Below are 115,343 nucleotides of genomic sequence, written 5' to 3' on the forward strand. Positions count from 1 at the left end.
GTTGTTCAAGAAGCTCTGGTCATCAACCAGTTTGCCTGCGAGGATGTCCGCTTCGGTAATCTTTGACAAGAAAATTGTGTGCTGGCCGATCGTACCACGCCCTTGGTCGTAGACGATGTAGATCGACCCGTCTTTGCCAAGCGTCGCCGACGGATAGCTGATTTGGCCTTCGTTGCAAAGCAGCATTTTGTGTGCAAAGGTTTTTCCGTCGTCGTCACTTAAGTAGGCCGTCATGCGAGTGCGTGCGCCCCGGTAATCTTTAAGCTCGCGTGCTTTTCCGTTCTTGTCGGTGTAGACGTACTGTTTCTTGCCACTTTTCTCACGCATCTGGACGTCGTTGGCGACCAGCAGGACTCGTCCTGAAGGAAGTGTCTTTAAAATGCATTTCGTGTTGATCGAAAATTGCATCGGATAGTAGCCGCCCAGTTTCCAAGTCTTGCCGCCGTCGAAAGACTCGGCGAACTTTTGCCCCTTCTTGGCCCGGTAGAAGGTAAAGAGGCTGCCGTCTTTTCGGATGATCGGCATCTGTTCCGCAAACCCGGCGTCGTTGTCGACGGGCATTTCGGAGACAAAGATTGACTTGCCGTCGACGTCTTCTTTTAAGAATCGAATCCGTACTTTGTCGGGTTTGCCGACCAGTTTGAAGTCGTCCATCGAACGCATGATCGTGCCGTCAGGAAAAAGAAGCGGCTTCATGACAGAAATGTTTTTGTTGCCAAGTAGACGCGGCGAGGACCAAGCGGTGGATTCGTTTTCGGGGTCTAGCATGGTGAATTCCCACGCGGACGTAGCGAATTCGTCCTTGCCTTTGAAATCGATATTTCGGAGGCCGATGAATCGGATATTGCCTTTGGGATCTTTCCAGAGCATCGGGTCCGAGGCTCCGCCGCCGAGAAGCGTGCTTGGATCAAACACAAAGACTTCTTTCCAAGTCTTGCCGCCGTCTGCAGAAGTCGAGATGACCGAGAATTGCCCTTGGTGAAACGGTGCTCGTTCGGCTTGTGTATTCGACCCGAACCAAGTCGCCCAGAGTCTGCCGCCCTCTGAGATTTCGACTTGAGGGCAGCCTTGAAAGAGCCTCAGATTGATGCGATGCCTGTGATACGAAGGCTGTCCCTTGTAATTGATCTTGATGAGGGACGGTGGCGTCTTTCCCGTAATGCCGTAGGGGAAAGTTTGTGATACGTCGTCGGGAGACGGCATTGTGGTGCGGCCCAAGACCGATTCGGGGTTGACCGTAGGAGCATCTTGGGCCACAGCAAAGGTCGGCAGCAGTCCGGCGATCAAACTGCATGTGATCAGGCAGGCGATCGTCCGGCCAACAGGCTTTATTTGGTTCGGCACGTTGGTTCTTTTCCTTGTCTTTAAATGTTGACGAACGACGGGATTGGCTGGTCAAGTAATGACGCGAGTGGGCGCGCATCGAGGCACATGCCCGAAGGGGCAATCATGCAGCCGAGCATTATCGACCGTGAAAACTTCGCCTGCAAGCAATTCGAATCAGAGGATTCCGGCGGAAGCAGTGCGTGTGTTCCTTCTCTCTCTCTCGGATCAGAATGTGGGCTGTCCCGTTGCCCTGGTTTCAAATCCGGTGCCCTGTTTTCAAGCCCTCTGTCCGGGATCTGACCAATGCTGATCGGCATCCAGTTCGCTACTCCTTTTTTTCACTCTTGGATTCCTTGAACGCCTCTGCGAGTGCAGCGTCGCCGCCGACGATTGGCAAGGTGATCGACGTTGCGTTCAGGTCGACTGTGAGTTTGGTACCGGGCGTTGGCCGCAGTGTAAAATCTCGATCGCTCGAAAAAATCATCAGGCCAATCTGCTGGTCTTTGGGAATGACTTGATCGTCCGGCTGCAGATCGAACGTCAATTCGTAAAACTGTCCTGGAACAAGTGGCTCGCTCTCTGTGATCGAAGCATGATTTTGTGGATCGGCCCAACCGCGGGTGATGATATTGTCGGTGATCTTGGTTTTCTTGCTTTCGGTCCACGGCAGCGAGACAAGCCAGACGGACAGGTTGGCTGCCGGTTTGTTGCTGGCGAGCTTAATCGTCATGCGAGGAGTCCCCGAGAGGTGAACCGGTTTGTGAAACGTTGGTAACACGTAGATCAGTCGGTGATTCGTCCATTCGGCTTGCGCAAGAGCCGCGCCGCTGAATGAAAAGTTGTCCACAAGCGTCTCGGTTCCTTCATCGGCTGCAGAATCGGTCGTCAGTTTTCCTCGTTCGGGCGCGCCCGCAGAAAGGTAGAACTTGACGGGCGAAGCATCCGGATTGGGATAGTCGTCGTAGGGCGTCGGCTTTTCACGTTTGTCTTGTTCGCGAACGATCCATGCGCGCGGGTCATCTTCCACGTCGTTTTCAATGCCGTGCAAATAGCGAGTGAACCAGCGGTTCATCATTTTCATCGGCGGCGGCCCGCCATGACCTCCCTGATGAAAGAATGCCTGGCTTGGGACGCCCTTTGCCTTGAGTGCCTGGTAGATGCGGACACTGTGTTCGGGAACGACATTCCAGTCGTTGAAAGCATGTGCCATCAAGACTGCCGCTTTCAGTGGTTCCAAGTCATTGATGTAATCGCGGCCGGCCCAAAATTCGTTGTAGTCTCCTGTCTTTCGATCAAACCCCTGCAACATTTCCTTGTCACGCACTTCGCAGTCGCAGTGATCACGTCTCGGCTCGTTTCCGCTATGAATGAAGTCGTAGAGGTAATCGATGTCCTCGCCCAAAAATCCGAATGGATGTCGGACCAAGCCGTTGGATCGATAGTAGTGGTAGTACGAAGTGTTGGGGGCCACGGGGATGATGGCTTCGAGTCCTTCGACGCCGGTCGTTGCTGCGGCCAGTGGGATCGTGCCGTTGTAGGATGTTCCCGTCATGCCGACCTTGCCGGTGCACCAATCGGCGACAACTTTTTCTTCACCGTCGGGAGTCGTGAATCCGTCCGCTCGACCACACAGCCAGTCGACGACCGCTTTGGGCGCGAGCGACTCGTTGTCGCCGCCGACCGTTGGACAACCTTGCGAGAGTCCGGTACCAGGTGAAGAAGAGTGCACGACGATGTATCCGCGCGGCACCCATTCTTTGGCGTGCGATTTGGAGATGATTGGCCGTCGTGATTTTAGCTCGACAGCCGGGAAATGTTCTCGCTCCGGTGGCGTAACGCCGACTTCGTGTCTGGCATCCCAAAAGAACTCTTTCCCTTTCGCACCGGTGCCAGCAAAGTAAGGACTGGAGATATACACCACGGGCAACTTCAGCCCCTCGCTTTCGGTTTGTCCAGGACGCGTGACACTGACGTGCATCCGATCTGGCTTGTCGTCGTCATCGGAGTCGAATTCCGTTTGGACCCACAAGTCATGGCGTATCCAGTAATCGGGATCCACAAACGCTTTGACGACTTGGGCTTCGCCGTCTTTGAAAACAGGGACGGCAGGCTCCGCGCCGACGGTCGTCGCATAGTTCATCAAGCCGGGCGCCAGGATGCTGAATGCAGCGAAAACCAAAAAATCGTAGGGAGGGCGAAGTGTCATGGGACGGTTCATGGAGTCAACAGGGGGCGTTTGCGGCGATGGTGAATCAAAAAGAACGACTTGTGACAGTTCTGCTCTGCCACGATCGCGCCTCTATGATACCTGCAAATTGACCAGTGCTTTTCGATGACCCGATGCTGAAATGAGCTGTTAGGCTAGCGGACTCCTTGGCGTAACGGCTGATCGCAGGGATCGAAACTCTTGGCGAGTAACGCGACGGGCTAGCCTTTTACTTCTGATCGCCTTCGTTCGCGATCGCGGGTGCCAAATAGGTGTCCTTGTATTTGACTGCGGTGTGGTCGCCCTGCAAAAAGATTGGCCCGGGGGCAGCGGCTTTGGTGTAGAGCGCTCCTGATGTCGGACCGTCAATCGGTTGATTGTCGATCACCTTGGTTCCGTTGAAAACGACGGTGACGTGCCGATCCACCAGCGTCAGATCATATGTTTGCCACTGTCCGCCCGCGTTCCCTGCATTGAGCGACGGTTTGATGGCTCCGAAAATTGAGCCGACGCCTTGGATGCCTTGGATTCGGCTGTCGCGATCGACGACATGGGCCTCGTACATGCCACGCAAATAGATGCCGCTGTTGCGTTTCTCTTCGACCAGAAACTCGATGTGCAGCCAGAAGACTTCAAACTCGGCTTCGGTGCGCAGATTTGCGTACGATCTCGTGGGGCTGAAATTGGTTTTGGTCGTCGTGTTGATCAACAACCCGTCGATCACACTCCAGCCGTTCGTCTTGCCGGTCTCGCAAGTCCGCCAGCCAAACATATCCTTGCCGTTAAACAACCGGATCGCCTGCCCGAACCGCGCCTTCGACAAGTCGGGAGGCGAAGCCGGCGTTGAAAGAATTTTGGTGCCGGTGAACGTGTCCCGAATCGGGGCTCCGCTGGCGATGATCTTTTCAAGCTGTTATTGCCAGCGCGGCCATTACGGTGCAGACAAAAATTTTGCGAACGCACATCGTTGACGAATCATCACGGGCTCTATTTCAGGAGGTGGCGGTCGAACCAAGCTAGGAATTGCACTTCATCAGCTTGACGATTGTCCCATCCGTGACCGGCCCCCGGCTTGATCACCAGTTCGACCGGGACGCCGTGGGACTCGGCAATCTTTTTGAAACTCTGCGACTGAAACAGTGGGACGATCGGATCGGCGTCGCCGTGAATGATCGTGATCGGCGGCGTCTTTTCGGTGATATGAAAGATCGACGACATGTGACGCCCGAGCACCTGACGTGATTCAGCGGTTTTTGATTCATCACCGAACGCAGGTTGCCAACGCTCTTGTTTGCCCACGCCGACACAGTCATCCCCCGGGCCGCTCCAATTCAAATAGTCCGTTGGCGGATAGAACACGCCCGCCGCTTGAACGGCACTGCTGGCACGTTCGACGGGATCCTTTGCCTCTGGGTTTCCAGGACCACCCTTGGTTGCCAGCACCAAACTTAAATGGCCACCCGCACTACTGCCAGTAACGCCGATACGATCGGGATCAATGTTCCATCGCTGGGCGTTTGTGCGGATGAACCGAACGGCGCGATGCATGAATCCGATGATGTCGCGGACTTGGTACCGAGGCTGGGATCCGTGGACGACCGCAAAGACCGTGTAGCCGTGATCGGTGTAAGGACGCGAAAAACCATCTTTGATTTTGTGGTGGCCTGACTTCCAACCGCCACTGACGATCTTGATGATCCCGATGCCGTTTGGTTTTTCAGGCGCAAACACATCCATCGTCAATGCAACGCCTTCGGTGCGATGATAAATGATGTCGCGCTGGCGAGTAACCTCAGCCGAAATCGATCCGCCGACAATCATTCCGACCGGCCACGCAAATGGATCCCGTGGCTGTTCGCCAACTTTGGATTGATCACGCTAGGCGAACAGTTGTAAGTCCGGGAACACAGCTGGTTCGTGGTTGTTCCAGCATTCATAGCTGTCGTGTTTTGCGGTGTCCAAGTGCTACGGCACAGTGACAGTAGGTGAATGATGACAGGGGGAGTGGTCAAAAACTCACGACCACATCGCTCACAAGCCGCCTCCCTAGACGTGCATGTTTTGTGGCAAAATTCAGGTGTTTTAGTCGAAGAGGGGGCGGGGCTTTTCTGCCGCGGCATACTGCCGCGACCTATCGCCCCCGTTTGTCGCCGTACGACCAGCAAAATGATTTTTGTTTGGGTCCTCCTGAGGCTGGGTGCGGTGGCTGCGGGGTTGCATTCCGAAGGCATCCCGCTGACACGGCTGAGATTATTTGTCACCACCACCACAATTGTGGGGCCCTCCTAGCGTTGTGAACATCGGGGGTCGGATCACTGCAGGTTGTCTCTGTTTACAAGATCTGAAAACCTACTTCGCTTCGCTCAAAACTGGCGGGTACTTCCAAAGGGCCCCGATGGGTCCTTCCCGGCGATTCAAGTGCCACCGCGATTCCCGAGCCCGGCAGGCTGACAGAGAGTCCGTCCAGACCGTCAAACCGGGTTCGCCGGTTGCACGGCTGGCGGATTTTTCCACAATGTGAGTTGCGGGTTTGGTCGCCCGTGTCTTGCCGTCGCATGACCCGCGATGGCTTTCGAGGGTAGGCCGGGTTGCTCTGGCCGCACGATTCCGCTGGCCTGTGACTTCCTTTCCGTCGCGGCCGGTTGGATCGGCCTTGCAAATAAGGAAAGGTAGATCTGTGAATAGAATTCCGCGGCTTTCAAAGCCAGCGAAAGTCGGGAATGTAAGAACGGCAATCCCAGAATCGGATCGGTTGCCCCTGTCCAGTTTGGAATGTGAACAGACGATCGGTCGCGGCTTAACTGAGACAAAACGACTGTTGCGTTGGCTTCAGTCCTTTGAGCGTGCGGATGGTTACGTCGAATTCCAAGAAGCCGAGTCACACTTTAAGGACTTGACGCTTCGATTGGTTGCTTGGATGAACGATCCCCGAACATGCCGGGCTCGACACTTTTCATCGCTCTTAACAGTCGGAACGTTGAACCGAAGTAAATCAAGACGTTTGCCCACTGGTGAGGAATGGCTGACAGCGCTCCATGATGAAATTCTTGCGTATGTAGATTCCGCTTGCAGCAACAATTTCACGATGCAATACGTGGACAAGGAAGGTCCGACAGAACTGATAATTGAAGTCACTGATGCTGACCGAATCAAATTGATTGAGCGTCATGTTTCAGTCGAAATTTTGGCGGAGTATCTTCAAGAGATTTTATCCCCGTTGAGAGTCGATGGTCCCGTTGTGGATCACGTCATCGCGAATGCAAGGAGTTTCATTTCGCGGGGAGAAGAAATCGCGAAGCGTTTGAAGTCGGGGTTCGAGCCAATGACGTTCGTTGCCGCGGCAACTCCAGACGATCCGGAAAAACAAGACGTAGGCCAGCGAACAAAAGAAAACGAGGTCGAGAGAACAAACAGGCCCGACCAAATCGACACGTCTCTGTTGGATCACCTACGGCAAGTCCGAGAAGATCTTCACCGAATGTCGGATGACGGCTTGCGTGTCTATTTCATCGCCTCGGATAGGGGCGAATGTTGTTCGATAATGGAAAACGGAAAGGGCCCCCCGTATAAATCCGCCGGGCACAGCGTATCAATCAATTGGATAACTACATTTGATCGTTTGGGTATACTCGCAAAGCGTGTGTTGCCCCGGATGTCTCCGACTCCAAGCTACTTCGCGGTGGTTACTGAGTGCTCTATAGACGCATGTGCTTGGCTGCGTTTTTTAACGACAGGGATTCGCGGAGCCGCCTTGAATAACGATAGCCAAAACCTAATTGGTGACGGCTATTGCTTTGCTGGATTCAAAGACCTGTCGCTCTCCGCGATAGAGCAGCTAATCACATGGGAAATAGAGCACACAATTCGCTATGAGAAACCGCCGTTGGCGAAGACGCAAACGGTCGAAACAGACACTCTGACGGCCTTGGAGTCGTTTGGAATAGAACTCGAAGCGTTCGCGGAAGTTTTGAATGATGAACTGTCAGCATCCGACTACGACGAGGATGACGATGAGGACTATGAACCGAAGCACTTAACACCGCTCAATCTGAAGCACCCTCTCAACGTTGTCGCATCCGAGTTATCAAAGACGCTTGGCGGCAATAACTTGCCTCTTCCTGCTGGGAACGCGTTTCGACGTTTGATGGCCGTCTCTGGCGCATGCTCTGCCGCCTGGGTCAAACGCCATCGTTTCCCGGATGACATTCGTGGGAGCTACACAGAGTTTGAAAAGGCAATCGAGACACTTGAACGGTGGATCAAATCGATGAGAGCATCGGTCAATGCTGTTAGCGTGTTTCCTGCGTCGTTGTCAAAACAACGTCCCGACTTGCAAGAGAAGGCTCGGGAAATTATTGGAAAGTACCGCGACGAATTGGATTCGCGACTTATCGACTTACCATTCGATACACCAGAGGATTGGATTCGACTTGCGAGAGTCGTCGGTATGACCTACGAGGAAATTTTGGGCTCGACGCACACGGAAATTTACGAGACGGCGATTGCCTGGTCAGACCGCAAGCGAATTGAGAATGCGATTGCTGCGAGGAGCAATGAGCCGAAGGATGCTGACGGCGAAGAACGCGGATCACTAATAGCAAAAAAAGGTCCCACTGAACCGTATTCACCGGCTAGCCATTTGCCGGAAGACATGGAGCTCCAAGACAAACACACTGCTTCGCTGAGCAAAGTAGATGGAAATTGGATACAGGCGGTTTCGGACGAAATGCAGAATGTTTATCGATTCAAATTCGGATCACTCAAAACAGCTCGAAGCAACGGCCGCAAGAATAACGAATGTACGTTTGGAATCGACAAACAGAACAGAATATGGCGAGTCGACCCCAGCGACAGTCGCATCGTTTGGTATCTCAAATCCTCAGTTAAAAAGAATGCCCGTGCAAAACCAAGGAACGCCAAGGGTTAGCGACCGTTAGTCACGTAGGAAAGTTGACTTTTTTCTGGCCCCGTATCGGACGACCAAACCACCGTTAGTCACCGTTAGTATGCGGCTCGCTAACTCTGGAAACGAATCATTCCCTTCATAGATTGTGATTGCCTAGCCGACACAAAGTCGGACTATGGCAGTCCACAAACCTAGGAGGTTTCGATGTCCACAAAGACATCCACGGCCAATGCTATTACGGATGGGAATGGCCGCGCCATGCTCGACGTACCGCTTTTGGCAAAGCGTTGGGGCGTATCCGAAAAGTCGGTGCGCCGAATGGCTGACGCCGGGCGAATTCCGCGCCCCGTCAAACTCTTGTCCATGCTGCGATGGCCGATTAGTCAAATCGAAGCGTGGGAAAATTCGGGTTGCCCGAACGTCCGCAACGCGGCGAAGCGAGGGCGGTCATGAGTCAACAAATGCTATTCGATGCCGGGCTAACCGTCTTTTCGGTTTTCATCGGCAACCCGATAGAGTTGACCAGTCTTGGCGACCGAAGCCGGGCGGCTCAATTGGCGCTGCTGACCGTGCTGCTCAAACGACGAAGTGGCAAAGCCACGGCGAACGACATCGTTCGTGATTCATCTGCTGTCTATCCCGATGGCGGCAAATGGCTAGGGCCTGCGATTCGGCAGCTTGCCGACGATGGGCTGATTCGTTTGTGCGGCGCATGCCGGAGCAAGCGAACGTCACGCAATAGCGGGCTGCTTTCGGAGTGGGAACTGATTGACCGAAAGGCGGCTAAGCAGCGAGTGAAGCGGCTCAAGAACGCGCTTTCATTCGCCCAAACGAAAAACGGCTCGGAGGGGGCAGACTCCGAACCGTCGTAACTTCGCAACGGACAGTGAGACGGCAATCTCGCTGACCGTTTTTGTCTCCCATTTTTCTAACCAACAAAAGACACTAATCATGATTACCAAGTTATCTCCGAGTAGCAAGTCCGAAGTCGATGAGCTCGAAAATGCTGGTTGTGTTCGCACGACTGACAGCGGGATCGAAGTCCACCGACAACGACGTGCAACACGTTTTAACGTCCGTGCTGTTCTGGAGCGTCTTGCAGAGAAGCAATCACTCGAACGCTCTGCGTGACGCTTGTAGCCTTCTCTTGTGGCGACCTGAATCTATTTCCGGGTTCAGGTCGCCTTTTCTACGACTGCCGACTGAACAGCCCACGCAATGTCTACAACAATCCAACACGCCAAACGATATGCGGATTTCGGGTGGTCCGTATTTCCTTGCCAAGCGGCGACAAAGAAACCTGCGGTCCGTTCATGGAAACCGTTTCAAACGACGCGCCCAAGCACTAGCCAGCTGGAACGCTGGTTCAACAACAGCGAACGCAATGTCGCGGTTGTCTGTGGCTCAGTGTCCAACGATCTAGTCGTGCGAGACTTCGATTCTGTGGCCCGCTACGAATTGTGGCAATCAAACCACCAAAGTCTTGCCAAGACGATTCCCACGGTCCGTACGGCAGGCGGATACCACTGTTACTGCCGAATGACTCCGTGCCCCCGCGTCAGAATCAACGGCGTTGGTGCCGGTGAACTGCGCGGGAACGGTGGTTTCGTCATTGGCCCACCTAGCGTGCATCCAACTGGAGCGGTTTACGAGTGGATTGTGAAACCGCAAAAACTTCTCCCGCAACTTTCCCTCGATGACCTCGACTTAGGTCACCTTGAAGGAAAGCTGTCGTTTGGAGAGGTGTTACATAGCCAACAGAGTCAACGCAGCCAACAGAGCAAGCCAAGCCAACTGATTCAAACAGATGTCGTAACCAAAGATGGGGATTTCGGCTCACAACTTCGTGACGCAATCAATGCGTCGATTCCCAAACAACCTGGCCAGCGCAACAAGTGTCTCTTCGATCTTGCTAGACGCTTGGTGGGAGTTCGCGATGATAAACTGACGATCGATGAGTTGGTGGGCGTGTTCGACCAGTGGTACGAATTAGCGGAGCCAATATTGCGAACAAAAGACTATGCAACTTCGCTCGATGATTTCTTGCGAGCGACGGACAACGCTCAGACAGCGTACGGCGCGACGATGGCCGAACACTTGAACACAGCGATCGCTGACGGGTGTCCTGCGTGGGTGTCGTCACCAAAGTATGATCGCCGCTGCAAACTGCTTGCGGCTCTTTGCCGGCAACTCCAGCGTGTAGCCGGGGATCAACCGTTTTATCTTTCCACGCACACGCCGGGCGAACTGTTTGACCTCAAGCCGATGCAATGCTGGCGCTGGCTCGACCTGTTTGTGCGACTTGGCAAACTGACCAAGGTGGAGACGGGTAGTCTCGCAAAACGAAGGGCGACACGGTTTCGTTATATCGCTGACGACTTGTGAAAACAGTGACACCAAACGGTTTTCACCCTAAGATATGTCTGCCGAAGCTAGGCTTAGCGGTTGAAAATCGAGTCAAACCCACTCGACCGCTTCGGCACTTTCAATTTTTTGGGTTGTGATAAGGGTTATCACCAATGGCTTCAGTATTCAAGCAGCAAACGACGCGACCGCTACCAGCGAACGCAAGTATCTTCACTCGCAACGGCAAACAGTTTGCCAAGTGGCAGGATCGCAAAGGAAAGAGCAAGACCGCCGAAGTATCGACCGGCAAAGATGGCTCACAGCGGATCAAGACCGAAGCAAAAGTGTATTCGGCAAAGTATCGAGACGCTGCCGGTATCGTTCAGGTTGTCCCTACGGGATGTCGTGGTAAGCAATCGGCAATGGCGGTTTTGAAAGAGCTGACCGACCGGGTCGAGTTGGTCAAAGCAAAGATAATGTCTCCAGATCAAGACCGAATTGCAGACCATCAAAAAACGCCGGTTGCCGATCACGTCAAAGCCTACATCGACTACCAGCGCGATCGCGGACGCAACGCCGATCACGTTAAGAACTATGAAACACGTTTGAACCGTTCAGCGAACGAATGCCGCTTTCGCTGGTTGTCTGACTTGAATGCGGATCAGCTCGAATGGTGGTTGTCGGCTCTAACAGAAACGCCCAAGGCCAATAAAGATGATGGCGATACGCCTGCTGAGTTGGTTTCGGCGTCGGTCTACAACGGCTATATCGAAGCGTGGGTAGCGTTTGGTAACTGGATGATTGGAAAACGAATGAACGGTCGTCGCTCGAACATGCAGGGCGAAAAGCGGTTGTTGGTCAATCCGTTTGATGGGATGGCAAAGCGCGACACTAACCAAGACCGTCGCCGAGTTGCTCGGGCGTTGAATGAGGACGAACTAACGCGACTACTGCAATCAGCGCGGAAACGTCCCGTCATTGCCGCCGAAACGGTGCGACGTGGGCCGAATAAAGGCAAGCGGCTGATTGTGCTAACACCTGAACGCCGGGCGAGGCTCGAACGACTGGGGGCCGAACGGGCGTTGATCTACAAGACAGCGATCCTGACCGGATTACGCAAAGGTGAACTGCGTTCAATGACGGTCGCCGATTTGTCGTTTGGTGATGTTCCGTTCGTGAAGTTGAAACACCGCAACGAGAAAAACCGGCAAGGGTCAACGCTTCCTATCCGGTTGGACTTGGCCGCTGAACTGCGGGTGTGGATCGCTGGTAAGTCGCCAACCGATAGCGTGTTTCATGTTCCGTCGAGTTTGCTGGACATTTTAGACAAGGACATCGAAGCGGCTGGAATCCCGAAAGTGGATGCGGAAGGGCGCGTAGTTCACATCCATGCGCTCAGGCATTCATTTGGGACACACTTATCGAAAGCCGGTGTCACGCCCCGTGTCGCCCAAGCTGCCATGCGTCACAGCAACATTAGCTTGACGATGACGACTTACACGGACCCGCGATTGTTGGACACGGCTGCCGCTGTCGAATCATTGCCGTCATTCGATACACCACGAACGGTTACACCACTGGTTACACCACAACCAGGGAAGCATGGTAAATCAGGGTCTATTGCTGACCATCCCAACGAGTTTGCGGGCGGTGGGCAATTCAATGAAGACACGAAAAAACCCCGTGAATCACGGGGTTCTTCGAGTACGGCCGAGAGGATTCGAACCTCCACGGGATTATCTCCCACTAGGCCCTCAACCTAGCGCGTCTGCCAATTCCGCCACGGCCGCTTGTTCGTGTTGCTTATTGCAGAGGGCAGAGTTTCGGGGATTCATTCGCGGTCGTCAACGCCCCGTTGCTTTGACTGGGATGGACGACCGGTTGATGCCTGATTTTGCTGGATAAATTCGATTCGCTTTCTTGATTGTCCGACGCCAATCATGGCGTGGCTCCAGTCGAATTGGGGTGCTTGGTCGCTGCTTGCGAATTCGCGGATCAACCAGCCACGCCGGGCGGCGGGAGAATCGGGCGGCGGCGACCGACGGCGACGGTCGATTCGTGCCGCTGAGATCAGGCGCCGCTCGGGTTTGTACTGAAGCAGTTTGAAAAAGTAGCCTTCGCGAGAAAGTTCGTGATAGCGAAGGTCGATCTTTTTTTTCGCCGACCAGTCGGCCTGAGTCCCGAGCTGCTGGATCAGCCATTTTTTGGTGAGCCAGTCGACTTGGCCGATTGATTGTTCCATTGCGTTGGCGTCGCGGCGGAAAGCCAGAACACTGTCGTAGAGTTGTTGCCAACGTTGCAGGACCAAAGTCGCTTCGCCACGCTGCCCAGGGTCGGTCTGTTCGACGAACGCCTGGGCAGCCGCCAAGTATTTCTTTTGGATCTCCAGTGCCGATAGTTCGCCGTGACTGGTTGTAGTACGCGTGACGAGGTTCCAATCACTGGCCAGGCAATGCAGCGGATCGACGCGGCGTGACATGCATGGGAATGCGTCGGTGTCACCCGAATCGATCATGTCAAGCAAAAGTGATGTGGCACCGACTTTGACGTACTCGGGGAGTTCCGCCAAATTGGAATCCGACAGACCGATTTGTAGACGCTGCCGGCGGTGAAACATGCTGGCGGTCGACGAAAGTGAATGAAATGATTTGGCGCAAAATTGGGTCAACCAATGTCCAAAGACAAAAACGGGGCGTTCGCCGCGAAAACCGCCTAGGTCAGAGAGTTTGTCGATGGCCATCGCCTTGGCGCTCAATGTAAAGCACCCGTCGTGACCGAGCACGCCGGTGCCGCAAAGGGCGACGCGCGAATACAAAAACGCGGTCAGATACTTTCGTTGCTTTCGGAAAGCAATTCGTTTGACCAAGAATTTGAGTAGTAGGACGGTTGGGAAGTGAATGATTCGGAACAAACCGACAACGGTTCCGATCAGCCACGCTGGCGCAGTCTCCAGGACATTTGATTGCGATGAAGCGTCTGGTGACCGCGATGAAGCGTCTGGCGCGGATTGGTCGGCTGCAGGGGAGCGTCTTGATGGAAGAAAGCGGCGGAGTTTTCGGTAGATCAAGCCCAGCAAGAAGAGGCTTGCCAGGACCGGCAACGACAACAGCAGGCTGGCAATTTGAAAACACCACAGGAGGGCGACCAGGAAGCGGTAGAGTACCAGCCAAGCTCCGCTTGCGACGATGCAGTCGTAGTTTTCTTGGCATCCATAGACATGGCCAAATGCGTCGGAGCTGTTCTTGAGCACGCGAAGATCAACGTCCATGACGATCGTGGCAGCGGCATCGGCGATCAGGGCATCGATCGATCTTTGACAAGCAAGTAGTTCGTCGGGACTGTGAACTTCGGGCGTCGCGATTTCGATCAGTCCGCCGGGCAACGAGTGCAGGGTTGGGTGCGATTCAAAAGTGACGGCACCGCCGCTGGCCAAGAACATTTGTTCTTTGTCGTAGAGTCCTTCGCCGGTGGGTTGGTCGCGACGAATCGCTTCACAGATCGCCTGATAGATCGATTGCGATGTCGGAAGTTCGTCGGATTCGATGTGTTCCGGGTTAGCAACCAACGTGGCGTATTCGGTTTCCATACCGATCAGCCGGCTGACCAACGGTTGTCCGCCCAGTTCGCGACGCCGATGGTGGTGGTTTGGGTCGGACACAATTTTGAAGACGAGAGCCGACGTCAATGAAATCGGCAATGGGCACTTGGAGGAGAAGCGTTTACAATTGGATTCGTTAGCATACCAAATGATTGTGAAAATTTGACGACTGAGATCTTTCAGTGCGTTTGATTCTCCTGGCGATTTAACCCCCTTACTTTATCATGCACCGATTTTCGATGACGTTTTTGTTCGTGGCGGTGGCGCTGTCGGTCTTTGTGACCGGGTGCAATGATGAACAGCAGGCCGAAGTCGCAATGCGGCGATCGTGTTTGAGTCGATTGGGCGAAAATTACCAACAGTTCTACACCGAGAAAAAGCAGACTCCCTCCAACATCGAGGAGTTCTCCCGCTTTGTCGAAGCGAATGCTAAGACCGACGACAAGATTGCCAGCGAGTTGACCAAGCGGATGGCTGAAGGCGATTTGATCGTGTTTTGGAACGCGACTTTATCGGCAGACGGATCGAGCGACAGAAATCACGTGTTGGCGTTTGAGGCGACTTGCCCGGGTAATGGCGGCTACATGGTGACTGTCGGCGGGCTGGTGGATCATGTGACGGCCAAGGAGTTTGGCACGATGACAGAAGTCGAGCATCAGGATCCGTCTTGATGGGTTGATTGCGAATTTGGTGATTGCATTGTTTGCTGCGTTGTTTTCCACGTGACGACTGCGGCGCAGACCAGCCCCGAAGTCAGGATGATCGCTAGGTTGATTAGCATGGCCAGGCGAAGATCGCCAGCGCCGGTTCCAAAGCTGTTGTAAACGATCCAGCCGGTGATTTGGAAGTTGAAATACAGTCCTGCGGTCACTGCAATCCCAAAGGCTCGGACGGGGCCATCGTAAAAAACAGCCAGCGTGATCATCAATGCGAACAGCAGCGTACCCAACCCGTTGAAAACGTAGATCGGTAGGGTGGATCCGCGCACCGGGACGACGCTGACAAGTGCCACGACCGCCAGGTAGCCGATGGTCGTGTAGATCAGCAGGGAGACGAAGGCACGCTTGTTTTTGGACAGCGTAACTGTGCTGCCACTCATGCTGTCTGCGATGGCTGGAAAACGGTAGGCGACCACGATGGCGATACCGCCCGCGAGCATCACAAACATCGAAAGCCGATTTACAAAACCGGCAAGTGTTTCGCCCAATGTGTTGGCGCGAAAGTTACTGACTGCGATCCCGGAAAGTAGCAGGATTAGCAGTCCGCCCAGCAACCCCCATGCACCATAGTACCGGAGGCGTGGAAGGTAGGGGAGTTCCTTGGCGATTCGAGAGGCGCGCGCAGCGGGTTTGCCAAATTTCTTCCTGGACGTGGAAGCGGCGTTTTCATTGGCGGTTGCGTCTGACGAATAGTCACGGTCAAGCGGATGGATTTCGTAGAGTTCTTCTTCGTCCATCAATGCCATGCCACGTTTAAGGTTGAAAGTTTGTTTTGGCCACAGGCGTTGGCTAGCTGGCAGGTTCAGGGGCATTCTGCGGAGCCACCATCGTGTTTAGGAATGCGACAACGGCGCGTCGGTCTCGGACGGACAAGTTCAGAAACCGATCACGCGTCGGGGCGCCTTCGCCTTCGTGCATCATGATCGCTTCGAGCAACGTTTCGGCGCGACCATCGTGCATGTAAGGCGCCGAGTCACGAACACCCCATAGCGGCGGAGTTCGCCATTCCTGGGCGACATTCGTACCTTTCATAAAGAGCCTCAAGCCCCTGTTTTGAGTGGCGATGACGGTCGTTTTCTTGCCTCGCAATTTGTCTGTCTTGTCGTCGTCTTCGCTGGAGAAGGAAACCTTCTGGAGTAGAGAGCCATCGTTTTTTTCGACTATGTAGCGTTCGGCAAACCGCCAGTTTGAGTCTTGTACGATGTAGCCGATACTGTCGCGGGTGCCTGTTCGTGGCGTGTACGTATAAGAAGTGCGACCCGCAGCAGCAGCCATTTGAATTAATCTTCTCCGCCCATAATACCCACTGGCAGCAGCACTCCTACTCTCTGACCCCGTCATGATTCTGGATCGATTGGGAATGCTTGTGGAGTAATTCTCGAATGGCTGGACTTGGTAGATGTATGGTTCGGCAGGATTCAAATCGAAACTGTCTTTTCCCATGTCATGTAGTAACAGGTCGCTATAAAGTCCCTTTGCTGGTCCAACGTTCGGCACGTGACACGCAGCACAACCCACAGCGGCAAAGACTTTTTCACCACGCACGACTAAGTCACGGACGGCTTGGTCATTTGGGAGCTTTCGTTCGGGGGCTGGAAGTGACGCGACAAAAACGGTCATCGCTTGAATCTGAGCGTCGCTAATGTCGGGAGCCGGGTTTCGGTATTCGGCGAGCGTCGGGTCGGCTGGCTGCGGTATTCGGCTAGTCTGCAGCCCAACCTCGGCTGCGCAAGCGTTGTCGTTGAATTCCAACAAAGTGGCGATGTTTCCCCGCCAACCAAAGCGTCCAAAACGTCCATCGGATAACGTTGCAACTCGGCCACTGATCTCTGGATTGCGTTCCTGCATCCTAGCCAGTGCGTCTAACGTTTTTCCATTGACGCGATCAATCAAACCAACGCCAAACAGAGGAGTCGTATTGCGTTGGAACAATCGTGCACGAATCGAAACATTGTATTCGCCATGTTGGGCGTTATACAAAATGGGCGTCGCGTTGGCGTATTGAACTTCGGAAGCGGAAACAGGACCGCCTGCTTCGCTGAATTTGGCTAGAGAATTCTCCGTCAGAAGTTTTCTGGCTTGTCTAAACTTGGCGGTTCCTCCGTGATGCTGAACTGCGAAGGTGTCAGCGACTCCGCCGTTTACGTTAACAAAGCCTGGACTGAACTCCCGAACAGCCGAAGTGATGATATCGGGGATGATTCCACCGCCAGTGATGTGCATCTCTTCAATACCAAACGTCATGGCATTGAACTTGGCTTCGCCCGCGCCGCCGACACCACCTTGGTTATGACACGCAATACAGGATTTGCCGTTGAATAGGGGCCCCAGTCCATCGCTGCCAAGCGATGGATTTGTCGCTGGCCATTCACGTTCAAAAAGAGCGCGGCCCTGATTGATCATCTCCGGAGAGGCTGAATGTCCAGTGCCCGTCAAAAAACAGGACGCTATTAAACACATCAACGGCGAAACGCGAAACAGATTCATGGACGGTGCCCTCTAGCGACGTGGTTGTAGAAAAGTCGAAAAGCCATCGAAGCGTGCGGGTCAGTCTAAGGTGTCCGTGAAGGTAGAGTCAAGAAAATGAGCGATTGGATGCACGGCAACATAATAGCGGAGCTTGAGGGAGCTTTGAAATCCCCAGACGCCACGCCTCGCCCGGGAGTCTACCGACGGTCAGGTCCGTTGGCTGCCGGGAATTGCGTTGCTGCGGCTTCTCGCTCCGGGTCGGGGTCTTTGGGTGGGGGATGATTAAAGAGCATTGGTGAGACGGACTAAGAGTAAAGTCGACTTTGATAAGGCCAATGGTTTTTGAGTCGTTCGTGGCTTTTGGCGGGACTCCATGCGGTTTCGGGAATGGGTGACGTTTGCGGGGTTGGTTTCGCTTTTGGATCGACAGTCGATGCGATCGAATTTTCAGCAAGACGTTTCCTGAAGGCTAGGCTGGCCAGGCGAAGCGATCTTTGAAAAGGCGAAGCGATCTTTGAAACTGTGTGTTACGAAAACGTCGTGGCATGATGAACACGGGCAGTCACTCGTTTTGCAAGGCCACGCGGCTGGTGGTTTAATACGTTTGGGGCGGATCCGAACTCTGATTTGATCACTGAGCCCAGCTTGGTGGGAGCCATGTGAGAGTTTCTTGGTGATTAGCGATGTGGTAGTTTGTTGGCGTGATGCATCAGTGATCTCGACCGGCGAATTTTTTATGGCAACCGCTACCGACTCTGCCGAGTCCCCCGACGTTTTGGTATCGAAGACGGCTGGCGATTGGTGGTCACGTATTGACGATTGGTGCGAGCGCATTGGGGATGCGGTCAATCCGATTTTGGTCAAAGAAACGCGGCAGGCACTGAAGAGTCGGCAGTTTTTGGTGACGTTTTCGATGCTGTTGTTTGCTGCGTTGGCGTGGACGATCGCAGGCAGTCTGATGATCATGCCGCAGATCTACACTTCGCCGTCCGCGCCCCGCATGCTGATTGGCTATTACGTCGTACTGGCGATCCCGTTGCTGTTAGTGGTGCCGCTGGCGGCCTACCGTTCGCTGGAAATCGAGATCGACGATGGCACACTTGAGCTGCTGTCGATAACGTCGCTCAGCCCTTGGCAAATTGTGCTTGGCAAACTGGCTAGTGCGACATTGCAGATGGTCTTGTACTTCGTCGCGTTGTTGCCCTGCGTGGCTTACGCGTACACGTTGCGCGGGGTGGATTTGCCCACGACATTTTTGATGGTTGCGATTCTGGTCGTGGCGGCCTTGCTATTGACGATTGTCGCCCTGTTCTTTGCACCGCTTGCGCGCGGACGGACCGGACGGATCGCAAATCTGTTGGCAGTGCTTTTGATTTTGCTTGTCAGCGAGTACTGCGTGGGCGCGATGGTGATTTATATGTTGCTGGAGGGAAATCCTATGCCAGCCGGTGTGACGGGGTTTCTGTTTGTGGCGACCGTTTTGTTGTCGGTCTGCATCGGACACCTTCTGTTAACGGCGACCGCCGCGCAGTTGACGCCGGAGACGGAGAATCGATCGACGCCGCTACGAGTTTCTTTGCTGGTACTGACAGCCGTGACGATTGGTTTGGCGGCTTATGCGATGCAGATGGAAGATGAAGACATTGCGATCGGTACGTTTCTTTGTTTTGCGGTAGCGTTGTCCGCGATCTGGACATTGAGCGCCAGCATGATGGTGGCAGAATCGTCGACGATGACTCCAAGGATACGACGCGAACTGCCCAGTAGTTTTTTGGCACGTTGCACATTGACTTGGTTGACGCCCGGGCCTGCGACCGGATTGGTCTTTGCCTGTGGCGTCATAATTTTGGGCGGCGTTTTCGTGATCGTCGGATTCGAGGCGCTGGGGCGATGGCACGGCGGCAACATCGGCGGCTTTGGTCGTGCCAGGACCATGATACGGCAGTGGACTTCATTGTACGTGGGTTACACAATCGCGTTTTTGGTTTTGGAGCGAGTCATCGTTGCACTCGTGCGTTTGCGTAGCAATCCTCGTGTTGAGTTTGGGATCGCGGTGTTTGTGGTCGTCGCGGTCATGTCATCGCTGGCCCCTTACGCCATCGCAATGCACGCAAACGACTATCGAAACTTTGACTACTCGCGATGGCAGATCACGAACTGGGCCTGGACGTTTGGCGAAGTCGTGCAGGGGCGATTAACCCAGGGCGACGAGTCAATCATTCTGACGATGGCAGCCGCGATGTTCGCGATTTGTTTGTTTGCCATGCCCAGTACCGTTCTGCCTCGCAAGATCGCCACGCCCAAACGTGTTGAAGAAGAGATGGCGAAGACGGTTTGATACAGGTCTGCCGGGAAGCCACGGAGATTAGGCTTCGTAGTCAAGTCGCGATGGTTGAGGTGCGTCAGTCGCCGGATCCGAATTTGTTTCCTTGCTGACCGAAAGGTCCAGTTCGTCTTTTGTGTCGGCATCGCGGTTGCTGCCGCTACGTTTGCGCATTTGGCGTCCATCGCCTCCACGCTGATCGGCGCGGCCACCTTCGTTAATGTCGGCGGTTGCCGCGGCATCATCCAACCGAATCGCGTCGGCTGCGTGGCGCGTTGACTCGGTCCCAGAGGCTTCGGCACTCGCACGACTTGCGGCGACCGGAGTGCCTGCGACGGACGCTGCAGCATGGTTGGGTTGGATGTTCAAGGCAACGCGATGTAGTGGGAGGGTTAGCGTATGACGATCAGAAATGGGCGACGGTTTCTTGCCGGGCGCTTAGCTGCGATGAATGACGCTGTCAGCTGTGGTGAATGACGCTGTTGATCGGCGTGATGGTCATCGTTGACTAGAGACACCAGGGAGAATTCGGGACAGGGTCTGTCCCACGCTATCACGCGAGCTTCGGTGAACGGTGGGCGAATCGAGTGAGCCGCGGACATCGACGGTCCACAGGGTGTAGTTCTGTTTACGCAGCGGCCGCAGAATGTGTGTGACCGCGTTGTGGGGGCTGACTTGGGTGTTGAAAGTCAGGTCCAGTTCACGCCGTCGGTCCAGGGTGCCGCCGCCGCGCAAGGCAACCAGGTCGCCCCAGAGTTTGAGGTCGTCGAAGTTGATTTTGTCTTCCATCAACGAAAATTCGACATCCGCATCGGTGAAAGCGACATCTTCGGTCGCTTTGATCCGTAGCAAGTTCAACAGCTGAGCCAGCAGAGGCAGTTGGTACAGGTTGGCACCAAATACGCGAGCGGAACCTTTGCCTTTGAGCAGATCGGTCGTGCCCAGTATGCCTTCGATGTTGGCCTGGCCATTGATCGAACCGGTCAGTTCATTTCGTCCTTTGCCAAGTTCGGCTAGCAGGTCGGGAACTTTGCCATTGTTCAGTGCGAGCGACACATCGAAAGCTCCGTTCGTCAAGACAACGTCACCGGCCAGTTCGACATCGCCACCGAAAAGATGCCCGCGTATTTTGCGATTGTCGCTTTGGGCGTTTGATGCGGTGGGTAGTGAAGTGCTTGTCGCGGAGGCCTGAGGATTGAAGCCAAGTCGCAAGCGTTCGCCGACGACTGAGTAGGGACCCTTGATGTTGGTGACTTGGAGATCGTTGATGTGCATCGAATCAATATCAACGTCGCCGTGGGCGCGTACCAACTGTCCGTCGTAATCGCCTTTTGCCCACAGCTCGCCTCGCAGGTCGTGGACGGGCCCGACATCTCCTATTTGATTTCCTTCCAGCTGCAGTACCACGTCCCAGTCGACCGTCGGCTGGGCATGATCGGTGTCTGCCAGCAGCAAACTAACAGGCCCGCGGATGCTGACGGGGCGTCGCAGCTGCAGTTGATACATCGCGTTTTGCATCTGTGCGGGCAAGGCTGCGATCAGCTCAGCGTCCGGCGCAATTCGGCTGCCGCCATCGATGCCTAAGGAAAGTTTCCATCGGCCTTGTGCGTTTGGATCGCAACTGCCACTGGCTGACAACCGTGTCGCGCCGTGTTTGGCGCGGATCGAATGAATGGCAACGCGTTCGCCGTCGTAATTGACGCTGGCGTTGGAAATATCCAATCGATACGGCAAGCTTGGCGGCTGGATCGTCAGCGTGCGATTGTCAGCTGGGGCTGATTCGATTTCTGTACCGGTGATGTTAAGTCCAAGTGGTGTGCCTGAACCATTGTGAGTGACTTTGACGGCCAGCTGATCCAGAACGCCGCCTGGTGAAATCCCGTCCCAGATAAATTGAGCGGACGGTGGCAGCGAGGCTCGCAGCGATTCGTCCATCGGGATGTTCTTGGCCAGAAAGTCTAGCTGCAGACGAGATGGCAAGAGTGGTGGTGTCGCGTGCGGCTGGAGCGTCCGAAGCGGTGTCTGGTTGGTATTTGCCGGATGCAGTGGGGCAGTGGCTGGCATCCGGTAGTTGCCTTCGCAAGTGACTTGGCCCGCGTTGGCATTGGAACCTTGAAATCCGGTCAGTATCACGTCGTCGTTTTGAACGTGAATGTCGCCCGATACGTTGTATAGCGGGTACGCGAATTGTGAGTAGCGAATGTGTCCGTCGGCGACGCGCAGATCGATTTCACGCTGCGTGACACCATCGATCCCGGTCGAAAATTTGGCGTTGGTCAAATGGACCGAACCACGCGGATTGAGTGAACGAACAAACGATTCTAGCTTTGAATTGGTCGATCCACGATGCGAAAGGGCTTGCAGCAGTGTGCTATCGATCGCGATAGGGCCTTCGGTGGCAACGGCAAACCATTTTTCGCTGACGAGATTGCGATTGGTTGGCATTCTGAATTTGCAGCGCAAACGCCGTCCGCCGACGCGTCCATCAATCGCTTCTGCGTACGCAATCGAATCACGGACCGAAATGCGTCCGACAAGTTGTTCGACCGGATAGGGAAACTTTGCGTAGCGGACATCGACGCCTTTGCAATCGATCGTGGCGTTGGTGACCCAGCGACCATCGCGATAAAACAAGTTTGCGTCCACGACGTCGATTTGGCCATTGGGCTGCAAGTTATCCCAGCCATTTCGCATCGTAGGCGGAATCGATTTGGCCAGTCGATCGTCAAGTTGCAATCCGGTGATCGATGCGTTGAAGGAAGCCGCTTCGGGCCACTGGTAGCGTGCAATGTCACCCTTGATGACACGGCACACCGCGGAACCGCAGAGTCCTTGCACACCTTGGACGGTCAATCCGCTTGGCTGACAAATCACTAGTCCGCTAAGACCCGTGATGGGCTGTGGCAGTGCGGGATGCTCGAATCGTCCTTGCCGGAGCGAAGCGGTTAGGCGGTAGTCGGTTTGACGGGCGGTGTTGCCGGCGGTATTGCCGGCGGTATTGCCGGGCGAGTCCTGCGAAGCCGGCGCTATCTGACTTGATTGTTCTGGCTGATGACGGAGATCCAAGGACAGATCGCAAAGACAGCTTAGGCCGCGTGCTTGCTGGAGTGGTTGCCGAAATTGCGGGGGAAGGCAATCTAAAAGCTGAGGTCCGATTTTTGCGTTGTCGATTTTGCCAACGAGCGAAAGACCGTTTTTCGAACCCTGTGCTTTGACGGAAATCGACCCAAAAATGTTGGACGTGCCGCGCAGTGAAAACGTTTGCGATGCCGCGACCGCTTCGACGATCTGTCCATCGACCGTTGTCGTGCGAGGTGTTTGCTGTTTGTTGACCAGAATCACTTTGGAGAGATCGACTTCGATTGGTGCCGAACTGCCGGTCAGGTCCAGCAACCGCAGGTTTCCACCGAGTATTTCGACCCGAGGTGCTGCCGGTCCCATCACTGGCAATGGCCAAAGCTGAGCCAGTGACAGGGTTCCGTCAGGCGTCAACCATGTTTGTGCCGTGAGGCCTTCGACGACGACGCGGCGGGTGACCAGTGGGTTCTGCTTTTCGAGCAGTTTCTTTGCGTTGGTATCCGCAAAGATTGTGAGTCGTTTGATGCCCACGATTTCGCGAGCTTCGCTGGTCGTAAATCCCCAGGACGTCGTGGTGTTGGGCGCGGTGGGATCGGAGATCCGAAGGTCTTCAAAAATCAGTCCCACCGATGGCGAATACCGTCCGCGGCCAACCGAGACTTCGTACTGAGGGTAGTGTTTTTGAAGCGTCTTTTGGACATGTCGTCGAGCCTGTTCGCCGATAGTCTGCGGGGCGATCGACTGCACGATCACGGCCATCGCCGCCAAGAAAAGCGCAAGCATCAGCCATCGGGACAAACGACCCGTTGGGCGTTGCTGGCGTTCGGCTTCCGTGCCGGTCAAAAAGAGGTCTCGCTGGCGTCAGGCGGGCAGGCGTCTATCGGATATTACGAGCGGACTCGTTAACCTATCCAGCCCAAAAACGACCAGAACTGATAGATCCACGGTGATTGCCAAGGAGAATCCAGAGCGAAGGATACCGAAAACACGCTGCACCCCAGCAAAGCTAGCAAGAGGAATCGTTGTTTGATGTATTCCGCGGCGTCATCCATGATGGGTGCCATGGCTGTTAACCACAGCGGCGAAAACCACAGCATCCAGCGAAAGCATGCGCTTACACCTCCGTAGTTGCGGTCGATTTCGGGGCGCAAGACGTAGAAAAGCATGCAAACGATCGTGGCGATTCCGGTAGCCGCAACGAAGCGTCGGTAGTCCCGCGGGCCGCGATTCAATCCGTCAATCAATCCTAGCGGAGCGAGCAACCAAATTGGACTGATCGAAAAAATACCGTAGTAGCCAAACGTCATGTTCACCAAATACAGCAGCCGAGACGGTTCGCCCAAATCAACGCCTTTGCGATTGCCATCATTCCAATAGCTTCCAGGGTAGTCGTACCAATCGTCCCAATGATGAATCGTCGACGTATTAGATTTCAGGTCACTGATCAAAGCGAATAACTGATGCGAATCGGTTTCGATGATGGCACGATTCGCTTCGCCCGAAGGCCTGATGTCAATCGACGTCCCCGGTTGGATCAGTCCTTTTTCGGTCAGAGTCTGTTGAATCTGTTCGGTCGGCCAAACTTTTAATAATTCGACCGAGCCGATTTCAGCTCCATTGCCACGGTGCGCATACGCTGGGCGAAACGTTGAGTGGGCAGCGTAATTGCTTCCAAAAAACGCAGCGGCAACTAGCAAGGCGCCCAACGCGAACGGAACAATGGCTTTTTGCGAAAGTCGATAAACCAGCCCGCCCCAGAGCACCAACATGCAAAGTGCGGGGAGTTCATTTGCCGCTGTAAAAGCCGCTGCGACCCCACCGAGCATCCAAAAGTCGAACGGCATGTCACGCAAATGAAACGCGTCCGTGTCGTCCAGTTTTTCGGCGGCTTTGAAATACAAGTAAATCATCAGACCGGTAAACGCTGCGGCGGGCAGATGATTGTTCAGCGAAATGGCAAACGCAGTCAGCATCGTTCCAAAGCAAACGCAGGTGGCAGCGAACCGGCGAGACCAATCGCCGCGGCCTACCATTTCGATCGACCAAATCGAACTCCAGCAGAATAAATACAGCAGTGGCAGATTGACTAGCAATAAAATCAATCGCGGCACATAGATCGGTTGCTCGGACATCGTCAGGCCAAACACATTGTGTGCGACCCAATAGACGCCAGCGACCATCGTCGGAAACAACGGTGGCTTGCTGCTGTAAAAATGCTGTTCACCGTCAGCGCCTCGGTGCCGAACCATGTCGATGGTGTACCAAGGGCGGCGGTTCTTTTTGTTTTTGTAGTTTACGAATCGATCGATTTCGTACGTGCCATCTTCGACCAGCGATGCGACAGTGCACCAGCGACTGCGATCATTTGCACTTAAGAATGCCGTGTCACCTTCGCGGCTCGTGACGCTGCAAATCCGTCCCGCCGTCAAGCACATCACGACCAGGAGGCAGAGATGATAAAATGTACGGCGATTTTCTCGCTTGTCTTCGTGTTTTCGCATGTTGCTGGTCTAGGTCCTGGGCGAATCGTCGGCAGGCTCGCGTCCGACTCGCTGAGCAATGCTGAAAGGCGTATTGGATTGCCGCGTTAACGACACGATCAATTCAGCGACCAGCCCCGACAACAACAACTGTGCGCCCAAGAGCACCGCCAAAATGCAGTAGTAGAAAACTGCTCGCTTGTGCAGTTCGACATCATCCAATGGATCTTCATTTAAGTGCGTCATCACTCGAATGAACGTGAGATAGACAATGCCCAGTCCACCGGCCGCAAAGCAGCCCAGTCCAATTGAGCCCACCAAGTGCAGAGGGCGTCGTCCGAAAGACGTCAAGAAATAGATCGTTAGTAGATCCAAGAATCCTTTGATCAATCGCGATACGCCGTACTTGGATTGTCCGAATTCGCGAGCATGATGTTCGACTTCGATCTCGCCGACTTTCCATCCGTGCGACGCAGCCAAGACGGGGACGAAGCGGTGGTGTTCGCCGTACAGCTTGACTTGGTCAAATACTTCGCGGCGATAGGCTTTGAAACCACAGTTGTGATCATGCAGTTTGACGCCGGTCGTGCGACTGACCAACCAATTGAAGACGCGGCTGGGAAGAACTTTGTGCCAAGGGTCATGGCGAACCCGTTTCCAACCGCTGACAACGTCAAAACCCTCGTCCAGTTTGCCCAAGAATTTTGGGATCTCTTTGGGGTCGTCCTGAAGATCGGCGTCCATCGTCAACACGATTTCGCCATTGGCCGCTTCGAAACCGGCTGCCAGTGCGGCCGCTTTGCCAAAGTTGCGACGAAAACGAATTCCTTCGGTTCCATCGTGTTCGCCAGCCAAGCGTTCGATGATTTGCCAGGTTCCGTCTTGGGACCCGTCGTCGACAAAGATGACTTGATGTTCCAGCGAGTTGTCTTGGCAAACGCTGATGACTTGTTTCAGCAGCGTTTCGACAGTCTCGCTTTCGTCCATCGTCGGGATCACGAACGAAATGCGTCGGTTAGCCACGATCAGACCGTACTGGGGGGAACAGGTGATACTGCTTCATCCGAGCGATCGCTCGGTCAAACCACTCGAGAAAGTGAGTATGGTTTGTTCACCCAGGGGGGGCCACCCTTTGCTATCCAGCTGGGCAGGTAATCAGTCAAATTCTGGCCAACGCACCGTCAAATGCCGAATCGTTTCGTGAAGAAGAAACGAATTTCGCGATTGGGTAATTTTATCTGGATTGTCGGCGCAGCCAGTACCACGCAATGGCCGCGCAAATCGCTTCGACCACAATGAACATCAATCGAGCCGCGATCGCTGCCAGCAGGGCATGAGCAACGCCAACCGCTGTCGCCAAGATCGTCGTCAACACTAATTCTCGGACGCCCGCGCCGCCGGGCAACAGCGAACCGAACCCGACGACCATGGCCAGTGCAATTGCTGCTGTTGATACCGTGTAGAGCATCAGCAGTGTCGGCGGATCGACGGCCGATACGTTTGCATCCAGATCAGGAACAAACGGAATGGCGGTGACCAAAGCGGTAAACGACGCGCCGATCAGGATCCAGGAGGCAAGCGAAAATACCCAGCCGAACAAAAAGTACTTGGTTGCGAGATGGCCTGATGTGGTTTCGCTATTGATCTGTGACGTGTCGGTTTTGGCAAATCTCGCGGCGATCCGCGTGATGATGGGCGGTATCGTTGGAACACTTGCCGCGACGGCCACACCGGTCGCTGAACCGATCATCCAAGTCGGGACGTCCAGCCAACAAATGACAAAACAAGCGACGGTCGCGCCGACTGCCATCATCAGCAGAGTTTCCATAAAAACTGCGACGGTAGCGCGTACCGGCGATACCTTGTCACGCGACAACGCACCGGCACGCAACACAATCACCATCGCTTTGCCAGGCACATACTTTCCCGCGTGGCCAATCAACTGCGCCGCCACCGAAGTGCTCAACCGCGGGTTGTCGCCGAGCGATCGCAGTGCCTGTTGGAGGACAAATCCGGGCAGCACAATGCCGATCGCGTACAACACCGCCGCGAGTAGGATTCGGATCCAGCGTAGATTTTCGAGCGACGGAAGGCTGGCTGCCAAGGCATCGCGACGCTGCTGCAAATCGCGCCGACGCGGTGGATCCGATTCCGCTTCGATCGACTGATCCAGTTCGGCGATGGCTGTTTGGACAATTTGCTTTTGTTCTTGCCATTGGTCCACCGCCTTGCTTGCTGCCCAGGTGAGCCCGATTGCGACCAGGATGGCGATCAGCCACTTGGCGATAAGGATGAGCGTCTTGCGAGGCAGCGGCATGAGAGTCCTGAGTTGTTGCAATCGTTTGCCTAGCTTAACCGGATGGACGTCCTTAGTCTGTTCATCCGCTGGCAGATCGACCAGAATTCCCGCGGCGGCAAATCTGGATTGTCGCGGCTTTTTCAATCATTTCGCGACGAGCATCAAGATGGCAAGGAACAAGAAGAAGTCTTCGACGAAAGCCGGCGGAGATTCGGAGGCTGCATCCGACGCGTCGAAAACGAAAGCGTCCAACACCCCAGGCCGGCCCACGTCGTTCTTCGATACCGATGCTGCGATATCAAGTCTGTTTGCGCAGTTGCCGTCTTTGTCGCGAATCATGTCGGTGGTGATGCTTATTTTTGGCATCGTGACTGTCGGCATTTTGTTTTACCGAGTGATGGCGGTTTTTTTTGTGCCGCTGTTTATGGCCGCTGCTCTGGTCGTGATTTTTCACCCCGTATTTGAATGGCTGGTCAAACGGTTTGGCAATCGCCCACGCACCGCAGCGGTGGCGACCACGCTGTTGATCCTGCTGATGGTTTTGATGCCGATTTTGGCGTTGCTCTCCGTCGCAGCAACTCAGTTCACCGCGATGGTCAGCCAAGCGGATTTCAACGATCTAACGGACGCCGTGGATCGAGCGAGAAATCAGTTTGGGTTGTCGCTGGAGCATCCCGAACAGTTTCGACGGCTGGACCAATTGGCCGATAGTTTGGACAGCCCGGAAACCTCCAAGCAGGCTTTGGCGGAGATCGCCGAATCCAAAGAATTGCTGACGTACCTTCAGGCGGATGTCGCCGGGCCGATAACGGCGGAGGCAAAGGCTGATTTTGCTCAGGAACGATTGAATGAATTTGCCGCAGCGGTGACAGCCAGCGAAGAGAATCTGGAATCAAAAACATTGCAGTCACTTGTCGACGACAAAGATCTGTTTCACCGGCAAGGTGTCGTTGCTTCGGCATCGATCCGCGCTTGGATGCACAGCAAGCTGGGAGGTTCGTTTCGATCTCAGTTGCGGTTGTTGGCAAACCCAAGCGAATCTGAATTTGCGAGTTTGCTTCGTCGAAGCCGCGAAAGCCTTCAGCCGCGGTTCGTCAAATTGACCAGCGCGACGGGTACGATTCTGCTGAAGTCGGGCATTGGGTTGGTAATCTTGATTATCTCGGCATACTTTTTTCTGGTCGATGGTCCCGCGATGATTCGGACGCTGATGCGATTGAGCCCGCTGGATGACAACTACGAACGACGACTATTGCTTGAGTTTGACAAGACCAGCCGAGCGGTCGTGTTGGCGAGTATCGCCAGCGCCGTCGCCCAGGGCTTGTTGGCGGCGATTGCGTTTTATTTTTGCGGCTTGCAGTCGATCGTCTTGCTGTTTTTGATCACCTGCTTGATGGCGTTGATTCCTTTCTTGGGAGCCGCATCGGTCTGGATTCCGTGTGCGATCTATGTGGGCGCTGTCGATCAACGTTGGGGCGTGGCAGCATTTCTAGCGATCTACGGTGCTTTGGTGGTTTCGTCGATTGACAACGTCATCAAAGCCTATGTTTTGCAAGGCCACTCACAGATTCATCCGCTGTTGGCGCTGCTAAGTGTGCTTGGTGGAATCCAAGTGTTTGGTCCGATCGGAATTTTGGTCGGCCCGATGGTGGTCGTGTTCTTGCAAACGCTTTTAGAAATCCTAAACCATGAACTGGGGACGGGAAGTGCAGTGGACACAGAGACCGACAATGCACCGGTTTAGCTGACCAGCCTTCAGACGAAAGCAATCGGTTCGCGGCGAGCAAGTTTTCGATTTATAAAGTAGCCACAACGAATTGGCTTGTTCATTGCTCTGCGTATTTGCAAGGCCTGTTCAGACGCATTTTCCGGCCGTACTTGTATTTCCGATTGCGACCGAATGGTGCATCCGAACGTTGGCACCGGAGCAAGTGATGAACTAGAATCATCGCGACTACAGCAGCGACTGTCGTGCGAGATGGACTATCAAGTGCCCCAGTTAGATGCCCCAATCAAACGACCAAATTGAACAGCAAAGAGGCTACGGCGAATGAGACCACCGGATTTCGTAAAACGCATGCGATCGATGCGTTGTTCATTGTTGGCAATGTCACTGTCGATCACCGTGCTATGCAGTTCGTTTGGAAACGCGGATGAAAAAGACGCCGGCGTCGACCAGCCAGTTGACTCACTCTCGCTGGTCGTGAACGCTATCGGGCAATCGAATGAATCATCCGTTCGCCGTAGTTTGCTGCGGGGATTGCTGGCCGGATTGGAAGGACGCAGAAATGTCAAAGCGCCCGCTGGGTGGGAGTTGCTAAGACAAGAGCTGGCGGCCGATTCAGACAGCCAGGTCCAGGAACTGTCGATGCAGTTGTCTCAGGTTTTTGGCGACAGTCAAGCTGCCAAAGAAGCGTTGGCGATTTTGAGTGATTCGTCGGCTGATTCGGTCCGACGTCGATCGGCGTTGCACTCGCTATTGGAACAACAGAACAAAACGGTTTCCGCGCGTTTAGAATCACTGTTGGATGATCCATCGTTGGCGATCGATGCGATTCGTGGGTATGCATCGATCGAAAATGCAGCGGCGCCGGCGATTCTGTTTCAGCGGTTTCCTGCGATGACGGCAGCGCAGAAACGAGCGACCGTCGAAACCATGGCTGCTCGCATGCCTTACGCGGAACGTTTGGTTGGAGCCGTGAAAAGAAAAGTGGTTGCTCGCGACGACATCCCGGTGCACGTCGCGCGATCGCTTAGCGAAATGCTGGGCGACAAGTTTGTCAAAGTTTACGGCGAAATTCGCCCGGTGGCAGACGACCGCGCAATGCTACTGAAGAAGTACAAAGCGATGCTTACGCCAAAAGCGATTGTTGCGGCTGATGCCGGGCGCGGTCGAGTCATTTTTGACAAGACTTGCGCGGCATGCCACAAACTGTACGGCAATGGTGGCGAAGTCGGGCCTGATCTAACAGGATCAAATCGCGCCAATCTGGATTACATTTTGCTTAACAGCATCGATCCCAGCTACGACGTGCCGGATGCCTACAAGATGGTGCAGATTTTGACTTCCGAAGGACGCGTGATCAACGGCGTGCTGGCGGAAGAAGACAATGTGAAAATCGTTCTCAAGACTGCCGAACAACCTCGAGTTGTCATTGCCAAGGCGGATATCGAAACACGCCGGGTGTCGAAAAAATCCATGATGCCCGACGGACAATTGGACCAACTAAAACCCAATCAAGTCGTTGATTTGATCAAATACTTGCGGACCAAATCGCAAGTGGAGTTGTCGAAATAATGAAACGGTACGTCCCCCTTCGCGATCAATTCAACGTGAGCCTTGCCATTTGCTTGGCGACCTTTCTGTTGACGCCATCGCTTGTTAGCTCGGAAGACAATCGCAATGTGCTTCCGCAGAAACAACATCGACGCAGTGATGCTCCTTTCCTGAAGCCGGACCAAGCGGTTGCCAAAATGGCGATCCCGGAGGGCTTTGATGTTTCGGTGTTCGCTTCGGAGCCCGACATTGCCGAACCGATCGCGTTTTGCTTCGATGACCGTGGCCGAATCTGGGTGGCAGAGAACTTCAACTACCAGACGCGCCGTCAGCACACGGATGATCCAGTTAGCCGAATCCAGATCCTGGAAGACACCGATGGCGATGGCGTTTTTGACAAAAAGAAGACCTTCACCGATACGCTCACGTTTACGTCGGGGATTGCTTGCGGATTTGGGGGTGTGTTTGTTGGTTCGCCACCGAACCTGACATTCATCCCTGACGCCGACGGGGATGACAAACCTGACGGTCCGCCGCAGAAGTTGTTGGACGGCTGGGGCATGGATGACCGCCACGAAACGTTGAACAGCTTTATCTGGGGGCCAGATGGTTGGCTGTATGGCTGCCACGGAGTGTTTACCCATTCCAACGTGGGAAAGCCGGGTGACGACCCGTCCAAACGACAGTTCATTGACGCGGGGATTTGGCGTTACCATCCGACACGAAAAACGTTCGAGATTTTTGCGCGTGGTTTGTCAAATCCTTGGGGGTTTGATTTCGACGATCACGGTCAAGGGTTTGCGACGTGTTGTGTGATTCCACACTTGTTTCATGTTGTGCAAGGCGGTGTGTATCACAAGCAGAGTCGCCCGCATGTGAATCCGTATATCTACGACGACATCAAAACGATTCGCGATCATACGCACCTATCCGCACACGGTGGAGCTCGGTTCTATCTAGCCGATGCGTTTCCCGAGCAGTACCGCGGCCGGCTGTTTATGTGCAATATCCACGAACACGCTGTCTTGACCGACGTGATGCACCGCAACGGTTCCAGCTTCATTGGCAAGCATGGCGATGATTTTATGCCGACTAATGACATGGCGTGGGTAGGGTTCAGTGTTGAAATTGGTCCCGAAGGAGGCGTCTATTTGCTGGACTGGCACGATGCGGACGTGTGTGGAAACGCGATTGAATTTCCCAATACAGGTCGGGTCTATCGGGTCATGCCCAAGGGAGCCAAACCGACGGCGACACCTAACTTGGGAGCCATGACGGATCTGCAGTTAGTCGAACTGCAAAGTCATTCCAATGACTGGTATGTTCGGCAAGCAAGAACGCTGCTGCAATCCCGCTCGGCGACCGGAAAGTTGGATTCCGCCACAGTCCACCAGCGGTTAAATGAGATGTTTGTCGCAGCCGATCAATCGGCAAGTCGCCTGAGAGCGATGTGGGCGTTGCATGTGACCGGTGGATTGGATGCGAATGGTCTTGCCAAATTTCTTTCGCACGATGACGAGTATGTTCGTGCTTGGGCCATTCAGTTTTTGAGCGAAAAGAGCGACGTCAATGCTTTTCAGTCAGCCCATGACCTGACAAAACCGGACACGGGCGAAGCGATTGTTTCAGCTGCGATGTTGGCAAAGTTTGGGGAATTGGCTAGCAGTGATCCGTCGCCTGTCGTGCGGCTGTACCTTGCTTCGGCAACGCAGCGTCTGCCCTATGCCCAGCGATGGCCAATCCTACAAGGCTTGGCGTCCCACGCCGAAGATATCGCGGACAACAACCTACCTCGCATGGTCTGGTTTGCCTTGGAGCCGATGGTACCGCAATTTCCAGCGAAGTCACTGGAGTTGGCGTTGCAGGGAAAATTGCCACAGTTGCAGCAACATGTCGCCAGGCGGCTGGCGTCGGGGGACGCATCCGTCGTTGACGACCTGAATGTCAAACGCAAACCCAAAGCCGACTCGCGAGCACAGTGGATTATGCAGAAGGCCGCGCCTGGATTTACGGTCCATGATGTGGGCGAAAACGGTGTGGTGGATCACCCCGTGTTTCGCAATGCCAAAGCCGTCCAAACACACCCCAAGGACCGCGAAAATGCGAGTCGATTGACACGGGAGTTGCGCATTCCGGAAGGCAAGTCGACGAAGCTTAAGATCCGTGTTAGTCACCATCCGCACGGAGATTGGTTGCTGAAGGTCGTTGCGAATGACGAAGTCATCAAAGAGCAACTGGTGGGTTCCAAAACGGTCGGCAAAGACGAGTGGCTCGACGTGACTGTTGATTTGACGAAGTATGCCGGCTCTGTAGTTCGTCTTTCGTTAGAGAATCACGCCAACGGTTGGGCAGCGGAATGGGCGTATTGGAATCGGGTTGCCATTGTCAGTGATTGATCGATCGTGGTGGACTGAAGCGGCGCTCGTCGATTGTCCAGGCGAGCATCTAAGCGAATGGCTGGCCTGCGCACTTGATTCCTTTGGTGACTAATGGTGTCTGCGGAATGCAACGAATCAGTATTTTTGAAATGTTCAAAATCGGTGTGGGCCCATCCAGTTCACACACGATGGGGCCTTGGCGGGCCGCTCAGCGATTTGTTGCCGAATTGACGGACGATCAAAAACAGCGTGTGGATCACGTGCGTGTGGATCTGTTTGGCTCGTTGGCCAAAACCGGGAAAGGCCACGGCACCGATCTTGCCGTGATGTGGGGGCTAATGAATGAAGACCCCGAGACCGTGGCGGTGGATTCGATCTTTGCAAAAATCGAAACGGTCACGCGAAGCCAATCGCTACGGCTGGGCGGCAGTTTTGACATTCCCTTTGATCCCACGTCGGACATTGTGTTTCACTTCGATCAAACGCTTCCGTTTCACCCCAATGGCTTGACATTCAAAGCGTCTTGCGGATCGACACTTTTGTACGAAGCGACCTATTATTCGATCGGGGGTGGGTTTGTGGTTACCGAAGCGGACTCCGGTGAAGTGGATTCGCATTCGTTGCCGTTTCCAATCGATCACGCGGTGGACTTGTTGCAGCATTGCGAAGCCGAGAGCGCGTCGATCGCTCAGATTGTTCGCCGCAATGAACTGACGTGGCGAGATGCAGACGACGTCAAGTCGCGGCTGCGTCAAATTCGTGACGTGATGACCGGTTGCATTCATCGCGGTGTTTGCAGCGAAGGAATCTTGCCTGGCGGCCTGAACGTCCATCGTCGCGCGGCCAAGATGGCGAAGCAGCTGTTGCAGACGTCATGTTCGGACAACTTGGATCGCTGGGTTGTTCAAGTGGGCGAAGGCGAAAAGAGTTTTCAACGCATCCTGGATTGGGTCAGCTGCTTTGCCTTGGCGGTCAACGAAGAGAACGCCGCTTTTGGACGCGTCGTCACCGCGCCCACTAACGGTGCTGCGGGCGTGATTCCGGCGGTGATGATGTACGGAAAACTGTACTGCGATTTCGATGACCAAACGCTAGATGACTTTCTGTTGGTTGCCGGCGAAATTGGGTGCTTGTTTAAAAAGAACGCGACAATCAGCGCCGCGATGGGTGGTTGCCAAGCCGAAATTGGAGTTTCGTCGGCCATGGCGGCCGCCGCTCTGACGGAATGTTTGGGAGGCACTCCTCCACAAGCCGCCGAAGCGGCGGAGATCGCGATGGAGCATCACTTGGGAATGACCTGCGATCCCATCGCCGGGTTGGTTCAGATTCCCTGCATCGAACGCAATGCAATGGGCGCGATCAAGGCCATCACGGCAGCTCAGATGGCGCTGCAGCGGGATGTCAGCCGTAGTCATGTTTCGTTGGATGATGTGATCCAAACGATGTGGCAAACTGCCCAAGATATGAATGCCAAATACAAAGAAACTTCCGAAGGCGGCCTGGCAATTCAGATTTCGGTGAACGTCAGCGAATGTTGAATCGCAGCTGATGCCGTTCGGCGTTGCGCCCATGAACGTGATTGGAGGACGGCGGTTCTCTTTGCCGGTGTGCTTCTTTACTGGCGCTCTTCCTTATTAACGCCCTTCTTTATGGGCGTCGGCCGATTTAGACTGCCGTGATGTTTGAACTGCGTTGCACCGTCAGAAAATGCCCCCACTTGCTGAGCCTCAGCGAGGGCGGATTGCGCTGCGTGGCAGGCCATCATTTTGATCGAGCCAAGCAGGGGTATTGGAGCCTGTTGCAACCGCAGGATCGAAAGTCAAAGAATCCGGGCGACTCGGAAGCAGCGGTGTTGGCCCGGCAAAGCTGGCTCGCACGGGGCTACATGTCGGGACTGATTCAGGCGTTGCAGCCTTGGGTTAGTTCTTCGCAATCAAATGAAACCGGCACGACAACACGGACGTTGGATTTGGGATGTGGTGAAGGGACGTTCGGCAAAGCGTTGTTCACCGATGAAGCGGACGGCTACTGTGGGATCGATCTTTCCAGGCGAGCAATCAAGTTGGCGGCTCGAAGTTGGCCAGAGGCGACTTGGGTGCTTTCCAATGCAGATCGCTTCCTCCCCGCGGCGGATGAAAGCGTGGACCGTGTCATTTCGCTGTTCGGTCGTCGACCTGCGACTGAAATCCGCCGCGTGCTTCAGCCGACCGGTGTCTGTATGGTCGCCGTGCCAGGGGAAGAAGACCTGATCGAATTGCGTCAGCATGTCCAAAGCGAAGGTCATCGACGAAGCCGATGGGAGCTGATCGCTGAAGAGATGTCAGCGGCGGGGCTCGAGTTGTCCGGTCACCAGAGCTGGCGAGAGCAGTTTGACTTGGATCGCCAAGCAATTGTTGATTCACTCACCATGACTTACCGTGGCAACCGACATTCGCAAGCGGAACGTATAAGCGAAATCGCGTCGATGTCGGTGACGTTAGCGGCAGACCTGCTGCTGTTTCGCCGCCGCGACTAATCAGGGCTAAAGGTAGCCGGTTGTAAAAACTAATGCCGTTGGACGACTGAGTTTTGCTGTCAGCCGCAGTTCTGTTTTCTCTGCCAGTCCCAGCACCGATGTCGATGCCGGGGCGTTCGCAGAGTTTTTACTTTGCCAGCGATTTGGCTGGTTTGCCATCGGAAGTCAGATTGCCGGTTGACCAGAGCAAACCGCGGACGACGAAATCCATGTAGCGGTCGTCCGAGACCGTTTCGTTTTGGTGCCCCAGCGATGTGCTGAACACCTTGGTTTTCTTTGGCCCGTATTCACTGGTCCACGCGATCACGGCGGACTTTTCGACCGGTTTTGCGTCGGGGTTCTTTTTCAGTTCCCGCTTGTTGGGCGGAGTCATTTGTTTGCCAGTGACCAGGGCGCTTGTGCCGGCGTAGACGCGAAGGTTGTTGTACAGTTCTTCGTTGCCGGTTTTCCACGGCCCAAATCCTTTGGTGATCGGGTGATCGGCATCGGTGCGAATCACATCGATCGGAACCTTGGGCCCGTGGCTGGTCGATTGCACGCCAATCATTTCGTACCAACCGCCGTTGTCGGCATCGGGTTCGACGGGGGCTTTGAAATTTCCCCAGCGATAACTATGCATCGCGCAGTGGAGGTTGACTGCCGGAGTGCCAGCACGGTGAGCAGCCAAAATTCGGTCGACGTAAGGTTTCTCTGTCACGTTGGCCGAACACTCGTCGTGAATCACCACGTCGTATCCGTCGGCCCAGTCGTCGGAGTTGTAAATGTCGAACGTGGCTTTGGTCGTTGTGTCTTCGCTCAGTTCCACTGTGACCACGGCGTTGATGCGGGCTTCGATGCCGTCTTTGAGCAGTTTGGTTTGGGTGACGTAGTCGTGGCAGCAACCGCCCGCTACCAGCAACACCTTCAACGGCATCGGTTGCGGTGTGGCTTCCTGGGCAAAACTTGGAGTCGCGAAAAGGATGCAGGCCGACCAAACGATAGCAGCGTTGCGAAAATTCAGGATGGATTGGATCATCAGCGGGCCTTGTGGTTCCGTGGTGGGTGATTCAGTGGGAAATGGGTTCAGTTGAAGCGGCAGTGTTTTGGACGGCGTCAGTGGGCGCAATTCTATCTGCGCTGTGAATCTTTTTGCGCTGTGAACCAACCGGATTGGCAGTGCGTTCATCCAGTCGGCCCCCAATCGCCGATCGGTCTCGGCGATCACACCAACGGCTGACCAAACGGGAAGTTTGCTTCAGCAGTTTTTTGGGCATGGGTCTTGGGCAAGGATCACCGAGTGATCCAGGATCAGTCCCGCGGGACTTCGACCCCACGTATCAACGATTGTAGTTCTTCGTCCGTCGTGCGTCCTTCGATTTCCGCTTCGGCAGTCAGTTGAACACGGTGCCGAAGTGCTGGGACAGCGACTTCGACCACGTCGTCGGGAATCGCATAATCGCGTCCGTTGAAAGCTGCCAAAGTACGGGCCGATTGCATCAATGCGATTCCAGCGCGAGGCGAAGCCCCGATATGAAAAGCGGGCCAGTTTCGTGTCGCACGAACCAGTTTGTTGATGTAGTCGACCAAGCTTTCTTCGACTCGAACGGTCCCACACAGTTCAATAGCGGCGTTGACAGATTCCGGGTTCGTGAGCGGCTTGATGGCTTCGCGAAGACGCTTGTTCAAATCAACTTGCTGGCTGTGAAGTTTCAGGATTTCGGACTCTTGAGTCTCCGAAGGATAATCGACTTTCAGTTTGAACATGAACCTGTCCAACTGAGCTTCCGGCAAGTTGTAAGTGCCTTCGCTTTCCAGCGGATTTTGGGTCGCCAGAACCAGAAAAGGTCGTGGCACGGCATGGCTGGTGCCGTCGACCGTGACGCGAAACTCCTGCATGATCTCCAGCAAAGCCGCATGCGTTTTGGCGGGCGAGCGATTGATTTCGTCTGCCAGCAATAGCTGCGTAAAGACAGGCCCAGGACGAAAACGAAACTCGCTTTCTTTCATGTCAAAGACCGGTGCTCCGGTGATGTCCGACGGCATCAAGTCAGCGGTGAACTGGATTCGACCGAATTCACATCCCAGGATTTGTCCCAGCGTGCGCACGAACAGTGTTTTGCCCAAACCCGGCACCGATTCGATCAAAACGTGTCCACCGGAGAACAAGGCGGTCAGAGTCCCGAGTACCAATTCGTCTTGGCCGACATACAGTTTCCCGACTTCGTCCGAGATCGCTTGGTAAAGCTTTTGCATCGGCAAGAATTTTTCGGACAATTCGTGCTTCGAGCTACCGGCACCCGGTGGCGTGGAAGTTTCCTTGCCAAACATCGGCGGAGGCGTTGGATCAGGCGTCGCGCTACTCAACGGGAGTACCTCGTTTGAAAAATGTAAATTTGGAATGGGAATCAGGAAAACGTCGAATGGCTAAACTTAGAATCTGAACTGATCGCTCGAGCGGTCCGGCGTTTTGCCCGCAGGGGGAGATTCGGTTTTCTCAGGGGCCGTGTGATCGAGATTGGGGGTGATGTCAGGAGCGGGTAACTGGCCACCGGGGATCTTGCGACCGGGTATCTCTGGACCCGCGGCTTCCGCGTCGAGTGGAGTCGAGGCGGGAGTGACCGGTTGGGGAGCTTTGGGCGCGTCTGGGATGACCCAATCGCCAGTCGTTTCACCCTTCATGCGCCGCATGTATTCGTTAATCCTCGCGCGAGCGTACTTTTCTCCTCGAGCGTTGTTCATCAGGCTGGCGACCGCGTCCAGGTGATCGCCGAAATTGCTCGTCGAACCACGCTCGACATTTCTGGCACGTCCAAAGATCGGCAGTAGCATCATGCAAACGACAAAGCCAAGCAAGGCCGCGTGGATCGTCACCAGACTCATCGGCCAGACCGTCAGCAGTTCCATGCCCGAAGCCTGGGGCACTCCGGGTTTGCTCTCGCTGACCGGAATCGGGTTGTAGGAACTGAGTAGAAAGCCGGCGGTTTGAATGTCGTCCGTTTCGTTGGTCGCGGGATCGTCGGTTGAACGGTCGCCGCTCTGACCGCTTGCACTCTGCGCGATCAACTCTTCGGCAAGTTCTGCGTTGGCGGGCTGCGTGAATGCAAAGTTCGTCAAAAGTGATCCGCCTGCCACCACGATGATCTTCGAATCGTGCCAGCCGTCGGAAGTGATTTCCGAGACAATTGAATCGCCCGATTCGGTGTCGATCAGGGAACGGAAATGAACCTTCGTTCGCGTCTTCTCTTCGCTTGCAAACGATGTGTAGGGAGTCGCTGGTCCGGTCGGTCCCTGATTGGAAAAAGTGATTGGGGCCGTCGCGGGGGGCTGATTCTTTTTGTCCTCTGCATCGTACGGTTCGATCACGTATTCCGTCAAAATTGACCGCTGTGCGTCCGGTTCGCCAGCTTGAGGGGTGGCGGAAGATTGTGAAGCCAAATCCCAATTCTTGGTCGACAAATCACCGCGTCGGAAGATCTGTGATTTTGGTTTCACCGCGAACCAACCGTTGGAGTAGGTGTCGCGACGATTGACTGTCCATTGAAGTCGTTCGTTCAGTTTGCGGGCCGCGCGCCGGCGGTATTCCATTCTTTGGCCGGGAGGTGCGGACATCCCCGCTTGCACCCAGTAGTCCGCTTCGCTGCCGCTATCTGGCACCACATATACCAACGTGCGCCCGCCGTGGCGTAGCCAGCGTTCGAACCAGCGGGTGACTTTGATATCGATGGGTTTCAAAACCTGGGGAGTCCACACGATCACGTTGCTGCGGCGGACCCGCTGAGTCAATCGGCGGATATCACGCGTTTTGTAGCCTGCATTTTCGTAGCTGGATCGCAACGCCCCAAATCCGTTGACACTGGAGTGACCTGCGACTCCGGTTGATGGACCGTACGACGCATCAAACGATTGCCCACATCCGACTGCCAGCAAACATAGGAACAACAAGGTCATCAAGGATGCGAATTGTTTCATGCCGCCACCTCTTGCTGCGATGTCAGACGCTGTTCCAACGCTTGGTTGTTTTCCCACAGCGACGCGAACTCTGATTGCGTGATCCCATGACGTCCAAAATACGATCGTTCGAAAGCAGTCACGGTCCGTCCCAGCCGTTCGCCTGATTCACGATCGGAGCTCCGCGTTTCGCGAACATAGCGTCCGTTGGTTTTACCGCGAGTCAGACGCAGCGAACCGGCTTGATCCAGCATTAGCAGTTGATGCCCAAAGAGCAGGATGATCGCTTGTCCAAACTGCCCTTCGTTCATCAATCGTTCGGACTCCGTCCGCAAGTTGACGTCGGTTCGACGAAGCTCGGCTGGCAAGTGTTTCATGCGTTCGATCATTTGTTCGTCCGGCGCGTCTGTACTGATCTTGGCTGCGTCTTTGGTTTTACCCAGGTCTATTTCGGTCTTGCTAAATGCGTACACCAATCCACCCACCGCCGCAAAGATCACGAGCGCCAGCAGCAGCCAGCCGAACACATTGCCCAGCGTCAGATCGGAACCAAACAGGCCCGTGCCGGTGCCCGTCCCTGTCGTCCCGCCTTTGGTTGTCGTTGTTTTAGCCGTCGTCTTTTTCTTCTTGGCCACTTTGGGTGGCTTCGGCAGCCATCGGCTGTTTCGGTTGACCGAATCATCGATGCGTTCGTTGACCGTGACAGGAATCAACGTGCCTGCGTCGGCATCGAACCAAGGCGTGGACTGCAAGGCATTGGCAGTCGGGGACGATTCCGTGGTATGAGTGGTTGCTGGGGCGGTAGATGCTGACTGCTGCGCGGTGGCGACTGGCAATGTGAAATGGGCAAGGCTGAAATGGGCAACGGCCAGGATGGCCAAGGCGCGAATAACAGAAGGGGCAAACGCGGTTGCAGCGGACGTGTTAATGAATGTGTTCATTTGCCAGCTCCGTGGACCGATGGTCGAGGATTCTCCTGGGGGGCCGAAGTCGGGTTCGCGGCGGGATTAGGATTTGGTCCCGAGTTGGAGGTGGCGGGCTTTGAGCGGGATTTATTGGGGCGTGACTTAGTTGAAAGCGGCTTAGTTTGGCGAGATTCGGTCGTGCGGGGCTTAAGCGATCCCGCGTCGTCGCCAAACTGCCGAATGGCTTCGGCGCGAACGGCCAGTTCAACTTCCCATCCCTCCAGGCGAATGCGAGTGTCTAGGTAGTTCAGCAATCGAATCAACGTGCACAGAGCCCCGATGATCCATGCAGACGCCGGTAGCAAGACCAGCAAAACGAACAGTCCCCAATTCCATTGGCCGGTCACGATGCCCCGTACCCAAACGAGCGACCACAAGACACTGGCGAAAAGCCAGCACGAAATGAACGAGACCGCAATGAACCTACCGCTCAGTTCGCTATTCATCGGCGAGTGCAGTGATTTGGAGCGACGGCTGGCAGTGATCACGCGAGAATCTTTGGAACGAATGGGGCATTGTTCCAGCAGCAAGATTTCCGGTACGAACGGCCGCGAGGCGCGAACCAGTACGACTACGATCACGATCGTGACGGGAAGAACGACATCGGCGAAGGGATCAAAGTAAGTGCCGTATCGAAACGCTAGCAGCGCCATCGTTGGGAGCACTAGTCGTTTGATACCCAGCACCCAAAACCACCGCCAAAACTGCCGTCGACCTTCCTGAAAAACACTGCTCCAGGTTGGACGTTTCTCGAAAACAGCTTGCCCCAAATAGATGGTGGTGAAAATGCCTGCGATCGGCGTTTGCAAAACGATCAGCAACAGCATCCATGATGCATAGCGAAACACCTCTTGGGCTGCCTCGTCATCGCCCAACCCGTATTGAGCTTCGCGGATCGGGATCCACGAAAGCAGCGCCGCGTTGGCAATGATCCATGGCACAGCGCCCACCAAAAATCCAATCAGCAAAGCACTGGGGTAGCGACGGATCATCACCATCGCTAAATCGCCAATCTCCGACAGCGTGCGGACGCGGACGACCACATGAGTTTTGTCAAGTTGCAAAGGACGCTCCCTTCGCACTGGTTTGATCGGTAGCGTTGCGAGTTTGATCGACACCGGTTTGCGTGTCGGCTGGCAGCGGTGCGCCAAAAACATCGTCGTACGTGCCCGCTTGCAGACTTTTGCCGCCGATCGAATCTCGCGGGAATCCCAAGATCACGAAATAGAAACTGATCAAACCTGACGAAATAACTGCCCAGGCCGCTTTGAACACATACGGAGTCGGACTTGGCGACAAGAATCCTTCGGTCAACGCGGCCAGTACGAACAGCAATGCTGATGCGGCCATGATGGGAATCGCCTGCCGCCCATTTTCTCTCATCGAATCGATTCGGCTTAAACCGTGGGTGTAAAACAGACCCACGCCCAATCGCAGTCCAGCAGCGGCGGCCAGCGCGATCGCTGTTAATTCAAAGGGCCCGTGGGCTGTGACAAATTCGTAAAAATGTTCGCTGCCGGTCACGTCGTCGCGAGACATGTAGCCAAAGCACGCTCCTAGCACGATTGCGTTGTAGGCCAGAGTAAACAGGCACGGGATGATCAAAATTCCATAACCAAAACACTTTAGTCCGATACCGGTGTTGTGATGAATGTAGCCCGCCGCAGCTTGCATGTAGTGATCGCCCGGAGCGTTGAGCGGTCGTTCGTACATTTCTTCCAACTGATCCAGCGTTTGCTCGCCGACCATCCGCTGGGCAAAATTTGGGAACAGAGTTTCATTGCTGGCCATGATCATGCTGAGCAAGAACAGGCCAAAGAACACGATGGTCGCAATTCGCACGCAGGGATCGCGGTAGATCAATTGTGGTGCTTCGCGAAAGACAACGTCGCTCCACTGCGTCGGGTCAAATTTGTTGGCACGGTAGAGCTGGTTGTGGGCACGGGCAACCAATCGATGCAAATATCCCACGGTTGCCGGGGGCAGCTGATATGCGTCGGCCAGAGCAAGGTCGGCGCAAGCGGCGCGGTACAAAGTCGCAAAACGGGAGACGCCGGCGGCACCACGATGATGCCTTTGCCCCGTCTTGTCGGTGCGGCCGCGCGTTTCCATCGAATCACAAAGCCGTTCCAATTCCGTCCACTGCTTTTTTCGTTTGTCCAGCAAATTGGCAACATTCATACCGAGCCTCCTGGTCTTTGCTGAGACGGAATCGAGGGGGCATCAATGTTTGACCCCGCTTGGATTGTTCCCGCTGAAGTTGGCTGGGCCGCTGTTATTGGTTGTGCCAACGGCGCCGTTGTTTCGGCCAGTGGCGAAGCACCGCTTTGTTCGATGGTCGACGCGGGCAGTTTGTTCATGTCGCGTGCCAACGGGCTGTAGCCACGCAGTGGACCTAGATCGGGTTCTTCGACCGAAGATTCCGCCAAGAATGTTTTGTAGTACAGCGCGTAGAGCAGCAAGTCGGGGTCGATGTCCGGCCGAAATTCGAATCGATCGATCAGTGGATCTGTCAAATGGCGAGCAATTTCGCGACGTCGGGGCGGAGTCAAGTAATGGCGTCGTTCGGCATAGATTGCCAGGGTGCGCGCCATTGACCGCGACACTCGGTAGTCGCCAGGGACAAACGATGACAATGCGGGGACTCGGGCGTCATCGACTTTTGCGATTGGCAATCGCCACGAGCGTTCGTCGACTATCACCATCGTGCCCGCGACCAAGTCACCGAGTCGCTGCAATCGTCGCGTGAAAATCATCGATGAGAGTCCCACCATTCCGGTCGTCACCAAAAAGATCGGGGGATAGTCATCAACAAAGTGATTGAGCGCGGCCACGGGAGCCATGTCGGCGACTCGAAGCAGATTTCTTAGCAGCGCGCTGCGTCCGCTGACCGGACGACCATCGATATCGATCACGCGGATTCCGCAAGACCATTTGCCAACCGTCCGGCCGTTGAAATACGCTTCCATTGTGGTCCCGTAGAACCAACTGACCAGGAACATGACCACGACCCAGATCGCTTGCATGAACGATCCCCCAAACGACGTGAACGTTCCCATCAGTCCGCCAATCAGGCCAAAGATCAGGAGGCAGCCCAGGATGATGCCCCAACGCACGACAATATCGATCAGGTAGGCCGGCAAACGACGAAATGGGCCGGCGAGTTGATAGTCAAACGCGATGTTCTCGGGCGTGACGACGGCGATCGTTGTGTCGAGTGGTTGAGTGTCATCCACGGTGGCGGTCGCAAGATCCCTAGAGTCGGCGCCGAGACTCAGTTGCCTTGACGTGTAAGTAACTTCGGCGAAGACGTCGTGTGAGGGACATTCGTCGAAATCGTTGGTGCAAACATCTTAACTGATGCGCAAGCTTCGCTGAGCTGTCAGCGTACCAATTGTCGGCTTCTATTATCTATTTATGGGGCTGGATTTTGCAACGGTGCAAGCGAGCGATGTTCCGGAAGGTTATCTTTTTGAACTGCTTTGAATCGCATCTCCTAGCGGATCAGACCTTTTCAGCTCCGTGTGAGCGCCTCATTCGACGTTACGCCAAGATTTTAGGAACGGAATTGATGCACGCAGACACGTCCCCGTCGGATGCAGCAACTGTGAATCCACCGGTGCGTTGGATGGGAGTCATCCGCTGCATTGGCCCCGGATTGATCGTTGCAGGTTCGATTGTCGGGAGTGGCGAACTGATCGCGACGACTAAGACGGGTGCCGAAGCCGGATTCAGTTTGCTGTGGCTGATCTTGCTGGGCTGCGTCGTGAAGGTTTTTGCGCAAATCGAATTAGGGCGTTACGCAATCATTAGCGGCAAGACGACGCTGCTGGCTTTGGACGAAGTTCCCGGCCCGCGGATCAAAGGACGCGGCAACTGGTTGGTGTGGTACTGGGTGGTAATGTGGGTCGCTAGTATTTCGCAGTTAGGCGGAATTGTGGGTGGCGTCGGTCAAGCGATGGCGATCAGCGCGCCGCTTTCGCAAATCGGACGCGACTACAATTCGGCGGCCGACGCCGAACAACTTGATCAGTTCGAGCGATTTCAAAATTCCACCGTTGGCCAGAGTGGCGAGGACGGGAAATCATCGAATGCGTTTTGGCAATCCTACGACGAAAAATACACACTTGGCAGATCGCGGAATCCGTCCGCACCAACTGCCGCAGCGGCACGTACGATGCCACAAGATGCGGCGATCTGGGCGATCTTGATTTCGGTGATCACCAGTATTGTCCTGGTTAATGGACGTTACGGAATGATTCAGTCGCTTTCGACGGTCTTGGTCGCGTCGTTCACGGTGCTGACGTGTCTGAATCTGTTCTTGCTGCAAGGGCAGGCAGATTTTCGTGTCAGCTTGGCCGAATTTTGGTCGGGGTTGACGCCTGGGCCTCCGCAGGATGTCGCCGGTGGCAACTCGATCGGAACCGCGCTGGCGACCTTTGGCATCATCGGTGTGGGGGCCGCCGAACTGGTTATGTATCCGTACTGGTGTCTCGAAAAAGGCTACGCCAAATTCGCAGGCAAAAACGACGGATCCGAAGCGTGGGTCAAGCGTGCCAATGGTTGGATGCGAGTCATGCGATTTGACGCATGGGGAGCGATGGTCATCTATACGTTTTCGACGATTGCGTTTTATCTGCTTGGTGCGGCCGTCTTGCACCGCGTGGGTTTGAATCCCGAAAAGAGTGACATGGTGCGCACGCTGGCAGTGATGTTTCGGCCGGTGTTTTCGCAGTGGGCCGCCGCCGTGTTTTTGTTTGGTGCGTTCGCGGTTTTGTATTCCACGTTCTTTGTAGCCAATGCAAGCCACGCTCGCACGTTTTCTGATGCAATGCGAGTCGTCGGGCTGATCGATGACGACGAAGCGACTCGGCAGAAATGGATTCGCATCCTGAGTGGGTTGTTCCCGCTGTTGTGCGTCGTCGTCTATATCGCGTTTCCCGCGCCGGCACAGTTGGTTTTACTGAGCGGTGTGGCACAGGGAATCATGCTGCCGATGTTGGCCGGTGCGGCGATTTTCTTTCGCTATCGAAGATGCGTGCCGGGGTTGGCTCCGGGAAAACTGTGGGACGCGATGCTCTGGTTGTCAGCCGCCGCGATGCTGGTGACGGGAATGTGGACGGTGTTTGACAAAGTTCAAGGCTACTGGGGGCAGTAGAGTCGTTCGTTTTCTGTGCGTGATTTGGTTTGGCGTCGCAGGCGTTTGATATGATCAGGGTATTCCTCTGAATACGGATCGGTCGTTCCTTATCCGCTAATCGTAAATGAACAGTCCACCTTACCCCCAAACGATTGCTCAGGATCCCATCGCTCAAGTTCCTAGCGTTTGGGATTCCGACGATGCGAGTCCCGGCGTGGCGAATGCTCGGTCTGCGCGATTGCCAATTCGTTTTACTCGCTTGGGGCTGCATTGTTTGTTTGTGGCAATCTTCGCGATGGCAGGAGGGGCGATACGCGGATTTAATTTGCTGTTGGTCTTGGCCGGTTTTTTGGTCGCGATCTTGATCATCCAATGGCGATGTTCGCGGCGGGCAATCGAATCGCTGGGGGTGACGCGAGTTCTGCCCGACGGAGCCTTCGCTGGCACGCCCTTTCGTGTGCAGTACGCAATCCAGAACCGCAGCCGCTGGCTAAACGTCTGGATGATCCGCGTGGATGACCATCTGACGGTGGATGGTAGCGGGGGTGCCGTTAATAGCATTTTGTCGAGGATCAATTACGACAGCTTGCGTTCGATCGCCTGTGGAATCGGCCTCATTCGTATTCAGCAGACGGCGGTTGCCACCTGCGATTGTCTGATCAAGCGACGTGGTCGGTATCGTTTTTTTGATGTTCAACTCTCGACGTCATTTCCGTTTGCGCTGCTAAATGGGATCCGCCGAGAATTGTCGGAGGAGACGTTTTGGGTTTTTCCCGAATTGCTGACGCTCGGCCGCGATTGGAAACAGCATTTGCCAACTCAGTCTGGTAGCGGTGCGGCGACGGCTCGACGCAGCGGTGTCGGCGAAGGGGAGTTTTACGGTTTGCGGCCTTGGCAGCGAGGCGATAGCCCGCGGCAAATTCATTGGCGGACGACGGCACGTCTTGGCGAACTGGCTGTTCGGCAAACCGAAGAATCGCACTCGGTCGATTTGTGCTTGGTCGTCGACGCGTACGTGTCGCCAACGGAGGGTGCCGACGCATCCAAGTCGGTTAACACAACGTCCGGGGAACCAGCGGTTCTGGAAACCACGCTTCGACTCGCTGCCACGCTGGCTGTGCAACTGAGCGAAGATCGCCAAAACCAACTGATGATGCTTGCCGCAGGAAAGGAAATCCACTCATTAGGCGCTCGCGGTAAACGGTCGTCGCCACGGGACATGCTGCGGCTACTTAGCGATGTGGAAGGTCAACAGGCAAATGATCTGACCGGCGCGATCCAGTCGGCTTGGAGTCTTTCGGGCGGTCGGCAAAGTTTGGTCGTGTTAAGCACTCGTTCGATCGGCGACGCATTGCAGGCAAGTTCAAGCGACGAGAGCGGCTCACCCGATCTGTCCGAATTGCTTTCTGCTTGGCGAAGGCGCGCGGATATCAAGTGGATCGACGTATCGGACAACACCAGCAACGGTTGGTTTTCGAACGACACAATGCACGGCAATTGGGGAGGCCATGTCGTAAGTGGTCGAATGACCAATGCGCAAAAGACCAATCCGCAAGTGACCAATCCGCAAGTGACCAATCCGCGGGCGACGTCCGGCGTCGAAGCCTTTGCCGATTGGCAAAGGCGCCAGCACGACGATGGGGTCACTCCGTGAAAAACACGTCTAGCCAATCGAAAGCTTCGCGATCGAACCTGCATCAAGCCGAGTTTTGGTTGCAGTTTTGCTTTGCTGTTATTTCTTGCTTGGGAGGTCTCATTCTGGCTTCGGGGCCAGGTGCCGAAGCGATCCCTGCGATTGCGATCTCGTTTTCTGTCTTCGGGTTTGTGTTGGTGGATCGGCTCCAGTTGTTTCATTTGCCGCCGATCGGAGCTTATGTGGCGATGGGGTTGGCGGCGGTCTACTGCGTGGGGAATTTTTGGGACGCGCAGACGACGGGAAACGAGCAGATGATTGCGGTGGCGATGTTGCTTGTTTTGGTGCAGGCGATTTTGATGTTGCAACAGAAATCGCCTCGCATTTTTGAACAGATCGGTGTTTTCTGTCTGCTGCAATTGGTTGTCGGGGCCGTATTCAATGACGCGATCCATTTTGGTTTGTTGCTTTCGGTGATCAGCGTTTTTGCCGCCTGGGCACTGAGCCTGATGAGTTCGGTCGCGGCCAGTGAAGGAATCCGATCGCGTGCGGTCAGCCCGCAGGTTGCTCTAGCATCGCAGGACGTCACGCCAAACCAGGCGCCAAGTTCGTTGGAGGCCCCGGTGATGACGTTGGCCCCGGTGATGACGGAGGTCTCTGATCTTGGTTTACGACATCGGTTGGCCGATCACTGGATGTTCCGCCCGATTGGAAACACGGTCGAACGCGTTTCCTGGGTCGTTGCTTGGTCCCCTGATTCGGTTCCTTCGCTGGCCGGTGCGTCATCGAAACTGCAGGTGTTCGGGATGTGTGCGTTGACGCCTGCCATTCTGTTGGTGACGGCGTTGTTCTTTTACGGTTTGCCCCGGACGACTAGTGCGTCGCGGTTGGGAAGTCGCGGCAACGCATTGGTTGGTTTTTCAGACACGGTTCGTCTGGACCAATTTGGGCAAATGCTGCAAAGTTCGGCAACGGCGCTGCGTTTTACTATGACCGATCGACGAACGGGATCGTCCTACATTCCGACCAGCGAAATCTATTTGCGTGGGCGCGTATTGGAAAATTACGAGCCTGATTTTTCTCTCAGTCGTCCCGTGTCAACGTGGAACGCAGTTCCACTAGGCCGGATCAGTGGTTCGCAACGTTTGCCGCTGGAGTTCACCGCGTCGCAAATCAGCGACAGGCAGCTTTATGATGGCGTCGATGTCAACGTTTCTTGCAACGCGATGAAGCAGGCGTCTTTGTTTGCGATCGCGCCGTATCACGTCACTGGCAAGTCAAAGAAAATTGTGCACGCTGTCGATCGCTGGACTCTGACGCGAAAAGATCGCAATATGATCGCCTATCCAGCGATCGATTATGGGTTCGGGACAAACGCTTTTTTTCAGGGGCAGCAATCCGCTGTCGTGACACGTACTTCGACGCTAGGCCGGATGTTGTCCAGCACGATCGCAGGCCAGGATTCTGCCGCGCTGTCGACGGAAGTAAAGGCAGCGACAAAGGCCGGCGATCGTGTGATTGATCTCAGTTATGCGGCCAGGTCGCGAACGTATCGACCCGATTCATACCTTTCGGATTTGACAGAATTTGATGATGCGGCCATGCCGACTTTGCAACGTCTTGCGCAAGACATGTTGTCGTCGATTCCCCCCAGTCAGCGAACAACCGAAGTCATTGCAAAAGCATTCGAACGTCATTTGGCGGTCGCTGGTGGATACCAATACACTCTGAATTTGGATTCGGAAGTGCCGCCAGGAACGGATCCCATTGAACAATTCGTAGCGGTCGACAAACGAGGACATTGCCAGTATTTCGCATCGGCACTCGCGATGATGTTGCGCGCGGTCAATATTCCGGCGCGGTTGGTGGTCGGTTATCGGACGGCTGAATACAACGATTTGGGGCAGTACTTTGTTGCAAGGCAATTGCACGCGCACGCTTGGGTCGAAGCGCTGATCGACCGCGACCAGCTTGACGAATCACATCGTTTGTTTGGGCAAGCCCCCAGCAGCGAGTATTGGTTGCGGCTGGATCCTACGCCCGGCGACAGTGAGATGCCGGATCGTTCTGGGGGCAACGTCGATCAAGTCATTGATATGGCAGAAAACCTCTGGGACAAGTACGTGGTGACAATGGACGCCGATCGCCAGCCGGATGCGGTTACTGGAATTTCGCAGCAGTCTTTTTTCAGTGCCCTGGTCCAAGGCGCGTCGAAGTCCGTCATGCGTCTGCGTCGCGGTCAGTTGGGGACTGGGATTCGGCTAGGCGGCTGGTCGTCCCTGCCGGGAGTCTTCTCTTGGCCAGCAGCTGTGATGGCAGTCATTCTAGGGATTGGTTTCATTGGATTGGCAAAACGGCTTCGGTCGTGGCTGATTCGGCGTAAAAAGCAGCAAAAGTCAAACTCAGAGGCTGACAAACCCAGTGTCGCCTTTTACGCTGACGCTCTCGATGAACTCTCCCGAATCGGACTCCATCGTCAAGCCGACGAAACGCCCGACGAATTTGTAAGCAGTGCATTGCGACATGCATCCGGTGCCGAATTGGTGGCTCCTTTGCAGGTCGTCACAGAAGCGTTTTATAGTGCCTGTTACAACGAGGGAGATGCATTGTCACTATCGAGAGATGAAATTGACGGCGAGCAGAAGCTGTCACTGGCCATCGAAAAACTGAACAGCGGTGTTCGATCGATTCTTGATCAACCGCGTCCGCGTTGAGAATTGTGTTTTGATTATTACCATCGATGGACCGGCAGGAGCCGGCAAGAGTAGCATCGCGCATCAAGTTGCCGATCGTCTGGGGTTCGACTTTCTGGACACAGGGGCAATGTATCGCGCAGTCACTTACGGCGCGTTAAGCTCGGATATCCAGATGGATGATGCCGACAGTCTCAGTCGCTTTGCGGCTCAAATTCAGCTGCGGTGGTGTGACCAAAAAATCTTGCTCAATGGAATCGACGTTTCCGACAAAATTCGGACCCCCGATGTAACGAAAGCGATTCGATTCTTGGCCGACATTCCCGCTGTACGTGATCAGTTGTCACAGCACATGCGGCGAATCGCTGATGATCACGACATCGTCACTGAAGGTCGCGATCAGGGAACCGAAGTTTTTCCAAACGCGCAGTGCAAAGTCTTTTTGACAGCGACCCCCGAAGAGCGCGCTCGCCGGAGGCAACAGCAGTTGGCCGATGCGGGACAGACTCTCAGCGTGGAAGAAATTTTGTTGGCGCAAAACCAACGTGACTTAGAAGACCGCATGCGAGCGGTCGGTCGCTTGCGAGCGGCGTCCGACGCCGTCGTCATCCAAAGCGATGGATTGACGCCCGATGAAGTTCTCGAAAAAGTTCTGGCGACCGTGGAAGTCTGCATTGAACGTCAGCGATCGAACGTCAGCGATTGAAACTGGGCCAGTAGCCCAATTGCGATTCGCGGAAAACGAATCGCACGTGATCCATGATCCTGGCAGCATTGCGTTGCCTGCAATGCTCGGTGCAAACTTGGTGACGTCACGTTGGTTGGTGACGTCGCGTTGGATTGGCAGTCCTTAGATCAGCTTGGTCTTACCGGGAACCGCATAGCCTGGGCTTTCCAGTTCTGCATCCATGTCAAAGTCTTCAGGGAACAGCGACAATTCGGATTTCTCCGATACAAATTCCCAGTCGACGTTTTGCCCCGTGTAGGCTGCCATGCGTCCCAGGATCGCGGTTAGCGAACTGTCGGCGGTTTGTTTCAGTTCTACGATCGGTTCGTTGTTCAAGATCGAATCGACCAGATCTTTGTGCTCTTGTTTGTACGCGGCACCGATGTCGCCTTTCATGGACCAAGTTTCGTTTCCTTCACGATCGCTGATGCTGGCACCTTTGTTGCCACCATGAATCGTGCAGGTTCCTTTGGTGCCGTAAATAACGTTGCTGGTTTCGCCCTTGGTGTTGGGGATTTGCCGGCACATAAACGAACAAGGCCGGTTGCCCGAGTACATAAAATCGACTTCGACATTGTCCCACATCTCACTGTCATCAGGACGAGTAAATCGACCACCTGACCCGTAAGCTGAAACCGGTGGTCCGCCCATTACCCAGTTCATTGTGTCGATGTTGTGAACCGCTTGTTCAGCGATCTGGTCGCCTGAGAGCCACACAAAGTGCATCCAGTTGTAAAGTTGGTACTGCGTGTCGCTCATGCCTTCGATGCGATTCTTGTACCAGATGCCGGTGCTGCAGTATCGCATTTGCGAACTGACAATATCACCGATCTCACCATCGTGAATTCGCTTGATTGCTTCGACGTAGTTTGCCTGGCGTCGATACTGCGTACCGGTGACAATCGAAGTCTTGTTGGCTTCCGCTTTGGCGTGCGCCCACAGACAAGTTTTGTAGCCAGCTGGATCGACGCAGGTTGGTTTTTCCGCAAACACGTGTTTGCCAGCGTCAACTGCTTCGGCCACGTACTGCGGTCGAAAACCTGGAGGCGTCGCAAACAGAACTAGGTCGATCTCCGAATCATCCAGAATCCGTTTGTACGAATCGATTCCGGTGTGCAGCTTGCTGTCGTCGATTGCGACCTTTTCTTCGTAACGTGCGATGCCTTTGCGCAAATTGGCGGGTTTCTTTTCGTCGACGTCGGCAATGGCAACCACGCGGATCTTGTCGTTGATCGTCAGCGTGTCGTTCATGGCACCGCCACCACGTCCTCCAGCGCCAACAAGCCCGATTCGTACGTAGTCTTTGGATACATCGACCGGTTCAGCACCGCGGACAGCGCGGGTCGCTCCCAAGCCGCTTGCGACGACGGCTGATGCCGCCGTGCCAGCTTTCAAAAAGTTTCGCCGCGTCGGCTGAGACGTTGTTTGACTTGGTTGATCCGATGACGGATGCTGAGGTGCGTCGTTTGGTAACGCGGCAGACGACGACTCGGGACGCGACGACTTATTGGTGGGCGATGTGTTTTTTGGCGACTGAGAGTTGGGCATGCGGGGGCCTTTCGATGGAAAGTGGTTGGGTCAGTCTCGAGGGAGAGTAACATCCTAGTAAAAATGAAGGACTCGTGTTTGATGCGTCAAATGGTTCGATCAAAAAAGACCCTAGTTTACGCGTTGGCGTTTGCGATGGGCTGCGTCATGGTTGCAGACGCCAAGGTTGCGTGTGCAGATGATGTCGTTGCCAAGCCCGCCGCCAGGCCCAATTTTATCGTCGTCTTTTGCGACAACTTGGGCTACGGCGATATTCAGCCGTTCGGCTCCACGGTGCATCGTACGCCGCACCTGAATCGGATGGCAATGGAAGGTCGTCGATTCACTCATTTTTGTGTCACCGCCGGCGTGTGTACGCCATCGCGCAGTAGTTTAATCACCGGCTGTTACGCGCAGCGAGTCGGCATGCACGACAATCCTCGTGATGGACAAGTTCTTCGGCCGATCTCGCCGTACGGACTGAATCCCGACGAAGTGACAATCGCCGAAGTCCTTCGTGACGCGGGCTATGCGACGGGGATGGTTGGCAAGTGGCATTTGGGGGATCAAAAAGAGTTTTTGCCGACGCGGCAAGGGTTCGATTGGTTCTACGGCATTCCTTACAGCGACGACATGACAGCCGCGGTAGGCAAACGACTTGCGCCTCGATTTGAAGGCGATCGATGGCCGCCGCTGCCATTGATGGAAAATGATCGCGTGATCCAGTCGCCCGTCGACCGCGATGGTCTGACGCGTCACTACACGGACAAAGCGATCGGGTTTATCCAAGACCATCAAAGCGAACCGTTCTTCTTGTATTTGCCCCAGGCCATGCCCGGCAGCACGCGGACGCCGTTTGCGAGTCCGCAGTTCAAAGGCAAAAGCAATAATGGACCCTGGGGCGATTCGATCGAAGAACTGGATTGGTCGATGGGCAAAATCTTGGATGAACTTGTACGGTTAAAAATCGATCGCCAAACACTGGTGATTTGGACCAGCGACAACGGAGCGCCAATGGACCGCGACATGACCAAGTTGACACGCGGCACCAATCGACCACTTCACGGCCGGGGTTACACCACCAGCGAAGGTGCGTTTCGTGTGCCGACGTTGATGTGGTGGCCCGGTACCATTCCCGCCAACAGTGTCTGCACGGAACTGGCGACGACGATGGATTTGCTGCCAACCTTTGTCGATCTTGGCGGCGACCGGGGCGTTCGCGAGGGCAGGTCCCGTCATGGCAAGTTGGGTCACACCGTCGATGGCAAAGTGATCACCGATCTGATCAAGGCTTTGCCCGGGGCCAAGTCGCCCTACGAAGCTTTTTACTACTACGAACGCGACCAGCTGCAAGCCGTTCGCAGCGGTCCGTGGAAACTGTTCGTTCCTCTCACCGAATTTGTGAAGCATCCGCACTATCGAACCAGCGAGACGGCCGAGGCCTTGTTGTTCAATGTCGTCACGGACGTAGGGTGCAAACAAAACGTCGCTGGCAAACACCCTGCAGTCGTGCGTCGGTTGATGGACTTGGCACAAGAAGCCAGAAAGGACCTGGGGGACCGCGGAGTTTCCGGGGCTGGTCAGCGATCAGCGGGACGCATCGACCAGCCCGTTCCGCTTTCGATGAAATAGCCTGGCACGGTCGGCTGGCAGCGATGCAAGGTGACGCGTCATCTGACAGATCGCGCGGCGAAGCTTCGTTCTGGCGGCTGCGTGCCTGGCAACATGGCGGGCTAGGAGAGTCTTGGCGCAGAACGCTGTCCAACTAGCGCACGAAAAAACCCCGATGATTTTTCAATCACCGGGGTTCTTTTTCGTTTCGGTATCGGCCGAATCTTCTCAGTCAAGTTTTCCAGGTGGTCAGTTTCTGAAAGCCAGAGACGGACGACTTTCGGTCGCTGGTCTCACTTGGATAGCTTGGGTTCAAAAATGCAACTCTCAGTCGATATCGTTTTGTCAATCAAGCCGTAGCTTAGTTGGCACATCCACAAGCAGGAGCTTCGCAGCCACAGCTAGGTGCGGCGAAGCCACATCCACCTGCACAGCCAGCAGCTTCACAGCCACATGATGGTTCAGCGTATCCGCCGCATCCACCAGCACAGCCAGCTACTTCGCAACCGCAAGATGGCTCAGCTGCACATCCGCAACCGCCACGCTTGCCGAAGATCTTACCCAGAAGGCCACAGCGTTTTGCTGGAGCACATCCGCTGTCGCAACCGCAAGGAGCAGCTACTTCACAGCCACAGCTAGGAGCAGCCATGCCACATCCGTCTGCACATCCGCCGCACGAAGAAACTTCGCAACCGCAAGATGGCTCAGCAGCACATCCACATCCACCACCACGCTTGCCGAACAATTTGCTCAACAAACCACATTTCTTAGGGGCACAGCCGCATCCGCTATCGCAGGTAGCAACTTCGCAACCACAGCTAGGTGCTGCTCCACATCCGCCCAAACATCCAGCTGACTCGCAGCCACATGAAGGTTCGGTGAAACAACCACCTGCACAACCGGCAGCTTCACAACCGCAAGATGGCTCTGCAGCACATCCTGAGTCACAACTGCTACCACACAACTTGCTGAAAAGGCCCGCTTGGGCATCAACATTGCTACAGACAACCAAAGCGACTGCCATCAAAGCAGGAACGAGTACACGACGCATCGTGGTATTCTCCAGGAACTAGTATTCGGAAGGTTCTTGCCAGCGTCAAAGTCTTTGCACTCCAAAAGGCTCTCGTCCCCTCGAAGCATTGCTTCGACCAGGCCTTGGGTCCGGGGATTAGCCGGGGGCCGATCGAAGTGCTGAACTTTGTCACCCACCAAGCAAAGTGCTCGGTGTTCAGGAATTGCTATCGTCGACGTTTGTCGTGTCTCGTTGCTTTTACCTTCCCTTTTCCAAAACACGCGTTCGTTTGCCTGTCAGTCGTGACAGCAGTACCGCGTGTTCCGATCAGTACGATTACGCCGCGCGCGGTTGTGACAATGTTGACTCCTTTTCCAGGTGTGCCATGACGTACCCCCGAACGACGTTGGGTCGTAACGATGGCCGGGGTCGCCCGGGGGATTTGATCGTCGCCCTCGATGCGATTTCAAGTCGCGATCGCGCGACTGCATTTGCTTTGCCGCTCACTACTTCGTAATCCGGCAATGCCGTACCCGCCGCTTCAGCGTTTACGGGGCGTTCATTGAATGCCTGGTGTCCTGTTGCCGGGCGCTGTTGTCCTGTTGCTGGTGTCCTGTTGCAGGGGGACTGTTGCAGGGGGACTGTTCGTCGCTGAATCGTGGTGGAACCGTCAGCCGAACGGCGTCCGCGAAACATATGGCCGCGAAGCTCGCTATGGCCGGCCTCGATGATTGCTCCCGTCATGCCGCATGGTCCATCGAGCTAGTCCTGGTTTTCTGGCAGCGCTAGCATTAGCAGTTTGTTGCTCGCTAGCACTACAGCTAGTCAAACCAATGCCAGGCAATCCGAAATGTGGAAAAGACTTGGCCGAAAAAAATTGTCCCCGATACTGTTGGCTCTCCCGGGGATGACCACTGCCTACCTGCCCAGCGAAGCAACGACCATGGCCACCAAATTCCGTTTGACGCGTTCTCAAGCCAATCCGGTTCACCTGTACCCTAACAAAGAACCGTACCGCCTCGCTGCAGGCCGATCTCATCCCAAAGACGCGGTCGAAGATCGTTTCGCCGACGCGATGGCCATGATCGCTCTGGACAAGCAGCAGCCCACTCCTGCCCTTTTTCTGAAGACCTTTGCTCGAGAAATCAAGATCCGCGGCTATGCCGCGCCCACGATCAGTAGCTACACCACTGCCGTTCGCTCGATTCTCCGCTGGTTTGGTCGTGCACCTCACTTGCTGTCCCGCGAACACGTCAAAAACTATCTGGAATACCTCTTCGACGGTGGGCGCAGCCCGTCGGACATCAGTGTCCAATTGGTCGCGATCCGCAATGCCTGGGACAAATTTTGCTTTCGCGATGTCACGCTTGGCCTCGCCACGCCCCGGCGACAACGAAAGAAGATTGTCGTGCTCAGTCGCGATGAAGTGCGCCGCATTCTGCAAGCCGCGCCTTCCCTGCGCGATACCCTTCTAATCGGCCTGATGTACGGATCGGGAATGCGAGTCAGTGAATTGGCTCGCTTGCGTTGGCGAGACATCGATCTGGATCGCAATCAGATTTTTATCTCGCAAGGAAAAGGAAACGCAGACCGTCATGTCCAGTTACCACGCCAGTACCGCCAAATCCTGTGTCGGCTGGGTAGCCAGCAGCCTGGTAATCAGTATGTCTTTCCCACCCAGTCACGGTCGGATCACCGCGTCGATCGTCACTTGAGTCCGCGGACTGTCCAGCGAGTTGTTTGCAACGCATGTGATCTGGCAGGCATTAAGAAACGCGTCACGCCTCATTCCTTTCGCCACGCCTTTGCGACTCATTCGTTCGAGGACGGTTGCGATATCCGTCGTATTCAAACGGTCCTGGGCCATGTTTGTATCGAAACGACCACTCTGTACATCGCTTCGGCAAAACAGCGGACGGATTTTCAAAGTCCGCTGGATCGCTTGGCCGACGCGTCCGGCGACAACCTGTCTGTGATGCCCCTTCGGTCGCCCATTCAATCCTCCCGCCAATCTTCCCGTTGTTCACCCCATCAATCCGGCGTCGCAAATCCAAAGCAACCCGCCCCCAGGGTTGGTCGACTCCGGATTCATACCCGTCGCGACCCCACCGTATCCGATGCTCAGTACGCGCAATCGCGGCGCACCCAGGTCACGGTCGAAGTCACGGGGCACGGCCGCCGCGACTTTCTGCTCGGAGCAACCGCAGAAATCCCTCGCAGCGGTTTTGCCACCATCACCCTACCCCCGAGCGAATCCTGGGCCGACACGATCGAAAAGTTGCCCGCGTCCATTCAGAAACGAATGGGCCAAGTTAGCTTTTATCAATTGTTGCAAAAAGCGATCACCGCGAAGTTACTAGCCACCGATTAGCGCGGGGGCATGACACCAAAGCCGCCGGCGGCCTGACGGGGCAAGTTCCAATCCACATCATTGCCAAACAGGCATTTGATTCGGAGTGACTCTTCCCGTTAGTTCGGTTGTCCAGCGCAGCAGTACCGATTCAGGGCCCCGTTCTCGGTGGCTTCTCTAATTCACTGCGCCTCAGCAGCAGCAAAGCCCTTTCAGTGCTCGCACCTACGTCCAACGCATGCATGCCAGTCATCGCAAAAGCTTGAAAAGCAACTCATCAGCCGCTAAAACAAGTAGCAAATGCGACAGCTATTACCACTAATCTGGCGGGGTTGTCGCATAAAAACATGTTGTGCGGACTCATCAAATCCAGTGGTTGACCAACTTCGCATATCGCATGAGGACTACCTTGACCTCGTTCGGGAGATCCACAAACTCCCGCGCCAACGTGAAACCATCTGTCTCGACTGCAAAACGACGTTCTCGTATTTGACACTCGACACATACGTCAAGTGCCCGCACTGTGGTCGCCAAACGAAGACTCGGTCGTTCGGTGGCTACAACGAACCGCAAGACGTGATTGAAGCCGTGCTGGCATGGCTCGGTGACGGCCCTGCGTTTGACGAACTGATGCGACGCCGAAACGAGTTCTTTGATCGGGAACTGCTCGATGAATCGCTGGACGATGACGACTGATTGTCCGCCGCACAACATGGTTTTTACGCTAGGCCTACGGCACACCGCTGTCGTTTGTTCAGGGCGCCATCCGGTGGTAGAATCTACTCTTGTTGAAACTTGACTGGCATCGCAACGGCGGTGTCGTAAAAACCTTCCGTTGTGCGGCCCGAGATCACCTCGATTGTTGGCTTGTTTTTTTGGTTTTGGTTTGCTTGCTTTCTTGTTTGCTTTCTAACTCCTTCAGAATCACAACTTTTCCAGAGGATGTAAAATAAAGCCCGGTCAGAGCCGGGCATCAAACAGGTGCAATAGAGTGGTGTACCTGAGCTGCGATTTCATTGCCGCCAGCTTGCCCTAGCGTCCCCTGAGCTGCCACGTCCCTCCGCTCAAGCCGCTACGGGCCGGTGTCAGCTCAGGCACCGACGCTTGCGGGAATGGGCTGACGCGGCGGCAGCTTCGCCAGCTCCAGTGTTTTGCCTAGATTAGCACAACATGGTTTTAACGCTGAGGCCTCCCGGCACGCCTCCTAACGAGCTTTGTTCATTGCCCCTCTGGATACGCTCTTTCTCTGCTAGACTCTGTTACGCTTCGCTCTGGACGGCGTCGTTAAAACCTTCCGTTAGGCGATGCTGGCGTTAGTTGCTGGCCGGTGTCACGGTAGTACCGCGGGGATTGAACCACAGAGACACGGAGGGTCACAGAGTATATGCTCGCGTCCCACAACGACTCTGTGTTTCTCTGTGCCTCTGTGGTTCAATCATTACGCTGGATGATCGGTCCCCGCCGCATTCGTCGCGATGGATGCAATGTCGTGGTCTCAACGCAACGCCTAACATGGTTTTTACGCTAGGCCTTCGGCACACCTTCGCTTGTTTGGCAACGGGAGCAGGCATTGGTACACTTTTTCGTGATTCAAACATCGCTCGCTTCGTTCAGGGCGGTGTCGTAAAAACCTCCCGTTAGCGGACATAGAACAAATGGAGTTCGACGCTTTTCGCCAGTTCGTCGAATCCAACATCGACTGGTTTCGCGGGCGGCTTCCTGAAACGGAGTCCACACTGGCGCGATACGAGGCTGACCTTGGATGCAGGCTTCCAGCCTCAATCAAGTGGCTGCTCTCGACCCACGGCTATTGGCATGCAACCGGCATTCCAAATCTCAATGAATCGGTGGCGCTGACCTTGGAGTTGCGGCAATCAATCACGCTGCCTAACCACTTCGTTATTCTCGCTGATCACAGCGACGGCGGCGTAGTCGTGCTCGATTCATCATCGCCAACGCTGGATGGCGAATTCACGATCCATGACGTCGATGCCACGGCACTGCACGGACTCGATTCACAACCACTCGCACCTGATATCTTCTACAATTCGTTCGGTCGCTATGCTGAATCCGTGTTGGAATCCCAGCGGTCAATAATTGCCCCGCCTGATGTTACGTATGATCCACTCGCGTTTGGCGATTGACACGTTTTCGCCGATTCCATGTCCGCTAACATGGTTTTTACGCTAGGCCTTCGGCACACCTTCGCTTGTTTGGCAACGGGCGCTGGCATTGGTACAATTTCTCGTGATTCAAACTCCACCGCTTCGATTGGGGCGGTGTCGTAAAAACCTTCCGTTATGCGGCCTAAGCTCGATTGAACTCCGACCCATACCGTAGTCCAGCGTCCACGCCGGACGACTCTGTCGCCGCGCCCACTTCCAAACGTGGCTCACGCCTCATCCGATTCACGCTCTACGGACACTTGCTAGCGGTTGCCCTGACCGCAATCGCTGTAGCGCACGACTCAGCCGCGTGGCTGTGGTCCGATCGGTGGGAACCGATCCTCGAACTCCTGCTCTTGGTCGGCCTCCTCGCGTTTCTCGTCTGCCCTGCCGTGCTGCTTTTCGCTGTGTTGCGATCGTCGCTTTCGCCCGTCCGGCGAGTTCTCGTGCTATGCCTTGATGGCGGGATCGCGTTCGCGCACTATATTGCCATTCTGCCCACAGTGCAGTAGTTGACGGCCGCATAACATGGTTTTTACGCTAGGCCTCCGGCACACCTTCCGCGTTTGGCCACGCGGGCTGGCCTTGGTACAATCTTCCGTCGTTCAGACATCGTTCGCTTCGTTCAGGGCGGTGTCGTAAAAACCTTCCGTTGTGGGACGCTAGCCGAAATTGCCTGACACGTTTGAACTCCTCGAAGCTGTTCACGACCACGAAACGTTCGTTGCATTCGTGATGGCGCTCGCCGCTGAACGTGAGGCTGCTGCCAGAATTGAGGCAGGCAATCCTGAACGCCACATGCTCGACGGCGCGCACGGTTGGGCCAATGGTGACATCCCGGCGTTCCTTGAGGCGGCGTGTGAATTCTTCGCGTCGGTGCCGGACGGTGAATCTGTCCCCGATCCAAGCTGGAAGGTGTTCGCGGAAATCCTTTGGTGCGGTAAAATCATCGAATGATGCGCGGACGCCTTGCGTATCTTCTCAAATGGACACATTTCTGGTCGTTCCCGCGTCCCACAACATGGTTTTTACGCTGAGGCCCTTCGGGCACACCTTCGCTCTTTGGCAACGATCGCTGGCTTTGGTACAATTCTCGTAGTTCAGGCATCGTTCGCTTCGTTCAGGGCGGTGTCGTAAAAACCTTCCGTTAGGCGTCGCAGGTCAAATGTTGCCGCAACCTCAATCTGACCTTTGGACCGCGTACCTCAAAACGGAAACTCTCTACCTTCGCTCTGAGCGAAATGCAGCGCTCGAATGCTTTCTCGGCTCGTTCGCGACACTTCCCCAGCAAATCCAACACGAATGGGCACTTCAGTTCGTAACCGAACCCGACCTGCAAGACGTTACCATTCGCATGCCGCTCTTTCGCCGTGTGCTTCTCCCTCAGTTGCGATCTGCGGTGGACGACCGCATCCCACGTTGTGCGCACTGGCTTTCCCGACATGCCCATCTAATCTACAAATGTCACGACGCTATCCCTGACCTGCCTGATACCTACACGGAACATGGTTTGCTTCTCACAGCGATTGACCACGAACCCAACGATGACATAGCCCGTCACCGACTCGTTGAACTAATCTCATCCCACATGGATTACACGCTGCACGAATTGCCATCGGGCGTGCTGTACGGTCACGACGGCGCAACGATCCCGCAATGCGAAGAAATGCTCGCCGCTTTGGATGATTTCGTCGGTCACGTCAATCGACTTGGTCTGACAGACGATTATGCGGACCTCATTTCTGACTGCCGATCTCACTACAGATCCTACGCGATCTACTTGGCTGACCCTCGCGGTGCGTCCTCCTACGCCGAGTTTCTCTCGCAGTTCAGCGACGCCTAACATGGTTTTTACGCAAGGCCACGGCTTCGTCCTTGGAGCATCGTTTGGCTTGCCACATTTGTTCTCTTCGTTGTCGCGTTTTGGTTTGCGACGCCGTGGACACCGCCTCTTTGGCAACGTGGATTCTTTTTGGTAAACTGTTTAGTGTTGCGACGCTTTTTGACTTCGGAGAGAAGCGGTGTCGTAAAAACCTTCCGTTGGGCGACCTAACCGAGTTGAGATGGACACCGCTCGCAAAGACGCATATCGCTATCTGCTCTACTGGGCAATGCTCGACATTCGCGGTATCGCTTGGCATCGGTTCCAATGGTGGCGTCCGTTCCGGTTCATTGCGCACCTTCGTCACGTACGTCGCGCCGGAAACATCGCCGACGCAATGCACAATCTCGCACAACATGCCGCTCTTGATTTCGACCGGTTTGATGAGGCGACGTTCTGGGATGCTCTCGACTACGCGCATTCGCAATCGCCGTTGGTTGACCCTTCTCGCTACCGTCAATTGTTCGATGACCGGCTTGCTGAACTCTCGAACTCAAGCTGACGGTCGCCCAACATGGTTTTTACGCTAGGCCGCTCTCGGTTGGAGAATCGCTTGGCCATGAACGCCGATCGCTTCGTTGACGTTTTTCTCCGATGGAGACAGCGGCACACCCTCGCTCTTTGTTCAAGCGACGTCCACTTGGTACAATAGATCGTGATGCGACATCTTTCGGTTCCGCTGGGACGGGTGTCGTAAAAACCTTCCGTTGTGCGGACTCATCAAATCCAGTGGTTGACCAACTTCGCATATCGCATGAGGACTACCTTGACCTCGTTCGGGAGATCCACAAACTCCCGCGCCAACGTGAAACCATCTGTCTCGACTGCAAAACGACGTTCTCGTATTTGACACTCGACACATACGTCAAGTGCCCGCACTGTGGTCGCCAAACGAAGACTCGGTCGTTCGGTGGCTACAACGAACCGCAAGACGTGATTGAAGCCGTGCTGGCATGGCTCGGTGACGGCCCTGCGTTTGACGAACTGATGCGACGCCGAAACGAGTTCTTTGATCGGGAACTGCTCGATGAATCGCTGGACGATGACGACTGATTGTCCGCCGCACAACATGGTTTTTACGCTAGGCCTACGGCACACCGCTGTCGTTTGTTCAGGGCGCCATCCGGTGGTAGAATCTACTCTTGTTGAAACTTGACTGGCATCGCAACGGCGGTGTCGTAAAAACCTTCCGTTATGTGACCGAGGCGCTCGTTGGATCGTAAACGCGTAATCTACATTGACGTCGATGACACGTTGATCCGCACTGTTGGCACCACGCAGATTCCCATGCCCGCCAGCGCGGACTACGTGCGCCGGATGCACTCGGTCGGACACGAACTCTACTGCTGGTCGCGCGGCGGTGGCGACTATTCGCGTGACGTCGCTACATCGCTCGGGATTGTGGACTGTTTCGTTGCGTTCTTGCCCAAACCGGACGTCTGCCTTGACGATCGCGGCGACAAACTGCTCGACTATTGTGACGTGATCCTGCCGTCAAACGCTGCGAACCACTGACCGAAGCCAATGCTCGACCCATGCTCGCGGTCACATAACATGGTTTTTACGCTAGGCCTTCGGCACACCTTCGTTGGTAGGCAACGTGCGCGGGCATTCGTACAATCTTTCGTGATTCTTACATCGCTCGCTTCGTTTAGGGCGGTGTCGTAAAAACCTTCCGTTGTACGGCCCTACCATGGATAGCGTCCTATACACTCGCGACGAAATCGCGGCGTTGCCTGACGACGCTTGGCCGCAGCGGGGCGTCTACTGCCAGAAATGCCGCCAATTCATCCCGTAGTTCGTTGACGTGACCGATTCCGATATCGAGCGCCTCTCAGATGCCCACATGGGCGCTCGCATGAAGTTCGTCCGTGACGCCACTGGTTGCTCACCACGCTGGGCCAAGATTTGGGCGCTGCATCGCGACGGCGGGCACGACACCGCGCCGTGCCCTGAATGCGGCGAGCCACTGCGAACCGAACTCGCCAAACAGTGCCTCGCTTGCGGCGCTGATTGGCATTGATACCGTGCTGCCGCTCCACCGGGCCGTACAACATGGTTCTTACGCTAGGCCTTCGGCACACCTTCGTTCGTTTGGCAACGGGCGTTGGCATTGGTACAATTTCTCGTGATTCAAACTCCACCGCTTCGTTTAGGGCGGTGGCGTAAAAACCTTCCGTTAGGCGTCCGCAGGTTGACCGAGAATCCATACGAATCGCCAACGGCTTCAGTTTCAACCGCTCCGCGACGACGCTCGTTTCGTCGTTACGCAGTCGTGACGACTACAACCATTGCGTGCTGGCTGGTCGCGACTGCCCTGCTTTTCCTGCTTGGCGTGCTGATCTTTGCGGATGGCAATGTTTCGTTTGAATACTCGCCGTCACCAACGATTACTGCACCGCTTGGCGATCCGACTATTTCAACGCACCTCTTTTACATCAACACATTCGGTGCCATCTTGCTTTGGTGCGCTGCTGTCGCGCTGACGCTTGCGGCCGTCAATGGATTTATCGCGTTCCGGCGGGGCAAAGCGGACGCCTAACATGGTTTTTACGCAAGGCCACGGCTTCGCCATTGGAGCATCGCTTGGCTTGCCATGGTGATTCGCTCCGTTGTCGCGTTTTCATTTGCAACGCCGTGGACACCGCCTCTTTGGTAACGCGGTTTCTTTTTGGTAAACTGTTTTGTGTTGCGACGCTTAATGCCTTCGGAGAGAAGCGGTGTCGTAAAAACCTTCCGTTATGTGACCTACCGTAAGCGCATCGCGACGGAATGCACAATGAAGTTCACACTGCAATTGCTGGCCGTGACTGGGTTGGCGCCCATCATGCTGGCTGGATGTTCGTCGCCCGCCTCGCAAGCGTCGCCTGAGTCCGTCCGCGACCCGCTTGGGATCGACCAGGCGGTCAATGACTACTACTTTCCCAACGGTGTCCCTGCCGCAAATGGCGACTCTGAATCTGCTGCAAATGATACTGAGGCTGATGGTGCCGCAGACTCGTCCGCAATGGACGATCTGCCGTAGGTTGCCGGTCACATAACATGGTTTTTACGCTAGGCCTCCGGCACACCTTCTATGGTTGGTCACGCAGGCTGGCATTGGTACAAATTCTAGCGATTCAAACATCGCTCGCTGCGTTCAGGGCGTTGGCGTAAAAAAATTCCGTTAGCTGCATCCGGTTATTGCCTGATTGAGAGATCGGATGGAAAAGACGTGTTCACGAAAATTGGGAACGACGATCGAAGCAACTTGATTGGATCGATCTGGATGGTCATCTCCATGGCCGCTTTCGCAGTCGAAGACACGTTTGTCAAAACTGCCGCCGAGATGCTTCCCGTTGGCCAGATACTGATTGTGTTCGGTTTGGGGGGACTGTTTCTTTTTGCCTGCATCGCAAAGCTAAACAAAGACCGACTGTTCGCTCCGGATGCATTCTCTCCAACGATGCGTGTCCGGATGCTGTTCGAGATTGCCGGCCGACTGTTTTACGTTCTCGCGATTTCGTTGACTCCCCTGTCTGCAACGATGGTGATCCTGCAGGCAACCCCGTTGGTCGTGATTTTGGGAGCCGCGATAGTCTTTCGCGAAAAGGTGGGGTTAAGACGATGGATCGCTGTTTTTGTGGGGCTAATAGGCGTTGTCATCGTGGTCGGCCCCGGCACGGATAGTTTTTCGGTGCTTTCGGTTCTGGGAGTGATTGGGCTATTGGGTTTTGCGGGGCGCGACTTGGCTAGCCGAGTTGCACCCATCACGGTTAGCACTTCGATGCTGGGGTTCTATGGATTTGTATCCGTTTTTGTTGCTGGCGTTCTGTTCGCTGCTTGGGAACGGGCTGCCTTTGTCTGGCCCGATGTCGAAGTTGCCCTCTGCCTAGTTGGTTCCGTGCTGGTGGGAGTGGCTGCCTATGCGTCCTTGATGAAAGCCATGCGCACTGGCGAAGTGTCTGCGGTAACTCCCTTTAGATATACGCGTTTGCTCTTCGGAATCGGCTTTGGCGTTTTGCTATTTGGTGAACTCTTGAGCATTCAAATGCTGATTGGATCGGGGCTGATTGTTGTCTCTGGTTTGTGCATACTCTGGAAGAAAAGATCTGCAGCAGCGACAGCTTAGTGATATTGATTGACTGTTTCTTTCGTCGCTCATTTTGATGATGCGCTGTCCAGTCGTCGTCGCATCTTGACGCCGCGTTTGCGGAGGCATCCAGCCTGGATTTTGCGCAAGGTCGCGGCTTTGTCGTGAGGACGTCTTTGGGTTCACGGCGTCTATTGCTCCGGGCACGTTCCATTGGGGCAAGCCCGTTATTGCCTTTGGTTTTTGGCGACGGGGGTTCGCCTTGGTATCATCTTTCGTAGTTCAATGCCGTACTTTTGGGTTGCGAAGCGGTGGCGTCTTACTTTCGATTGTGCAGGTTTACTGATGATCCGATCTGACAATCCGTACAATCCGCCTGGCTCTGTAGTGGGCACCCTTGAACCCGCGTCGCTTTCTTCCTTTCCGCGCGGTTTCCTCAGCCTGCAAGTTGCCGTTGCCGTTTTCTGCGTTGTCGTAGGTTTATCGGAATCCAATGACACTCTGCACTGGGCTCAGGCGTTAGTTCCGTTGGTCTACCTTTTTGCACCGTTTCTATTGGTGTCGCCTCTGATTCTGCTTGGATTATGCACGGTACGCCGCATAGATTGTCGGCGTTTCACGATTGCGTTCGTCGCGTCGGTCGGACTTAGCTTCGTCGGCTTTCTGGGCACGCTCCCGCTGGTGCAATGAGCCGCACGGCATGGTTCGAATGCAGAGGCGGCAAATGCACTTTGCATTGGTTCAATCTCTGAAGAAGCGTAACGCGTGTCTCTTGTTGTCATCGTTTGGCGTGTCATCAGCGGAAGAGCGAAAACCGTCGCCGGCAGCCTGCGACCGACAGGGAGGCCCTGCGTCAGTGTTTCGATGATCAATTGGCCTCGCATTCGACGCGTTCAAGCTGACGATTGTGATGTTCAATCGCGCTGGCTAAAACGAAAGCGATGGCTGCTCGAAGTGATCCGGGATCGAAGTTCGTCGTTTTGGTAGACGTCGATTTGCACTGGCGGCAAATCGTTTCACGGGATGCCGAGACCAGAGATAAGGTCGAGGTTCAGTCGACCTAGGGTTGCTATTGTGTGTGCCAAATCAAAAGAAAATTGAGGAGCAGGAATAGGATGCGTTGTGATTTTTTAGTCCTGCGAAGGTGGTTCGTTCTGCGGCGAATCCATTTGCCGTGCGGGCAGCAGGTAGCAGATGGCTTGGCGGTCGTTTCGCACTAGCAAGTGTCGGCCTGCGACGGTGGGGATGTTCCATGTTTTTGATTGCAACGCTTCGAGTCGGCCGAGTTCACGGTATTCGTCGGCATCTGCGGCAGCAAACACGACATCACCGGGTTCCGATTGGGCCACCAAGACATCGTCGATCAGGACAACCTGGCCTTGCCCAAAGCGTTCGCGGCGCGATTGGCTCCAAAGTGGTTTGCCTGTGCGGAGGTCGGCGGCTTGCAGAGTTCCATTGCTGAGTCCGTAACCGATTTGATCTCGAACACAGGTGTGGTTGAACTTCGTTTTTAAAACTCGGTTGGACGTCCAGATGGCTTCGGTCGTCATTTCGTCGGACTTCGAACGGTTGACCTGGAAGACACCGCTGCCACCTCCGTAGCCTTTACCGATGACGAACCGGTCGCCGCCGATGGGAATCACGGAGGCACAGTTGGCGTTGGTGCTAGTGGACCCGGGCCAGGGCACCGACCACAGCGTTTCGCCCGATGCAGGAGCGTGTCCTGTGATCGTTTTTTCGTTGACGGACACAAGCTGCGGTTGATCTGCTAGCGTTAGCAACATAGGCGACGCATAAGCAAACTGGTCACGACCAGCTTTCCATTTGACATCGCCGGTGTTGCTGTCGAGGGCGATCAGGCTTTTGCTGGTTGGCGTCATCCCTTGATCATCGATCGACGCAGGATCCACGGGACCGCCAAAGCTGACGACGACCATGTTCGATTCTTTCAGGACTAACGGTGACGATGCGTGTCCCCAGGGAGCGGCGGACAAAAATTCTTCCGCCGACCATTGGGCTTCTGTGAGAAAGTCTTTGGTCCAAATTCGTTCGCCGGTTTGGAGGTCCAATACGCGAAGCAGGCCCATTGCCCCCATCGCGTAGACTTTGCCGTCGGAGATTGCGGGCGTTGATCGTGGGCCAACGCCGCCGAGTGGATTTTCGTGTCGGGCTTCGTGTCGATCGATCCATAGCAATTCGCCGTCTGCGATACGGTAGCAAGTGACGCACTCCCATTGCTCGCGTTGTTCCAGCGTGACGGCGCGGTCTTGATGCACTGCAAAAGACGACCAACCATCGCCGATGGGTTGGTCCCAAAGAACTTGCGTGTCCGAGTTGTTTGTGGGAACAGCGAAGAGGCGTTCGGAAACGACGCCAGTTCGATTGGGGCCTAGGAATTGCGGCGAGTCGGCGAGTGCGAACGTTTCGGGGCCACGGTCGGTCGGCGCAGCTTGGGTTTCATCGAGGGGGGATTCTTGCCACCGGCCGCGAGCGTCTGATCCGAATCGCCAGCTGTACTGCGGCCACATTTCTCCGCTGAACCCTTGGAATTCAAATGCCGCGACAGACGCTCCGATGAGGCCGAGTGAAATCATCGGAACCAAAAAACGCTGTCCTCGCGACCGGGCCATGCGGTGAAAGGCGACGAGGCAAAACAAAGCCACTACTGCCATCGCCAGGATCTGGATCATGTTGGCGTTCTGGTAGTCCAAATGAGCGACGTACCACCGGGCGTACGCCATTGCTGCTCCGGCCAACACGCCGACGATCAGAAGTCCGCGGTACGGAAATTTGATGGCTTTCGTCTGCTTGGTGTCCGTCGATGGTGACACGTTCGATCCTGAACCGTCTGAATGCGCACCGCCGCCATCGGTGTTGGACTCAGGTGGGGTGGGGGATTCTGCTGAAAGCGGTGGATTGTCGGACACGAATGTTATTTTCGTTTGAGTCTGAAGTTCGGCAAGGTTCGTGCGATCACGTGAGACCGATGGAAGCATTCTGGCGGCCCTGGTAGCATAGCGATACGCCACGGACGGATCATTATGCTGTGGAATAGTGAGCCGCGGAATATGCGTGGCTGATTGACGGCGCGTCAGTGTGAATAGGCATTGGGTGGCGTTCCACTGCGTCGTGAATTGACGATTGGGCGTCCACGTTCGATGGCGTTTGGGTTCGCAATTCTGTCGGAGTAGCCGTCCGGTTAACTGGACGATCCGTGGCAATTCGTATTATTCGCACCGACCGATTTCTTCTTGGTCGTCGCAAGCAAAATTATCGGAACTTTGGTAATCATGTCGCAGCAAGCATTCACGACCGCTCGCTTGCTGCGTGACAATATGGAACAAGTCGTGTTGGGAAAACGCGACGTGGTGCAGTTGATTGTGATTGCATTGCTGGCGGGCGAACATGTGCTGTTGGAAGACGTGCCGGGAGTCGGAAAGACACTGGCGGCCAAGGCTTTAGCGAACAGCATCGATGGGCAGTTTGCACGTTTGCAGTTTACGCCGGATCTGCTCCCAAGCGACATCGTTGGCAGCATGATCTATCGCAGTGATTCCAGTGAGTTCCATTTTAGCCCGGGCCCCATTTTTGCGAATGTTGTCTTGGCTGATGAAATCAACCGTGCTCCACCACGCACGCAGTCAGCGTTGTTGGAAGCGATGAGTGAGGGCCAAGTATCGATTGACGGGACCACTCATTTGTTACCGGATCCGTTCATTGTGGTGGCCACGCAGAATCCGTACGAATACGAAGGCACGTATGCATTGCCAGAGAGCCAGATGGATCGATTCCTGCTGCGTACTTCGATCGGGTACCCTGACCGTGAAAATGAACGCCGGGTGATGGAAACGCATCGCCGCGGCGAGCCGGTTGATGAACTGAATCGTTGCGTGTCGTCCGCCGACATTAAACTGGCTCAGCAAGAAGTGCGGAGCGTGAAGTTTGCCGACAAGCTGGTCGAATACCTTTTGGAGATTGTCGATGCCACGCGTCGCCATGACGGTTTTCGCATCGGCGTCAGCACTCGGGCCGCTCTCAGCTATTACCGCGGATGTCAGGCCAGGGCAGTCACTTGCGAGCGAGAGTTTGTCACGCCGGACGATATCAAGCAGCTTGCCGTTCCGGTTCTTGCCCACCGCATTCTTAGTTCCGGTGTTCTGCTGGGATCGGATCGCGGCGGCGTTGAACGTCAAATCAGAGAACTGCTGGAACAAATACCGGTTCCGGTTTAGCGTGGCATTGCAATAGTTTTAGCGGGACGTGTCGAAGTAGATGGGCCCAACCAAAGTGTTTGGTTCGCAGAACGTGTTTTTTAAACAGGAAAAGATTGCTGAATGTCTGTTCGTTTCGGGATCATCGGTACGGGGCGAATCACACGTCGACTGGTGGCTGATCTTCAGTCGACCGACAATGTTTCTGTTTCAGCGATCGCAAGTCGAACAGATGAACGTGCTCGCTGGTATGCCGATCAATATGGGATCGCCAATGCGGTCACAGGTTATCAAGAGCTGATCGACCGAGACGATGTGGATGCGGTTTACATTTCTTTGCCGCCATCGTTGCATAAGGAATGGTCGATTGCGGCGGCGAATGCGTCCAAGCACATTTTGTGCGAAAAACCGCTTGCGTTGACCACCGACGAAGCGACGCAGATCGATCAAGCCGCCAAAGCGAATCAGGTTCGGTGGCTTGATGCAACCGCTTGGCTGCATCACGGTCGGACGCAGGCGATTGCCAGTGCGATTGCCGATGGGCGGTTGGGCAAGGTGGGCCACATCAGCGCGGCGGTTTCGTTTTTTCAGCCGTTCCAATCGGGAGACCATCGCTTGGATGCCAGTCTGGGCGGAGGATGCCTGCTGGATTTGGCGTGGTATGCCGGAGGGCTGATCCGTTTTGCAGCGAAGGGTTTGCCGACGAAGGTTTTTGCCAGTGCGATCGACGACAGTGAGATCGGCAGCGGCGTGCCGCAACGCGTGACCGCGATGCTGTGGTTTGATGACAACGTCACAGCAACATTGTCGTGCGGATACGATACCGCGACTCGCAAATGGTTTGAAATCGCTGGCAGTGCTGCGTCGGTCGTTTGCGATGATTTTACGCGTCCTTGGGCTGACAAGCCGGCTCGGTGCTGGATCCATGCTGCGTCGGGAGATGTCCAGCAGTTAGCCTACGAAGGAAATCAGGAGCAAGAGATGATCCTTCGTTTGATCGGAGACAGTCCTTTGGATTCTCTGCAATGCCAAGCGATCGACACGCACCGCATCCTGGATGCCCTGGCGGAGTCCATCCGTTTGGGCGAACCGGTGAGCGTTTAGGAGACCCATGCCATGAAAATGATCACAGCTATCATCCAACCGACCAAACTGTCCAGTGTTCGCGATGCGTTACACAGCAAGGGAATTACGGGGATCACAGTCTGCGACGCCATGGGCTATGGACGTCAGCACGGGCGAATGGCCAGTTTCCGTGGCAACGAGTATCGGATCGATCTGCTACGCAAAGTTGCACTCGAAATTATTGCCAACGAAGACGACGTCGAAACGGTTCTAAACGTGATTCGCGAAACCGCGCTGACCGGTTCGGAAGGCGTCATCGGGGACGGCAAAATTTTTGTCGTCCCGGTCGTTGATGTGATCGACATCGGCAAACGCACCAGCGGACCCAATGCCATTTAGCGACAATCGCAAGCGTTCGCAGTCGCGCTGCGGCGGATCGTTGCCTAGCTGTTGCCTGGTTGCTATCTGGCTTTGCGTTTGATGGAAACTTCGTTTTCGCGAAGTCCCGCCTGCTCGGCGGCATCTTCCAGGAAGTAGTTCAGGTCAGCTTGTTCGTCCGCGTGTAGCACATCGTAGGCGTGGGCGGGGCTGTGCGCGTGATAGAGTTGTTCGGCCAGGTTTGTATCGCGAGTGATCGCGGTCGCAAATGCCGCCAGGACTTGCAGGTGGCGTTTGCGTTCCAATTGTGGCGTTGCCAGCAGCAGGACAGCGTGAATGCGACGGCCGTCTGGGGCATCGAAATCGAGGCCTTGGCTACTGATTCCCAGGACGCCTTTAATTTCGTCGCCGTCGTCCAAGATCGCGTGCGGAATCATCAGGCCACGCCCCAAGCAGGTTGTCTGGTCGGCATCGCGACGCAACACCATCTGCACGAACTCTTCCTGCGGAATGGTCATGCCAGATGTTGAATACAATTGGTCCGCCAATTGCCGGATGGTCGCTTCGGGGGCACTCCCGGTCAGCCCGACGGTGATGCGATGTTCTTGAAGGAAATCCAGTAGCCTAGCGCGGTCCTTGTGGCTTTCGCCAGAACGGATCAGCGAAAATCTTGTGGCGCTGGGCCCCAACAATTGGTTGATCGCTAGTGCGGATAATCCCACTGTATTAACCAGTACTTTGATCTCGTCGCTAAACCCCGAACCGTCTTCGGCGACCAACAGGATCAGTCCGACCGCGACGCCCCCGTGCGGCAGCAAGGCAATGCCCAGATAGTTGCGGACACTTTGGGTCATGCCTGCCAGGGTCATGGCGGCATACGCACTCACGCATTTGCCGATCAATCGAGCAACAAAGTACAGCACCACCAGTGCAACAGCATGCGGTACCAACCCGAAATCCAAACGCATTCCCGCAAAAGTAAAGAACAGCGCAAACAGTGCCCCGCTAATCGTTTGCAGATACGCTTCGCAGGAACGCACCAGGTCATGCCGCAAATTGGTGACGACAATTCCCGCGAACGTACACGCAAGGATTCCGCCGGATGTGCCGAATCCTGCCGCTAGCCCCCATGACGCCAGCACGACGGCGACCATCGTCGGTCCCAGAAACGCCGGGCTGACGAACGTCCGCGTCAAACCGATTGCAATCAGCGCACACGCCGTTCCGATCACCAGCGTCACGGCAAACTGAATGCAGACGCTTTGGAATGCGTGCAGCCAGCCACTTTGGTCGCCCAGCACCGTGGTAACAAAAACGAATATCGCGACGGCGACCATGTCGATCAATCCGATTGCGGCCAGGAGGGTTCGCGTCAAAATACCGCGCGAACGTGCTTCTTGGATCACCAGCACCGTGGTTCCCGGAGCACCTGCGATCGCGATTGCGGCCAATAATACAGCGGGGTGTTTGGTCATCGATTCGCCACCAGGCAGCAGCGGCCCAATAAAGTACAAAGCGATCCCGACGATCAGCGGAGTGACCAGCGCTTCGCCCAGCAGCAACAGTCCGATACGTTTGCCGGTGTTTCGCAGTGACGCAAAATACAGGGTTGCGCCAACCGTAAACGCAATGAAGCCCAACACGAAGTGCATGTACGGCAAAAAGCGATCAAGTGCTTTTGCATCAAGGCCTGTGTCCATCCCGGGCAGAGCGATCTGCCGCAGCAAAATGCCTGTCGCGATCCATCCGGTCACCTTGGGCAGTTTGATTGCGGCGAAAATCTCGCCGCCAATGATGCCAGCCACCAGAACGGTGGCCATATTTAGCAACGGGTCATCGAAGTGCAGATCGCCAAAGAGGAACATCGTGTCCTAAAAAGTATGAGTTGCGTTTGGCTGTCAAACGCATGCGGCGTCGTTGGCATCTGCTATTTAGTTTGCACTTGTCGAGCGGCTTTTCTTTTTGCTTTCGTGGTGAAAAAGCGGAAACGTTTCACTGGGGATTCTCGCCGAGTCCATCAGTGCCGTTAGCTCCGCTACCAGTTCTGGCATTTTCGACGACAGATCATTCGCTTCGGCCAAATCACTTTTCAAGTTGTAGAGCTCGACGGGCGAGGGTTGTTTGCGACCGACATTGGTTTGCACCAATTTCCAATCGCCTCGTCGTAACGCACGCTTGCCACCCTGTTCGCTAAACTCCCAATACAAATGATCGTGCTGTTCCTGGTCCGCTGTTTGATTCAACAAGGTGGGTAGGTAGCTGATTCCGTCTAGGCCTTCGGGCAGTTGCGTGTCGACTAGTTCGGCCATGGTCGGCATTAAGTCTTGAAAACCGGAGACATGATCGGTTGCCGTCCCCGGAGCGATTTTGCCGGGCCAGCGAGCGATCATCGGTGTGATGATGCCGCCTTCGTAGAGATCACGTTTGATTCCGCGATAAGGTCCGTTGCTGTCAAAAAAATCTGGATCCGCGCCGCCCGCCGATGTCGCTCCGTTGTCACTGCAGAAAATCACCAGCGTCTTTTTGTCTAATTCAAGCTCGCTTAGCAAAGCCATGATCGTCCCGATGTCACGGTCCAACCGAGTAATCATGCCGGCAAACGTTGCATGCGGAAACTTTTCGTGCCGGTAGTGTTGCCCGTTTGGTCTTCCGTAAGGTGTCTCGGGTTCCAATTTGCCCATGTACGGCTGTTTGGAGTCGTTGGGAACATCCAAGTCGACGTGCGGAATGGTGTAGGGCAGGTACAAAAAGAATGGTTTGGACTGATTGGCTTGAATGAACTGGAGCGCTTCATGGGTCATCAGGTCATGGCTGTAGTGGGTTCGCTGCTGAGGGTTGTCGGGATAGAAAACCTTGCTGCCATCTTTCCACAGAAATTCGGGGTAATAATGGTGAGCGTTGCGTTGGCTGAGGTAACCAAAGTAGTGATCGAAACCTTGTTTCCATGGGGCGCCACTGCTGTCCGCCGATCCCAGTCCCCATTTTCCCATGGCGCCGGTGACGTAGCCGGCCTGCTTCATGATTTCAGCAACCGTCACATCGTCATCCAAAAGAGATGCGCTCTTGTTGCCTCGGACTCGTGTGTGCCCGGTGTGCAAACCCGTCATCAAGACGCTTCGTGAGGGCGCGCACACGGTGCTGCCGCTGTAGTGCTGAGTGAACCGAAGGCCTTGTGCCGCCAATTGGTCGACGTTGGGCGTTTGAATGATCTTTCCACCGTAGCATCCAAAGTCGCCGATACCGGCGTCGTCCGCCATGATGTAGATCACATTGGGATTTCGGTTTTCTGCGACCGATAAACTGGTCGCGACGAAGGTCACGGCGATCGACAAAGTGCAGAGCAAGAAAAGGCGCATGGTGTTAATCTCAGTTGGTCTTGTTCAGTTACCTATTTCAAATCAAACGCTGCGCAGAGTTCGTTAATCACACTTTGCGGCATCGCGGAAACTTCTCCAATTGCTTTGGCATTGATCACGGCTTCGGCGGTGGATTCGAGCACTTCGAGTCGATCAAATGCATCCAGGACCGTTGTTCCCGTCACGACGACGCCGTCATTTTGCAGCAGAGCGGCTGGCGTTTTTTCTGAGACCCAATCGGCGATCGCGCCGTCATTTTGGTATTGGACACCGTAGGGAGCACGTTGAACATCACGCAGGAAAACGTAGCTTTCGGGGATGGTTCGGACATCCAGCGGAATTTCCGTCACACTAAATGCCGTCGCATTGACTGGGTGTGCAAAAACGATCGCCTGAACTGACGGATGCTTGTCGTAGATGGCTTGGTGGGCCCGCGCGGCTCGGCTAGCCAATTTGCCTGCTTCGCGATCGTCGCCCGAAACGAGAACGATGTCGCCTGCACGAAGCAGTTCTCGATCGCGCTGGGTCGGAGTGATCAAAAACGAATTCGCGTCCAATCGAGCCGAAAAACTTCCTTCCGTACTAATCAGCAGTCGTTGTCGACAGCCACGACGGACAAATTCGCACAATTGCCTCCGCAGTTCTTGTTCGGTACCGGTGGCGACGCCGGGCTGGAAAGAATCGAATTCGACACTGCGATGCATCGCAAGTTCCAGTTGGGTGTCGTCCAAATATTGCACTTCTCCAATTTGGTTTGCTTGAATCAAGGTCTTACCGGCGAATTCAAACGCTTCAAACCGCTTGAAAGCTTGTGGCAGCGAATCGCCACCGACCACGACGCCGTGATTTTCCAGAATGACGCCGTCGCATCCTTGAGCGAATGTATCGGCGATGTTCGTTCCTAGTTCCTTGGTGCCGGGGCAGGCGTAGGGTGCGAACCCAAGTTTGCCGCAGACGCTGTAGGCTTGGTGAAACAGTCGCGAATTGGGTGTCTGGCGACAGATGCTAAACGCGACCAGGGCGACCGGGTGCGCGTGAACGATCGAAAGAATGTCCGGTCGCGCTTCATAGATCGCTTTGTGAAACGGAAATTCGGAAGACGGCGGATGAAGTCCATCGACGGTCCCGTCCGCACGAACGCAAACGATGTCTTTGCGAGTCAAATTGCCTTTGTCCACGCGTGCTGGCGAAATCCAGATATCGCCCGCAGAATCCCGAATCGACAGGTTGCCGCCCGAGGTGGTTGTCATCCGGTAACGATAGATGCGATCCATCGTCCGCATGATATCGTCGCGTGGGTGGGTCAAATTGCGCGCGTCTGACATAGCAACGGTACTCAGTAAAGGTGAGAAACCGTAGCATTGTAGATGATGTTGCTAGTTAGAAATACGCCGACTGATATTTTGTGAATCGACGGACGTTAGCGTAGAAAGTCCAAAAGGTTCAAGGACGTCAAACGTCCTGTCACGGCGTAAGTGTATTGAAGCAGGTTCTGCGAATTCTCCATCCGCAACACCGAATCGGGGATATCGGTCGCCTGGACTTCGCTGATCTGGGTTTCGACGCTTAACATGAGATCGTCGACTCGATTTCCAAGTGTTTCGATTGTCCGAAGCGACGTGGCCTGTTCTCCCATCATCGAAAAAGCATTCTTGCCAATTGTTTCTAGGTCACCGAGTCGTCGGCTGAGCGAATCAGCAACTTGTTTGCCGTCAAGTCCGCGGGAGTTTCGCAAGTCGGCGGATAGGTCAAAGAGAACTTGAAAGGCGTCGGAGGTTCCCGTGAACTCCAGTTGTTCATCGCCAGCGAGCGCGATGTTGGTCGAATCGATCGTGACCGCGTTGCCGCTGACACTGTCTTGGACAACTTGGCTGGACGAAAAATCAATCGGGATCTCGGTCACGCCGCCATCGACACTGAGCCGGCCAGTTGATTCGATGTCGACTGTTCCGCTGAAGCCCGCGGCGATATTGCTGGCGTCGACGAAAATCGTTTCGCCATTGCTGCCTTTGATTTCCAGGTTCGTGTCGGCGTTGGTAAAGGCAACGGGATCGCGCCCATTAAGGCTAATGGTTCCTGCACTGCCGTCGCCAGCGGTATCGACGATTGTGAGGGTGTGTTTACCGGCAGCGCCGATGATCGTATCGGAGCTAGCCGAACTTGCTCCCGCTTGAATGCCTGAAGCGCCCGCGAAGGTGGTGGTGTCATGCGTCACTTGGAGCTTCGCACGACCTCGCAGCGTATCGGTGCCAGCTCCGGGTTGGGCGCCCGTTTGACCGATCATGACTGTTTCGCCCCTGCCGCGACTGCCAAAGACATCGAGCCCGCTGTAGTAGGTGTCGATGGCAATCGAGTCGCCCACACTGGCGCGGCTGCGCTGCTTTGATCCGTTGTACGTCACGCCCAGGCCATCGTTTACATTACTGGGATCGGTAAAGACAAACGGTGGGTCCTTGGATTGGGTGCCGCCATAGAGGTAGCGATCATTGAACTGCGCTAGGCCGATACTTTTGAGCGAGTTGAGTAACCCGTCGACTTCCAGGGCCAAAGCGGTTCGCTCGTCATCATCAAGCGACTGGATTCCTTGCTGGGTCAGATTCTTGGCGTGCGTAATCACATCACTAAAGTCTTGGATCTGACTGACACTGGCATTAAGCAACGATTCGGTGTGATCAATCGAAGTGCGGTCGGCGCTGAGTTCCGTGTACCGGGTCTTGAGTGAAGTCACCTGTCGAAAAGCGATGGGTTCTTCCGACGGACGTTGAAATCGGAGTCCCGATGAAATCTGCTCCTGAAATTTCAGAAGGTTCGCATTGTGCGTCGCAGAAAAATGGATCGCGCGCTGAGTGTACGAAAATGATGAAACACGAGTGGTCATGACGTTACCTGAAGATCGAGAAGAGTTCGTCAAGAATCTCGTCAGTCACTTGAATGACGCGAGCGGCCGCTTCGTACGATTTCTGAAACTGCTGCAAATAAACCATCTCTTCGTTCAAATCGACGCCGGAATACGCGCCCTGCTCTTGCTCCAGCCGTAGTTCCAGAGAATGCAGGCTGGTGCTGAGCGACTGACTTGTGTTGACTTGGAAACCGATCTCAATGGTCACTTCGTTGATAAACTCGGTGAACGTTAAGTCGCCTGGCAGTGCCTTGAGGTTCTCGAGATCACCAAAGCGAAAGAGGTTGGTCGTGTCGGCTGCGTCGCCTGACTTTCCAGAGGCAAATCGTTCGTGGTTCTGAGAAATCTGTGTGTCGACGTCGATGGTCTTGGCATTGACGCCACTGAAAAACGAGTTGATTCCCAGAGCAGCGAGAATGCCGGTTTCGTCGGGCTGTTTTGTTAGTCGCGTTTGAAATTGGTCGCCAGTATTGACGCTGCCTCGCGAGAGCGAAACGCTCAGTCCGTCGCCGGTGTCGATCGCGGTTCCGGCTTCATAGCCGTTGCCAATGTTGACTTCGTTGACCAGCGTGCCGCTATCGTCGTAGATGTTCAGAAACAGATTGTCGGAAATACCTACTTCGCCGGAGCCGACAATGGCGAACGATCGATCTTGGGTATCGACGCCAGTGTAGTCGCCTGAAAACGTCGGCACGCTGGTTCCAGTAAAACTGTCCAACGCCGGGCGGGTTTCAATGCTTCCGGTGAAATCAAACGTGACGCCTTCGGCAGAGTACAGCTGAAGCTGATTGGTCGTCAGGTTCACCGATGCACTCAGATCGGTAATCCCCGCCAACTTGGCGGCTACGTCTTCCAGGCTGTCGACGGCAGGATCGATCGAAATGGTTTCGTTGCGCCGTGTTCCATCGGTCTCAATGATCGAAACCGTTAGATCACCAGCGCTGATTGGAAAGACGGTGCTGGTCTGGTTCAGCGGTAGATTGGATTCGCCGACGACGCGTGATCCAATCAGATTGCGAAACGGACCGTCGCTGCCGACTCCGGTGGCATGGACCGAATCGACTTCACGAACCAGCCCTGTCGCAATGTCGTCCAGCTTTTGTTCGTACTTGGGGATCGTCGAATTGTAGATCTCAAAGAGAGCGGCTAGTCGACCGCCTTCGAGTTGTACCGAGCGATCCGAATCGTCCATCTGCAATGCCAATTCGCCATCGGCAGGTTCAGTCAATGAGAACTGATTCGCTTCGCTGGTCTGTTGGATCGCGACCGTACCGATTCGCAAATTCAGTTCGCCACTGTTGTAATCGTTTCGGGTAATCCCAACGATCTTTGCGATTTTGTTTAGCAGTGCGTCGCGAGCATCTAGTTCAGCGTTCGGCTGAGCGCCCTGAGCTGTCAATTCTTGGATTTTGACGTTGAGGTCACTAAGGGTGATCATCTCTTGGTTCAGGATTTCGATCTCCTGCGTGATCTGGAACTCGACTGCACTTTTCAGGTCCTCCAGTTGGCCGGAAGTTTGTCGCAAGACTCCCGCCAGGCGGCTGCCCGATTCGATCACGGCGGACCTTTGGGCGGGTTCGTCGGGTGATGCGGTCAGCTTGGAGATTTCGCCAAAGAACTGGTCCAGTTCTTCGCCCAGCGAAGCGGATCCGTTCAGAAACGATGCTTCGATCTGTTTTTCTAGCTCCAACAATTGGTCAACGTGACTGACATCGGCAATTACGTCCGTCAACGACGATTCGGTAATGCGATTGCGCACTCGTTCGATGTAGTTGACCTTTACACCCGCGCCGGTGCGAATGCCACCCCTGTCATTTGACGGCAACGCCTCTAGGTGAGTCGTCTGGCGATGGTAACCCTCCGTGTTCGCATTGGCGATGTTATTGGAGATGACTTCCAGCGCGTGTTGGCTGGAACGCAGCGCGGACAGACCGAGTGAGAAATCGGGCATGACTAACAGGTCCTTCCGAACAAGTTGCCGCGAGGCGTATCGATCGACTGTCCGTTGGCGCGATAGTTTTGGCCATCACAGTCTGTCTGAAAAACGCCCGCGAGATACTTTTTGTGAAAGTCGAACGTATAGTGCAGCATGGCTTGGTTGTTGACCAAGTTAGACTGAGCCGTTTCGCAGCGACTGAGAATGTCCGCACGAAGTGCATCCAAGTCGCTGGTGGTGTCTTTTGGCAAATCGTCAAAAATCTCTTTGATCGTCGCGTAGGCTTTGCCGGTATGGGAGCCAACGCGTACCAACAGCGATCGTCGAGCCGTCGCTACTTCGCTCGCCGACTGCTGCATTTGAGCGGTCATTGGTTCCAGCGATTTGACATCTTCGGCAGACGGTCCACGCAGTCCTTGCGCCATCAGTGCGGTCGCAGTCGCCTGGTTGAGGTCTTCCAATGACGACGCCAAACGTGATTCGAGAGCCAGGTGCCGCTGTAGCAGCACGGCCAGTTTCTGATCGGGTTGTTCGTTCAATTTGACAGTCACTTTCGTGTCCTAAGCCGTGAATGAAGTTGGTGGCGACGCTTCTTTGCTGTCCGATCCGTCAGTATCGGTGCTAGGGTTCAGTTTTTCGTACTGTTCCAGCAGCATGTCGGCGATCCCAAGCGGCCGCGACTGGGCCAGTTCTTTACCGATGAAAAGGTCAAACATACCGCCGTACGTGTCGGAGCCTTCTTCACCAAAGAAGCCGCCTTCGAGCGAATTACGCATCTCCTTTAGCATCATCGATAGAAACACACTCTCAAATTCGGTGCCCACCGATTCGATGTTCTTTGCATTCGTTTTGTTATCCAAGCTGCCAGCACCCATCACGTCCAACATCGGTGACGATGGGCTGCTCGCTAAACTTCCGCTGGCTAGTGGATTCATCTCAACGTCCTTGTTGTGAAAATCATTCGATGATCAATTCGGCCTGCAACGCGCCTTGGTTTCGCAGTGACGTAAAGATATTGATCAAGGTGTTGGGCGATACCGCCAACGTATTGAGCGCCGTCGCTAAGTCGCCAACCGTCAGGCCTTCACGCCAGACGTTGTAGGTACCGCCGCTTTCGACAATGTCGATGGCTGTTCGGGGAAGTACCGCTGTCTGACCGCCCGCCAGAGCATTGGGCTGCGAAGCGATCGGGGATTCGCTGGTCGCGATCACGATGTTTTCGCTGGCAAATAGGACGCGTGAAATTTTGACGCTGTGTCCCATCACGATCGTGCCAGTCTTTTGATTGATCACTACACGGGCAGGCTGATCAGGGCGCACGCGCAGGTCGCCAATGGTCGAAATGAATGCGGGCAAATTCTGCTGAAACGTTCGCGGGACAAAAATATCCAATGTTCCCGAATCCAGAGCACGAGCATGATTCGGGAAAATCCCGTTCAATGCGTTTGCAATTTGAGTTGCCGTTGAATAGGCCTTGTTTCGCAGGATCAATCGGATCTTTCCGTTACGGATGATGTCACCGCAGTTGATTTCGCGTTCAACAATTGCTTCGCACACACCCACCGTCGGGTGATTCTTGGTGACACTACCGGCGTCGCCTTGAGCTGAAACGCCACCACCGATAATCGGACCTTGGGCGATGGCATAGATTTCGTCGTCAATTCCGCGCAGCGCGGTTTGGTGCAGTGTTCCGCCTCGCAAACTGCTGGCATCGTCGGCAACGGAAACATTGACCAAGATCGTTTCGCCTTTTCTGGCGTACGCTGGGATCTTTCCCGAAACGAGCACGGCCGACATGTTCTTGGTGTCGACTTTGGTCAGTTGAATACCGCGACGAAGGTAGTAGTTGGTTGCCAAGGATTGTGTCTGTTCCGATTTGCCACCGGTGCCACTTAGGCCAAAGACCAGGCCCTCGCCAGACACGTGGTTGATCCGATCGCCCTGGACGAAAGTGATGTCCTTGACCCTGACGCTGGGGTCAAGGTTTTCTACAAAGGTCGGCGCCCGCATGCTTGCCGTGTTCGAAACAGCGGTTTGTTGGGGAGTGATCGCCCGCCCAGCCACCGGCGGCGGAAGTGGTGGCTGCGCAGCGACGATCACAGGCAGGATTGCGACTGACCAGATAGCGATACATGCGAGGGAGCGAATGCGAAAATGCATAGTCAGTTGATGAAGGTGGCTGATGGATGAACGGTGTTGGCTAGCTAGAATGGCCAAACTTTGTTGACGCGTCGGCTAAACCAGCCCTGTTTGTTGTAGGACTGCTCGGCCCCTTTGGCGTCGAGTTCGATCTTGAGGTTGGCAACCAAATGTGACGGCACTGTGTTGTTTGGCAGCACGTCGTACTGGCGGACGATGCCCGACAGCCGTAGCTGTCGTTCGTCTCCTTGCACCGAGATTGCTCGTTCGCCTTTGATGACTAGATTTCCGTTGGGCAACACATCAACGATGGTGACAGTGAATTTGTCGCTAAACTGTCGCTCGCTGCGAAACTCGGTGTCGCCACTGAACGCGCGGCTGCTGGAGGATGTTTTGCCGAGATTGCCGTTGCCAGTTGCCGAGCCCAGGTCGCCACCAAGTCCATAATCCAAGCCAGCGGCGATGGACGAGTTTCCAGATTTATCCAGCGATCGTTCGTCGCGGTTTTCGACGTCCGTGCTTTCATTGATCATGACTGACAACAGGTCGCCGCGATGGCGAGCGGCGTAGCTTCGATACTGATCGATCTGATTCACACTGCGACGTTCGAATAGACTTTGCGCATCGGCGTCGTTGACAAAGCATGCCGACGCACAAACGATTAGCAAAGTGCAGCACAGGGATTGACCTGTAAATTTGCGGGAGATCATCGACGAACCTTTCCGGTTATTGGTAGCACTCGAGCCAGATTGCGATCGACTACGATTGCGCTGAGCTGTCGGTTGGAACGGGTGTTGATGACCGTGATTGTGTCACCGACATCGCCGGTCGAAAGTGACTTCGCGTTTTTTAGTCGGATCTCATTCCGCCCCAGTGGGACGATTACGTCTAACAAGTCATTGCGTTTGATGATTGGTTCACGTGAATGGGTGCGTTCGGCCAAATAGCTACTCAAGATGACTTCGTTGCTGGCGATGTTGCGTTTGGCCACCCGGCCGACCAAGTAGCCGTCTCTTGCAAAATCTGCTTTGCGGACAATGGGCCGTTGGACAAGATTGAACATGGAGGAGTCCAAAACCACGCCACGCTCGATCGGCTGTTTTGCCAGCGCGACTCGGATCGATACGATGATCTTGGCATCGAATCGTTCGACAAAGTGAGGTCCGTGATTGGGAGCAAATTCGACTTCGACGGAGGTCTGGCCCATCGGCAATTGATCGCTCAGCAGGACCGTGGTTTGGTAGTCCCCGTGTTTCAGTTTGTCCTGAACGGCTTTGGTTTGTTGTTCATTGGCAAGACGCACGGTGACGTCGCCGACGCCAAGTGCGAACTGCCGTTCGATTTCGTTGGCGAGTTCGGTTTCTAGCCGAGGCGCCAAGCGAGTTGTTTTTCCACAGCTGACCAGCACGGCTTCGGGGCCCGAAACGGAAAACTGAGTCCGCGGGTAGCCATCGATCAAGATCCTCATTTCCAGCTGTTTGCGAGGGATCAGGCATTTTGCTGATTGGGACCGAATTGATTCCAGATCCAGATGCGCAATACGTCTCCGGTCGGATGCGCTTCCGCCGGCTATTTCTGCGACATCACCTACCGACACCATTCCAGCGGAAGGTCTTAGGACGTGCGAGCGCATGGAAACCTGAATTTGCTGGGCAAACGAATGCACCGGAACGGCGCACAGCCACACACAAACAAAGGTCGCGTAGATCAGGTTGGATGAATACGTTTTCATACAAGTCAAGCTTCAGGTTGCGATCGTTATCGGACCAAGTTGCTGGCGGATGACAGCATCTCGTCGCCTGCGCGAATCGCACGCGAATTGATTTCGTAAGCACGCTGAGCAGTGATCAAAGAAACCAATTCCGAAACCACTTCGACATTCGCGCCTTCGATGAATCGTTGACGCAGTTGCCCGTAGCCATCAGTGCCGGGTTCGCCCAGCGTTTCCGCGCCCGATGCCGCTGTTTCTGCGAAAAGGTTGCTGCCCAGGTTTTGCAAACCCGCGGGATTGGCGAATCGTGACAATTGAATGGAGGCGCCCGTGGTCGACACTCCGTTTTGCCGATAGCTGACCACGCCGTTGGGCGAAATGGATATGTCGGTCGCAGTTGGCGGGATCGTGATTTGTGGATCCAGCAGGTAGCCGTCCGAGTTGACGACCTGCCCTTGGTCGTTTGTCGTAAACGTACCGTCGCGTGTGTAGGCGACCGTGTCGCCTTTTTGGACTTTAAAGAACCCGTCGCCTTCGATCGCCATGTGCGTATCGATGCCAGTTTCTTGTGGTGAACCTTGCGAGAAAATGCTGGTGGTACCCACCGCGCGAACCCCGGTGCCGATTTGTAGACCGATGGGTTTGATTTGACCATTGGCCGACGCCGCGCCGGGCGGGGTGCTGGTGTCGTAGATCAGATCGGCAAAGTTGATGTGCTTCTTTTTAAACCCGGTCGTGTTGACGTTGGCAAGGTTGTTGGCCGTGTTGTCGATCAACAACTCCTGCGCACGCATACCGGTAGCACTGGAATAAAATGCTTTTAGCATGGTTTGGGTCCATCCTTGGGTCCCGTCTATGCGCGGATGTATTCGCGCAATGATTCCGAAAGAGCGGTAGTCGCTTTTTGCACGGCTTCATATTGACGATTATTGGCGATCAGCGCGACCAATTCGTTGACCGGTTGGACGTTGGACAGTTCGTGTTGATGCTGTTGAACATTTGCGGGTTGTTCACTGACCACTGAGTTGACCCCCGGAACAAATCCGGCGACGCCCAGTGGTATCAACGTTTGATTGTCCTCGAACGTCACCGTTCGGATTTGGCCCAGCACATTGCCATCAGCCGAAACCGTTCCATCGGCTGCGATCACTACATCCTGATCTCCAATAGTTGGGTCTATCGTGATTGCGCCGGTCATTCCTTGAATAGGAAAACCCTCCTCATTAACCAGCAAGTTTGACTCAGGCTCGCGAAACAAGCGTCCGTTGCGCGAAAGGTACTCGCTATCGCCGGTGCCACCACTGTTGTCAAACGCAAAGAATCCATCGCCGGCGATCGATACGTCGAGCGGGCGACCGGTTTGGACCTGTCGGCCGGGAGAAAAATCGGAGGCGTACGATTCAATCTCGGGGCCCATCAAAATCGTCGAATCAAGGTTGTCCGCATCGAACGGTTGCTTGACGCTTGCTTGCACTCGGCGATGGCCGCTGGTGGTTGCGTGCGCCAAGTTGCTGGAGATCACTTCCTGTTTTCTGGATAGCGTATCCATCGCCGCAGCGCCACTGAAGAGTCCGTTGATCATTGGCCGTGTGCTCAAAAATGAGGCGAAAGAAACAGTGTGAGAACTGCAAGGCTGATTTGGCAGATTCGTTGGGAATGTCGCAATCAACCGTCTAATCAGGTATCGCGTTGCAGCCCGGTCAGACTGGAGGGGGTTAACCCTCAAACGGCCGAGTTTCACATCACTTCATCAAGTCGTTTTGCGGGCAAGTCGATAAGTCTTAACGGTAACGCGGGTCAAAACGATTAGCGGCTTTAAACGGCCGGTAACCCGTGTGACACTAAAACACCCACAAAAACTCGCTTGATCCGACGGCTGACACGCCATGTCTTGGCCTGCGAACCGTCCTCCCAGGAGTCAAACGATGGCTGAAGAAACTGAAGAAGTCGCCGAAAAGAAGTCAGGTGGCATGATGCCCAAACTGATCATCTGGGGCGTCGTGTTTTTCCTGGGCATTGGCACTGGTGTCGCAGTGGTCATGTTTGCGGCGCCAGCGGCCGAAGTCGAAACGGCCAAACCGGTCGACAACCAAATGGACATTCCCGAGGCAGACGAGAAGCTTGCATTTGTCGAATTTGATGAAGTCGTGGTCAACCTCAACGACGCTCGGTACTCGCGCTATGTCACCTGTAACTTTTCGTTGCAAGTCGCAAACTCGCAATTGATCGCGATCCAAGCTCTGGTCGACGAGCAAAACGCCATCCTTAAGAACTGGCTGATTGCTCACCTGCGCGACAAAAAGCTGGAGGACGTCAAAGGCAAGCTGGGGCACAACACGCTCCGTCGTGAGATCCACGACAAGTTTAACGAGATGCTATTTACCGACGGTGTCGAGCGTATCCAAGACGTTCTTTTCCAGGACTTCAAGGTTCAATGAGCGATTCTGACCCCCGCCCTTTCGATTTTCGCGAAATCGCTGCGTTGGATGACGCTGCGGTCGCGTTTCGCAATTGGGTATCAAAATCATCCAGCTTCTTTTCTGATTTTTGGAGCGAAACGTCGGACTACGCCGCGCAACTGACTCTTGGAGACATCAGCACCAACTCCTACAGCAAAGCGATCGAAAGCTTGTCGCGTGAAGTGAATTACAGCATCGTCGATTTCGTCGACTACACGCCTTCGATGTGGCACGCTTCCAACAAGGACTTGCGCACGATCGCTTTAGCGATGCTGGGACTCGATGACGGGCCCGACGTAGGTGACGATGCTCTTTCGCCAGTCGAGATCTCGCTCTCGCAGCTTTTCATCGAGCAGCTTGCGATCGCCTTGGTTGATGGCTGGATGGGCGATACAGCGTTTGAACTGAAGCCTTCGGCGTTAAAGCTGGATCCGCGTAAAGCGCGTTTCGTTCGTGACAAGGACTTGGTGACGTGCACGAGTGTCAAAATTGGTTTGAAGTCCGGAGCCGTCGGAATCAACTGGCTGCTTTCAAAACAGAAGACGAGCGACTTGTTGGAAAGTGCGGTCGACAATCGTGGAGATGACGCCTCGCCGAGTGAACCGCAGAGCGCGTCGCCACAATTGGTCGGGCGTTTGCCCATCGATGTGGTCAGCGTGTTGGGCCAAGCGACTTTGCCAATGTCACAGCTTTCGGATCTGCAAGTCGGACAATTGATTGAACTGGATCAGCGGATCGATCAACCAGTCACTGCCTTTGTGAATGAAACGCTCTTCTACGAAGGCTGGCCGGGGCGCCGCGGCAAGAACCAAGCCATCGAAATCACTCGCTGCTTACACAGCTGATCTATCCCGCGACACCTGATCACCCCACAACTGAGACGCCACGATGAGTAAAACCAACGAAACTGAAAACGATGCGGACGGCACCGCCGCCGTTGCTGACGAACCGCAATCGGATGCTCCCGAAACGAGCACGCCGGAGTTTCAAGACATGAAATCGGCTCCCGGTGCTGGCGGCGCAAAGTTTGAAATGCAGCGTTTCGCCGGGGTTCAAGTTGTTTTGACGGCCGAGTTAGGTCGCACACAAGTCACGATCCAAGAACTGATGTCTCTGTCCGAAGGAGCCGTGTTGGAACTGAATCGCCCGATCAGTGCCCCGGTCGAACTGATGGCACAGGGAGTGCCGTTGGGCAACGGTGAAGTCGTTGTGATCGAAGATCGATTTGCCATACGCATCAAAGAAATTTATCAATCGTAGCCGTTGATCACGCGATTCGCTGATCACCTACAACTTGAGACGACTGGATGGATTCATGACTCAAGCCTCCCCCCACCACTGTGCTGCCGCTGGAATCGCTTTGGGAACCCTGTTCCTTTTTGCGGGGGCCGCTCCTGCGCAGACAGCGTACGATTTGCCACCGACGTTGCGTGCTGCCAATGAAGTCAAGCAGCAGTCGGCAAGCGTCATCGATCAACTAATCGGAAGCTCTGCTCAGCGAAATGCAACCGAGCAAACCGCTCCTGCAGCACGAGTCAATCAAGATCGGCAGACTCATTGGGCCGCGACCCAGGCAGTGTCCAGCAACGAACTTCGCGTGTCGGACCAAGCGGAGCAACCGGTTCTGCGGCGACAAAGTATACCGAAGGCACCGCGTGGCGAAGGCTATGTAAGCCGCGCCGATTCGGCTGCAATTCCGTCCGCGACCGGTCAGCGACGCGTTCAGTCAGCGTCCTTCGAACGAGCCGACCAAGTGAGCGGCCAACAGAGCGGCAGGCAACATTTAGGCAGCCGAATCGCGAACAGCGACAAAGCCTGGGACGAAATCCTGAAGTCCAGCACGGCAGCGACTCAGAGTTCCGCACCCGAAGAGTTGCTTGGTCTGCAAGATCAAGCGTCGGCAGAGTCATTCCTTGCCAAAGAGCAATCGGAACCTACTAACGACACCAAGAGTACAGCTGCGTTAATCAAGAAGATCTCCATCAATCTGATGTTTGTACTGGCTGCCGCGTTCGGTTTTCTGCTGTTGGTCAAACAGTGGCAGAAAGGAAAGTCCGGCGGCAAGGCGGTGGTTGAGCAAAAGAACGATGCCCTCAACGTTAGCCAGATCCTGCCGCTTTCCAACGGTGCGTCGCTGCATGTCGTCCAAGGAAGCGAGAACAAGTTCTTGGTTGCGATCGATTCCGGAGGGATCAAATCGGTCAACGTCCTGACTGGTTCGTTCGAGGACGCGATGACACAGGTCGAAACACGTCAGCAGCGTCGTCAATCGTCGCGTCACGAACCCGTAGGCCAGCGAACGACCGACCGAGTGGTAGAGACAATTGATCCGACGGACGTTCCTTCGGAGATCGATGAGAAACTGATCAAGATGCTGCTGCAGCGAGCCCCGCAAGCGGCTTAGCGAATGGCTGATTAACGAACGAACGAACGAACGAACGAACGAACGAACGAACGAACGAACGAACTGAAGCACTATCAATTTCGATTAGCCCCTGACCGGGCTTTGTTATTGAACCCAAGCACAAGGCCCAGTTTGCGGCCTTGCCGTGACGCGCCGCCAAAGCCCTGGCGGCTGACCATTTACAGCAGATTTGCCGGCATGCCGGCACCCCCCACAAACTGGATTGCAAATGGATTTGCTATTCATCGCACAGACAACTGCCCAACCTGCGATGGAAGGCAGCAGCGACCCGGGGATCCTATCGGATCTTACCGCGCCGATGCAGATTGCGCTGTTGCTTGGTGCGCTCAGCTTTGCCACCGCCATGCTGGTGTGCGTCACTGCATTTACTCGCATTATCATTGTGCTGTCATTCGTGCGTCGTGCCCTGTCGACTCAAGAGATTCCACCCAACCAAGTGCTGCTTGGCCTGAGCATCTTTCTGACGATGTTCGTCATGGCGCCGACCTTTGAAGCGATTCATCGTGACGCGATCACGCCTTTGTTGGAAGCGAGCGAACGAGCTCAAGAAACGGAGTCGGAACCCGACTTTGATCTTGATGATGCTTGGGCGGTGACGTCGGGTGAGCTGAAAACGTTCATGCTTGGAAACACACGAACGGAAGACTTGGCGTTGTTCTTCGAGCTCTCCGAGACTCCGCCGCCGTCGCATCGCGTTGACACCCCGCTTAAGATCATTGTGCCCGCCTTTATCATCAGCGAGCTCAAGACGGCGTTCATCATGGGGTTCTGTATCTACATCCCGTTCCTGTTGATCGATTTGGTTGTGTCGACCATTTTGATGGCTTTGGGCATGATGATGATGCCTCCAGTAGTCGTCTCTACGCCGTGCAAACTATTGCTTTTCATCCTTGTTGATGGCTGGCAGTTGATTACACGAGCGCTCGTCTCCAGCTTTGCAACAGTTTAGGGGACAGGCTATGAAACCATCCATTGATTCAAATTTTGGCTTCTTGCAACGCAGTGAACTGTGGCTTTCGGCAACATTCTTAGTCACGCTTGTCGTGCTCATCATTCCGTTGCCGACGTTCCTGTTGGACATGTTTTTGGCGTGTAACATTGCCGCAGCAATCATGCTGCTGTTGATCACGCTGGGTGCCAAGAAGCCGCTTGATGTATCTGTCTTTCCATCGATGCTATTGTTGCTGACGCTGTTTCGTTTGTCGCTCAATGTCGCGACGACGCGTTTGATCCTTTTGGATGCTGACGCGGGAAAGATCGTGCTGACATTTGGTGACTTCGTGGTGGGCGGCAATTTGATCGTCGGCGTCGTCATCTTCCTGATCCTCGTGACGATCCAGTTCATCGTGATCACGAAAGGTGCAACGCGAATCTCTGAAGTCAACGCAAGGTTCACTTTGGACGCGATGCCAGGCAAGCAGATGGCGATCGATGCGGAATTGAATACCGGAGCGATCAACGAGAAGGAAGCCAAAGTCCGACGCGACAATCTGACTCGTGAAGCCGAATTTCACGGAGCAATGGATGGTGCCAGTAAATACGTCCGCGGTGACGCGATCGCCGGACTGATCATTATGGTGGTCAATATCCTGGGCGGGATGCTGTTGGGGGTCATGGATGGACAACCGTTGGCGGACGCGTTGCAGGTGTATTCGATTTTGACGATCGGTGATGGATTGGTTTCCCAAATTCCAGCGCTCATCATCGCTACGAGTGCGGGCATCTTGGTGACCAAGTCGGCTTCGGAATCAAGCCTTGGTGACGAAATCAACGACCAAGTCGGTCATGGCTACAAATCGCTGTACATCGGGCCGGCGATCCTGATCATGGTCGCATTGACGCCCGGTTTTCCGAAGATACCGTTCTTTATCCTTGCGGCCGGGCTGACGGTGTTTGTCCTGTATGCACGGCGTCGTGATGAAGACGAAACGCAGCGTATCGAAGCCGAGAACGTGGAGCCTGAAGCACCGGAGCAATCGCCGGAGGAGAAAGGGCTGCAGAATTTCTTGCAAACCGAACGCATCGTTGTCGAGATTGGTGCCGGATTGATTTCGCTAGTCGAACCCAAGAAAGGCAAGGGCATTGCCGATCGAATCACGACGTTGCGCGAAGATGTTGCGATGGAACACGGATTTTGGATTCCCAAAGCACGCATCCGCGACAATTTGCAAATCAATGTCAATGAATACCGCTTCCTGATTTGCGGTCGTGAAATTGGCAAAGGCGAGATCGCGGTCAATCATTTACTGGCCATCAATCCAGGAAACATCACGGCGGAATTGGACGGGGAAGACACCCGTGATCCGGCATTTGACTTGCCCGCAAAATGGATTCCCGAAACGCTTCGGCGTCGAGCCGAGATCTTAGGGTTTACCGTCGTCGACGCGCCGACTGTCTTGATGACACACCTAAGTGAGGCATTGCGAAAGCACGCTCATGAACTATTGAGCCGTCAAGATTTGCAGTTGATGCTGGAGAAACTCAAGGAGATCGCTCCAACGACCGTTGAAGAGATCAAGCCGGATACGGTCCGACCTGCGTTGCTGCATCAAGTGTTGGTGCATCTGTTGCGAGAAGGAATTCCCATCACGTCATTAGAGAAGATTGTGGAGGCTGCTGTGCATCACGGTCCGCAACACAAGGATCCGATCGCATTGACGGAAAAGATTCGTGGTGAGATCGGCCACTTGATCTGCGACCGATTCCGCGACGCCGAAGGACGCGTGAGGGTTATCATTCTGGAGCCCAACTTGGAGCATCGTTTTCGACAGAACGCTACAGCGGAATCGATCGTGTTGCGCCCCGATGAACTTGAGCGATTGGTGCAGTTGCTGCAATCCAAGTGGGAAGCGTCGCGATTGAAGAACGAACCGGCAGCGGTTCTGGTCGATTCGTCCATTCGCTATGCACTTCATCGAACCATTTTTCGATCGCTTCCAGAGTTGTCAATTCTCTCGTACAGCGAAATCCCATCTGATTTGCTAATTGATTCAGTCGGAATCATTCGACACCAAGAAATAGTCGCGGCGGAAAACGCCAACGGCGAAATCGACTTGATGGCGATGAACCAGCCAGCGAATACTAACCAGTCGCCGAACACCAATAGTCCAGGAGCTACTCCATGACAAATCGGATAGCTCGTCGCGATGCAATGCGAGCAAAGAACGCGTTCCCCTATGGGAAGTTTGTCGGCCTACTGACGGCCGCTTTCGTGACTTTGGTGGGTGTGTACATGCAGTTGGAACCGATCACCATTTTGATGCGGTCGACCGTGTCGGCGATCGTGATTGGAACCGTGGTTTCGGTAGGCGTCAGCATTGTCCGGTTGGCCGATGCAGAAAATCCAAATCAAAAACAGAATGTAGGACGAGGCTAATCGACGCTTGAAAATTTGTGCAGACTTTTCCTGTTGATAGGACGTCTGCAGATGGCAGTCAACGAATTGCAGCAAGGAAGCTGCTTGCGTCTGCCTAGAGGAAAATGAACGCGTGACTGAATGGATTGATGAACGCACCTACTTCCACCTACAAGCGAACGGCAGAAAAAAGTCGGGATCAATTGATCTTGGACAACGTTGACTACGTTGCGCGCATTCTCAGTACGATGGCGTTCAAAGCTACCAGCGACGAGGAACGCGAAAATCTCAACTCCGCTGGAGTGGTGGGATTGGTCGAAGCGGCCAACAATTTTGATCCCAGCCAGGGCGTTTCCTTTCGTACATTCGCTTATCGCCGTGTGTACGGCGCGATCGTGGATGAGATGCGAAAGACATCGCTCGTGTCGCAGGTGGTGTTGGCACAAATCGGCGTGGTCAAGAAAGCTCACGAGATTCTGGAGCCACCGGTCACGCCAGAACGAATCGCGGAAGAAACCGAGCTGACGTTAGAGCAAGTCGTGACCTGCTTGGAAGCGATGCGATTTATCAAGCCCGATGATTGGAACGATCTTTCGGATGTCGTTCACGGGAGTTGGCGGTCGTCGACAATGTCCGCTCAGTATGAAATCGAGTCGGAAGAGTTGAAGGAAATGCTGGCCGAATCGATCAATGATTTGCCTGAACGCGAACGGCTTGTCCTGTCGCTCTACTACGACGAAGAATTGAATCTCGCCGAGATCGGCGCCGTGCTTGAAATATCCCAATCCAGGGTGTCACGTGTGATGGCGTCAGCCCGCTTTCGATTGCAGGAGGCAATTCGATGCAAGATGAACTAATTCGTGGCAACGTCAAAGTCGCATCGGTGGGGCCAAGTTCGTCGGCCAGAGCCCGCGTGACTGTGGGCCCGCCGAAGCCGTCGGATAGACAAGCCGAAATCCTAGTGGAAAAAAACGGAGAGCAGATCGAGTCAATCGTGATCACTTGTCCTTGTGGCGAGAAAATCACCATCGTCTGCGATTATGTGTAATCGATATGGCAAACGCTACGATGACAATCGTCGATAGATTCCGCACCGGGCGCCGTTCCGCTCTATGTGTGGCCATTTTTGCGCTGCTGTGTTCGCAGACGTTCGCGCATGAACCAATCGATTCGCCGGCGTCCGATACGCCTTCGCGCGGTCGTGTTGTGATGGAGAAGATCGATAGCTTTCAAACGTCCGTGCGACAGAAACTGAAAAATGTTTTGATCCGTGACAAGGATGTATCTACCACTGTCGAAACTGCGCAGCCGTTGGTCCCGCGTTCGTCGCGTTACCAAGTAATCCACATGGCGGGCTCAAGACGAAACCGCCGTGACGAGACGTTGACTCAGGGGGCTAGCCAGGCAAGAAGTGAAGTGCGTGATCAGCCCCGCGCGGGGCACCAATGGATAGCGGTCGACAGCGACGTCGATCCGATTCAGTATCGCGAGATTCTTGAGCCCACAAGCGACAGCTTGCCTCCCGCGATTCCCAGCATGGATCGTCATTCGCAAATACCGTCGCTGCCCGAACCGCTCCGTCCGATTTCGCGCCGCCCAATTACTGGCGACGATGGAATCAATGCGGGCGGAGGGTATCCGACCGAATTGACGCACCGCTATGTACCGGGCGAAGGATTGATTCCGCCGACCGGTTCTCTGGGGCAACCCGGTGTCGCATCGCAGGGACCAGTCGTTTCCGGTTCACGTCTGGGGTACGCCCAAATCACGGCAACAGAGAAAGCGTTGGCGTTGATGCATGAGAACGAACAGCTTCGAAATGCAAAAAAGAACATTGCCGGCGACAACGAACGTCTTCGCGAGTCACTTAAGTCGACTCAGGATCTTTTGGCTCGCACCAATGATGCGGTCAGAGCGGCACAGATTCAACTTCAGAATGCGGAAAACGCTAACCGTCGACTGCGAGAGCAAGTTGCGCAAGCAGAATCCAAGCACAAGCGGTATCTGATGGAAACGGATCGGATGCTGACGTCGCTGCGTGATGAGCTTGACGAAGTCTTGGTGAGTGAAATCAACCAGCGAGGAAACTAGGCCAGTGCGACATCGAATCACCACGCTGTTGATTGTTTGCGTTACTTTTGCGTCGGCCGTCAACGCCCACGAACCGCCGAAAACGTGCGAGACCTACGTCGGGTTTCCAAGCACGCATGTTGTTTCGCGTCACTGTGATTCGATTCGGCCCCGACGCATCGTCGTCGTGACATGTCCAAACCGACAAGACCGATTGAAGGAACAAGATCTGTTCGCTCGGTTCCTGGCGGCGCAGATCGGACGCAATACGAATATTGACGTCCTTGTCGGCAAGGAGCAAATTTGCCGCGACCACATGCCGATGCGGCGGGGGACGTTTGACGAATTGCACCTGTTGCAGCTTTCCAAAAAATACCAAGCCGATTGCGTGATGTTCTGTGAAATTGGCCAGCTATCCGCCTATGAACCAATGCAGGCTGAAATGTCGATGCTGTTGGTTCACGTTGGTGAATCCATCGCACTGGTATCTGCAAAATCGGTCTATGACGCACGGGATTCGACAACGAATAAATCGTACTTGGCGTTTATCAACCAGGCGAATCCCGAATCCGCACTCAGTGTCGGTGCGCACACGCCGACAAACTTCATCGAGTTCGCGTCCAGTCACTTCGCCTCCGGGATAGAATCGATCTGGTAGCGCCCGATTGTGGGGCGCGACGACGATTGTTGGGCGAAACGAATGTCATTGTGTGAATGACCCGTTCTGCCAACGATTCGACGGGAAGCAGTCGGGGGCGCGGCGGGCTGCATCACGCGTGAATCCGCGGAGAGTTCTCCGTCAGGGCTGAACCTGGACTCCTTTCCAAAACGCGACGTAGTCACGTATCTCGGCGACGGCATCTTTGGGCTCCGGATAATACCAAGCTGCTTGCTTGTTTTGCTCCGTACCGACTGACAGATCGTAGTAGCTGGCGGTTCCTTTCCATCCGCAGACGGTCGTGTGATCACTGGGTTTGAAGTGCTCACGCACGATCGAATCGGGTGGAAAGTAGTGATTGCCTTCGACGACTTTTGTATCGTCACTTTCGGCCAAGACGGTGCCTTGCCAGATTGCTTTTGCCATGTCGGTTCGTTTTCACTCCGGGGAAACTAATCGGTTCAAAGGCTTCGATGCCAGTGGATTATCAGGAACTGTCCAGTCCTTGTGCACCGCAGAATGCGAGATGCGGAAAATTTTGGATCAGAAGTTGGTTCCTCGCTCGCGATCGCAAGTAAAGTCAGGTATCAACACGACTGCTGTTTCCTTCTACCATAACGACCTGAACAGTGGTGTAACTGCGGCGGCGGTTCAAGTCTGCCACAGAGTTGAAAAGCCGCGGGCGCGCAGTGGGACGACTGCGATCGAATTCCCGATCACGAACAAACGTATTTCCAAATCAACCGAACGCTGCAATGTACACTCGCCGAAATATTCGCTGGAACGTCATCTATCAGTTTGCGTTTTGGCCTGTGATCGCGTTTACGCTCTGGAACCTTGTGGTGGTCGCCGCGTTCACGTGGATGTTGCGCGGAGGACACAACATCAGTTTGCCAATTGCGCCTCTGGGAACGATCGGTGTCGCTGTGGCATTTTACATCGGTTTCAAAAACAATCAGTCGTACGATCGCAACTGGGAAGCACGAAAGATCTGGGGCGGCATCGTCAACTGCAGTCGTGCTTTTGCCAACCAAGTCCTCAGCTACATCTCGGCCGCTCACTCCGAACAACCGTTTGACGAAGCGGAACTGGCGGATTTGCACCGCACGATCATCTATCGGCACCTCGCTTGGATGCACGCACTTCGTTTTCAGTTGCGTCGGCGGACGCCCTCCGGTTTCGATCCCAAAGGGGCTGCGCGTTTTTTTATGCAGGAGACCGATTTGGATGCCATGCGGGATCAGCTCTGTCAGTTGCTCTCCGAGAAGGAATTGACGGTTGTTTGCGATCAAGTCAATTCGGCCACTCAGATCTTGCGTCTGCAAACGGATCACCTTCAGCAAGTCATCGAACGCGATCGTCTGACCGATGAATTTCGCTACATCGCGCTGATGGCCAATGTCACGGAAATGTACGCCTTGCAAGGGAAATGCGAACGAATCAAGAACACGCCTTTCCCAAGACAGTATGCCTATTTCAGCAATTTGTTTACGTGGATCTTTATCGTTCTGCTGCCGTTCGGAATCGTTGGCGAATTCGCTTCACGAGGCGATGCGATGGTATGGTTGGCGGTGCCGTTTACCACGATTGTCGGCTGGATATTCTTTACGATGGAAACCGTCGGTGACGCCAGTGAAGATCCGTTTGAAAACTTTATCAACGACGTGCCGATGACTGCTCTTTGTCGAACCGTCGAAATCGATCTACGTCAGATGATGAGCGAAAAGGATGTGCCGGAACCGCTCAAGCCGGTTAGCGATATTCTGATGTAGTGAACTTCCGCTGTAGTCGTGTCTTTGGTTTCGAAACGCTCCCAAGCGGTACAGTCATCGCTGCCAAAGGAACCGCGGCGATGTGCATAGCGAGACGTTCATCGAAGGCGACCATTACACTTTTAGCAATTTCGTGACACGGCCGTCTTGGACGTATTCGCTAACGTAAATATTGCCGTCTGCATCGAAGCAGGCGTCGTGAGGGTGGACGAATTTGCCAGGCTTCCATTCGTTGCGTTTGCCGCGAATGTTCTGTTTTCGGTCCATGACTCGTTGTTCCCACTGCGGATCGTGTCCCAGTTTGGCGACCACTTGATCGGTTTTGTCCAAGATCGTCACGCTTGCTCCAATGTCGGCCACGATCAGCCAGTCGCCACGTACATCGATGTCGGCAGGTTTGGCAAATCCCCCAACTGATTTGAGATGCGTTCCGTCCATCGTAAACCATTGCAAACGTTTGTTGGCACGGTCTGCGACGACCAACTTGGGCGTCCCATCACGGTCGTCCAGCCACTGGCCATGCGGAGTGCGGAATTGCCCGTCGCCGCTGCCTGGAGTTCCCAGAGTACGGACGAATTTGTCGTCTTGATCGTACTGAAACACGTAGCCGCTTCCATATCCGTCGCCCAGGTAGTAGCCGCCGTCGGGGCGAAAACTGCTGTTGGTCGGACGGTAGCGTTTCAGTGTGACACCACTGTCCTGTTGCAATTCCTTGCGCCCTTTTGCCCAAACGATTTCGCCGTCAAGTGTCATCTTGGTAAACGACATTGCGGCGTCATCGGGTGATAGGTAGAGAAACTCTTCGGTGTGCTCACGGCGAATATCAATGCCATGGCCGGCCGCTTCTTTATCGCCGCGGTGTTGCGATGCAAGCGTTTGAATGAACTTTCCGTCGGCATCGAAAACATAGATCGATCCATGCGTGCCATGATGACTGACGTAAAGGCGGTTTTGGCTGTCGACGGCCACACCGTTTGACGTCCAGCCATAGTGGTGCCCAGACGGCAGCGAAGTGCGACCCCAGTCGTGAACGCACTGGTACTTATGTTCGCCAGTTCCGACGATCGTGGCTTGGCCGCCCGACTTGTCTTGCGCTCCGACGATGGTCAGGCCGACAGGTGATTGGCCGACCGTGGCTGCACCCGCGACGGTGACAGCAGCGACTTGTTTGGCGAATTGTCGTCGTTGCAGTTTGGTTAAATTCATTTTGAAACACGGATGTGAAAAGTATGAAGCGGAACTGGTAGAGAACCCTGCCACGGTGTGCCGATCTAGGAGGCAGGCTGGCTCTGGAGCAGACTGGCTAGCGATTGCGACTACGAATCCACCGTCCATCCGCCGCTGCGATCGACGGCGCGGTTCCATTGCGTCTGGAGTTGGCGGCGAGTCGCGGGTTTCATTTTTGGTTTGTACCGAGCCGATTCTTGCCACTGTTGGCCGATCTCTTTTTGGTTTTTCCAAAAGCCCACTGCCAGTCCGGCCAAATACGCGGCACCTAATGCGGTCGTTTCGTTAACTTCAGGGCGGACGACATCGACGCCCAACAGATCTGACTGAAACTGCATGAGGAGGTCATTCATGGCGGCGCCTCCATCGACACGAAGTTGTTTTAGTTTGATTCCCGAATCGGCTTCCATCGCGCGGACGACGTCGGCGGTTTGAAAAGCAATTGATTCCAGCGCAGCGCGAGCGAGGTGGGCTTTCGTGGTTCCCCGTGTCAAACCGTGGATGGTCCCTCGGGCGTAAGGGTCCCAGTGCGGGGCTCCCAAACCAGCAAAGGCCGGCACCATCATTACGCCATCGGTATCCGGAACTTGGCACGCTAGTTTTTCGATCTCGGCAGATGTTTTGATAATGCCCAACCCATCACGCAACCATTGCACAACAGCGCCGGCAATAAAGATGCTGCCTTCTAAAGCGTAGTGAGTTTTGTCGCCGATTTTCCAAGCCGTTGTTGTCAGCAGCTTGTTCTTTGACACAATCGGCTCGGTCCCCGTGTTCATTAGCATGAAACAGCCGGTCCCGTAGGTGTTCTTGACCATGCCGGGTTTGGTACACACTTGGCCAAACAGAGCGGCGTGCTGATCACCAGCCATGCCGGCAATGGGAATCGCCGCACCGAGATGAGTGGTTTCAGCGTAGACTTCGCTGCACGATCGAACTTCGGGCAGCATCGCGGCAGGAATATCCAGGGCGGCCAATAGCGGTCGATCCCACTTCTGCGTTTTAATGTTGTATAGCATGGTTCGTGAAGCGTTGGTCGCGTCGGTCATATGGACGCGTCCATCGGTCAATCGCCAGAGCAAGAACGAATCGATGGTGCCAAAGGCTAGTTCGCCGGCTTCGGCTTTGCGGCGGGCGCCTTTGACGTTGTCCAGAATCCACTTGATCTTGGTACCCGAAAAATACGCGTCCAGAATCAAGCCCGTTTTCTTCTGAATCGTACGGTCTAGTTTTTGCCGTCGCAGTTCTTCGCAAATGTTGGCAGTCCGACGGTCTTGCCAAACGATCGCGTTGTGGATGGGTTTGCCAGTCGCGCGATCCCAGACAACCGTTGTTTCGCGTTGATTGGTGATGCCGATCGCGACAACGTCCTTGGCCGATGCTTTCGATTTTCGCAAGACGGATTTGGCAACCGCGAGCTGCGTTTTCCAAATGTCCTCGGGATCGTGTTCCACCCACCCAGCCTGAGGAAAGTGTTGCGGAAACTCACGCTGGACAATTCCCGCAACTTGGCCGCGACTATCAAACAGGATCGCTCGCGAACTGGTCGTTCCCTGATCAAGTGCAAGAACAAATTTCATTTCAAAGGCTCGGAATGTCGGTCGCAAAAATTCAAAGGTGAATCGCTAAGTCTAACCGTTCGGAGGCATACCGAGTGACATCGCAGGCGATTGTGTAGTTACGCCGAACGATTTTTCTGTTGGCTTGGCTGTTCAGTTGGAATTGCAAGTTGCAACCAGGATCCAGCGAGTCATTGTTGGAGTGGTCGATGCTTGATGGCGATCGCATGGCTGTTCAAACGGTCACAGTCGTTGTGCAAGTGGCTTCGACGTGTTGCTTCAGAATCTGCGATGTTGCTTGCGGCGATGCTGCCGAACACGAATCGAGAGAACGGCAGCCGATTGCCGGGCGAGCGGGCAGAATTGTTGCGCCGTGTTATTGTTGCGCCGTGTTCATTAGAATACGCAATCGCGTTAAGTCGAAATTTGGAAAATGAGGGATAGATCTTGATCAAACGACACACGATTGTGCTGCTCGCCTTGTGCGCAGCGAACACCACTTTGTTTGCCCAAACGCCAATGAAACCCAACATTGTTTTCATTCTGACGGATGATCTCGGGTATGGCGATTTGGGGTGCTATGGTCAGAAACTGATCAAGACGCCGCGATTAGATCAAATGGCTGCCGAAGGAATCCGGTTCACGGATTTCTATGCCGGCAGCACCGTTTGCGCTCCGTCCCGCAGTGTGTTGATGACCGGTCAACACATGGGGCACACGCATGTGCGCGGAAACGCTGGCGGTCCGGATATGAGCAAGCAATCGTTGCGTGCCAAGGACGTGACGGTCGCTGAAGTGTTGAAGTCCGTGGGATACGCCAACGGATTGTGCGGTAAGTGGGGCCTCGGTGACGAAGCGCAAGGCGGGCGATCAGGACTGCCGCGTCGTCAAGGATTCGATTTTTTCTACGGTTATCTCAACCAAGTTCACGCGCACAACTACTATCCCGAATTTTTGTGGCGAAACGAAGTCCAGGAAACTTTGGCCAACAATGTCAAAAAGGTTGATCGCAGCTACGGCGGTTTTACAGGCGGTTGGGCGACCAAGAAGGTTGACTACAGTCATGATCTGATTGCCAACGAGGCGCTCAACTTCATCAAACGCAGTGCACGACCGATGGTCGATGGCAAGCCGTTTTTTCTCTACTTGGCGTTAACCATTCCTCACGCGAACAACGAATCTGGCAAAGCACTTGGCGACGGGCAGGAGGTTCCCGACTATGGGCAATACGCTGACAAAGATTGGAGCAATCCCGACAAAGGCCAAGCCGCTATGATTTCGCGAATGGACGCGGATGTCGGACGCATACTTGATCTTTTGAAAGAGCTAGGCGTGGAAAAGGAAACGCTGGTGATGTTCTCCAGCGATAACGGGCCACATGACGAAGGCGGGCACAATGTCGAGCGTTTCGATCCTGCCGGACCGTTGCGAGGCATGAAGCGTGATTTGTACGAAGGCGGCATTCGCGTCCCGTTGATCGCGAGATGGCCTGGCACGACTCCCGCAGGCGTGACTTCCGACCACGTTGGTTACTTTGGCGATCTGATGGCAACGGTGGCTGATCTGTCCGGGGCTCAAGTCCCCGACGATACCGATTCGGTCAGTTTTGCTCCAACTTTGATTGGTTTGGAAAGTGAACAGGAGAAGCATCGCTATTTGTACTGGGAGTTTTACGAACGTGGTGGTAAGCAAGCGGTTCGATCCGAAAACTGGAAAGCGATCCGGATGCCTTGGAAGACAGGAACCACGCAGTTGTATGATTTGAACGAAGACGTTGGCGAGGAAAACGACGTCGCCGTTTCGCATCCTGAACGAGTCGCTAAGCTGGAGAAAATGATGGATGAAGCCCACCGGCCTCATCCCAGTTGGACGGTCAGGGGACGCAAACCTGCTGTCGCCAAATAACCCATTGCCTAGGAAAAACACATGAGCATGATGGATTTCTTTTTGCCCGAATTCGATCACGAAATGAGAGGCACTCGCGAGATACTGACGCGGGTTCCCGATCGTTTGCTCGATTGGAAAGCACACGAATCGCTTCACACCATTGGCTGGAATGCGTCGCACTTAGCCGACACGCTTTCGTGGGTCGAAGTGACTTTGAAGGAAACGTCGTTTGACATCGCGCCGGTTGACGGTCCCGCCCACGAAACACCGCTGTTGGAATCAACGCAAGCGATTGTCGAGTCGTTTGACAAGAACCTTGCTGAATCACGTCAGTTGTTTCAAGCGGCAACGGATGACGATTTGCAAGTCGCTTGGACGCTGCTGCAAGGTGGCAAGGAACTCTTCACCCAACCGCGTGCAGCGTTGATCAAGTCGCTGTTTATCAACCACATGATTCACCACCGAGCATTTTTGATTTCGTACCTTCGAATGAACGACATCGAATGCCCCGGTTTGTACGGGTGAGAGCCTTGCGGTAGCGATGCTCAGCTTGTCAAAACGCTCGACTTATCAAAGTCCTCTGACGCGAACGTTTTCTTTGATCCTCAAAACACTGTTGCGATTCTAGATGATACAGTCCAACGCGTTGGTGCATCGCCCTGCTTCTTTTTTGCTGATCTTGGTCGCGTTTGCGATCACGGCTTGGGGACCAGCAAAGCTGCGAGCAGCTGATGCGGCGCGGCCAAATATTTTGTACTTTTACGTCGATGACATGGGCTGGGGATCGATTGGTCCCAATGGCCAAGCACGGCGGAAAGCGGCGGGCGAAATTTACGTCAAGACGCCCAGTATCGACAAGTTGGCCAGGGAAGGAATTAATTTCACTCGAGGCTACGGATGTCACGTTTGTTCGCCCGCTCGATCGTCGCAGCAAACGGGGTTTCATCAAGGTCACACGTTTGCTGATCGCAATGATCCCAATAACGCCAAGAAGGCGATTCGGGCCGAAGACATTACCATGGGAGATGCTTTGTCGGCGGCTGGATACGTCACTGGTTACTGGGGTAAATGGGGATACGGTGGATCCAAGGCGATGGCGAGTCCTGTGATCGAAAATGTGCAGACATTGCCTACGTCGCACGGTTACCAGCATGTGCTTGCCGAACTGCATCACGTTCGCGCGCACACCTTTTTTCAGCCGACCCTGTGGCATGCTCCTGCAAAAACAGACTCGGCGGGAGGGCTCGCGCTAGTCGCGAATTCAATGGCGGCTTATCGCGACGGTGATGTCTATCCACAAACGCCCGCTGGGCAAAGCCACGTTGATTATCCGCAAACGGCCTACTGCGATGATTCGTATGCCTTGGCAACGCTGGATTTTGTTCGTCGTCAGGGCATGAACTACAACGAATCGGGACAGCCATTCTTTGGGCTTTTTGCAGCTCAGATTCCGCATGCTCCATTCGACGAAATCGCCCAATTGCCTCAGTGGGATCACGCTTACGCCGATGATCCCCGGTTTGGTTCGTTGGCAAACACGTCCCAGCGATGGGCAGCCATGGTCAGTCGTATCGATGCGCACATCGGCAATATTTTGGCTGCGTTGGATGACCCCAATAATGATGGCGATACATCGGATTCGATCGCCAGCAACACCTTGGTTGTTTTTCAATCAGACAACGGAGGGCCGGGCGGCAGTTACGTGGGTGAACTGGATGCCAACGGAGGGCTTCGCGGTACGAAAGGCAAGATTTATGAAGGCGGAATCCGTGTCCCATTGGTTGTCCGTTGGCCGGATAAGATCACGCCTGATTCGACTTTGTCAGCAGGCTCCAACAGTGATCGTGTGCTGGACGTGACCGATTTGTTGCCGACATTTTGCGAATTGGCTGGAACCGACAGCCCGCTGGGGATCGACGGAGTGTCCATTGCTCCCACGCTGCTGGGCAAAGGGCAGCAGCGAGGCCGCGAGTTTATCATTCACGAAGCCAACGATGGTCAGTCGATTATCCGCGGCGACCGTAAACTGATCATCGGTAGACGGTCCACTGTGGAGCTCTACGATCTGACGAACGACCCAAGCGAGTCGAACAACATCGCTGCGGATAATGAAGCTCTAGTTGATGAGCTGAAGCAGCTTTTGGAGGGCGAACGTGTGTTTGAACCACGCGGATTCGCGAACACTTACCATCGTTGGACCGGAGACGACGGCGAAGACGCGTCGGATGTCGACAACTGGTCGGACTATCGCTACAGCAATGCTGGGGTTACTTACTTGTCCGATGATGGACCGCCGCAAATGTCTTGGGTGGCCCAGATCGACCATTCTGGTAGCGGTCCTCAAAAAGTCCGCGCCAATAGCGATTTGGAATTTCTCGCTCTGCAGATCCAAGGGGACTCGAAAACGCAGTCGCGGCAGACGCTTGCTCTCGGTGCTGGCGTCAACCTGATGGGGCGAAACGAGATTCGACTGGGCGCGCATTCCGTTTTGAGCGTCAACGGAGGAACCGTCTCGTCACTGCGCTGGATCGATGTCGCACCCGACGCGGTGTTGCAAGGTCACGGTTCGATCGACGCGACCATTTACAATCGCGGGGACATGCTTGTCACGGGCGAAATCAGCATCGGCAAGGATTTCTATCAGTCGCCCGCCGGTACGCTTAGCATCCGTTTTGATGGTGTGGACGCAAGGCCTCTGGAAATTGCAGGCGTCGCGAGCCTTGGCGGTGATCTTTCGTTGTTGGCAGCGAAGAGCTTGGCGTTGAAACCGGGGCAGCAAAGGACGTTGTTGACTGCGAATCGCATCGAAGGCAAGTTTGCAAACTCAGGCGGTGTGATCGAAATAAACGGCGAAAAGTATATGCTCCATTACACTCGCGACTCGGTAGTCATTTGTCAGGAATAGGACGCACGGCATTTTGAGTTGGCCAGGGCTTGCGATCGGCCAGTGAGTCCAAGTAAACCGCGTTCGTTTTGTTCGCAATCGGTCATCGCGGTTGAAGAACGCGGGCAAATTGGGTGTGAATTCCGTCGGCGTTGAGGCACGAGTCGCGTTTGATTCCTGTTAGAATGGTGGTCCCGCCTTTCGATCCCACCTGCTGTCATGAGTCTTTCTGTGGACCTCCGTTTTGCTCCCGCGCCGTGGCTGGCTTGTTTGCTGTTCATCACGATTGGATATCCCGCCGGCGCCGAAGAGATTCGATTTGACCGTGATGTCAGACCGATTCTGTCGGACAAGTGTTTCTTTTGCCATGGTCCCGACACAGAGAATCGCCAAGCGGGATATCGCTTGGATTTGGAGTCGGATGCCAAAGCGGATTGCATTGTCCCCGGCGATCCGGAATCGAGCGAGTTGATCGCTCGGATTGTTTCGGACGACGTCGATATGCTGATGCCTCCGCCCCATTCGCACAAACAGTTGTCCAGCCGAGAGATCGAAGTGTTGACCAAATGGGTGCAGCAAGGCGCTGCTTGGTCAAGGCACTGGTCGTTTGTGCCGCCACAGCGGTCCAAAGTTGATAACACGAACACCGGCCCGCAAACGAAATGGGGACGCGGCCGTATTGATGATCTGGTTTTAGCCAAAATGATCGCCGCGGGCGGTCAGGGATCGGCCGAGGCAAATCGCGAGAAATTGTTGCGACGAGTTTCGTTTGATCTGACGGGACTGCCACCGTCGATCCAGCATATCGATGACTTCGTGGGTGACCCATCTCCTGGTGCCTTCGAGCGAGTGGTTGATCGGTTGTTGCAATCCGATCATTTTGGTGAGCGAATGGCGATGATGTGGATGGACGCGGCTCGTTACGGGGACACCAGCGTCTATCACGCCGATGGGCCGCGTGACATGTGGGCTTGGCGGGATGCCGTCGTCGACGCCTACAACGCAAACATGCCGTTCGATCAGTTTTCGAGTTTTCAACTCGCCGGCGATCTGATCGATGATCTTCCGTTGGAGCAGAAAATTCTGGCCGGGTTTAATCGAAACAATGGCACGACGGATGAAGGCGGCGCGATTGCCGAAGAGTATCGCGTCGAATACGCGGTCGATCGCGTGAAGACGACGGCGACGGTTTGGCTAGGATTGACGATGGAGTGTGCCCAGTGCCACGACCACAAGTACGATCCGATTTCGCAGAAGGAGTACTACCAGTTTTACTCATTCTTCAACGTGTCGAGTGATGGAGGGATGCAAACACGAAAGGGAAACGCGGAACCCAAAGTCGACATCGCGGATCCGGCGAAGCAAGCTCAGCTGCCGGCCGCGGAAAAGCAGCTTGCCGAATCCGAGGCGAAGATGAAACAACACCAGTCGGATCATACGGATGAGTTTGCGGCGTGGTTAACAGCAGCGGAATCCAAGGTTGACGATAAGACGGAATCGCCAACAGGTTTGGTTGTCGACTTTCGATTGGATGAGGGGAAATCGCGATCGGTTGTGGATTCGGTCGATGCGAAACGTAAAGGTAAGATCGAAGGCAAGCCGCTTTGGGTCGATGCTCGCGATAGCCAGGGCCTGGAGTTCAACGGGAAAAACTATGTTGACTTGGGTGATCTCGCCGACTTTGAACACTCCGATGCGTTCTCATTCGGCGGTTGGGTAAAGCCCAGCAAAAGTGGCCATGGAGCTTTGCTGGCACGGATGGACGACGGCAATGACTTTCGCGGGTTTGACTTGCTTTGCAGCGCCGATCGGATCGAATTTCACATGATCAACACTTGGCCCAGCAATGCACTGAAGGTAACGGTCAAACCGGGGCTGGCCGCGGATCAGTGGCAGCACCTGTATGCGACATATGACGGATCTGCCAAACCGGAGGGCATCAAGATTTATGTCGACGGCAAACAACGCCAGTGGAAGGTCGAACAAGACAGCCTGACGAAAACGATTCGCACAAAAAAATCCTTGTTGATTGGCAGTCGTCATCCTGGATCGCGACTTCATGGGTTGGTCGATGAGATTTCGATTTATGATCACGCATTGTCGGAGTCGGAAGTCAATCGTTTATCGGGAGCATCCGTCATCAACGAACTGCTCGCGATCGCGCGGGACAAACGGACTCCGGAGCAGAGTGAATCTCTGCGGCAGCACTACTTTGAAACACACGATGATTCGTTCATCGCGATCCGTGCGACCGCTGATTCGCAACGGACAAGAATTGCGAAATTGCGTGAACCTATGACTAGTGTGATGCTGATGGGTGATATGCAAAAACCGCGTGAGACATATGTGCTCAATCGCGGTGCCTACGACACGCCGACGGACAAAAAGGTCAGCGCGGGCACGCTGGCAGTGTTGCCGCCGATGAGCGACGACTTGCCTCGCAATCGACTTGGTTTGGCAAAGTGGCTTTTCCAGGACGATCATCCTTTGACAGCCAGGGTTGCAGTCAATCGATACTGGCAGATGCTGTTTGGCCGGGGTTTGGTTTCGACGGCCGAAGACTTCGGAGCGCAGGGCGATTATCCTTCGCATCCACAGTTGTTGGACGAACTGGCTGTCGACTTCCGCGAAAGCGGTTGGAATATCAAACAGCTAATCAAGCGAATCGTCTTATCGGCGACCTACCGACAATCTGCCAAAGCGCTGCCTGATCAATATCGATCTGATCCACAAAACATCTTGCTTTCGCGCGGTCCGCGATTTCGACTGCCAGGGGAGATGATCCGAGACAACGCGTTGTTTGTCAGCGGATTGCTGGTCGACCAATCGGGCGGCCCAGGCGTCAAGCCTTATCAACCAGCCGGTTTATGGGCGGAAGTCGGTTTGGGCGGCAATCCTAAGTTTGTGCAAGACCACGGCAAGAAACTCTATCGCCGCAGTCTGTATACCTATTGGAAGCGGTCTGCGCCGCCACCGGCCATGCAGATTTTTGACGCTCCGACGCGAGAGAAATGCACGTTGCAGAGGGCGCGAACGAATACTCCTTTGCAGGCATTGGTAACACTCAACGATGTGCAGTTTGTGGAAGCAGCGCGTCATTTTGCTCAACGAGTTTTGCAAAGCGAAGCAAAAGAGGATACGCAGCGAATTGAATACGCTTTTCGATCGGCAACAGCGCGAGTGCCATCACCGGGCGAGGTCAAAGTGCTGTTAAACGTTCTGCACACGGCAAAGAGTCGCTATTCGTCCGACACTGCCGCTGCTGCGAACCTGGTTGGCCTCGGTGAATCACCTCGTGACGAGTCGATTGCAGCAGAAACGCTTGCGGCGTGGACGATCGTCACAAGTTCGATTTTGAATCTAGATGAAACACTGGTGCGAGAATAGTTTGATGAACCCAATCGAAGACTACCAAAGAAGTCTGACGCGGCGGCAGCTCCTGCTGCGGTCACGGGGATGCTTGGGCGCAGCCGCTCTCTCCCTATTGCTAGGCAAAAGTGGTGATGCGGATGCCTCCGTCGGACCTGTCGGTCGCGGGCTGACGGCGCTGCCGCATTTTGCTCCGACAGCCAAACGAGTGATCTACTTGTTTATGGCGGGCGGTCCCAGTCACATTGACATGTTTGACTACAAACCTTCGCTGCCCAAGATCCATGGCACGGAACTGCCCGAATCAATTCGCAATGGGCAGCGTCTGACGGGCATGTCCAGTGGCCAGTCGACCTTTCCTTGCGTGGCGCCGATGTTCAAATTCAATCGCTTCGGTGAGCGTGGGACGTGGGTCAATGGTGAAGTGCTCCCACATACCGCGTCGATCGTCGATGACTTGACCATTGTGCGAACGATGAACACAGAAGCGATCAATCATGATCCCGCGATGACGTTTATCAACACTGGCACGCAGCAGTTGGGCCGACCCAGCATGGGAGCTTGGCTGAGCTATGGATTGGGAAGCCCCAACGAGGATTTGCCGGCTTACGTGACCATGATTTCCGTAGGAGCCAAGCCGGGGCAGGCACTTTTTTCGCGACTTTGGGGGAGCGGATTCCTACCGTCGCAGCACCAGGGAGTTCAGTTTCGCGGCGGCGGCGATCCGGTTTTGTATCTGTCCAATCCGCCAGGCGTCGATGCGAACGTTCGACGCAAAATGCTAGACGGGATCGCGGAACTAAACCAACAACGATTCGACACAGTCGGCGATCCCGAAATTCAAACGCGGATTGCTCAGTACGAAATGGCCTATCGAATGCAAACTTCGGTGCCCGATCTAATGGACACCACTGCCGAATCCAAAGCGACGTACGATCTTTACGGCGAAGATGTCAAGAAGCCGGGCACGTTCGCAGCGAACTGCCTGCTGGCCCGCCGTCTGGCCGAACGTGGCGTGCCGTTTGTGCAACTGTTTCATCGTGGCTGGGATCAGCACGGTAATTTGCCAAGAGATCTTCGTAAGAATTGCAAAAGCGTGGATCAACCCGCCGCTGCGTTGGTCAAGGACCTGAAACAACGCGGGATGTTGGACGACACGGTGGTGATCTTTGGCGGTGAGTTTGGCCGAACGATCTACAGCCAGGGCAAATTGACGGCAGACAATCACGGCCGTGATCACCACGGACGTTGCTTTAGCACGTGGGTTGCCGGTGGTGGATTCAAGGCCGGATATGATCACGGAGAGACCGACGATTACGCCTACAACATCGTTCGCGACGGAGTGCACATCAACGACTTCAACGCCACGGTCTTGCACACGCTAGGCATCGACCACGAACGATTTACAGTCAAGCACCAAGGATTGGATTCAAAGCTGACGGGGGTCGAATCGGCGCGCGTCGTCAATGAGATTTTGGCGTAAGGTGACTCTCGCTGTACATCGCGCACGTCGGTCGCATCGCAATGCAGAATCGATGCGTTGCACGTTTTTTATATCGAAACGGCGCGAAGTCTTGGGGGTTGGCCAAGTTTGGCATGCGTGGTGTCATCACGCGGGTGTTGATTCGGGTAACGTGTGGTGGGCCCGATGCGGGGCTTGCGGGAATCAGAAAAATGGTCACCTTTACCGAATCTGAATGGACGCCTACTGACGCATTCATGCTGAAACGGGCCAAGTGAATTCGACTCTGCAGCGGAACAATGAATAGCGCAAAAATCGGTATCGTGACAGTGTCGGACCGCGCCAGTCGCGGCGAATACCAGGACTTGGGTGGCCCTGCGATCAACGATTACTTACAGGTAGTTTTAACCAGCGAATGGCAGGCAGTGCCGCGGGTGATCCCCGATGAGCAGGCTGTAATCGAACAAACGCTGAGTGACCTTTGCGATCAGCAAGACTGTTGCTTAGTCATTACAACGGGTGGCACTGGGCCGTCACGACGCGACGTGACGCCAGAGGCGACCGAGTCGGTGTGCGATCGAATGATGCCTGGATTTGGCGAACTGATGCGGCAAGTTTCGTTGACCAAAGTTCCAACGGCGATCTTGTCACGCCAAACGGCGGGCCTGCGTGGCGATTCGCTGATCGTGAATTTGCCGGGAAAACCCAAAGCGATCGCGGAATGCTTAGACGCAGTGTTCCCCGCGATTCCTTACTGCATCGACCTGATGAATGGACCGCGACTGGAAACGGACGAAAAACAGTTGGTTGCGTTTCGCCCCAAGGGGAAATGAACGTGATGGCTTTGTAAATCGCGTATAATTGTCGACTCGTTCGTAACAATAATCGACAAGGTTCAACACGATGAGTCAATCACTTTCACGTCGACAATTTCTAGCCGCTACTTCGGCTGCCTGTGCGGTCACCGCCGTATCGCCTGGCTCCACGAAAGCTGCTGCCGCCACGGACCGCATGAAGGTGGGGTTTATCGGCGTTGGTGGACGAGGAGGATCAAACCTTCGCGCGATTGAGGCTACCGGCAAGGTCGATGTCGTTGCAGCCTGTGACGTCGACAATCGCTATGTCGATCAAGTTGCAATGCGTCATCCTGGCGTCGCGAAATTTAGTGATTTCCGCAAAATGTACGACGCCATCGGCAAAGATTTGGATGCGGTCGTTGTCAGTACGACCGAGCACACGCATGCTTACGCGACGATGCCGGCGCTGCAATTAGGCAAACATGTCTACTGCGAAAAACCGCTTGCGTACAATGTTTACGAAACCCGCCGCATTACTGAAGCCGCTGCCGACGGCGGCGTGGTGACGCAAATGGGGACTCAGATTCATGCCGGCAAAAATTTCCGCCGTGTCGTTGAGTTGATTCAGTCAGGAGCAATCGGACCGGTCATGGAGGCGCACGTGTGGGTGGGCCGCGCGTGGGGATTGCAAAGTGAAGCGGACGCCAAAGCGAACAAGGATCGGATCTTTGTTGACAAACGTCCCACCGAAGCGATGGCACCGCCACCGAATATTGACTGGGATGTTTGGCTGGGGCCGGCGCCAGAGCGACCGTTCCACGAAGTCTATTTTCCTGGCCCGAACTGGTACCGTTGGTGGGACTTTGGAAACGGCACGATGTCGGACTTAGGCAGTCATTGGAATGATTTGCCGTTTTGGGCGCTGCAGTTAGATGCTCCTCAGACGGTCGAAGCGTTTGGCCCGCCGCCGCACGCCGAGATCGCACCCGCATCAATGTCGGCGGTGTACCAATATGGGCCGCGAGGAAATCAGCCGGCGTTGCAGATGACTTGGTATCAAGGTTCCCACAAACCGGAGATTTGGAAGTCGGGCGGGATTCCTCAATGGGGCAGTGGTGTGCTGTTCATGGGAACCAAAGGAATGCTGTTGTCGGATTACAACAAGCATGTTTTGCTACCCGAGGATAAGTTCGCCGACTTTGAGCCACCCGAACAATTCATCGCGGATTCCCCTGGTCATCACGCCGAATGGGTCAATGCTTGCGGCGGCGAAGGCACGACTGGCAGTCCCTTTAGCTATGCGGGGCCGCTGACCGAGGCGAACCACTTGGGAAATGTTGCGTATCGAGTTGGCAAAAAGATCACCTGGGACGCCAAGAATATGAAATGTGTTGGGTGTCCCGAGGCGGATCCATTCATTCGACGTGAGCCACGGGCGGGGTGGTCGCTGTAGCGAAGAAAAACTTGTTGGTTGACCTGCGATGAGATGAGCTACCACGCTTGCCTGGATATTGGCTCGGGCGTAACATTTTGATCGCCGGCTCTTTTTGCGGGCCGAGACCCACTTTTACTGAAAACGATAACGAAAACGGAATTGCAAATGCGACTTACGCAAACTTTGACCATGCTTACGATCGCCGGCCTTTTTGCTGCTTCAAGCAACTTGGCATCCGCTCAGACGTCCGCCGACGCCAAAGTGACTCACAAGGTTTTCTTTGACATTGAGATCAACAAGGAACCGGCCGGACGAATCGTCTTTGGATTGTTCGGTGAAGATGTCCCTAAGACGGCCGAAAATTTTCGAACACTTTGCGAAGGCGTTAAGGGCAAGGGATTGTTCAAGAAAGAGATGGGCTACGAAGGCAGCATTTTTCATCGCGTGATTCCTGGTTTCATGCTGCAGGGCGGCGACTTTACCAACGGCAATGGCACTGGCGGAATCAGTATCTACGGCGAGAAGTTTCCCGACGAGAACTTTAAGTTTCGACATGATACGCTTGGATTGCTGAGCATGGCGAATTCCGGTCCCAATACGAACGGATCGCAGTTCTTTATCACCACGTCCAAGCCCAGTCACCTGAACGGCAAGCATGTTGTGTTTGGACGAGTGATTGATGGAATGGAATTGGTCAAACGCATCGAATCTCTTGGGTCCAACAGTGGCGCGACCCGTCTTCCTATTCGAATCGCTAAGTGCGGCGAATTGAAAGAAGCTGCGAAGAAGTAGGATCGCGAAGACATGATGAACAACAGCAGGCCACCGCATTTGATGCGGTGGCCTGTTTTTTTGGATTGCACAATTTCGTTTGATGTCTGGTCGCTTTATTTGAGAGCCAAACGATGGCCTGTGTTATCGATTCTTGCGTTCGATAGCGACATCAGGTTTTGCAATATGCACCGGTGCAAAACCGGTTTGATGTTGTGTGGGCGACGCGTTCGCCGATTCACTGTTGACGCCAAATTGTCGTGCAATCGATTGCGTCGCCGGACTCGGAGCGTAAACGCTGGCGTCCTGCTGCGGATGGCTACCGTGTGGCAAGGGCGTGACCGGTAGATTGGGCGTTTCGTCGGACGTGATGATTTGTGGGCCGGTGTCCATCTGTAAGAGTGTTCCATTGGCGTGACGCAGATTGATCAGCGACAGGCTGTAGGTCAATTGAGCTTGCGCCAGCTCTTGTTCGGCCAATGCGACGCGTTCCTGAGCTTGCAGGAGTGCTTCCAGGGTCAAGGCTCCGTTGTTGTCACGTCCGCCCAGGGAACGCCAGCGAATTTCCAGCGTCTCCGCTTCGGCTTCGGCGGCACGCCGAGCGCGATTTTTGGCGGACAGTTCTTGATAAGACGTGTTTACTTCGCGAACGGCAACTTCTACTTCCGCACGAATCAGCTCCAAAGTTGCGCGGTAGCGTTCGCCAAGCTGAACGCGTTCCAATTGCCGACGACGTAGATTGGCGGATGCCGCACGACGTCCGATTGGCAGCTCCCATTCCAGTCCAGCGCTGTAGCTGGGAGCGCCATCGCGGAACTGGTCCAGCCAGGCATCCCCGACTTGCGAATCGCCACGTAGCCCCGCCAGGTACGTGTTGGTGACTAGATTCAAGACGGGCATCATTTCATGCTGTGCCATGTTTTGACGGACACAGGCGGCGCGAATCTCTTTCATTGCTCCGCGAATCTCGGGGCGATTTCGCATAGCGATCGAAAATTCGTCGTAAAGCACCGGTGAGACATAGTGCAGTGCTGGATGGTCCAACGGCAGAATTTCGGTCGTGTCCGTCAGGTAGGGCGCGTTGATGAGAGCACGCAATCGCGTTTCGGCATTGCTGACCGCAGCCTTGGCACGAATCAAGTCGCTCCTACGAGATTCCAATGCAGCGGTCGCTTGGATGAGTTGCGTCCGTTGGGCGTCGACGGCCTGGCGTTCGGTCAGGTGGTCCACGTTGACTTTGGTCTTCAAGTACAGGCTGATTTTCTGAGCGAGTTTGGCTCGTTCAAGGTAGAGCGACCAGTAGCCGCGTGCTACTTCCAACAAGTGCTGTTGCAACTGTCGTTGGTACTCATCTTGCGCACGACGGACATCGATTTTGGCCAGCAGTACCAAGCTGGTATTGTAGGTTTCGCCTCGTCCTCGCATGAGCGGTTGGGTGTAGCCAAGTACCAGCCGCGCCGTCCCTTGGTCGCTGGGCTGAAAGAACTGAGAATTGGTATCTTGATGGCCGAGCCGTTGATACGTTTCGAACGTTCCACCACCCAGCAGTTTTCGGCGCACGCCAGTGTTGAAGATCAGATTGTGGTCATTGAATCGATCGCCTCGGTTCCCAACGGTCAGCGAACTACCAACGGGTTCGTTGATATCGTTCCAAGTTGCATCCAGGAAATGTGTCCAGTCAAAAGCTGATGCAGCTTGAGTGACGGCGGTCTCCCGAATCTGTGGCGTCTTTTGGTAGACTTGGACTTGCGCTGAATTTTCTAGCGTCATGCGTATCAAATCGTTCACGCTAGCGGGGACCGCCTGCAGGGAAGGATCCATTTGGCGTTCGGCATGTTCACGCCACCAAGGGGCGTCTAGCTCCCGGATTTCGTCAGCATCCAGTGTTCCGGTCTTGGTGATATCGCCTAAAACCTGCGACACATCGAACTGCTGCGACGCGTTGGGATCCGGCGACGAATTGGCAATCGCCTGATCGGGAATCTGTGTTGGTTGGGAACCAGGTGCCGAAGCGACTGGCGGCTGCGGCGCGGGCGTCGGATTCGCGATCATCGACTGAAGTGAGATGCCTTGCTGGGAAGGCATGTCGCTTTCGATCATGCCACTTCGTGCAGCTCGACGGTCCGCCAGAAACACACCGCCCGATGTTTGCGGATTTGCGGCGCGAGCTATTCGCGAATCCTGCGCGGATAGTTGGGCTGGCTGTGCGACGTTGGTTTGTGGTCCTCCGTTGGCTTGCGGGGGCAGCACAATGTTGCCCTGAGCGGACAATAGGCTGGGGGGCGTCAAACAGACGGCAGTTGCAACTGTCGTACTGACGATGGCTTGGCGGAGCGCCTTCCTGGCATTCATCATTGAGTTATCGATTCTTGCGAATGAAAGTGGGGCGGTACGGGAACTGAATCGATCCGGCCATCCGTGGCTTTTGCGAAAACAGGACGAAAAGGGATATTCCGTACACGTCTATTTCATCGACAGAACCCTCATTCGCGTTTCAACAACCGTTTGGGCACTGGAGAATCGGACCGTTCGCCATCACCTGAAAAGAGTGATTCAGTCCGCGCACCGTTACGGCTTAACAGATTGGAGTCGCCTAACCGGATCGGTCCGCAGAGATTAAACCTGATCGGGCGCTTTGCCGCGATTGTCAGGCTAGCATTAGCCCGTCTAAGCTAGTTCAAGAGAGTGCTGGCAACGGCAGACGGTGTCGCGTCGGCCAGCAGAAATTTGCCCGGAAACGTTAGAGTTGCCCGGAATGTCTTAGAAATTCGTCGTCCATCACGTCTTCCCAATTGGCCGCATCCCAATTGACCAAGAACTTGCAGCCAATGATCCAAAATGGACCGCGGCGATGTTGGTGAGCCAATTCGACAATGACGCTGGCGTGATCGCAGGCCGTGAAGTCCAACGAAAGCCACTGAGTATTGACGGCTTCTGTGGCAAAGAAACCAACGCCCGCAACGCTGACATCGCGACTAAGCGCTTCGAAGGGGGCGTCGATCGGTTCGAAGTGTTCGTTTAATGGTTGCACCGCGATGGGTTGCAGAACTTGTTGGCGAACCGAGATTCGTTGCTCTCTGACCTGCGGAGCTTCGACGTGGTTCATGATCTTGTCGATGGCCTGAAGGGTGTTTTCAGGCTTAGGTAACAAGTCGATTGGGTTCATCGGTGCAGCCCCACTGATTGGTTCCCGCTTGCAAAGCCGACTTCTGTCACATCCAAAGCCAAACGCTGCAACCGGTAAGAGTTTTCTAAAACATACCCCGGTCATAGATGTCACGGACGAACACCGGGGAAAACCCTCGCGACGTTCACGGCACTTCAGAATCTAGCCGCGATCGACGCTAGGCAGCTGAGCGCTCTGCGGGCGGATCAGTAACGTGATCGATGCTGGTTGTCGCGGTTTCCATTTGCGATTCCGCGGCGACCGGCTTTTGCGCGATACTGATGCTGACGACTGGAGTGGACGACACCTGAAGCACGGGGGCCTGTGAATTCTTTTCGGGTTCGATCTTGTCGAACAAACTCCCCAGTAGACTTGGATGCAAACACGTGTAGGCCCACAAGAGTCCAAACGCAGCCCCGCCAAACAGGTCGCTCAGAAAGTGCGATCCGGTGAAGAGACGTTGGAACATGGCACCGAAACAGACCACGGCAAAAAGCCAGCGTCCACGTGGAAACAACACCCACAGACCAACCGAAAAAGCGATGGCGGTTGCCATGTTTCCGCTAGGGAAAGCACGCGTGCTGGCGTCAAACGCTGCGACTTGTTCTAGGTTCCAGTCAAACGCCCACAGCCAAGCGGAATCGTAGGAAGCGATTTCGAGATTCAATCCGTTGGGACGTGGGCGAAGCACGAACATTTTTGCCAGGGTCGCGACAGCTCCACCACCCATC

General features: G+C 54.8%; 91 protein-coding genes, 1 tRNA gene and 1 pseudogene (2 of these 93 only partly in view). 51 read left to right on the plus strand and 42 right to left on the minus strand.

Annotated features, from left to right (window positions below; translation table 11 throughout):
* From K239x_RS10210 to K239x_RS10225, 4 genes are all read right to left on the minus strand, one after another.
* Nucleotides 1-1,344, minus strand: partial view of a sialidase family protein gene (locus tag K239x_RS10210; RefSeq protein ID WP_145417706.1) — the 5' portion only. It extends 57 nt beyond the left edge of the window; only the first 1,344 of its 1,401 coding nucleotides appear in the window; its start codon is at nt 1,342-1,344; its stop codon lies off the left edge, out of view.
* Nucleotides 1,345-1,651: 307 nt separating this feature from the next.
* Nucleotides 1,652-3,544, minus strand: coding sequence for a Xaa-Pro dipeptidyl-peptidase (locus K239x_RS10215; RefSeq protein WP_473163579.1), 1,893 nt, complete (start codon nt 3,542-3,544; stop codon nt 1,652-1,654).
* Between the two features lie 217 nt (nt 3,545-3,761).
* Nucleotides 3,762-4,322 (minus strand): 3-keto-disaccharide hydrolase, encoded by a 561-nt coding sequence (locus tag K239x_RS10220; protein WP_419189900.1) that lies wholly within the window; start codon nt 4,320-4,322, stop codon nt 3,762-3,764.
* Nucleotides 4,323-4,519: 197 nt separating this feature from the next.
* Nucleotides 4,520-5,353: an alpha/beta hydrolase gene (locus K239x_RS10225; protein ID WP_145417708.1), complete on the minus strand. Its 834-nt coding sequence runs from the start codon at nt 5,351-5,353 to the stop codon at nt 4,520-4,522.
* A 1,930-nt stretch (nt 5,354-7,283) separates the two neighbouring features.
* Between K239x_RS10225 and K239x_RS10230 the strand changes: the two genes are divergently transcribed.
* On the plus strand, nt 7,284-8,459 hold the full coding sequence (locus K239x_RS10230; RefSeq protein ID WP_145417709.1) for a hypothetical protein: 1,176 nt from the start codon (nt 7,284-7,286) through the stop codon (nt 8,457-8,459).
* A 170-nt stretch (nt 8,460-8,629) separates the two neighbouring features.
* Here the strand turns inward: K239x_RS10230 and K239x_RS28445 are convergent, their stop codons facing one another.
* Entirely contained in the window at nt 8,630-8,803 is a 174-nt protein-coding gene (locus K239x_RS28445; protein WP_419189901.1) for a hypothetical protein, read from the minus strand.
* An 84-nt stretch (nt 8,804-8,887) separates the two neighbouring features.
* Between K239x_RS28445 and K239x_RS10235 the strand changes: the two genes are divergently transcribed.
* The 3 genes and pseudogenes from K239x_RS10235 to K239x_RS28450 form a co-directional block, all read left to right on the plus strand.
* A complete protein-coding gene (locus tag K239x_RS10235) occupies nt 8,888-9,310 on the plus strand; it encodes a hypothetical protein (RefSeq protein ID WP_145417710.1) in 423 nt (140 codons plus the stop codon).
* Nucleotides 9,311-9,656: 346 nt separating this feature from the next.
* Nucleotides 9,657-10,823, plus strand: a complete 1,167-nt coding sequence (locus K239x_RS10240; RefSeq protein WP_145417711.1) for a bifunctional DNA primase/polymerase — start codon at nt 9,657-9,659, stop codon at nt 10,821-10,823.
* Between the two features lie 836 nt (nt 10,824-11,659).
* Nucleotides 11,660-12,232, plus strand: a pseudogene (locus K239x_RS28450) (tyrosine-type recombinase/integrase); the annotation flags it as partial.
* Between the two features lie 257 nt (nt 12,233-12,489).
* Here the strand turns inward: K239x_RS28450 and K239x_RS10250 are convergent.
* Nucleotides 12,490-12,574: transfer RNA gene (locus K239x_RS10250), tRNA-Leu, on the minus strand.
* Between the two features lie 41 nt (nt 12,575-12,615).
* The gene (locus K239x_RS10255; protein WP_145417712.1) at nt 12,616-14,442 is read right to left on the minus strand and encodes a proteasome accessory factor PafA2 family protein; all 1,827 of its coding nucleotides are present in this window, start codon (nt 14,440-14,442) and stop codon (nt 12,616-12,618) included.
* Nucleotides 14,443-14,606: 164 nt separating this feature from the next.
* Here K239x_RS10255 and K239x_RS10260 point away from each other — a divergent pair, with 164 nt between their 5' ends.
* Nucleotides 14,607-15,053 (plus strand): hypothetical protein, encoded by a 447-nt coding sequence (locus K239x_RS10260; RefSeq protein ID WP_145417713.1) that lies wholly within the window; start codon nt 14,607-14,609, stop codon nt 15,051-15,053.
* Here K239x_RS10260 and K239x_RS10265 read toward each other — a convergent pair.
* Both K239x_RS10265 and K239x_RS10270 read right to left on the minus strand, forming a co-directional pair.
* A complete protein-coding gene (locus K239x_RS10265; RefSeq protein ID WP_145417714.1) occupies nt 15,038-15,847 on the minus strand; it encodes a hypothetical protein in 810 nt (269 codons plus the stop codon). The two genes, K239x_RS10260 and K239x_RS10265, sit on opposite strands and share 16 nt — an antisense overlap.
* Nucleotides 15,848-15,890: 43 nt before the next feature.
* Nucleotides 15,891-17,588 carry a di-heme oxidoredictase family protein gene (locus tag K239x_RS10270; RefSeq protein WP_145417715.1) on the minus strand — a complete coding sequence of 566 codons (1,698 nt, stop codon included), beginning with the start codon at nt 17,586-17,588 and terminating at the stop codon, nt 15,891-15,893.
* A 718-nt stretch (nt 17,589-18,306) separates the two neighbouring features.
* Between K239x_RS10270 and K239x_RS10275 the strand changes: the two genes are divergently transcribed.
* Complete coding sequence (locus K239x_RS10275; protein WP_419189902.1) at nt 18,307-19,908, plus strand: ABC transporter permease; 1,602 nt, start codon at nt 18,307-18,309, stop codon at nt 19,906-19,908.
* Nucleotides 19,909-19,935: 27 nt separating this feature from the next.
* Here K239x_RS10275 and K239x_RS10280 read toward each other — a convergent pair whose 3' ends face one another.
* The 5 genes from K239x_RS10280 to K239x_RS10300 all read right to left on the minus strand — a co-directional run bounded on the left by K239x_RS10280 (nt 19,936) and on the right by K239x_RS10300 (nt 27,768).
* Nucleotides 19,936-20,262 carry a hypothetical protein gene (locus K239x_RS10280; protein ID WP_145417716.1) on the minus strand — a complete coding sequence of 109 codons (327 nt, stop codon included), beginning with the start codon at nt 20,260-20,262 and terminating at the stop codon, nt 19,936-19,938.
* A 129-nt stretch (nt 20,263-20,391) separates the two neighbouring features.
* Nucleotides 20,392-23,754 (minus strand): AsmA-like C-terminal region-containing protein, encoded by a 3,363-nt coding sequence (locus K239x_RS10285; protein WP_145417717.1) that lies wholly within the window; start codon nt 23,752-23,754, stop codon nt 20,392-20,394.
* A 119-nt stretch (nt 23,755-23,873) separates the two neighbouring features.
* Complete coding sequence (locus K239x_RS10290) at nt 23,874-25,472, minus strand: hypothetical protein (protein WP_145417718.1); 1,599 nt, start codon at nt 25,470-25,472, stop codon at nt 23,874-23,876.
* Between the two features lie 9 nt (nt 25,473-25,481).
* Nucleotides 25,482-26,438 (minus strand): glycosyltransferase family 2 protein, encoded by a 957-nt coding sequence (locus tag K239x_RS10295; protein ID WP_145422291.1) that lies wholly within the window; start codon nt 26,436-26,438, stop codon nt 25,482-25,484.
* Nucleotides 26,439-26,685: 247 nt separating this feature from the next.
* Nucleotides 26,686-27,768, minus strand: coding sequence for a lysylphosphatidylglycerol synthase domain-containing protein (locus K239x_RS10300; protein WP_145417719.1), 1,083 nt, complete (start codon nt 27,766-27,768; stop codon nt 26,686-26,688).
* A 148-nt stretch (nt 27,769-27,916) separates the two neighbouring features.
* Here K239x_RS10300 and K239x_RS10305 point away from each other — a divergent pair, with 148 nt between their 5' ends.
* The 5 genes from K239x_RS10305 to K239x_RS10325 all read left to right on the plus strand — a co-directional run bounded on the left by K239x_RS10305 (nt 27,917) and on the right by K239x_RS10325 (nt 35,920).
* The gene (locus K239x_RS10305) at nt 27,917-29,494 is read left to right on the plus strand and encodes an AI-2E family transporter (RefSeq protein ID WP_145417720.1); all 1,578 of its coding nucleotides are present in this window, start codon (nt 27,917-27,919) and stop codon (nt 29,492-29,494) included.
* 342 nt (nt 29,495-29,836) lie between these two features.
* Complete coding sequence (locus K239x_RS10310; RefSeq protein WP_419189903.1) at nt 29,837-31,048, plus strand: c-type cytochrome; 1,212 nt, start codon at nt 29,837-29,839, stop codon at nt 31,046-31,048.
* A gap of 35 nt (nt 31,049-31,083) precedes the next feature.
* Complete coding sequence (locus K239x_RS10315; protein ID WP_419189904.1) at nt 31,084-33,423, plus strand: PVC-type heme-binding CxxCH protein; 2,340 nt, start codon at nt 31,084-31,086, stop codon at nt 33,421-33,423.
* 107 nt (nt 33,424-33,530) lie between these two features.
* Nucleotides 33,531-34,943 carry an L-serine ammonia-lyase gene (locus tag K239x_RS10320; RefSeq protein ID WP_145417723.1) on the plus strand — a complete coding sequence of 471 codons (1,413 nt, stop codon included), beginning with the start codon at nt 33,531-33,533 and terminating at the stop codon, nt 34,941-34,943.
* A 212-nt stretch (nt 34,944-35,155) separates the two neighbouring features.
* Nucleotides 35,156-35,920, plus strand: a complete 765-nt coding sequence (locus K239x_RS10325) for a methyltransferase domain-containing protein (RefSeq protein WP_419189905.1) — start codon at nt 35,156-35,158, stop codon at nt 35,918-35,920.
* Between the two features lie 127 nt (nt 35,921-36,047).
* Here the strand turns inward: K239x_RS10325 and K239x_RS10330 are convergent, their stop codons facing one another.
* The 7 genes from K239x_RS10330 to K239x_RS10360 all read right to left on the minus strand — a co-directional run bounded on the left by K239x_RS10330 (nt 36,048) and on the right by K239x_RS10360 (nt 44,048).
* Nucleotides 36,048-36,935, minus strand: a complete 888-nt coding sequence (locus K239x_RS10330; protein ID WP_145417725.1) for a ThuA domain-containing protein — start codon at nt 36,933-36,935, stop codon at nt 36,048-36,050.
* A 272-nt stretch (nt 36,936-37,207) separates the two neighbouring features.
* Nucleotides 37,208-38,263, minus strand: coding sequence for an AAA family ATPase (locus K239x_RS10335; protein WP_473163580.1), 1,056 nt, complete (start codon nt 38,261-38,263; stop codon nt 37,208-37,210).
* Between the two features lie 66 nt (nt 38,264-38,329).
* Nucleotides 38,330-39,868 carry a hypothetical protein gene (locus K239x_RS10340; protein ID WP_145417726.1) on the minus strand — a complete coding sequence of 513 codons (1,539 nt, stop codon included), beginning with the start codon at nt 39,866-39,868 and terminating at the stop codon, nt 38,330-38,332.
* Nucleotides 39,865-40,788, minus strand: a complete 924-nt coding sequence (locus K239x_RS10345) for a DUF4129 domain-containing protein (protein ID WP_145417727.1) — start codon at nt 40,786-40,788, stop codon at nt 39,865-39,867. Before K239x_RS10345 ends, K239x_RS10340 begins: the two co-directional genes overlap by 4 nt.
* Nucleotides 40,785-41,876, minus strand: coding sequence for a hypothetical protein (locus K239x_RS10350; RefSeq protein ID WP_145417728.1), 1,092 nt, complete (start codon nt 41,874-41,876; stop codon nt 40,785-40,787). Before K239x_RS10350 ends, K239x_RS10345 begins: the two co-directional genes overlap by 4 nt.
* On the minus strand, nt 41,866-42,993 hold the full coding sequence (locus tag K239x_RS10355) for a stage II sporulation protein M (protein ID WP_145417729.1): 1,128 nt from the start codon (nt 42,991-42,993) through the stop codon (nt 41,866-41,868). Before K239x_RS10355 ends, K239x_RS10350 begins: the two co-directional genes overlap by 11 nt.
* Nucleotides 42,990-44,048 carry an RDD family protein gene (locus K239x_RS10360; RefSeq protein WP_145417730.1) on the minus strand — a complete coding sequence of 353 codons (1,059 nt, stop codon included), beginning with the start codon at nt 44,046-44,048 and terminating at the stop codon, nt 42,990-42,992. The genes K239x_RS10355 and K239x_RS10360 overlap by 4 nt, the downstream gene beginning before the upstream one ends.
* Before the next feature lie 335 nt (nt 44,049-44,383).
* On the opposite strand from K239x_RS10360, the gene K239x_RS10365 reads away from it, so the two are divergent.
* The 4 genes from K239x_RS10365 to cmk all read left to right on the plus strand — a co-directional run bounded on the left by K239x_RS10365 (nt 44,384) and on the right by cmk (nt 50,984).
* A complete protein-coding gene (locus tag K239x_RS10365) occupies nt 44,384-45,970 on the plus strand; it encodes an Nramp family divalent metal transporter (protein ID WP_145417731.1) in 1,587 nt (528 codons plus the stop codon).
* 106 nt (nt 45,971-46,076) lie between these two features.
* Complete coding sequence (locus K239x_RS10370) at nt 46,077-47,606, plus strand: DUF58 domain-containing protein (protein ID WP_145417732.1); 1,530 nt, start codon at nt 46,077-46,079, stop codon at nt 47,604-47,606.
* The gene (locus K239x_RS10375; RefSeq protein ID WP_145417733.1) at nt 47,603-50,299 is read left to right on the plus strand and encodes a transglutaminase TgpA family protein; all 2,697 of its coding nucleotides are present in this window, start codon (nt 47,603-47,605) and stop codon (nt 50,297-50,299) included. Before K239x_RS10370 ends, K239x_RS10375 begins: the two co-directional genes overlap by 4 nt.
* Before the next feature lie 10 nt (nt 50,300-50,309).
* On the plus strand, nt 50,310-50,984 hold the full coding sequence (gene cmk / locus K239x_RS10380) for a (d)CMP kinase (protein ID WP_145417734.1): 675 nt from the start codon (nt 50,310-50,312) through the stop codon (nt 50,982-50,984).
* 144 nt (nt 50,985-51,128) lie between these two features.
* Here cmk and K239x_RS10385 read toward each other — a convergent pair whose 3' ends face one another.
* On the minus strand, nt 51,129-52,553 hold the full coding sequence (locus K239x_RS10385) for a Gfo/Idh/MocA family oxidoreductase (protein WP_145417735.1): 1,425 nt from the start codon (nt 52,551-52,553) through the stop codon (nt 51,129-51,131).
* 90 nt (nt 52,554-52,643) lie between these two features.
* Here K239x_RS10385 and K239x_RS10390 point away from each other — a divergent pair, with 90 nt between their 5' ends.
* The 3 genes from K239x_RS10390 (at nt 52,644) to K239x_RS10405 (ending at nt 58,201) form a co-directional block, all read left to right on the plus strand.
* A complete protein-coding gene (locus K239x_RS10390) occupies nt 52,644-54,164 on the plus strand; it encodes a sulfatase family protein (protein ID WP_473163581.1) in 1,521 nt (506 codons plus the stop codon).
* Between the two features lie 1,934 nt (nt 54,165-56,098).
* Nucleotides 56,099-57,526 carry a tyrosine-type recombinase/integrase gene (locus tag K239x_RS10400; RefSeq protein ID WP_419189906.1) on the plus strand — a complete coding sequence of 476 codons (1,428 nt, stop codon included), beginning with the start codon at nt 56,099-56,101 and terminating at the stop codon, nt 57,524-57,526.
* Between the two features lie 468 nt (nt 57,527-57,994).
* Nucleotides 57,995-58,201, plus strand: coding sequence for a hypothetical protein (locus tag K239x_RS10405; RefSeq protein ID WP_145417738.1), 207 nt, complete (start codon nt 57,995-57,997; stop codon nt 58,199-58,201).
* Between the two features lie 83 nt (nt 58,202-58,284).
* Here K239x_RS10405 and K239x_RS28455 read toward each other — a convergent pair whose 3' ends face one another.
* Complete coding sequence (locus K239x_RS28455; protein WP_419189907.1) at nt 58,285-58,479, minus strand: hypothetical protein; 195 nt, start codon at nt 58,477-58,479, stop codon at nt 58,285-58,287.
* Nucleotides 58,480-59,160: 681 nt separating this feature from the next.
* On the opposite strand from K239x_RS28455, the gene K239x_RS10410 reads away from it, so the two are divergent.
* The 10 genes from K239x_RS10410 (at nt 59,161) to K239x_RS10455 (ending at nt 66,314) form a co-directional block, all read left to right on the plus strand.
* Nucleotides 59,161-59,649 carry an SMI1/KNR4 family protein gene (locus K239x_RS10410; RefSeq protein WP_145417739.1) on the plus strand — a complete coding sequence of 163 codons (489 nt, stop codon included), beginning with the start codon at nt 59,161-59,163 and terminating at the stop codon, nt 59,647-59,649.
* Between the two features lie 693 nt (nt 59,650-60,342).
* Nucleotides 60,343-60,627 carry a DUF7660 family protein gene (locus K239x_RS10415; protein WP_145417740.1) on the plus strand — a complete coding sequence of 95 codons (285 nt, stop codon included), beginning with the start codon at nt 60,343-60,345 and terminating at the stop codon, nt 60,625-60,627.
* Between the two features lie 208 nt (nt 60,628-60,835).
* Nucleotides 60,836-61,513, plus strand: a complete 678-nt coding sequence (locus K239x_RS10420; RefSeq protein WP_145417741.1) for a hypothetical protein — start codon at nt 60,836-60,838, stop codon at nt 61,511-61,513.
* Nucleotides 61,514-61,733: 220 nt separating this feature from the next.
* Nucleotides 61,734-62,054: a hypothetical protein gene (locus K239x_RS10425; protein ID WP_145417742.1), complete on the plus strand. Its 321-nt coding sequence runs from the start codon at nt 61,734-61,736 to the stop codon at nt 62,052-62,054.
* A 344-nt stretch (nt 62,055-62,398) separates the two neighbouring features.
* Nucleotides 62,399-62,605 carry a hypothetical protein gene (locus tag K239x_RS10430; protein ID WP_145417738.1) on the plus strand — a complete coding sequence of 69 codons (207 nt, stop codon included), beginning with the start codon at nt 62,399-62,401 and terminating at the stop codon, nt 62,603-62,605.
* A 159-nt stretch (nt 62,606-62,764) separates the two neighbouring features.
* On the plus strand, nt 62,765-63,067 hold the full coding sequence (locus K239x_RS10435) for a hydrolase (protein WP_145417743.1): 303 nt from the start codon (nt 62,765-62,767) through the stop codon (nt 63,065-63,067).
* Between the two features lie 760 nt (nt 63,068-63,827).
* Complete coding sequence (locus tag K239x_RS10440) at nt 63,828-64,094, plus strand: hypothetical protein (RefSeq protein ID WP_145417744.1); 267 nt, start codon at nt 63,828-63,830, stop codon at nt 64,092-64,094.
* A gap of 237 nt (nt 64,095-64,331) precedes the next feature.
* Nucleotides 64,332-64,577: a hypothetical protein gene (locus K239x_RS10445; protein WP_145417745.1), complete on the plus strand. Its 246-nt coding sequence runs from the start codon at nt 64,332-64,334 to the stop codon at nt 64,575-64,577.
* A 189-nt stretch (nt 64,578-64,766) separates the two neighbouring features.
* The gene (locus K239x_RS10450) at nt 64,767-65,663 is read left to right on the plus strand and encodes a DMT family transporter (RefSeq protein ID WP_419189908.1); all 897 of its coding nucleotides are present in this window, start codon (nt 64,767-64,769) and stop codon (nt 65,661-65,663) included.
* A 306-nt stretch (nt 65,664-65,969) separates the two neighbouring features.
* The gene (locus tag K239x_RS10455; protein ID WP_145417746.1) at nt 65,970-66,314 is read left to right on the plus strand and encodes a hypothetical protein; all 345 of its coding nucleotides are present in this window, start codon (nt 65,970-65,972) and stop codon (nt 66,312-66,314) included.
* Nucleotides 66,315-66,754: 440 nt separating this feature from the next.
* Here K239x_RS10455 and K239x_RS10460 read toward each other — a convergent pair whose 3' ends face one another.
* Entirely contained in the window at nt 66,755-68,551 is a 1,797-nt protein-coding gene (locus K239x_RS10460; protein WP_419189909.1) for an outer membrane protein assembly factor BamB family protein, read from the minus strand.
* A gap of 408 nt (nt 68,552-68,959) precedes the next feature.
* On the opposite strand from K239x_RS10460, the gene K239x_RS10465 reads away from it, so the two are divergent.
* The 3 genes from K239x_RS10465 to K239x_RS10475 all read left to right on the plus strand — a co-directional run bounded on the left by K239x_RS10465 (nt 68,960) and on the right by K239x_RS10475 (nt 71,299).
* Nucleotides 68,960-69,856, plus strand: a complete 897-nt coding sequence (locus K239x_RS10465; protein ID WP_145422295.1) for an AAA family ATPase — start codon at nt 68,960-68,962, stop codon at nt 69,854-69,856.
* Between the two features lie 102 nt (nt 69,857-69,958).
* Nucleotides 69,959-70,939: a Gfo/Idh/MocA family protein gene (locus tag K239x_RS10470; protein ID WP_145417748.1), complete on the plus strand. Its 981-nt coding sequence runs from the start codon at nt 69,959-69,961 to the stop codon at nt 70,937-70,939.
* Between the two features lie 12 nt (nt 70,940-70,951).
* The gene (locus K239x_RS10475; RefSeq protein ID WP_145417749.1) at nt 70,952-71,299 is read left to right on the plus strand and encodes a P-II family nitrogen regulator; all 348 of its coding nucleotides are present in this window, start codon (nt 70,952-70,954) and stop codon (nt 71,297-71,299) included.
* 62 nt (nt 71,300-71,361) lie between these two features.
* Here K239x_RS10475 and K239x_RS10480 read toward each other — a convergent pair whose 3' ends face one another.
* The 12 genes from K239x_RS10480 to K239x_RS10535 all read right to left on the minus strand — a co-directional run bounded on the left by K239x_RS10480 (nt 71,362) and on the right by K239x_RS10535 (nt 84,901).
* Nucleotides 71,362-73,143 (minus strand): cation:proton antiporter domain-containing protein, encoded by a 1,782-nt coding sequence (locus K239x_RS10480; RefSeq protein ID WP_145417750.1) that lies wholly within the window; start codon nt 73,141-73,143, stop codon nt 71,362-71,364.
* Nucleotides 73,144-73,209: 66 nt separating this feature from the next.
* Entirely contained in the window at nt 73,210-74,634 is a 1,425-nt protein-coding gene (locus K239x_RS10485) for an arylsulfatase (RefSeq protein WP_145417751.1), read from the minus strand.
* A gap of 32 nt (nt 74,635-74,666) precedes the next feature.
* On the minus strand, nt 74,667-75,959 hold the full coding sequence (locus tag K239x_RS10490) for a class II aldolase/adducin family protein (RefSeq protein ID WP_145417752.1): 1,293 nt from the start codon (nt 75,957-75,959) through the stop codon (nt 74,667-74,669).
* Between the two features lie 95 nt (nt 75,960-76,054).
* Nucleotides 76,055-77,512, minus strand: coding sequence for a flagellar hook-associated protein FlgL (flgL, locus tag K239x_RS10495; RefSeq protein ID WP_145417753.1), 1,458 nt, complete (start codon nt 77,510-77,512; stop codon nt 76,055-76,057).
* Between the two features lie 4 nt (nt 77,513-77,516).
* Nucleotides 77,517-79,484 carry a flagellar hook-associated protein FlgK gene (gene flgK, locus K239x_RS10500; protein WP_145417754.1) on the minus strand — a complete coding sequence of 656 codons (1,968 nt, stop codon included), beginning with the start codon at nt 79,482-79,484 and terminating at the stop codon, nt 77,517-77,519.
* Nucleotides 79,485-79,486: 2 nt separating this feature from the next.
* Entirely contained in the window at nt 79,487-80,020 is a 534-nt protein-coding gene (locus K239x_RS10505; RefSeq protein ID WP_145417755.1) for a hypothetical protein, read from the minus strand.
* Between the two features lie 9 nt (nt 80,021-80,029).
* Nucleotides 80,030-80,404: a rod-binding protein gene (locus K239x_RS10510; protein WP_145417756.1), complete on the minus strand. Its 375-nt coding sequence runs from the start codon at nt 80,402-80,404 to the stop codon at nt 80,030-80,032.
* Between the two features lie 22 nt (nt 80,405-80,426).
* Nucleotides 80,427-81,629, minus strand: a complete 1,203-nt coding sequence (locus K239x_RS10515; protein ID WP_145417757.1) for a flagellar basal body P-ring protein FlgI — start codon at nt 81,627-81,629, stop codon at nt 80,427-80,429.
* A gap of 44 nt (nt 81,630-81,673) precedes the next feature.
* Nucleotides 81,674-82,318 carry a flagellar basal body L-ring protein FlgH gene (locus K239x_RS10520; protein ID WP_145417758.1) on the minus strand — a complete coding sequence of 215 codons (645 nt, stop codon included), beginning with the start codon at nt 82,316-82,318 and terminating at the stop codon, nt 81,674-81,676.
* A complete protein-coding gene (flgA, locus tag K239x_RS10525; protein WP_419189910.1) occupies nt 82,315-83,076 on the minus strand; it encodes a flagellar basal body P-ring formation chaperone FlgA in 762 nt (253 codons plus the stop codon). Before flgA ends, K239x_RS10520 begins: the two co-directional genes overlap by 4 nt.
* 290 nt (nt 83,077-83,366) lie before the next feature.
* Nucleotides 83,367-84,146, minus strand: coding sequence for a flagellar basal-body rod protein FlgG (gene flgG / locus K239x_RS10530; protein ID WP_145417760.1), 780 nt, complete (start codon nt 84,144-84,146; stop codon nt 83,367-83,369).
* 26 nt (nt 84,147-84,172) lie between these two features.
* Nucleotides 84,173-84,901: a flagellar hook-basal body protein gene (locus tag K239x_RS10535; protein ID WP_145417761.1), complete on the minus strand. Its 729-nt coding sequence runs from the start codon at nt 84,899-84,901 to the stop codon at nt 84,173-84,175.
* Between the two features lie 343 nt (nt 84,902-85,244).
* Between K239x_RS10535 and K239x_RS10540 the strand changes: the two genes are divergently transcribed.
* The 11 genes from K239x_RS10540 to K239x_RS10590 all read left to right on the plus strand — a co-directional run bounded on the left by K239x_RS10540 (nt 85,245) and on the right by K239x_RS10590 (nt 94,286).
* Nucleotides 85,245-85,757, plus strand: a complete 513-nt coding sequence (locus K239x_RS10540) for a flagellar basal body-associated FliL family protein (protein WP_419189911.1) — start codon at nt 85,245-85,247, stop codon at nt 85,755-85,757.
* Nucleotides 85,754-86,623, plus strand: a complete 870-nt coding sequence (locus K239x_RS10545; RefSeq protein WP_145417763.1) for a FliM/FliN family flagellar motor switch protein — start codon at nt 85,754-85,756, stop codon at nt 86,621-86,623. Before K239x_RS10540 ends, K239x_RS10545 begins: the two co-directional genes overlap by 4 nt.
* Nucleotides 86,624-86,666: 43 nt before the next feature.
* A complete protein-coding gene (locus K239x_RS10550) occupies nt 86,667-87,038 on the plus strand; it encodes a FliM/FliN family flagellar motor switch protein (RefSeq protein ID WP_145417764.1) in 372 nt (123 codons plus the stop codon).
* A gap of 55 nt (nt 87,039-87,093) precedes the next feature.
* Entirely contained in the window at nt 87,094-88,182 is a 1,089-nt protein-coding gene (locus tag K239x_RS10555) for a flagellar biosynthetic protein FliO (RefSeq protein ID WP_145417765.1), read from the plus strand.
* 229 nt (nt 88,183-88,411) lie between these two features.
* Complete coding sequence (gene fliP / locus K239x_RS10560; protein WP_419189912.1) at nt 88,412-89,152, plus strand: flagellar type III secretion system pore protein FliP; 741 nt, start codon at nt 88,412-88,414, stop codon at nt 89,150-89,152.
* A gap of 10 nt (nt 89,153-89,162) precedes the next feature.
* Nucleotides 89,163-91,328 (plus strand): flagellar biosynthesis protein FlhA, encoded by a 2,166-nt coding sequence (locus K239x_RS10565; RefSeq protein WP_145417766.1) that lies wholly within the window; start codon nt 89,163-89,165, stop codon nt 91,326-91,328.
* Nucleotides 91,325-91,579 carry a hypothetical protein gene (locus K239x_RS10570; protein WP_145417767.1) on the plus strand — a complete coding sequence of 85 codons (255 nt, stop codon included), beginning with the start codon at nt 91,325-91,327 and terminating at the stop codon, nt 91,577-91,579. Before K239x_RS10565 ends, K239x_RS10570 begins: the two co-directional genes overlap by 4 nt.
* Before the next feature lie 128 nt (nt 91,580-91,707).
* On the plus strand, nt 91,708-92,415 hold the full coding sequence (locus tag K239x_RS10575; RefSeq protein ID WP_145417768.1) for a sigma-70 family RNA polymerase sigma factor: 708 nt from the start codon (nt 91,708-91,710) through the stop codon (nt 92,413-92,415).
* Nucleotides 92,400-92,606, plus strand: coding sequence for a hypothetical protein (locus tag K239x_RS10580; RefSeq protein WP_145417769.1), 207 nt, complete (start codon nt 92,400-92,402; stop codon nt 92,604-92,606). The genes K239x_RS10575 and K239x_RS10580 overlap by 16 nt, the downstream gene beginning before the upstream one ends.
* A 5-nt stretch (nt 92,607-92,611) precedes the next feature.
* Nucleotides 92,612-93,649, plus strand: a complete 1,038-nt coding sequence (locus K239x_RS10585; protein ID WP_145417770.1) for a hypothetical protein — start codon at nt 92,612-92,614, stop codon at nt 93,647-93,649.
* Between the two features lie 4 nt (nt 93,650-93,653).
* Nucleotides 93,654-94,286, plus strand: coding sequence for a hypothetical protein (locus tag K239x_RS10590; protein ID WP_145417771.1), 633 nt, complete (start codon nt 93,654-93,656; stop codon nt 94,284-94,286).
* 141 nt (nt 94,287-94,427) lie between these two features.
* Here K239x_RS10590 and K239x_RS10595 read toward each other — a convergent pair whose 3' ends face one another.
* Nucleotides 94,428-94,712 carry a DUF427 domain-containing protein gene (locus tag K239x_RS10595; protein ID WP_145417772.1) on the minus strand — a complete coding sequence of 95 codons (285 nt, stop codon included), beginning with the start codon at nt 94,710-94,712 and terminating at the stop codon, nt 94,428-94,430.
* A gap of 329 nt (nt 94,713-95,041) precedes the next feature.
* Here K239x_RS10595 and K239x_RS10600 point away from each other — a divergent pair, with 329 nt between their 5' ends.
* The gene (locus K239x_RS10600; RefSeq protein ID WP_145417773.1) at nt 95,042-96,058 is read left to right on the plus strand and encodes a bestrophin family protein; all 1,017 of its coding nucleotides are present in this window, start codon (nt 95,042-95,044) and stop codon (nt 96,056-96,058) included.
* A gap of 114 nt (nt 96,059-96,172) precedes the next feature.
* Here K239x_RS10600 and K239x_RS10605 read toward each other — a convergent pair whose 3' ends face one another.
* Together K239x_RS10605 and glpK are read right to left on the minus strand one after the other, a co-directional pair.
* The gene (locus K239x_RS10605; RefSeq protein ID WP_145417774.1) at nt 96,173-97,264 is read right to left on the minus strand and encodes an NHL repeat-containing protein; all 1,092 of its coding nucleotides are present in this window, start codon (nt 97,262-97,264) and stop codon (nt 96,173-96,175) included.
* A gap of 110 nt (nt 97,265-97,374) precedes the next feature.
* Nucleotides 97,375-98,862 carry a glycerol kinase GlpK gene (gene glpK, locus K239x_RS10610; RefSeq protein ID WP_145417775.1) on the minus strand — a complete coding sequence of 496 codons (1,488 nt, stop codon included), beginning with the start codon at nt 98,860-98,862 and terminating at the stop codon, nt 97,375-97,377.
* A 498-nt stretch (nt 98,863-99,360) separates the two neighbouring features.
* Between glpK and K239x_RS10615 the strand changes: the two genes are divergently transcribed.
* The 8 genes from K239x_RS10615 to K239x_RS10650 all read left to right on the plus strand — a co-directional run bounded on the left by K239x_RS10615 (nt 99,361) and on the right by K239x_RS10650 (nt 111,467).
* Nucleotides 99,361-100,746 (plus strand): arylsulfatase, encoded by a 1,386-nt coding sequence (locus tag K239x_RS10615; RefSeq protein WP_145417776.1) that lies wholly within the window; start codon nt 99,361-99,363, stop codon nt 100,744-100,746.
* A gap of 21 nt (nt 100,747-100,767) precedes the next feature.
* Nucleotides 100,768-101,253 carry a DinB family protein gene (locus K239x_RS10620; RefSeq protein WP_145417777.1) on the plus strand — a complete coding sequence of 162 codons (486 nt, stop codon included), beginning with the start codon at nt 100,768-100,770 and terminating at the stop codon, nt 101,251-101,253.
* A gap of 103 nt (nt 101,254-101,356) precedes the next feature.
* Nucleotides 101,357-103,633, plus strand: a complete 2,277-nt coding sequence (locus K239x_RS10625; protein ID WP_145417778.1) for a sulfatase-like hydrolase/transferase — start codon at nt 101,357-101,359, stop codon at nt 103,631-103,633.
* A gap of 198 nt (nt 103,634-103,831) precedes the next feature.
* On the plus strand, nt 103,832-106,999 hold the full coding sequence (locus K239x_RS10630; protein WP_145417779.1) for a DUF1553 domain-containing protein: 3,168 nt from the start codon (nt 103,832-103,834) through the stop codon (nt 106,997-106,999).
* Nucleotides 107,000-107,003: 4 nt separating this feature from the next.
* Nucleotides 107,004-108,464, plus strand: coding sequence for a DUF1501 domain-containing protein (locus tag K239x_RS10635; protein WP_145417780.1), 1,461 nt, complete (start codon nt 107,004-107,006; stop codon nt 108,462-108,464).
* Between the two features lie 278 nt (nt 108,465-108,742).
* Nucleotides 108,743-109,276 carry a molybdopterin adenylyltransferase gene (gene mog / locus K239x_RS10640; protein ID WP_145417781.1) on the plus strand — a complete coding sequence of 178 codons (534 nt, stop codon included), beginning with the start codon at nt 108,743-108,745 and terminating at the stop codon, nt 109,274-109,276.
* Between the two features lie 70 nt (nt 109,277-109,346).
* Nucleotides 109,347-110,693 carry a Gfo/Idh/MocA family protein gene (locus tag K239x_RS10645; protein ID WP_145417782.1) on the plus strand — a complete coding sequence of 449 codons (1,347 nt, stop codon included), beginning with the start codon at nt 109,347-109,349 and terminating at the stop codon, nt 110,691-110,693.
* 147 nt (nt 110,694-110,840) lie between these two features.
* Nucleotides 110,841-111,467: a peptidylprolyl isomerase gene (locus tag K239x_RS10650; protein WP_419189913.1), complete on the plus strand. Its 627-nt coding sequence runs from the start codon at nt 110,841-110,843 to the stop codon at nt 111,465-111,467.
* 123 nt (nt 111,468-111,590) lie between these two features.
* Here K239x_RS10650 and K239x_RS10655 read toward each other — a convergent pair whose 3' ends face one another.
* From K239x_RS10655 to K239x_RS10665, 3 genes are all read right to left on the minus strand, one after another.
* Complete coding sequence (locus K239x_RS10655) at nt 111,591-113,801, minus strand: TolC family protein (RefSeq protein ID WP_145417783.1); 2,211 nt, start codon at nt 113,799-113,801, stop codon at nt 111,591-111,593.
* Nucleotides 113,802-114,186: 385 nt separating this feature from the next.
* Nucleotides 114,187-114,612, minus strand: a complete 426-nt coding sequence (locus K239x_RS10660; protein WP_145417784.1) for a hypothetical protein — start codon at nt 114,610-114,612, stop codon at nt 114,187-114,189.
* Between the two features lie 178 nt (nt 114,613-114,790).
* A protein-coding gene (locus K239x_RS10665; protein ID WP_419189914.1) for a phosphatase PAP2 family protein crosses the window boundary here: on the minus strand, nt 114,791-115,343 show its 3' portion. The gene runs 338 nt beyond the window's last position; only the last 553 of its 891 coding nucleotides appear in the window; its start codon lies beyond the right edge, outside the window; it ends in the stop codon at nt 114,791-114,793.

The sequence above is a fragment of the Stieleria marina genome, from assembly GCA_007741555.1.
In the GTDB taxonomy this organism is placed as follows: Bacteria; Planctomycetota; Planctomycetia; order Pirellulales; family Pirellulaceae; genus K23-9.

What these genes read in the sequence shown, in the direction of transcription:
- K239x_RS10215 (WP_473163579.1), bottom strand. Translation starts at nt 3,544, where the DNA reads ATGAACCGTCCCATGACACTTCGCCCTCCCTACGATTTTTTGGTTTTC.
- K239x_RS10225 (WP_145417708.1), bottom strand. Translation starts at nt 5,353, where the DNA reads ATGATTGTCGGCGGATCGATTTCGGCTGAGGTTACTCGCCAGCGCGAC.
- K239x_RS28445 (WP_419189901.1), bottom strand. Translation starts at nt 8,803, where the DNA reads ATGGACAAGAGTTTGACGGGGCGCGGAATTCGCCCGGCGTCAGCCATT.
- K239x_RS10235 (WP_145417710.1), top strand. Translation starts at nt 8,888, where the DNA reads ATGAGTCAACAAATGCTATTCGATGCCGGGCTAACCGTCTTTTCGGTT.
- K239x_RS10240 (WP_145417711.1), top strand. Translation starts at nt 9,657, where the DNA reads ATGTCTACAACAATCCAACACGCCAAACGATATGCGGATTTCGGGTGG.
- K239x_RS10260 (WP_145417713.1), top strand. Translation starts at nt 14,607, where the DNA reads ATGCACCGATTTTCGATGACGTTTTTGTTCGTGGCGGTGGCGCTGTCG.
- K239x_RS10265 (WP_145417714.1), bottom strand. Translation starts at nt 15,847, where the DNA reads ATGGCATTGATGGACGAAGAAGAACTCTACGAAATCCATCCGCTTGAC.
- K239x_RS10270 (WP_145417715.1), bottom strand. Translation starts at nt 17,588, where the DNA reads ATGAATCTGTTTCGCGTTTCGCCGTTGATGTGTTTAATAGCGTCCTGT.
- K239x_RS10275 (WP_419189902.1), top strand. Translation starts at nt 18,307, where the DNA reads ATGGCAACCGCTACCGACTCTGCCGAGTCCCCCGACGTTTTGGTATCG.
- K239x_RS10285 (WP_145417717.1), bottom strand. Translation starts at nt 23,754, where the DNA reads ATGCTTGCGCTTTTCTTGGCGGCGATGGCCGTGATCGTGCAGTCGATC.
- K239x_RS10290 (WP_145417718.1), bottom strand. Translation starts at nt 25,472, where the DNA reads ATGCGAAAACACGAAGACAAGCGAGAAAATCGCCGTACATTTTATCAT.
- K239x_RS10295 (WP_145422291.1), bottom strand. Translation starts at nt 26,438, where the DNA reads ATGGACGAAAGCGAGACTGTCGAAACGCTGCTGAAACAAGTCATCAGC.
- K239x_RS10300 (WP_145417719.1), bottom strand. Translation starts at nt 27,768, where the DNA reads ATGCCGCTGCCTCGCAAGACGCTCATCCTTATCGCCAAGTGGCTGATC.
- K239x_RS10305 (WP_145417720.1), top strand. Translation starts at nt 27,917, where the DNA reads ATGGCAAGGAACAAGAAGAAGTCTTCGACGAAAGCCGGCGGAGATTCG.
- K239x_RS10310 (WP_419189903.1), top strand. Translation starts at nt 29,837, where the DNA reads ATGCGTTGTTCATTGTTGGCAATGTCACTGTCGATCACCGTGCTATGC.
- K239x_RS10320 (WP_145417723.1), top strand. Translation starts at nt 33,531, where the DNA reads ATGCAACGAATCAGTATTTTTGAAATGTTCAAAATCGGTGTGGGCCCA.
- K239x_RS10330 (WP_145417725.1), bottom strand. Translation starts at nt 36,935, where the DNA reads ATGATCCAATCCATCCTGAATTTTCGCAACGCTGCTATCGTTTGGTCG.
- K239x_RS10340 (WP_145417726.1), bottom strand. Translation starts at nt 39,868, where the DNA reads ATGAAACAATTCGCATCCTTGATGACCTTGTTGTTCCTATGTTTGCTG.
- K239x_RS10345 (WP_145417727.1), bottom strand. Translation starts at nt 40,788, where the DNA reads ATGAACACATTCATTAACACGTCCGCTGCAACCGCGTTTGCCCCTTCT.
- K239x_RS10355 (WP_145417729.1), bottom strand. Translation starts at nt 42,993, where the DNA reads ATGAATGTTGCCAATTTGCTGGACAAACGAAAAAAGCAGTGGACGGAA.
- K239x_RS10365 (WP_145417731.1), top strand. Translation starts at nt 44,384, where the DNA reads ATGCACGCAGACACGTCCCCGTCGGATGCAGCAACTGTGAATCCACCG.
- K239x_RS10370 (WP_145417732.1), top strand. Translation starts at nt 46,077, where the DNA reads ATGAACAGTCCACCTTACCCCCAAACGATTGCTCAGGATCCCATCGCT.
- K239x_RS10385 (WP_145417735.1), bottom strand. Translation starts at nt 52,553, where the DNA reads ATGCCCAACTCTCAGTCGCCAAAAAACACATCGCCCACCAATAAGTCG.
- K239x_RS10390 (WP_473163581.1), top strand. Translation starts at nt 52,644, where the DNA reads ATGGTTCGATCAAAAAAGACCCTAGTTTACGCGTTGGCGTTTGCGATG.
- K239x_RS10400 (WP_419189906.1), top strand. Translation starts at nt 56,099, where the DNA reads ATGGCCACCAAATTCCGTTTGACGCGTTCTCAAGCCAATCCGGTTCAC.
- K239x_RS28455 (WP_419189907.1), bottom strand. Translation starts at nt 58,479, where the DNA reads ATGCCCGGCTCTGACCGGGCTTTATTTTACATCCTCTGGAAAAGTTGT.
- K239x_RS10410 (WP_145417739.1), top strand. Translation starts at nt 59,161, where the DNA reads ATGGAGTTCGACGCTTTTCGCCAGTTCGTCGAATCCAACATCGACTGG.
- K239x_RS10420 (WP_145417741.1), top strand. Translation starts at nt 60,836, where the DNA reads ATGTTGCCGCAACCTCAATCTGACCTTTGGACCGCGTACCTCAAAACG.
- K239x_RS10425 (WP_145417742.1), top strand. Translation starts at nt 61,734, where the DNA reads ATGGACACCGCTCGCAAAGACGCATATCGCTATCTGCTCTACTGGGCA.
- K239x_RS10445 (WP_145417745.1), top strand. Translation starts at nt 64,332, where the DNA reads ATGAAGTTCACACTGCAATTGCTGGCCGTGACTGGGTTGGCGCCCATC.
- K239x_RS10455 (WP_145417746.1), top strand. Translation starts at nt 65,970, where the DNA reads ATGATCCGATCTGACAATCCGTACAATCCGCCTGGCTCTGTAGTGGGC.
- K239x_RS10465 (WP_145422295.1), top strand. Translation starts at nt 68,960, where the DNA reads ATGGAACAAGTCGTGTTGGGAAAACGCGACGTGGTGCAGTTGATTGTG.
- K239x_RS10470 (WP_145417748.1), top strand. Translation starts at nt 69,959, where the DNA reads ATGTCTGTTCGTTTCGGGATCATCGGTACGGGGCGAATCACACGTCGA.
- K239x_RS10475 (WP_145417749.1), top strand. Translation starts at nt 70,952, where the DNA reads ATGAAAATGATCACAGCTATCATCCAACCGACCAAACTGTCCAGTGTT.
- K239x_RS10480 (WP_145417750.1), bottom strand. Translation starts at nt 73,143, where the DNA reads ATGTTCCTCTTTGGCGATCTGCACTTCGATGACCCGTTGCTAAATATG.
- K239x_RS10485 (WP_145417751.1), bottom strand. Translation starts at nt 74,634, where the DNA reads ATGCGCCTTTTCTTGCTCTGCACTTTGTCGATCGCCGTGACCTTCGTC.
- K239x_RS10490 (WP_145417752.1), bottom strand. Translation starts at nt 75,959, where the DNA reads ATGTCAGACGCGCGCAATTTGACCCACCCACGCGACGATATCATGCGG.
- flgL (WP_145417753.1), bottom strand. Translation starts at nt 77,512, where the DNA reads ATGACCACTCGTGTTTCATCATTTTCGTACACTCAGCGCGCGATCCAT.
- flgK (WP_145417754.1), bottom strand. Translation starts at nt 79,484, where the DNA reads ATGCCCGATTTCTCACTCGGTCTGTCCGCGCTGCGTTCCAGCCAACAC.
- K239x_RS10510 (WP_145417756.1), bottom strand. Translation starts at nt 80,404, where the DNA reads ATGAATCCACTAGCCAGCGGAAGTTTAGCGAGCAGCCCATCGTCACCG.
- K239x_RS10515 (WP_145417757.1), bottom strand. Translation starts at nt 81,629, where the DNA reads ATGCATTTTCGCATTCGCTCCCTCGCATGTATCGCTATCTGGTCAGTC.
- K239x_RS10520 (WP_145417758.1), bottom strand. Translation starts at nt 82,318, where the DNA reads ATGATCTCCCGCAAATTTACAGGTCAATCCCTGTGCTGCACTTTGCTA.
- flgA (WP_419189910.1), bottom strand. Translation starts at nt 83,076, where the DNA reads ATGAGGATCTTGATCGATGGCTACCCGCGGACTCAGTTTTCCGTTTCG.
- flgG (WP_145417760.1), bottom strand. Translation starts at nt 84,146, where the DNA reads ATGCTAAAAGCATTTTATTCCAGTGCTACCGGTATGCGTGCGCAGGAG.
- K239x_RS10535 (WP_145417761.1), bottom strand. Translation starts at nt 84,901, where the DNA reads ATGATCAACGGACTCTTCAGTGGCGCTGCGGCGATGGATACGCTATCC.
- K239x_RS10540 (WP_419189911.1), top strand. Translation starts at nt 85,245, where the DNA reads ATGGCTGAAGAAACTGAAGAAGTCGCCGAAAAGAAGTCAGGTGGCATG.
- K239x_RS10545 (WP_145417763.1), top strand. Translation starts at nt 85,754, where the DNA reads ATGAGCGATTCTGACCCCCGCCCTTTCGATTTTCGCGAAATCGCTGCG.
- K239x_RS10550 (WP_145417764.1), top strand. Translation starts at nt 86,667, where the DNA reads ATGAGTAAAACCAACGAAACTGAAAACGATGCGGACGGCACCGCCGCC.
- K239x_RS10555 (WP_145417765.1), top strand. Translation starts at nt 87,094, where the DNA reads ATGACTCAAGCCTCCCCCCACCACTGTGCTGCCGCTGGAATCGCTTTG.
- fliP (WP_419189912.1), top strand. Translation starts at nt 88,412, where the DNA reads ATGGATTTGCTATTCATCGCACAGACAACTGCCCAACCTGCGATGGAA.
- K239x_RS10565 (WP_145417766.1), top strand. Translation starts at nt 89,163, where the DNA reads ATGAAACCATCCATTGATTCAAATTTTGGCTTCTTGCAACGCAGTGAA.
- K239x_RS10570 (WP_145417767.1), top strand. Translation starts at nt 91,325, where the DNA reads ATGACAAATCGGATAGCTCGTCGCGATGCAATGCGAGCAAAGAACGCG.
- K239x_RS10575 (WP_145417768.1), top strand. Translation starts at nt 91,708, where the DNA reads ATGAACGCACCTACTTCCACCTACAAGCGAACGGCAGAAAAAAGTCGG.
- K239x_RS10580 (WP_145417769.1), top strand. Translation starts at nt 92,400, where the DNA reads ATGCAAGATGAACTAATTCGTGGCAACGTCAAAGTCGCATCGGTGGGG.
- K239x_RS10585 (WP_145417770.1), top strand. Translation starts at nt 92,612, where the DNA reads ATGGCAAACGCTACGATGACAATCGTCGATAGATTCCGCACCGGGCGC.
- K239x_RS10595 (WP_145417772.1), bottom strand. Translation starts at nt 94,712, where the DNA reads ATGGCAAAAGCAATCTGGCAAGGCACCGTCTTGGCCGAAAGTGACGAT.
- K239x_RS10600 (WP_145417773.1), top strand. Translation starts at nt 95,042, where the DNA reads ATGTACACTCGCCGAAATATTCGCTGGAACGTCATCTATCAGTTTGCG.
- K239x_RS10605 (WP_145417774.1), bottom strand. Translation starts at nt 97,264, where the DNA reads ATGAATTTAACCAAACTGCAACGACGACAATTCGCCAAACAAGTCGCT.
- glpK (WP_145417775.1), bottom strand. Translation starts at nt 98,862, where the DNA reads ATGAAATTTGTTCTTGCACTTGATCAGGGAACGACCAGTTCGCGAGCG.
- K239x_RS10615 (WP_145417776.1), top strand. Translation starts at nt 99,361, where the DNA reads ATGAAACCCAACATTGTTTTCATTCTGACGGATGATCTCGGGTATGGC.
- K239x_RS10620 (WP_145417777.1), top strand. Translation starts at nt 100,768, where the DNA reads ATGAGCATGATGGATTTCTTTTTGCCCGAATTCGATCACGAAATGAGA.
- K239x_RS10625 (WP_145417778.1), top strand. Translation starts at nt 101,357, where the DNA reads ATGATACAGTCCAACGCGTTGGTGCATCGCCCTGCTTCTTTTTTGCTG.
- K239x_RS10630 (WP_145417779.1), top strand. Translation starts at nt 103,832, where the DNA reads ATGAGTCTTTCTGTGGACCTCCGTTTTGCTCCCGCGCCGTGGCTGGCT.
- K239x_RS10635 (WP_145417780.1), top strand. Translation starts at nt 107,004, where the DNA reads ATGAACCCAATCGAAGACTACCAAAGAAGTCTGACGCGGCGGCAGCTC.
- mog (WP_145417781.1), top strand. Translation starts at nt 108,743, where the DNA reads ATGAATAGCGCAAAAATCGGTATCGTGACAGTGTCGGACCGCGCCAGT.
- K239x_RS10645 (WP_145417782.1), top strand. Translation starts at nt 109,347, where the DNA reads ATGAGTCAATCACTTTCACGTCGACAATTTCTAGCCGCTACTTCGGCT.
- K239x_RS10650 (WP_419189913.1), top strand. Translation starts at nt 110,841, where the DNA reads ATGCGACTTACGCAAACTTTGACCATGCTTACGATCGCCGGCCTTTTT.
- K239x_RS10655 (WP_145417783.1), bottom strand. Translation starts at nt 113,801, where the DNA reads ATGATGAATGCCAGGAAGGCGCTCCGCCAAGCCATCGTCAGTACGACA.
- K239x_RS10660 (WP_145417784.1), bottom strand. Translation starts at nt 114,612, where the DNA reads ATGAACCCAATCGACTTGTTACCTAAGCCTGAAAACACCCTTCAGGCC.